Genomic DNA, 115,343 nt, shown 5'->3' on the forward strand with positions numbered 1-115,343 from the left:
CTAATAGGGATTGTACTTCGGTACGTGTTAGTAGTAATGTATCCATTAAAACAATTCTCCTTATAAAGAGGTCAATAATATTTTTATTAATTAGTATTTATATTCGAAAATAATCTCTTATAATAAAGATGCTGCCTATTTGTGAGTAATCCTTCTTTTAATAAAACTGCCTCTTTCAATAAGGAATTCAACAAAAAGTTGGTTAATCCTGCTGGTCAACGCACCCGTTACTAAGTACATCTTTTCACAAATTACTTCCAAATCTCTTCCAGTCTATTCGAATAGAAATCAATTGCTTTTTTATATTTCAATATTTCATCATCGGTTGTTGTATCTATTAAGCATTTTAGTAACAATTCCATCGCTTTGCTATGTTCATTCAAATTATATAAGGTCATCGAATAGAATGTTTGAATAGCCCTGTTATCTGGAAATGCTTCAATCCCCTTTAGAAATATACTTTTTGACTTTTTATATTCTCCTAGCGTCCTATATGTACTTCCTAATCCTAATAAGGCTCCTTCCAATTCCTTTGAAGACAACCCTAATTTTATTGCTTTTTCGTAGAAGGGTACTGCCTTCGATTCTTCTCCTAATAAATCGAAACTCCAAGCACATTGATAGTTAATTGATGCATTATTAGGGAACCCCTGCACCAGTTTTATAAGTATTTCATTAGATTCTTTATAATTTCCACTCTTCCGTAAATCAACAGCCTTTTCTAATTTTATTTCCACCATTTCATCTCCAATGCTTTGTCTGTTTCTTTCACTAACCTGCCCCGTTTGTTCAATAAGGATTTCAAAAAAAGGCGGCTAATCCTTTCTGAGACCAACGGACCCCTAAGGAAGTAGTGAATTATTTTATATCGATAAAACATAATAAAAACATAACCTAATTTGAGGGAGAAGATTCAATGACTTACTACAAAAAAATCGAATACATCCTTGGAGTTGATGTTCGTGCACGTGCACGAATTGTTAATGAAGACAATATAATTTCTGACCCTTTTAAAAACCCCTTAATTCATAAACAAATTAATGGAAGGGAAATTGTTCCTCTTAATGTGAAAAGATTATGGGGGAGTTAACTACACCCTCATCATTATTTGAAATAATGACTGGTTATTAGTTTTGGCTTACTAAGAGGTCTTATTATTGGTATAAACACTTAATGAAGGTAACTATAAAGGTTGAAGGGCGAGGTTTGGTGTTTTGTGGGTATCCTCCTTTGATGCAACACTGGTTTTAAAACCTTGCTCTCACTATTCCCTCCTCAACTAACCTGCCCCCTTAGCTCAAGAACAATCAATGTTAAAAAGGGCAATGGGCAATTTGTTCCCACCACCCAATTTGTTTAACTTTTCTGTCCGACAACTAATCCAGAAGACAGCCATCTTCCGCCGTCTTGTAAGATAATATCTTTTTCACCATTATAGTATTTAAAATTATCAACCCACATTTGAAATCCATTCTTAAAATAGAAGGCTTCAATAATTTCCAAACCGTTTTTATTAAACAGACTGCAATTCCATTGAACCGTACGTAACCATTCTTTATAACTTTTGTAAATGTCAAAGCTGGTAAGATCATTAGGTGCAGCATCCATTGTACACATTGGCTCTGCAATTCCAAAGTGTCCTCTATATTTTGTTACACGACTTATTTCCCTCAATACCAAAGGGCGATCTTCACCAATCATAAAGAAGGAACCAATACTAAAAACTGCATCGAAAGTGCCGTCCGCAAAGGGTAATCTTTGAGCATATGCTTTCAAGGCGAGAACTTGATTTCCTACCCCTTCGTTATTTGCGTTACTATGAATGACATTTAAATCTTCCCAAGGTTCTAAGGTTACGACTGATACTTTCCAATGCTTTGCGAGGGTAACAGCAACTTGCCCACTACCAGCTCCAATTTCTAATACCCGCATCCCTGGTTGTAGGTTCAATGCTTCAACTAACGGTAAAGCCATTTCAAAGGAACCAGGTCCTAATGGTTGTGGGTTTTTAATACTAAGAAAAGGATTATAGTCAATATTATTCATTAAAGAAACCCCTCTTTCAAATCAGGGGAATCACTTTTTTATAGGGCGGTCGTTATCCCCTTTTTCTTTCTGCCCCAGTAAAATGTCCATTTTTCCATTGACTGAACCTCCTTAAGTTGTTAATAGGATATATTCGGTTAATCAAATCAAAAATCCTTCTTCAACTAAACTGCCCGTTTGTTCAATAAGGAATTCAACAAAAAGGTGGATAATCCTTGCTGATCAACGCCGCTATTAGTTCAATTCGCATTTACTATACTTATTCATAACACCAACTTATTTAACGTTACCATCTTTTATCTATTAATATTATTCAATAATTTGTGGTTTTATAGCAGGATCGTGATTTGCAATAGCTTGTATACAATCTTTTCTACTGGAAAAATCCCTAACCCATTTTAATGATTGTCTTGCATTTGATTTATTAGTAGTAACACCAGGCAATATCATTTGTGTCCAGGATTTGTTTGAATATCCAACATCGCTTGCTAACAACAACCAGCCTTCGTCCATTTTAACCAGTATAGAAAACATTCCGTCGGTATGACCTGGAGTATGAATTAGAAATAGAGTGCCGTCTCCAAATAAATCAAGACCTTTATTAAATGGACCATAAGGCACATCTTCTAATTCAAACGTTTTAATCGGGGCACCTTCCCACATTGATTTTATATAGCCAATTTTTTTGTTTGCTGCTTTCCATTCCAATTCACTTGTAAGTATTTTTTTTGCATCTAGTAGGTGGTTCAAACCACTAACGTGGTCAGAGTGTAGATGCGATAATAAAACGAAGTCAATTTCATTACTCTTTACTCCAAAAGTATTCAACTTATCAATTATTGAATCACCCTCTGGAAGCTCTCCTCTATACATGGAATACGCCAAACGACCCAAATGCTTTTTCTGATTGGTCCTCATCTCTTCGTGCCATCCCGTATCCACTAAAATAAGACCTTTAGGATGTTCTATAAGGTAAGATGAGACTGGAACCCACATCTTTTTTTCTTCACCCCTTAACCAACCTGTATATGGCATAGGATGTAAATTCTTTTCTTTATAAGCCAATGCTTGGTCAATATACACTTTACCAGTATGCAGTATATGGACTTTCATAATTACCCCCAAATAAATAAAAATTTAAAACTCCGTGACCGAATATCTGCCACTGTTACGGTTGTGGCTTTTACTTTAACTAAGATTTCATTTTCTTTCGGAATAGGTTTTTCTACCTGTTTCAGTTCAAGAACATCGGGGGGACCGTACCTTTTGTACACAATGGCTTTCATTTATCCACCTCAAATTCGTTTTATTCCTTAATATAATACGAACATTGCGAATAAATAGACCGATAGTCCAATCTGTTCTTAAACTATCCTGCCCCGTTTGTTCAATAAGTCTATATTTCGATAATCAAGGCAATAATTCCTCTTAAAAAGAAGATAAACGGGAGGAATTGGGTTGTTAATATCAAAGGCGTGGGAAACATATGCAGCGGACAAACGAATTGAGGGCTTTTCACCGAATACAATAAAAGCATATGGTATTCAGGCTAAGTTGCTTATTCTGTATTTCAAGGATGCGGAAATAGCCACCCTTAACACAGAAATTTTGAAGGAATACCTTAAAAATTCAGCGTCGGCCCTAAAGCCATCCAGTATGGCACACAGGATACGGTTTATGAAATCCCTGTTTCGTTGGTGCCACGTTGAAGGTCATATACCACATAACCCTGCATCCAAGATAAAGGAACCTAAGTTCGGAAAACGCATACCGAAGTTCTTGACCGAAAGGGAAATCGAACTTCTGCGTGAAGCGTGTATTAGCCCGATAGAAAAAGCCTTGTTTGAATTTTTGTTTTCGACAGGATGTAGGATTGGGGAAATCGCTTCACTGGAACGCAACTGCATTAATTGGTCAAACCGCTCAGCAATTGTAAGAGGAAAAGGGGATAAGGAGCGTGAGGTCTATTTCAATATAAGAGCCGAGATCTGGCTAAGGCGATACATCGATAACCGCCAGGATGCCGATCCTGCCGTATTTGTGACAGAGCGGCTGCCTCACAGGATGAGTATTGCCCAAATGAGATATGTCATAAAACGAATTTCAGCTCGTGCTGCCATCAATAAGGAAATTTATCCTCATCAACTTAGGCACAGCTATGCAACCCATTTGTTGAATAACGGAGCCCCTGTTGAAGTCATACAAAGTCTTCTGGGCCATGAAAAGAGTGAGACTACTCGAATATATGCCCAGCTTAGCGGAAGGCTAAGGCAGGAATTTTATCAAAAATATTTCTAACAAAAGAAGCGACGCTGTGGCGTCGCTATTGTATTCTCGCACCCGTTAGTTCAGTAAGAACAACGAATATATTATTACTTTTCTTTTGGCTGTGTTAAATAATATTGTTAATAATCCCCGATAAATAAAGGACCTCCAGGGAGGTTCTTCTATTTATCACTTACATGTGTTTCTATGAACTTATTAACATGTTCGCTTATCTCTTTATAACGAGTCCAATGAAGATAATGATTTCCTTCTAACGTAACAAGTTTATTTGAAGACCCGTTACTTAACTGTGTTTGATAAAAAGTTATTTTTGATTGGTCATCTTCATTTATGTTTTCTTCTTTCGGAGTAAAGATCATGACAGGTATAACAGACGGGAACGTCATATCGATGGTTTTATCGATATTATGATGTATATTATTTGTTTCATTAGCTACATTTTTGTTAAAGGAATTCCAAACAGAAATGGCTTTGGTCATCTTTAAATTTTCTTCGGAATACGTTTCTTCCTCGGCTATGGGAAAGAATAGATCTGGAATTAAAAATGATGCCAATCTTACAATTCCAGTTGGTGCTACATAAAATTTAGGCATTTCATGGGAATCAGAGACCTTTGGCATTGTATGGGAAGAGTGGTGATTAAACCCTGGTAATGTAGGATCAATCCCTATAACCGCTCTAACTTCATCTGGATATTTATTAGCATAGTACATACTATAAATCCCAGAAATGGAGTGTGGCATTAATATATATGGTCCCTCTATGTTTGATTCTTTTAGAGCAGTTCTGATTTCCTCTACTATGTTTTCCACTGTTCGTTCCTTATTAGTTAAATCACTCCAACCATATCCAAAAAGCTCTACAACAACAATTTTATTGTTCTTTAACATCTCGTTAATCAAAGGTTCAAAATCTAGCACAGGTGCATCCGTACCCAATCCACTTAATAAGACAATTGTATTTTCACCATCACCCTTTGTATAGACATGCATATTGTTTCCATCCACTTCAACTAATTGCCCTATTGCTGGGTATTTTTTTTGTTCATATGCAGTCATAGCGTTATTCAAAACGATTAGAATAAGGAGTGCTGCCACTATAGTCAATGAAATATTTCTCATAATAATCCAAATTTTAAATTTTTTTTTGGTTTTCACTTTTTTCACTACTTCCTATAAAAATATAAATTTGGATTTTTATTAATTGTATATTTTTCCATTCTATCTATGAAAAATATTTGATGGCATACAATCTCCCTAAATAAGATTTATCTCTAATTACCCTTACAATAAACAAACAATTTCTTTTGTAATCCTTATGCGAATTCTTATTGAACTATTCTGCCCCGTTTGTTCAATAAGGAGTTCAACAAAAAAGGCCGTTAATCCTGCTGGACCAACGCACCCTATAGTTTAAGTACAATCCTTCACAAACTTATTAATTGTGAAAAAACACATTACCTAGAGCTTCCAGGCTTCTTTTAATAACTTAATTCCAGTATTGATTTCGGTTTCGGTTAAACCACCAAATCCAAGTAAGATTCTAGAGCCTACGCTTTCTGTTGCTCCATTGTAATATATGGATAGTGGGTAAACCTTTACACCAACATTCATTGCAGTATTAATTAACTCATCTTCCCTCATATTGTTTTTTACTTCCAAAACAATATGAAGCCCTGATTTTTCGCCGATTACTTTAACATTTTGTCCAAAAAAATTGTTAATAGCTAACATTAAGGTACTATGCTTTTTACGGTAAAGAGTTCTCATTTTGTTTAAATGACTTTGCCAATGACCATCCTTCATAAAACGATAAAGGGTATCCTGGTGAACACGAGAAACAGTCTGTTTATAAATAGTAAAGTGCTCCAGATATTTTTCCAAAAGTGGAGACGGTAAAACCATATAACTAATACGAATAGATGGAATTAAAGACTTCGAAAATGTACCTAAATACACGACACTTTCCTTTGTACTCAGCCCTTGCAAGGATGGAATTGGTTTCCCTTTATATCGATATTCACCGTCATAGTCATCTTCAATAATATATGCATTTTTTTCTTCTGCCCATTTTATCAGATCCATCCTTCTAGAAATGGGCATTATCATACCATAAGGAAATTGATGGGAAGGTGTTACATAAACAACATTTGCATCCGTATTTTTTAACTGGTTTATATTTATCCCATCTTCGTCGAGAGGGATAGGAACCGTATATACTCCTAGGTCTTGCAAAGTTATTCTCGTTCTATGGAATCCAGGATTCTCAAGAGCATAGACACGTTCTTTTCCGATTAACATACACAATAATCCAATAAGGACCTGAGTACCTGCACCAATTATGATTTGCTCGGCTGAGCATCTAACCCCTCTGGAAGCATAAAGATGGACTGCAATTTGTTCACGAAGGAGCTCCTCCCCTTGAGAATCTCCATTATAAAATAATTCTCCCTGTTCCTCATATAATGATTGAACGGTTAATTTTCTCCAAATGGCATATGGAAAATGTTCTAAATCAACCTTACCCGAATTAAAATCGATCTTGGGATTTACTTGTATTTTCTTGGTTTTTGTCTCTAATTTTTCTAAACCTCTTTGGTTAGTGATTAAATCATTATCAAAGGTTGTAACAAATAATCCTTTTCGAGGTTTACTTTCCACATACCCCTCCGCACATAATTGTTCGTAAGCCGATTGAATTGTATTTAAGCTTATTCCAAGGTACTTTGATAAATTTCGTTTAGACGGTAATTTTTCCTTTGGTTTTATTCTTCCAGATAAAATTTCTTGTTTAATGTAATTGGCTAGTTGTATGTACATAGGTTCGCCATTTTCACTATCCAATACAGGCGTTATTTCAATCATATTTCCTCTCCTACAATGTTACTGGTACCATTAAAATTATTATATCTGGTTCTTTTGATTATACCAGATTGTGTTTAAATAATGGTAAAGGAGATGAAAAAAATGGTTAATGAAAAATCAATTTTAATTAAGGAACTGGAAAACGAGACGGAATGGAGTGAAGCCTTTCCAGTAATGAAACAATTGAGGACCCATTTGGATGAAGAACAATTCCTTGGATTAGTTCAAGAGGCTTCACAAATGGAAAATTATAAAATTGCAGCCTTATATGATAATGGAAAAATCGCAGCAGTAACAGGCTTTATGCCTATGGTTACTTTATACAATGGAAGGTCCATTTGGGTTTGTGATTTAGTCACAGATTCAGATCGTCGTTCAAAAGGATATGGCGAAGCACTTCTAAATTATGTACATAAATGGTCAAAGGAAAATGGCTATGATATTGTCTCACTTTCATCAGGATTACAACGAATGGATGCTCACCGCTTTTATGAAAATAAGATGGAATATGACAAGGTTAGCTATGTTTTTTTAAAAAGACTTTAAATCAAAAATAAGCAAAACAGACCTGGGAGGGTTTGTTTTGCTTACATTTTTTATAGAAGGTTTTGCTAAAATAAACGCTCTTATTCAACTCCCGTTTGTTCAGTATAGAATTCAACCAAAAAAGCGGTTAATCCTGCCTGGACCACCGCACCTAAAGTCAATAATCTATTAAAGTGAAACATTTCCGAAGTGTTCCACTGTTGGAAATGGGTCATAGAAATGATGTAGTTGTTTTTTCCATTCTTGATACTCTTTCGATTGCCTAAATCCCAATTGTATGGTCTTCTAATGTTTCCCACTTCACCAATAATAAATATTTCCCCTTAACTTCCATACATCGTTGTAATTCGTGAGTTATATAACCTGTCATTGATGATATGATTTTTGATGCTTCTCGAAATGCTTCCTCATATTCCTCTTCCATACCTTGTTTAACTTGTAGTATAACTGCTTCTAAAATCAACTAATCTCCCCCTTTTAAAAGTATATCATTCTTCTTATTAAACTCTACTGCCCCGTTTGTTAAATTAGACGTTCAAGGAAATAGTACCTTTTTCCTTCTTGGATCAACGCACCCACAATCTTAAAGAAGTGTTCATATAGAATTAGTTAGCTTTGCTCCTATACGATATGTATTCTCGGAAATAATGTTGAAATCGTTTGTATCAACCTCAACCCATCCTAAACCCAATTTGTCCATTCTTTAGCTTGCTTGCCACGTTTGAACTTGTGAACAAACCATAAATAAATTAGACTAGAATGGTAAGATTAAAATTAAATATATGAATCGAGGTGCCGAATATGGTTAAGGGTTTTTTAAACTTCGAAATTAGAGCTATGGATGTTCTAATTATAGTCTTACTTCTTTTGAAGTAAAGCCGAAGCAACAACGATTTCGTTGTTGCAGGAGTTTAAAAACAATTAATTAAATATCGGCACTTTTGTTATTAGGTCACCTTCACCTAAACTTTGTTATACTCTTTTTTAAACTAACCTGCCCCGTTTGTTCAATAAGGAATTCAACAAAAAAGGGCGGTAATCCTTCTTGGATCTACGCACCCGTTAGTTTAAGTACATTCCTTCACAATCTCTACAACTAAAAGATGCCTTAATCCTGCTTGGATTAAACCATCCGTGGTTGATTAACGATAAATAAAAAAGCTGAACTCTATTCAGCTTATTACATTCAAAAGGACCGTAATCGAACCAATTTTATTCTCACTTGCAAAATGGAAACACACCAATCTGCACAATAAAAGGGAGCATAGCTCCCGTAATAATTTCATTCACAATAATTAACTATCGTTGTAATGGTTTAATTATAAATTCTTCACCCAAATCAATTATATTAACAGGTAGTTCCCTAGTAAGGTTTTGAATTTCAGATGGCTTTAAGGAAGAAGCAACCAAAACCTGACATTTCAAACCCGCCAGGAGTTTATACAATGCACCTTGGCTATCCATATCCATCTGTTGTTGCCCAGGTTCATCTAAAACAATTAAGCCAGGATGATTTCCATCCTTAGTAATCCCAGTTTTGGCCAATGAACATATGTAAGCCCATATCAATCGTATGTGGTCACTTGCTGACGAATCAAACTTTACGTCAAATCCTCTTACCGTTGGGGTATATTTATCTAAAGATATTGATAAATCGTTAACAGAAACACTAGAAAAATCAAACTCAGATGCATATTTCTTAAAATTACCTTCGAATTCCTGTAACTTTTTTAAGTCTATAGAAGAAAAATATTCTTTCGGTAAGTTTTCATTTCTCGCAAGGTAAGACCTCCATTGATTTTGTAACGAATCGAGTTCTTCTTTAAATTTTTGAATTTTATTCTTTGCATCTTCCAGAACTTTTATCTTCATACGTGTTTCTACAATTTCCAATACATCCTGATGAGTTGGCATTCTTGGGTCTTCCCTAAGTTCACTTTTTAATAATCTCAACTTCTTTCGACTTTCAGATAAATGCTCTTCCAGGGAAAGTAGTTTAACTTGTTTGTTTTTAATAATATATTCTGATTGTAATACACCAAATTTAACTGCATTAATTTGTTCTTTAATATATTTTATGTTTTCGTTTAAATCCAACGGTTCTAAATTTGCTTCTTGAGGTAGTAAGGTGTCTTCAATATGCTGATGGCAAGTTGGACAACGCCCCTTAGATATATCCGCATGTATGTCAGAACCAAGACTATATAATTTTTGTGCTTCTTGATTCTTCTGTAAATCTTCTTCAAGAACAGCCAAATTTTCTATCATTGTTTTTCGGTTGGTTAGCTCTAATTGAATATCTCTCCTAACGGCATTTACCGTATCTTGCTGGCTCATAACCAACCATTCTACTTTATTAATTTCCTGCTCATTTTTAGTTTCAAGTTCGGAAATCCTTCTAACATGATTATTGATTTTAGATAATTTTTCCTCTAAATGGATTATTTCATCATCAATATCAATAAGTTCTTCGTTTTTATCATAAAGAAATACATTAAAGTCCATCAACAATGCAGGCTTGTTTGGCAGCCCAGAAATCACTCCCTTAATTTCAACCGCAGTTTCCCTAATAGACTTTACAACAGCATCCCAAGAAGCTGTTATTACCGTTTTTAGTATTCTAACCTCCATCTTTTTCTTTTGAATTTTTTAATACATCTAAATCAAGTATAAACTCTACAGCACGCTTAGCAATATCCCTAATCCCATAACTGTATGGCAGTGGAGTATAAAAACTATTCCACCCTCTGATTTGCTCAATGTAGAATAATGGAAATAATGATTGAATGTATAATAATTGCTCGTTCCCCTCATAAGTTGGTACTTCTGGAAGTTCCCATCCAATGAATTCAGCTAAAAAGCTATGAAATCCAGAAGCAGCCGTAGCGGAACCCTTCATATGAACATAAAAGTCTTTTGAGGAATAAGGCTTACTACTTGACAATACAAGGCCCTCATGAACCCTGATTAACCTAGGGTCTATTGAGGAAGATTTTATCCACCGAGTAATGGTGATTGATTTACCTTGATTGTTTGTAATTTCTAATTGGACTTTAGATTCCAACACGTAGATAGTTTTATGGTTAAAACTGAATTCTTCCTTTAAAACGGGTTTCATTGATTTGGTATTTATTCCACCTAAGAGTTCCTCTATTCCCAAGGCGTATAAAATTGAATTTAAACAAGAACTTTTTCCTTTTGAATTCTTTGCCCTTAAAATATTTAGCCCATTTTTAAAGTCAATTTTGGTTCCGAATACTCCGCATTCAGTATCTAACGATATTAATAATGTATTAAGTGTTAACCGTTGCATTAGGAATTGAACCTCTCTTTGAAGACTTTATTGATATAGGCATCTGATATTCCCTTTTTTATTTTAAGAAGAACAGCTTTTTCCTCAGCCAATATATCCATTTGTCCGACAATTGATAAAGCATATTGTTCTCCTTTTTCAGATAGAAAAAACTTTCCATTATTAACATTAAAAAAGATTAAATGCTCAGCTATGGCAAAATTTAACGCTCTATTTAAAGAAGGGTCAAAACGAATAATAGGAAAGTTCGCTCCACTTTTTATATCCAATAACCTATGATGTCTTTTTGAGGTTTTTAATGCCCAGTTAAACAGCTGAAGCTTAAGGAGTGTGGCAGATTGTTTGTTAGAAGAGAGGTAAAGTGTCAAAATAATTAAGGCAATTTTATATAAAGGGCGTAACTCTGCCATCAAAGGAGTTTTTTTTCTATTAAAATTTATTGTTTCTATTTCATCCAAAAGCGAACTCATTATATTTCCCCCCCAAAATCTAATGGACAATCTATTAACCAACTAGACACTGCCTCATTACATAAATCTTCATACACGGAATACTCGAATATTTGATCAAAATTTTCAGTACCTAGAGCATGTTTATACTTACTTAACGTGTGCCTTAAAAATTCTTTTGGAGTTAATTCTGTTAATAGAACCTCTTTCTGTAAATACTCTTCAATCGAACTTTTAATTTTTACTTGCTTTTCATACATCCCCCCATATACATCTTGCATTCGGGAAATAATTTGTTGGCCTTTTAAATGTTCTTTTATAACTTGATCAACGAATTTATTTGTTTTATATACCCTTGCATCTTCGTCATCAATATTCTTAAATAGAAAACCTATTTTTCTATTTAAAACTTCAATTGATTTGGATTCACATTTTCTCCAATCAATAATCTCATCTTCTTTAGGAGTTTGAACCTGGAATTCTATTTTACTAGTCAACATTCTCTTAACAACCATAATTTCGTTCGCATAAAAACCTTCATCGTGTATCAATACATCGAACTCAGGATCAAGAAGTTCTCGCATATCTGTCAATGCCCTTAATTCCAGTGCCTTGCTATGACAATGTGCTATAATATCCTTATTTAAAATTATGGGTGTTAAGAATACCCACTTTTTTATTTTTATCGGCCCTAAAAATTTTTGAAGCCGCGTTTTATTTGAAATTAATTTTTTTAAGTCTGCAGAGATTTTTGCTCTTTGGGCTTCATATAACTTTTTAGCCTCGTACTGTTCATCAGGACAATAACATTGAAAGACAATTCCAGTTCGGGTAAAGCCCTCAATACCAAGGTCACCATTAGTATGAGCAGTCATTTCTTGATAACCTTCTTCTCCATACTTGGTTTTTAATAATAATTGACAATGTTCTTCCCAACTATCCCCATCATAAGTTCCTGACTTTGTTTTTATCATTTGTACCCTCCAGTGTTTTATACCAAAGTTACAAAACTCTTACCTAAATTGTAACTTAAATTTTCCAATTTCACCATATAACTACAAATAAAAGGATATTTTTGGGGTGATTGCCTCTTTTGAGCAGGCAACGAAGGAATGGGACATACTTTTCTCGACCGCAAAAGTGCGACTTTTATAGGCATTGAATTTAAACAAGTAAATTAATAAAGTAGTTAGGCATTTTATGCATCAATATTATATTGGCGGACAATGTATAAATTGGCGGTCCTTTTTTACTTTTGGAAAAGCTATGAAAATAATATTGTTGATAAATGACAAAAAACAAGGATCCGATTGAGGTCCTTGTTTTAGATCCTTATTGAAGATTAGCACCCGTTAGTTAAAGAAGGTCTATTAATTTTCATCTTTTTTATATGCTAATTTCAATCTATTATAAAACTAAAATAATGCCCTAATAGATAGGAAAATAGATATTACAGAACAAGCATAGAAGAGTAAAGCCGTTTTAAAATTCCTCCTAAATTTAATAGCGTAAGCACAAAAGAAGATAGCCACAGCTAATTTGGAACAACTTCGTAAATAAGGTTGATTTGAAAAAAATGAACTACTTAAAATAATTGAAGTAAGGAAAGTTATAGAAATTATTATTTTGAACCACAAAGGTTCATTCAGGAACACTTTAATCATAAATTTTATCCGTTGCATGATGGTACAACTCCCTTCAATCTTACTAAGTACGACACAAGTAAAAGAGCTATACCAATAACCAGTAATCCGTAATCCATCTTTACGCCTCCCAAAACATAATTATTTTTTGTTACCCTTTATACGACATAAAAAGGAAAAAGTTTCCTTTCTTCCGCTAACCTGCCCCGTTTGTTTAATAAAGAATTCAATAAAAAGTGCGGATACTTCCAGGAACTACGCACCCGTTTGTAAATTAAGCATATTAGATTTCTACACTACTTTTTTTCCAATCCAATGAGCAAGCAATGCAACTGGAATAATTAAGAGACAAAAAGGTAAGCATAGAAAAATAATTTCCCATGTAATTACTTCATTCATTAATAATGAACGATATAAAACTAAACTGTATGGAATGATAACAATCAACGAAGTAATTGCACCAGGCGTAACGGAACGAAGAATGATGGATTGACCAATATGAGTAAAAGCGTGTAGAAAAAAAGCCAATGTAATAATGGTAAAAATATAAATATTACCAAGTAATCCTTGAATCACATATTGATTAGCCATAACGGTTGAACTACTTACGAATAGAAATATAACTAATACGGCAACTGCAAACTGGGCTGTTGACATAGAAAATTGTTTAATGACTCTATTCGCAATTCTTTCTGGCAATATATCGGATATAATAGTTGAATTTCTCTTCATCCACCTCTCAACCATAATAATTTCTTCAAAATCATGAAGGATAAACATAATTGGAAATAACCAGATAAGTGTTTGAACATAAAACCACTGTTCCATAATCCCCATCCTTTCCATAAAACTTCTCTTATTTTATTTTAAATTTACCAGCCGTTCTTTCTTCAACTAACCTGCCCCGTTTGTTTAATAAGGAATTCAACAAAAAAGGCGGTTAATCCTTCTTGGATCAACGCACCCGTATGTTTAAGTAGAGTTTTTCACAAACTTTATTATGTACCTTGTATTTGAGTTTTTATAACTAAACAATCTTTGCATAAATGATAGTAAATATTCATCTCGCCTAATTGGAAATCAACAACTGAAATAAGTTTTTGTTCCCCAAGGTCTTGTGTTATCGCGGCAATGTACATCATCTCTTTAGAACAGGTTGGACATTCCAAATGTTCTGGAATTTCATCGTATAAAGGGGCACCTAATAATCTACATAAATATTCCGAACCGAATAAATCAAAAGCTGTCCAATAGCTTTCTTCATTTGTTGGTATATCTTCATCTTTCATATTAAGTATCATTACATTGGTTCTAGGAAGTGGCACAGGTAGCTTATCTTCAACTTCCTGTATCCAATCTTCCGTATTATCCTGACTAATTATTTCAACATTTTTACCTTCATTGCTTAACTTAAAATATTGAGGTTCCCACACCATCGAACAGTTCAAGCAGGACACTAACGGCAGAACGTTTAGTCCTTCAGCTTTAACTTCCGAAAGTCTTTCATCTTTTAAATCCAAACAAAATATTTGATGCATTTTCTCTCCGCATAATGGACAAACAGGCAAATCACAATCTCGACCACCAAAATAGTGATTATAAATATCGTTTCCTTCTACTACCCTGTATCCTTTTACACCTTTCCAGTGTTCCCCATAAGGATTTTTTGTCATATTAAATCCTCTCCAAAGTAAATATAGCTTTAATAGGATTATCAACTTCTATAATCCATTTGTTATTTTCTTCTTGTGCTAACCTGCCCCGTTTGCTTAATAAGGAATTCAACAAAAAGGGCGGTTAATCCTTCTTGGATCAACGCACCCGTATGTTTAAGTACATTTATTCACATTGTTTATTACAGGAATGCTAAACCGTCAAAGTAACTCAATAAAAAATAAACAAAACTGCTTACGCCGCTCAAAGAAATAATTTGATAAATTGAAATTATTCAATAGGAGGATGCTTCAATTCTTCATCTTCGAGACTACTGTCGTTCTTATATCCTATTAATAGAATTTCTCCATCGATGTACCAAATATATTCATAAATTACTCCAGGGTCATCCTTCAATTCAACATTAACGTAATAACCACCTTGCTTATAATCTTTTTTTACTTCCTTGCTTTTTATATTTTCCTTTGAAATCCCCTGTTTTTTCATATACTCTGCAACATCCTTTTCAGATAAATACTTTTGAATAGGAAACGTATAAAGCAAAAAACCTAATATGAACAAAAGAACGAAATTTAGCGTAACAACAGTCTTATCTGACATTACAAATCCCCCTCTTAACAATAAATGTATAGTGTAATTTTACACTAAAATACACACTTTGTCACTATTGTTAAGAATTTTTAAAAATTCGAAAAGACAGCCCAGTTATCGTTCTGGACTGCCTTAGATTTAACCTTAAAATTTATGAAATAATCTTGCCTAAATAGTCTTAAATTGAATATTCCTTATTGAACAATCCTGCCCCGTTTGCTTAATAAGGAATTCAACAAAAAGGGCGGTTAATCCTTCCTGGATCAACACACCCGATAGTTGGAAAAGAATAGAGAAATGTATCCCTTTAGAAGCCTTATTTAATAGGTTCTTCTTTATCATAATCCCTTTCACCAGTATCCTCATTTATTGCGTAAAAAAACTCAATTCCATCTGATGTTCTTCCATAAGAATAAATGCAATTTGATTCTTCGTTGAAAATGATTTCTATCATTGCTACTTTAAGTCCTTTCATAACTTCTTCTTTAACATATTTAGGTGTAGAGTATTCTTCAGTCGTAAATCCTTTATTATTTAAATAATCTACAACTTCCTTTTTAAAATCATCTACTTTTTTATATTCTGAATACCAAAAAAACCCCATAAATAAAAATAAAAAAACGAAAATAATCGAAATATATTTATTCATAAGTACACCTCCTTATTTAAATTTTTCTAAATTGATTACCAAAAATAAACTGCAAAGCAAGTAAATTTTAACGAACAGTTCAACAGTTGTTTCTCTTGAAGTAACCTGCCCCGTTGGTTTAATAAGGAATTCAACAAAAAGGGCGGCTAATCCTTCTTGGATCAACGCACCCTTACTTTAAGTATATTTCTTCACAAACTCATTAAGATAATTTGCTTATATAATGGTCGACATTTTTACTTCTTCTTTAAATACAAATTCATAGTAATTAGACATACGTCTTCCTTATCCACTCCGTTTAGCTGGATAATGTTTAAACCAGTGGGGATGATTAATCACTCTTCCGTTCCTTTTTTATCTCCCTAAGAGCTATCCATACACCCATAAATCCCGCAGCAGATGAAGCTGGAAAACCAATTAAAAAAGTATCCCATTGTCCTGTAAGCAATGATATAGCTACAAAAACAACTGGAAAACCAATTAATACAAACAATGAAAGAAATAACCCTAATTTAGTGTCCTTTTTCACTTTGCACCTTCCTTTCACTTTATATATATGCTTTCTTGCATTATTCGAACTTCTTATATCTACGAATAATTATAGAAATTGTTAATACTTATTGTTGAACTAACCTGCCCCGTTAGCTTAACAAGAAGTCTTTAATCCAATGGTTTCCAATTCGGGTCTATTTGATCTGTAACTGAAGGTTTTCTAGTATATTTAGTTTTTCTAAACTCCTTTGCACCGAATTCAATAAAGTGTTTTTGTGCTTGTCTTAGCGATGGAACATTTGCTCCTCCTTCATAATCAGGGTCATCGAATTGAACCCCGTCGTCTTCCCAAAAGCAAATTTCACATATATCGTAAGTACCTGGTGGTTCCTCATCTAATGTTTTATATCCACAACAAGGACAAGTATATTTCATCAAATCACCTCAATATAGGCATTTTTACTAAACAATCCTTCTTGGATTAACACACCCGTTAATTGTAAATAGCTCTTAAGCCGAAATATTTTTATTGGATTTTACTTTAGACTCAAGAACAGTTAGGGCAACATATAGAAAAACTAATATTAGCGTAAAGTATACAGACACTGCGAATGCATTTTTAAAACCTTCTAAAGTTCCTCCATCATCGCCGAGAATCCAGGAGGCAATACCTGAACTTATTGAGTACCCATCGTTCTTTTCAGGAAGTAAATTACTTGCAACGTTCTCCGCTAAACTAATATTTGCAAGTAGCCCCAAAACAATGGCTAACCCTGCACCTTTTGAAATTGGATTTTTAACATCGAATCTAAACATAATAAAAAGCGAGAACAAGATAAAACTTATACACCCCAATAGATATACCATCAATTCCCCTTCTTTCATTTGCATTCTCATTTATTTATTCAATAAGATTTCGGATTAATCCTTCTTGAACTAACCTGCCCCGTTAGTTGAGGAAGAAATGCTTTTCTTTAACCTGGTTAATGCTCGAATAAATTCTTCACATACGAAAAAGCTTATAGCAGCGATTAGCCCATATATACCAATAAATTCGAATAAATAATATCCTCCTCCAAATATTAAATAAATTAATAACCTCAGTAGAGAGGCAACTATTCTTTTTTCAAACCTATTTGTTATGAAATTAGCAAGTAGAGATAAACCAATCCCATATGTGAAAACAACAAGACAATACACTAAAAACACAATCCAAATTATTTGGTGATTGGTATACTGATTAAACATAATGTAAGTGGCTAGTGTCGAAACGATTGTCGCCATTATAGCCGAATATAATTTCTCTTTAAGTTTCTGCAATACCTTATTCCCCTTTCCAGTTATTCGTATATATAAGAACGTGTATTCCTTCTTCAACTAACCTGCCCCGTTTGTACAATAAGGAATTCAACAAAAAAGGTGCCTAATCCTTCCTGGATCAATGCACCCGTTAGCTGTAAGAAGGAAAAAGTCTAATGGCTCCAGGTCAATATCTTGGGCATAATACCCTTTATATACATTAGAGAGGGGGGATAGTATGAGGCTAAGAAATGGAGATTTTTATACAAATGTTTTTACCAATAAGTTATATAGGTTAAATGAAGATAACGATAGCAGCTGGTACTTGAGTTTGCGTGATGAAGAAGGTTATCATGAAACAGAAAAAATATCAGGGCGTGATATGATTAGATTGGTGGAAGGTAGTTATAAAAAAAGCTAATAAAAAAGCTACCCATTCCTGTCATAGTACCTGTAATCAGATTTTTTTAGCGGAAAGTAGATAATACTAGAAACAATCATAAGATTTTCCAAGGAAAAAGTCGCCTTTACATCGAATATAGGAGATAAAGGGGATGATCCAATGAATAAAGTTGAGTTATTAAAAAAATTACTAAATAGCAGTCGAGGTAATATGTTTTCATTAGAGATTCCTACTACAAAAGAAAATCAAAAAAAGATTCGAGAATTGATTAGTGTATTAGAAACAGAAAAAAGAATTAAATTAAGAGAATATGTACAGAGAGAATACTCCGTTTATTTACATGGAATAATTAAGTATGCATCTGAATAATCGGATGCTTTTTTATTGGGGTGAATCGCCATCGGGATCTTCAAATTATACAGTAAGCCAAGATGTGCATAATATTTTTATGAGATTTAGAAATTATGAACCGTCATAACCCACAGAGCTAATACCTTCTGTACCTCCTCACTTTTTGAAATTCACCACAAATTGCAAAATCCTTCTTAAACTAACCTGCCCCGTTTGTTCAATAAGCAATTCAACAAAAAGGGCGGTTAATCCTTCTCGGATCAACGCACCTGTTAGTTGAAGAAAAACTAAAGGTCTCTACTCTTGATTAAAATGCAATAACTTATCTAATGGTATATTTGATTCTTTGAAACCATATTTCGTTAACATCATTAGTTCTATCGCTTTTTCAGGGGTCTCTTGATAAAACTTTATAATTACTTCACAATGTGCCAATGCCAAGTGTGCCGTAAGCATTCGTGCAAATTCACCGAGTATTTCTCTATGTTCATCTTTAACAGGTTCATCAGAGAAATATTGAGCAGAGACATAGTTTGCACGCTGGTCATCTTCTTCATAAATTAAATCTGGAACTTCAAAATCATCAAGTGTGGAAGGTCGAAATTCATCTAAAATGGCTAAAGCATAATGTTGACCGCCAATTTGAACATCCCACACTTCAAAATCCTTTAATCTAATTTTACGTTCAAAATAATCAATCAAACTTTTAAGCCCCTTTTCAATTTATTTGACTGCTGATAATCATTTAAAAATTATATATTCTTCTTCAACTCTTCTGCCGCGTTTGTTTAATAAGGAATTCAACAAAAAAGGCGGTTAATCCTTCTTGGATCAACGCACCCGTTGTTTGTTAGATGATGTGCAGTAAATTGATCAATTACTTACTATACTTTAATTCAAATTCCTCTACATTATCATTCCACTCAATTTTAAACGGGATAACTGTTTGTTCATTAACATAACCATTATCTATTCTTGAGTTATCTTGATATACGATAGCTCCTTTTTTTGGAGATAACCCTTCAGGTGCATTTTCAGAACGTTTTCGTTCTCCTATGCCGTATTTATAAATGTAACTAATTTGATGTATATCTTTTAAATCTCTCAAATCACCTTTGTATTCAATGCTCAAGGTGAAATCTGATTCATATGAGCCTTTTGAAACTTCATTAACTATCGTGGCTTTCCAGTATTCTGCCTCTCCATAATAAGTTATTTTTTCTACTGTGTTAGATGATGTAGTATCAACCTTCTTTTCATTGTTCTGCCGACAACCAAATATACCGATTGATAAAAAAATAAAGGACAAAATTAAAATGATTTTTTTCAATTATTATCACTCCCCCTATATAATTATATTTCATTATCAATGCAATTATTTCCTTCAGTCATTCTTGAACTAACCTGCCCCGTATGTTCAATAAGAAATTCAACAAAAAAGGCGGCTAATCCTGCCTGGATCACCGCACCCGTTAGTTCAACATATTATAAAGGTCCTCTAATGATGTCCTTCCAGTGCTCTGGTAATTCATGTGTCTCTAAGTGTTTATAATTAATCATTCTGACGGTAGGTCCCGCAGATACTTCAAAAGTAATACGGTCTTTTCCAACAGAAATATGCGGGCCAATTGTTGGGGTTACATCCAGTGTAATTTGCAAAATAAAACCTCGAAATCCGTTCATACGTTGTGACTTTACCACATCAACAAAATAAGGATAAACCATCGGACATTCTGTTAATATTTGTTTGTAATAATTACATACAGCATCATCAATATGAGGATTTAAAAAATTCATTAGCATATCCTGAACCCTAAGCTCGTGCGAGTCTACTTGTTCACTTAACACAGGCTTGTTTTTAGGTTGTGCGTGAACTTCAAATGACCCCAAGGCAAAAAAGGATATGATAAAGAGTTGTAGTCCCAATGTTTTCAAAATAAATTCACCTCTTTTCTAATTTCCCCAATTAGAAAAGAGTTATCAATTTCTCTTTAACTAACCTGCCACGTTTGCTAACCTACCACCTTTAGTGGAGTAAGCAATGCTGCCGAAAACAGTCTTGCTTCTTACTTGTGTAACCATTACTCATATTTCTTCTGTTGTTCCCTAACATAGGAAATGGCCTTCTCAATGGTTATTATTTTTTCACTGACCCAGTAAGCACCTATCTCTTTCACCAAAGAATGAACCATACCAATGTTACTGAAAATATCAACGTAATGTAGCAGCACATTTATGACGTCATCATTTAAACCAAGTGCCTGAAGCTCTTTAATGAGCTTTACATCCTCATTTGTAACCACACCTTGAATTTCTTTAAGGAAATCAAAAGATGTTGTAGATGTAACTCGATTGATATACCATTCTTCGGGATTGATTCCTGTTTCTTCTTTGATTTTTTCTAATTGTTTTGCAGTCCATTCCTCTATTGTTATCCCGTGTAATTCCTTAAATCTGTCTTCTGGAGTCAAACCGTATATAACATTCCCTTTTAATTCTCGTTTCTTATCATCCATCGGACCATTGCTCCTTTGTATGATCAGCGTTTAGGTTGTTCAACTATCCTGCCCCGATAGTTGAATAAGCCTCCCTATCATTTTAACATAAATATCCAAAAACCGACCTGCCATTTTTAACGTACCAATTCGCATAGGAATTAGCATACGAATTAGCATACGAATTAGCACGCTGACAATAACTTTGGTCATCGTGCTAAAAGGGGTGCGAATTCGAGTGTTAAAACACCCTCAAATTTATGTAAAGCCTTTATATATCAACAAAATGATACAGTCCAATTCAGTTGCGAATTGGACTGCTAATTTGTATTCGAATTATGTTTTTGTACTCGAAAACCGAACCCGTTAGAAGTAAGCCATCCCCTTTTTAAACTAAATGATAGTAAATACTGAACCAACTAGGTAGAAAACAAAGAATAACCCACCTAAAGCAGAGTACAGATCCTTGGAAGGTTTCTGAAAATAAATCCAAAGCAAGGCCAATTAGCAAAATTCTGACCATCATAAATCTAATTAGGAAAATCTCGTAAAGAGAGCGGAATGACCGTTTGGGGTATTGCCTTGGTCGTCGGCATTGTTGGAAATTCAATAAAATATAGTTATGTTTTGTATAACAAACTCTATGGGCTGAATCCGCTTTTTTATAACTTGTTTAGCACGTAAATTAACTAGGAAATCAAGTAACTCTGATTTTGGTGGAAGACCTGATATAACAAAATGATCATTATTATTTGCGCTCTTCTCTCGAACACATCTCTCCAATGCGTGAATTGCCGTTGCTTCATGCTTCTCTTCTAAAGCGGTCCACGTTTCTATGTCTTCCCATGAAAAATTCGACCTAGTGAATAGTTTGTCCCAGCCTTCTGTTACAGGGAAGTTAACGTGTTTCTCCATCCACGAAATAACAGCCCTCGAATGAAAATTTTCAAGATGGGAAAGTGCTTCATACCCGGTTATTCTTTTATTAGCTTCTCGTTCAAGAAAATTAAATACTAAAGACAGTCCCTTATCCTTGCTTATGCACATTGAAGTCAAATAGGAACGTAGTCTAGCGTCCACCTTATCTTGTTTAGCTTCCCACAAACCTCTAACCCATGGCTCTACGTCCGTTCCTAAAACTCGTCCGATCATCTCACATAAAATTATCTGGTCATTAAATGCCTCTTTAGTGTGCAATTCTGCCAAAAGATACTGAAACAATTCATTTTCATTAAATTTCTTTAATAAGCCAATTGTTTCTTCATCTACCTTCTTTCGATACACAACAAAAGCAACTAGCTGCTCCATGTTGTTTTTCACATCTTCTAAGGTTATTTCTGAAAAAGACTCGAACCATTGCTTCCACTTAACTGCTGCCGGGCTTTCAATGTCCAGTCCCGTATCACTTAGAAAATACTCAAACTGCCATTTTTCACTGCCAATACACCCTAGTTCTGTAATCCTATATAAATAATCAATAAATGAATCTGCAATATACGTGACAGTATCTTCTTCATGATCCCAATAGATAACTGGTTTTTCATCACTGTCGGCACACATATCAAATGCATAAACATCTCCATTTCCAGCGTGGGAAAACTCTAATTTCCCCCTAAGTGTCCTTCCATAATCCTCTCCATCCTCCATGAGTTCATCAGCCAACATATTTAAATTTTGCAGGTAGTTTATATCCCAATTGATTTCTCCAGAAAAAATCTCCTTAAATTCACCGGGAATCATGGTATCTTCAGAAAATGAGTAATAAAAGGAAAGTGATTTCCCCAGGTTATGCACTATGTATTTAAATGAAGGAGGTAACTGATATCCTAACTCCTCCTCTTTAGCCTCGATTTCCTGTATCGTTGCTTTCTCCCCTATTTCAATTGGGTATACTTTACCGTTATTGTTTTCTATCTTTTGTACTATTTTCTCCCATCTTGATAAAAGGAGTTTTATATCCTCCACTCTTTACCCTCCTCTTCAATGCCGTTCACCTGACTTGCCCGATTAACGAATTCAACAACAAGAAGCCTTAATCCTTCTTTAATCAACGTACCCGAGAGTTTAAGTGTGGTTCACAAACTAAAAGTTTTAATAGAAGGGGGAAAATTTATGTTGGAAAATTACACCATAGCCTCTTACATTAGATTATACTAGTAGAAATATTTAAAAAGGGGTGGATTACTTTGAACGATTGCTTTATTAATAAGCACCCTGGGAATATCCAAACTTCAGGAGTAAAAATTTATGAAGATTTTAGTTGGGTTGGCAGCCAGGAAAATTTCGTTGATAAGCCAAATGTTCTTCAGCTCAATCATATTGTAGTGGGGCGTTATGGTGGTAATTCTAATGCAGGACAGGATAAGAATGAAGATGGGTGTTTAGTTTACTTAAATGAAAAGGAAGATTGGGAATTCGCCATTCTTCTTGACGCTCATACTACTTCAGAGAGTGCCGAGAAAATTTTAGAACAATTTGCAAATATTAAGTCCCAAATTAAGGATTTATTATCCTTAAAGACAAATCATCAATTTTTTAAAAGGTTGGAAGATACGATATTAAATTTGTTTCAATCTGAAGAGTTTTTATCTGTTTGCCGAAACGTGACAGGAGAAACTGCTTGTTTAATTGTAGTAAGGAAAGATAAGTATGTATGGTGGTTTTCGGTCGGGGACTGTATTCTTTATTTATTTCATCCAGAATTAGCTGCACTAGGCCAGTATCAGTTAAATCAAAGACAATTCTATGAATGGATAGGCCGAGTCAATACTTTTGAACAAGAAGTTCCTTGTTACACTGTTGGAATAAGGGAATTAAGACAAGGAGAAAATCGGCTTTTCCTTACCACTGATGGTTTAATTGAATGCCCAAATGAACCATACTCAAACCCGATAAACATTTACAATGCATTCAATAACCTTAATGATGATAAAAGTAATATATGGTCGATGCTAAAGAACATAAAGAATAATGATGTCAGAGACAGCACTACAGTGATCTCCTGGACAGTAACTATTTCAAAAGAAGCCTCTAGGCCAAGCAATCAGTAGATAAGTGTAATTGAGGAATGGAAGTCACCTCAATTACACTTTTTTTATTTTCCTCTGTCAATCAAAGCCGTTTCCCGATAACCTCCGTTTTACATCCCAACATAAATTAGGTAACGGAACCTGTTACTAATAAACCCTCCCGTTTTCGAGCTAAATGATTGTAAATACAGTTAAACCAACGAGGTAGAAAACATAGAATAATACACCTAAAGTAATATGCGAATCCTTGGCAGGTTTCTGCATAAAAGGAAATTTATTTATTCCAACTCGGAGGCCAAGGAAAAGGAAGAAAGCAATAAGCCCAGTTAAACCGTATTTGAGAAAACCCCGATCCATATATTTATCGATGAGATTCATTGACCATCCAAGGCTTATCATAAATACATTTAAAAAGAATAAATGCCCAACTTTCAATTGCATGCCTCATTCCTCCCGGTTAAAAAGTACCCGATGATAGACCGATTTGGTTTCGGACAATTCGTTGTCTCTACTTATAAAATAGCAGGTATTTGGTATTCCGGAAATTGGGAAATTAATAGGATGAAATAGACCTATGAAAACACCTCTATAAGAATAATCAACGATATTAAGAAAACCCAATTTCTTTTTAGAAATTTGGGCTTTTCATAAGCGTTTAATTATGCCCTTCTATTGAATGTGGTATGTACGGTTCTTCGAGAAACGCCATTTCTTCAGCGAATAGCTTCACCCATAAAGCACCTACAGCCTCTTCGAGATGAGATGTTTTCGTGGCACCAATAATAGGAGCTGTTACTGGTTCTTTCTGAGGCAAATCATTAATTAGGATGAAAAGCCTTTTCGAATTTAGGAAACAGTACTATTCTCAAAAATAAAGTGTAATTTTACACCTTTTTATTGTATGATATGTTAAGCAGAAGAAATGAACAAGGGATGGAATTTAGTTTGAAGGTATTTCTTTTTTCGGAATGCTGTTGTTGTCACTTCAATAATTGATTTTTTGTTTAATAGCACTTTGGTTACAGAGAATAAGGGAATTTGAATGACAGAAATGGGGGAATCACAGTGTCAAAGAATATAAAAACCGCACGAATCCTGATAATTTTAGGAGTACTATTTGCTGCTAATTTGATTTACATGTTTCCGGTTCAAAAGATTTGGGCGGAAAAAGAGGTGGAATCATACATGAAAGAGCAAGGAATTTCCCAATTCAATATTAAAAGCAAGGAATTTAAAAAGGATTATAAGCAAAGCGGTTATATTGCGGAAGTTGAACTTAAGGATGAATCCGGCATTATCTACGAATATTACTGGCGGCCTGGTAAAGATATTCTTTTAATAGGTTTCAAGAGCGGTAGAAGTGTAGAATATAGCGAGATGAAATATCCTCCTATCCCTGAATAGGAAATAAAAATGCCAAAATTCACTTTGTTATTTAGCCCTAAATATTTGAAACAACCCCTATAACGGAACCCTTTAGTCTTAAGCCCTGAGCTTCCTTTTGTGTTTTTGTGCATCATCACCCGTTAAAGTGTTATTGTTTTTTCTCCTCCTCTCCATTGATTTAGAGTAACCAAAACAATCTCTAAATAACTTCCTGCCAATATATTGATGAAAATCCTTGTATTTATATCTATAATATTCGTTCCAATAGCTGGTCATTCTGCTATAGCTTTTGCAAAACGCCCCACTATTTTCAATACAAAATTTCTTAATTCGATCTGTATCCTGTTCTTTTAAACTATCATAAGTCATTTCTAGTATTTCTACGACATATTCATCACAAATTTTTACAATATAGGGAATAGCCCAATCTTCATAATCCATCTGAAGCAACGAGTACAAATGCTTTTGGCGAACAAGCCCGTCACAACTCCTTGAATATATACAATGCAATATCATTTTTTGTCGTTCACTTACATTGTCTATCACTTCATCTGAATTATCCATGTAGTAGATACGATAAGGAAACGTAATTACATTCTTATCTTGAATATATTGAATACTATCCTGAGACACACCAATAGTGACATTATTATAAGTTTTAGTAGGTATCAATCCAGCCACTTTAGTAACATCATCTCTCAAATAATTGGGAAACCCCTCTTGAAACATACCATCACAGCCTTGATTGATATAATTTTAAAATGTGTAGTTCAGCTAAACTCCCCGTTCATTTAATAAGGAATTCAACAAAAAAGAAAGCTTTTCATCAAGTTATTCTTTTATTTCGATTTTTGCAGCTCCGGCTTGAGCAGGATAGGATGTAGCCATATTCCCATCAAACCATACTGCCACTTTGTTACCTACCTGTATTTTTTCTGTATCATCAAAACCGAAATAAATAAGTGAAATGCCTTCATCATCCATTTCTGAAATTGATTTATCTTTAATTGCTTCATATTGTTCTTCAGTAATTTTCTCAGCTATCAATATTCTATTTTGCTCAACTTCAAGAACATAACCTTCTGTTTGTATTTCTGAACAACCAATTAGTGCGAAACTTAATAAGATGATCAATAAGAATACCTTTTTCAACTCTATGTACCCACTTCCTGGCTACTATATATAGATGCTTTTATGATACAATCCTCCCGTTTGTTCAATAAGAAATGAGCGAATCCTATCTGATAGCTCAACAAGATTGGATGCCCTTTGATATTTAAACAGCCCATTTTTCCTCATTAAAAATCCATTTATTTTTATGCAAGTCAAAGGATTCATCATCATCGTGGAAGCAAATATAGATAGGCATTTTGATATTTTTCCCATCTTCCTTATTCCAACAAGCAACAAACCATTCCACAAGGCTGCTTTTTTAGCTTTAGATATCTTCTCATCATTCTGTTCGTAAAACTCCAAGAACTCGTCCGACTTGTCATCAGAAATATTGAATTATTCTATACCTCCAAGTAATTCATGACTACCCGCACTTCTCTTTTCCATTTACCATAAGAATGGCCCAAACAAATTCTGTGTTTTCCATTTGGTTCCCCCAGATGTATTTTTGCTGCTAAACAAACCTGCTGTTATTGTTCAACAAGAATTTATACAAAAAGGGGCAAACCCCTTCCTGGATTCCTTCGTTAACCTAGTGCCCTACTATTACCCCCGCAAAGTTTCCGTTCAAAACTTGTTTCCCCACTTGGTTTGTACATAAGAATGTTGCCAAAATTGCGGTTCGATTAGTATCTTTCTTTTCCAGTTTTTCAATTGTTACTTCACAGGTTATTGAATCACCTGTAAAGACAGGCCTTAAAAATTCAAAATTCATTATCCGGGCTAGCACATTGTAATCTCCGCCAACTTTTGTTGGTAATGTAGCAGTTAACAACCCTTGAACCACAAGCCGCCCCAATTCATCCGGATTTGTATGATGGTCACCTTCATCCATGGATACGTTTGTAAACAGTTCAACATCTTCTTTTGTGAATGTCCGTTCAAACCGAATGATATCCCCAACCTCCAAATCCATTATAGCTCCCCCCTAAAGTTGATTATTTTGCCTGCATTTTTTCTATCAATATGTAGATAATTTAATTTGCCAATTCTTCGGCTTGATATCCTTATCCACCCATTCCTTTTGCGGTGCGGTATAGAGAGCTGTAGCGATTAAATAATCATTTTGCCAGCTTGCTGCACCAGAACGAATCATTTCATCTACCAGAACTCCAATAAATTCTTCCGGATGGATCTGGAAAGCGTACCGGGAAAAATCCTGAAACCAGCCACAGTTTAATAGATAATGGTCCATCTCTTCTTTTGGCAAACCGTTTTTGATAATTAGTGCATATGCAAAAATTCTTTTGCAAGCATGCCATGAAATTTTTTCTGGACTTTTGCTCCACTTTTCTAACCGTTTTCTTGCCATATCAATGGAACTAAGCGGATCCTCAATTTGGGGTCCATGTCCAGAATAGGCCTTCCTGATTCGGAGTGTGGACACCCGGTCTAGACTTTCTAGAGATCGTTGGATTGATGAAACGCCCTCTCGGAAAATATTTAACCAACCGACATCATTTTTGTGAAACAGATCCCCGCAAATGAATACCTCTTCTTCAGGTTCATAAAGAGATATATGTCCTAACGTGTGTCCCGGTGTATGCAGGACTTTAAATGTTCTGCTTCCTGTATGAATTTCATCGTTATCAGAGAGTTTTAAATCGACCTTGTACGGTTCCACAGGCTGATCCAACCATTCAGCACTGCAGGCTTCAAGGTCACAGGCATTAATTAAATTTGCCTCCCATTGGTGAGCAGCAATCTTTACTCCATACATTTTTTGAAGATGATAATTTCCCCCTACATGGTCACTATGATAGTGGGTGTTTACAATTAGATGCAATTCATCTGGTAATACGCCTGCTTCTTTAATTAATTTCTCTGTTACTTCTGCATCACTCCCAAAGCCACTGTCAATTAGGATTGGCAGCTGATCTTTGACAAGAATCATGTTTGCACTTGGAAATTTTCTCTCATAGAAAAGAATTTCGTAGTTTTTCATAAACTACTCCTCCTTAATTTCAATAGTGATGTATGTATGATTGAGCGTTCTTTCATGTATATTGTATATAATAACTTGCCGCTTAACAAAATATTCTGTAATTTCTTTTGCACTTTTGGTATTCTCTTCTCAAAATGTAACTCGTGGACTTTTCTCGTCTCTCGGAGCCCCAATTTATCCACCAAATACAGATTGCGGAAACTAAGGCAGGAGCTTTAAAAAAAGTAATTCTTAACAAAGCCCATGCCAATGCCATCAAGCATGCTTTTCTTGGAACAACACTCCCTAAGTTCGAGAAAACACTTATTGAAGAAATTCATGTGTCATTTTATTAACAACTGCGGCTTGGCAAAGATTGCTCGGATCAGCAGAATAAATAATATAATAGATTTCCTGGGTAAATAATTACTTTTAAGGTCAGGTCTTGCATATAGGCTTCCACATAAAAAAGCGCTAATCCTTCTAGATCAGCGCCCAAGTAATTCAATATAAATGAAAAGGTATGAAACTTTAGCCGAGGCAGAGCATTATCTCTTGTTTTTAAGTAATGAATAAACATATGTATCATATGTCTCTCCGTTTTGATACATATAATCCCTTAGAATTCCTTCTTTTTGAAAACCCAATTTGTTAAGCAAATTGTTTGAGGCTTCATTATTTATAAAAACGACAGCCCCTATCCGAGCGAGTCCTAATTCATCAAACCCATATTGAATTGCTTTTAATACTGCCTCTGAAGTATAACCCTTCCGCCAATGTTCGGGGTGAATTTCATACCCAATTTCCGCTCGTTTATGTTTAGGGGACCAAGCATTGAATCCAATCGTTCCAATTATTCCTTGATGGCCTTTAATTTCAATTCCCCAACGTATTCCTCTTTTCTCCTTGTAGTTTTTTGCAAAGAAATCAACAAATGCTTCTGCTTGCACTATTCTTTCTAAAGGTTCCTGGCCATAAAATCTCGTTACATTTTCGTTAGAAAAACAAGCGAATATGCCCCCTGTATCATCCTTGGATATTTCTCTTAATACCAATCTATCTGTTTCTAATGTTGGAAACATATTTTCTCTCCTCCATCTGCAAGCCTTAAAACCCAAAATTAATCACCTTACTTTTCCAAAAAACTTTTGAATATGTTCTGCGACTAACTTTGGATTTTCCGTTGCTACAAAATGACCTCCCATATTTAATTCTTCCCAACTTATGATATTAGGGAATAGTCTTTCAACATATTCCTTTGGCGGTCTTTCATGCGGTTGAGTAGCTGTCAACGAAACTCCTAATGGGACATTGGATACGTCATTTTCGTCTGGCCATTGTGTATGTTTACCTTCAAAATAAAATCGGTTTGATGAATTTATCGTCTGTGTGAACCAATAAATTGATACATTTGCCATAAGTGTCTGTAAACTAAAATGCCTTACTATATCTCCATTTGGAGGACTTGTCCATAAATACCATTTTTCCAAAATAAATGCAGCAAGGCCAAGAGGGGAATCATTTAAGGAATACGCTAACGTTTGGGGTTTCGTACCCAAAATATGTGCATATCCTCCTTCTTCGTTATACCACTGTTTACAATAATCCAGATACGTTTTCTCATCTTTTGTTAACACTGTGTCATTCGATATATAAGGACTGGGATTTCCCGGAGAGGTCGTGTGGTAGCCAATAATATTTTCAGGGTGATCTAAACAAAGCAAGCCAACTATACTTGCACCTAAGTCGTAACCATGAGCTCCAAATCTTTCATAACCCAATAATTTCATAAGCTTTACAAATATGTCTGCGGCCTGCCGATCTTCAAACCCCTTTTTTAAAGGAATCCCTGAGAATCCGTGCCCTGGGATCGAGGGGATTACAACATCAAATGAAATAGCGGGATCTCGGCCAAATTTTTCTGGCGTTGTTAGATAAGGAATTATATCCAACATCTCATAGAACGAACCTGGCCAACCATGCGGAATTATAATTGGGATTGCATTCGGACCACTTCCACGTTCGTGAATAAAGTGAATGTCTATTCCATCAATGTTTACCTTATAATTTGAGAAGGAATTTATTCTGCTTTCAACTTCATTCCATTTAAATTCGTCCTGCCAATATCGCATTATCTCTTTTATGAAATCTAAAGGAATTCCATACTCCCATTCAGCATCGGGTAATTCATCAGGAAAACTTGTTAATTTCAATCGGTATTTTAGATTATCGATTTCTTCTTTGGAAATATTAATTGTATAAGGCTTAATCTCCATCGTACTTCTCCCAGGCAATTTTTAAATATAAAAAGTATTCCAACTATTCTTTCTAAACTCTTTATAAGAATACCAGAACAAACGTTTCCCTTTCAAGGTTTTTTGGAAAATTAACCCTAAGTTTACAATACTACCCCTTGCTGAAAGAGGGCTTCTTTGCATGACAGCACGGGAAGAAGCAACTTTCCCCACAAAAAGGGGACACTGTCCTGGAGCCTCCTGTCAAAAAAAGGACCCTTTTACATTGCCAATTTAATAAAACGACCTCGGTAATTAACAACCGAGGTCTCATCATCATATCCCTTTAAACAAGTAAATCTTTGTACTCTTTCTCCAGCTTTCTATAATTCTCGTCAAATGATTTTCTTTTAAGAAAGAATTTTAATACTTCTTTGGCTTGTTCTTTTTCATTACATTCTATATAACAATCAATTACTCTGTGAAATTCTTTTTTATAATGAAAGTTTTCATTATAATTCTGAAAAGCATTATTATAATAATGAATTGCTTCAGACCAGTTATTATTTTTGGCGTACCAGTTTCCTATTATAAACATCAAGTCTCTTCGTTCATTCTCAGATAAGCTCATATTTTGCAGAGCATTCAAATAGAGCTGTTTTTCTTTTTTCTTCAATCCAATTACTCTGTTGAAAAACCCCCTTGATATTACATGTTCATAGGTTTTAACGGGTTTTATATACAATGAATAAATTAAGAAAAGAATCCATCCTAGACCGAAAATAAATATAAGTTCCAAGTATACTTCCCCTCCCGTCTTACTAGATCATTCTTTGCTCTTCGCATTCATTATCTTTTTAAACGGTTTTTATCAAACAAATTTTCTTATTTCCATAGCTTAGAAATCCACTATTGAGCTAGAAAAAGTGGCATGATCTTAATCACGCGAGTTGATGCTAGGTAATCGGGTTGAAGCCAATACTTGATTCAATTTTTAGGGACAGAGCTAATTTACTAAGAAAATTATAATCCCCATTATTGTAAATTATATAGATATTGCCACCTGTTATTAGTAGGACCAAAATTAAAAACTATATAATTGGATATTTATGTTAAAATAAAAGGAAGCTAATTGGAATGGACCGCAAAAAAAGAGTATTCCTAATCACAGAATATATATAGCTCGGTGGAGGTATGAATGAAAAAGAAACATGTATATGCTTTGATCATTTACTTTGGAGTCGGAGTTCTAGGTGATGTCATCACTTTTATATTTAATAATCCGAGAACATTGGTGATTATATTTAACTTTGCTCTTTCCCCTTTGTTATTGTTAGTAACTCTATATTTATTGAAAGACGATGTTAAACACACAGTATTTGAAAAGAGAAAATCAACGGTTAAACAATCAATACTGGCCATTATCAAATGGTTTTTTATTTCGATTGTTGGTTTTATCGTTATTGCTACAATAAAACCTTTGTTTTACCCTTCCGAAGTATCAAATTCGACAAGAATGACACAAGCTATCCCTTTAATAGTTATTCCATTTGTATTTATAGGACCGATATTAGAGGAGTTAATATTTAGAAGAATTATATTACCCTCTTTCTCAAAGAAATTCCCTATATTATTAAGTATTCTCTTTACCTCGGTAATCTTCGCTGCTTGGCATATGAATCTACCGAGCTTTCCTATATTATTCTGGGGATCAATCGTTTTTTCTTGCAGTTATTATCAAACTAACAGATTATCAGTTCCCATTGCCGTTCATATCCTATGGAATTTACTTTCATCTGCCATAGCTTTAATTGGTGCTTATTTTTTTGAATAATGGATTCTTTATTCAAACATTCATAAAGGTAAAGACTTGGAACCATAGGATTCCAAGCGTTATTGTACTAATTTACTTTCGAAGTTGTTACATAGGAGCCATTATAATTTAAATTCTTCAAAACTGAACCCGTTACTCCCTATCAAGTATTATTAACTCCATGACAGCTGCCGTGCACCTTAACAATGAAAGCAGCGCATTCTCTTCAACTTGAACATATGCCAACTTTAATATTTGTTCCCGGAATTGTTCATATCAGCCTCAATCCTGCTTATGAATTCTTCTGCTGCACTGTATCCTTGCTGCTTTAAATACCAGTTATTTGCTGCTGCCTCAATCAACCCTGCAACATCACGGCCAGGCTGGAGTTGAATTTCAATCGATGGTATTTTAACTCCCATATAATCGATATAGTGAAATTCCTGTTCCAAATCATTATTCAGGGCGTCCTTTTCCCATTTCGTTAAATGAATATCAAGGGCGATTCTCGTTTCTTCCTGAAAAGCCCTGCGCCCATACATGCGAACCACATTCAGCAAGCCAATGCTGCGCAAAGCCAGAAATTCTTTGTTATTCCCTTCATGAGTGCCAAGAATCGTTTGCGGGCTAAGTTTCTTTAAGACAACGATATCGTCAGAAACAAGCCGGTGTCCCCGTCGGATCAATGTGTGCGCTGTTTCGCTTTTTCCTACTCCCGAGGCTCCGCGAAGCAAAATTCCCATTCCTGATACATTCATACAAATACCGTGCACTGTCATTTCGGGTGCTAATTCCTTCACTAAATATGTATCCAATTTGGAGATAAAATCTGAAGTATCCTCAGGCACATTTGTGACTAACAGAGGAATGCCCTGCTCGGTACAATGGTGAATTAAGTATGTAAGTCCGTCCTCGCCAGCTGTTACGATAAAGCATGGGGGATGATAACGGACAACATTTCCGATCCGGATTTTCCGTTCCTCTTTACTTAACTTATGTAAATATGTAACCTCTTTTTTTCCTAATATTTGCACCCGTTCGGTTGGAAAAAAGTCGAAGTAGCCAACAAACTCAAGGCCCGGACGATGCACCCGGGATTGCGTAATCGGTTTTTGCAGTTGGCTTTCACCTGCCAACACTTTCAAGGAGAACTTTTGAGCTAAGTCTTCAACTGTTACTTTTTTCAACTACTATTCACGCCCTATTGGTATTTTTAAACTAAATTATACTTAAAACTATCAATAACTCCCAGCGAAATCCCCGAAAATTCAGTGCTACAGGAAGCCTATATGCTTCTTATGCATATCAATATAAAAATGAGACTTTTTGAAAAAAATGCACAGAGAACTGTTCTTCGTGCATTTACTAATTACTCAATTCCTCATTCAATCTTACTGCTTCATGAATGAGTGAAGCAATGGCTTCGGGTTGAATTTCCTCCATCTTCTTCACTCTTATATACCTCAATGCCTTTCCTGTTCCCTGCAATAACTTGTTAGTGTCTTTTTCCTGGAGTACATTTCCTCTATGAAACCCAAGATTAACATGGTTTTTTGCAGTTTGGATATAACATACTAACCCTTTGTATGAATAATTAGGCATAGACCATTTAAACTCTTCTTTAAGTTCCGGCGAAGAATGAAGAATGATTTTCCTTAATGCAACTGTGATGTTTTGAATGTTTTCCGGTAATTTCAAAATAAACTCATTAACCTCTTCAATTTCCCTTAGTTTATCCATCCTATCTTATCTCCGTTTCAATCAAGGTTTGCCATTATACTACACGAAGTATATATAAACATCCAACATATTTCCTTTCCTTGGAAGAGTTTAACGAAAAAGAAAACTAAAAAGGTTCGTCACTACTTTAGTTGACATGAAACCAAATGGTTTTATATACTAAAAAAGCAAAACCAAAAGGTGTTACTTTTAAACGAAAGCAGGGATTCTTTATGGAAAACAAATTGCAGGATATTAAACAAACCGTTATCTTTAATGCGCCGATACAAAAGGTATGGGAGCATGTGTCCACAGCCGAGGGTATTTCAGAATGGTTTATGCCGAATGACTTTAAGCCGGAAATAGGACATAAATTTACCATCCAGTCCCCTTTTGGCCCGTCACCATGTCAGGTAACTGAATTGGAACCACCCCATCGCCTTTCTTTTAATTTGGATACAGATGGTTGGTTTTTAACGTTTCAATTAAAGGAGATGGGTGACCAGACAGAGTTCACCTTAATCCATGGCGGTTGGAAACAGGCAGACGAAATCGTTGGCAAGGCTGGAGAAAAAGCCTCTGTTATCCGCGATAGGATGTCTCATGGCTGGACAGGCATTCTTAAAAATCTGCGCGGTATTGTGGAGGGCTAAAGTGTCATCCTCTGCACAAAAGCATGATGTGTTTCAGGCGATTGCCGATCCAACCCGGAGAGAGATTCTTCAATTATTGGCTGAAAAGGAGCGTCCCATTTCCGAAATCACCTCCCACTTCCCAATGAGCAGAACCGCGATTGCCAAGCACCTGCACGTTCTCTCAGAGGCAAAATTAGTCAGCGGACGGAAGGTAGGCAGGGAGAAGATTTTTCAGCTTCGCCCTGAGCCATTAACAGAGCTGAAGCAGTGGCTGGCCTTCTATGAGAAGTTTTGGGAAAATAAGCTCTCTGTTCTCAAGCACATCGTCGAAAATGGTGAAAAAGGGATAAGAGTAGTTGAGCAAAAAGATTCGACCGACAATGGCTAGTTGTCGGTCTTGTTTTATTAAGAGGTATATCGGTGTTGGCCTTAACTAGCCGTTCTTCTTATTTCATCCAAACCACGTCTCTTGAATATTCACCGAAAATGTTTCATCGATAGCCTGCATATTTACCTAGTTTATTATTGCTTGCACTCCATATGCTCCTGATTCTTGAGGTGTCCTCACGTTTCATCCTTTAGTTGTTTCCCTCTTAATCGGTCCAATTTAAATCTTAAGCTCTTTTGAGCGTCGATTTTCACTTTAATATCTAATTAGATTTCATTGTTCATAAACATATTTATAAACGTTTCTAATTAGGAGGAAGTTATGGACAGAGCAAACCACCCTAAAGTAAAACCATATTTACTGACTAGGAGTTTGTTTCCGGAAAATCAGGAGACACCCATTCAATTGATCGAGACTGATATCATTCCGAACAGGTTGTTTTATAGGCGGAATCACTTTTCCTATCCCACATTATCCTACTCAAATTACTGGCTGCCGATAAAAGGGGAAGTATTAAAACCGGTGCTGCTCTCGATGCAGGAGATTCTTACATTGCCTTCAAAAACGATACAAGTTGTCCTTGAATGTTCGGGAGATAAACGCAGCTTTTTCGAGCCTAAGGTATTTGGAGAACAAATGGAAAAGGGAGCGATAAGCCAAGGTTTGTGGAAAGGCGTACCTTTAAGGACCCTGCTTGAACGTTCAGGAATTAGCGAAGGAGCAAAAGAAGTTGTTGTGGAAGGATATGATTATGGAGAAAGGACCGATTTAGATCATGTTTTCCCCTACGCCAGAAGTTTACCTATTGAGAAGGCACTCCACCCTGAGACCATCATTGCCTATGAATACAATAACAAGCCGATTCCATTTAAACATGGTTATCCACTGAGATTGATTGTTCCTCAGTGGTACGCAATGGCATCCGTTAAATGGATGAAACAGATTCATGTGATCGATTCAAATTTCACAGGACCCTTTCAAGCAATTGATTATGTGTATTACCCGAATAAGGAAAATAATAAAGATTCCTTTCCTGTTACAACAATCAATGTAAACTCGACTATTCAAAAACCTTTGGACATGGAGATTTTAAATACTGGTAATCATGTAATTAAAGGAATTGCCTGGACCGGCAATGGAATGATTTCACAGGTAGACGTGAGTGTAGACGGCGGAAGTACTTGGCGACCTGCAACATTAGGCCAGAATAAAAGTGAAGGCTATAGCTGGCAAGCCTGGTCGTATGAATGGACTGTATCAAGGAAAGGGGAATATGCAATCATGTCCAAAGCCACCGATTCATATGGACGCACCCAGCCAGCTCACGCTTTTTGGAACAGGAAGGGGTATGGGTATAATGCAATTGATACTATCAAGGTTAAAGTAGAATAGCCTTGATTTACATTAAAGCAGATTTGTCCTGCTCTTATCTTTTGTATTGATAGCACAGTATAAAAGGCTAGGTACGCATCCTAGCCTTTTATTGCGTTTTATAGGAGAGGTTTGAAGCAAGGGGATTTTCTTTTCCCCCCTTCTTCTTACTCAAAAATTCATCCTCGACTGCCCGCCATCCACATTTATGCTGGCTCCGACAATCCACGAAGCTTTTTCGGAGGCGAGGAATACGGCAACATTCGCGATTTCCTCAGGGGTGCCGAAGCGACCGGCCGGGATTTCCTTGTTTACGAATTCTTTCATGCCTTCGGGGTCAGCCTCTATGCGTTTTTTCCAGTTGCCTGTTTCGTGCAGGATACTTCCTGGTGCGATGCTATTTACCCGGATTCCACTGGAAATCACTTCGTCTGCCAGAGACTTGGTGAAACTGATCAAGGCAGATTTGGCATTGTTATACGTTACCTTTCCCCCGCTTTCCCTGCCAAAAATCGATGTAATGTTAATGATGGAACCTGACTGTTGCGTTTTCATATGCTCGACAGCTAATTTACTTAAATGGACAGCAGAAAAATAATTCAACTCCATGGCTTCATGGAATAACTCCATTTCAGTCTCTGTTGCTTTTCCGCCATTGCTGCCGCCTGCATTATTGATAAGCACATCAATGGTTCCGTATGTTTCAACAAAAGCAGTAATAAGCTTCTCCCGTTCCTCTGGTTTCGTGATATCTGCCTGAAAAATGGAGACATTCATTTCTTCCTTTGCTTTTTCAAGTGCCTCCATTCCCCTAGCTGAAATTCCTACATCTGCCCCTTCCTCTTTAAACGCTTTGGCAATCGCTTTCCCTATTCCTTTCGAGCCGCCTGTGATGAGGACATTTTTTCCTTGCAACTGCAAATCCATTAAACCAGCTCCTTACACTACCATATTCTTGTTAACGGCACTTTCTTTTGATGTAACTCGATTTCCAATGAGTCATCCCCAACGGAAAGAACCTTTATTTCAATTTTGTCCGGATGTTCGACCGGCTTCCAGGACCGGTCCTCCGCTTGCTCTACTTCAAAAATTACCTTATTTTCTTTCTCATCATACTTCCATCTGCCACTATAAAAAATTCCTTCTTCTCCCTTTATTTCAGCCAGAGTGGCCAAGCCGGTGTCAGAAAAAAGCAGAGAAATGTACTCATCTTCATTTTCATTAGAATAATCCCATGAACCGACCGCAGGATTGTCCTTAATTGATGGGTCTGGTGGAGTAAACTCTGTCTCAGGTTGGATTTTCCGCTCATCCACAATTTCAAATTTCCTAATGATTTTCGTATGCGGCAAATAGTGAATTTTCACCTGATCTCCAAGACCAAACTCTTCATGTTGCGTTAAAAGATAGTCTTTATTATCTATTTCTACTGAAATGTAGGAAAGTGACTTCCGGCCTGAAACCTTTACGTAATCAGATATGTAGCCAGTGGCGGTTTCTGACTTCCCTAACAGATACGATGGAAAATCGAGCAAAAAGTCTCCTCCAATCGCAAAAGCCCCTGCCGGAACCCCCAGAAAAATAACAGGGACGAGGATCCATGAGAAAACAGTATTGAGCTTTTCCTTCGTGGTTGTCTTCCATCTTTGAAATGGGGACAGTTTCCTGAGACGTTTTGTCTCCTCTTTTCGTTTCTTTTCTTTATAAATTGCCCGTTTCTTTTTTAAGGAAGGATTTTTCCACAAATGATATTGCTGATGCAAACCGTCCCAGACAATTTTCCAGAAAAAGATAGCAAGAATCCCAATCGTACAGACAGAAATTGTTATAGTATAGAAAAGATAATAAGAAAAAAATGCGGTCAAAAACCAAATCACCAGAAGTGCTATTAAAATGTACATTATATCCCCCTCCCTTCACTGAACGGTAATTTGGTTCAGGATTTTGAGAAGAAGCCGAGGCTGAATTTCATTTTTGGCTTGCTCCCTTATCTGGAGTAACCTCCGCCGAATGATTACAAATAATACTATTGGCACACAATTTGCAAGTTAGTGCAATTGCAGACATAGTACTGGATTGTGGCTCAAGTCGACTATATCGGACTTGTTCTAAATTAGACTTTTTAAACCTTGCTCAAGGACATTTTCACAATTGCTGCCACCACGTTTTGTCCTTGAAATCTTTGCTCAAGGACATTTTGACATTTCCGCAACGACGTTTTATCCTTGAATTTAAAGGAAATACCCAAGTGGTGAAATCCCATTTGGGTACCTAATCATGGATATAGAGAATCAATAAATTCTTCATACGAGTTGCTGATATATTCCAGTCCAATTCTTCTCATTTCCTCCTGGCTGCCGACATCCTCTTCATCCGGTGCCAGTTCATGCTTCCATAGCACAATACTTGGAGTTTCATAGCTATTTTTAAAATCAAAGCAAATTAGATCTCCCGTTACTTCATATCCGAACGGAATAATTCCGTGCGGCAGACCTTCCACTATCTTTGAATAAATTCTGAGTAAGCCAACTGGGTCATCTCTTAACGTAAGTAAGCGGTCCATCACATAGCCTTTTCTTCTTACCGTATCAAATCGATTCGGCTCAGGATGTCCTCCATCATGCGCTATGACACTCGCAACATACTCTTTCGGGAATTTAATTGTCAATAAACGCTCAACCTGCCGGACATAGTCCAGTATTAATGGGCCGTTCGAACGATGCCAAAAAACCACTATCTTCACCTTCCATTTATATTATCCTTTATGTACATCCGTTTCCGAAAACTTATTGGCCTTTCTGGCTTTAAGTGCTTTTCGCTCGGCTCTTGATAATTTCTTGCGCCCTTTTGGATGATCGTCCGCAGCCCCCACTTCAAATTGTGCAGGGTAAAAGAAAACAGGCACTAGGAACGTGAGGAGGAGTCCCAGTAAATACATAGCGGTTGGCAGATAGATTGCCTTCACTTTATTATCCATTAGCTGCATAATGATTCCTTCAGATGGACGATATTGACCAGGGATTGCAATGAAAGCTATTACAACGGTTGCAATAAGAAACCCTTTTCCAATCCACGAATCAGCTGGATCATGGATTGCTTCCGCAATGACTTTTGTTTTTGTAAAAAGAAAAAACAAAAGCAGCAAATAAATGCCTAACGAGATATAAAAATAGATTGTACCAAAAGTAAAGAAAAATAATGGCATGACCGCATGAAGCCCAAAGTTAAAAAACATAAAAAATGCCATTACTCGTTGGTGAGATTCCCTTTCCAGGCCGCTTCGCCAAACTCGCCAGCCAATGAACAACTGTAGAAACAATACAATGGTAAAAATAAAAAACAACACCCATGAGGCAACGATTAAACTAACCACCGGTGCAATCATTACATACATCATGACAGGGCCAGCAACTTGGCCATAATTTAGGTAGTTTTTAAATGTCCTCTCGACCTCTTCCCAATCAAACATACTCCAAGCCTCCTCCCTATTTAAAAATAACTACTTCATTTATACGTAGGTTAAATCGGATAAGATTCAGTTTTGCACTACCCAGTTGATGTTAACATAATGAGGAATTCTTCCCAACATACAAACTCCAAATATATGCAGCTCACAGCCAATACCCTACCTAGGATTCACTCACTTTATGCTCCTTTAGATTGGGTTCAAGAATCATCAGGAACCATCTTTTTTCTCTATTCATATTATGGCGAATAAAAAAATAAAGTAGGTGGTTCTAATTGGGGCTTCAAAGTATTTAGAGTTTCTGTCCAAATTCGGTGTTAGCGGTGCACATCCTGGTGGATTCGAACTAACAAAGAAGATATTCGAACATGAACAGATTAACAAATTCTCCCGCGTTTTAGATGTAGGCTGTGGAACTGGCCAAACAGCTGCCTACCTGGCATCGCGTTATGGTGCGAAAGTAACAGGGTTGGATTTTAATCCCCTAATGGTGGAAAAAGCCAAAAAGAGAATGATAAAATCCCGCTTGCCAGTGGAAATCCATCAAGGCTCAATTGAAAAATGCCCGTTACAAAGCAGTAAATATGACTTCATTGTTTCCGAATCTGTTTTGTCTTTTGTCAACAAGCCCCGGGCACTTAAGGAAATAACCAGATTATTAAAGCCTGGCGGGCGGTTTATTGCAAATGAGCTTACCGTTGTGGGGAGACTAGGGAAGAATTCCGAGGAGGAAATTAAACGATTTTATGGGTTTGATTCGATTCTTATGGAAAAGGATTGGATTTCTTTATTTAAACAGGCTGGTTTAAAAAATATTAGTACGTTTTTAAACGCACCTTCCCTCCTTGAAAACCAATCAATGCCCGAATTTCAGTACTCGAAACATATTGAACCTGATTTATACGAGATCTTGCACAAGCATATGTATTTAACAGTAAAATATCAGGAGGTATTAGACTACAAAGTGTATTTATGTGCTAAATAACCTTTTACATTTTTTGAAGGAAATTTTAATCCTATTTCAAGGTAAATTTTCTAATTTGAAAGGAGCCCGAAATTCTAAAGCTCCATTTATATAATGTGATTTCTCTTTATATAGAAAAGGCCTGCAGGGACATTATCCACTACAGGCCTTTTTTGCAGGAAAATTAAATAAAGAATGGGAAAAACGGTCCGAACCGGCGAATTCCAAAGAACGGGAATCCAAATAATCCAAATGGCCCGAAGAAGGGGAAGAACTGCCTGCTTTCACTGCTGCTGCTTTCTTCCATTGAATGGGTGGGTATATGAGAATGGCCCGACTTGTGCATAAGGAGATACATTTTGTCCTTGTCATAACTATGAAGGATTCCTTGGTATACGGAGCCATCATTCATCTCAACTTGAATCACTTGGTATAAGTGTTGTTTGCACTTTTTGTGAAAATCCGTCATATCTCTTTCACCATTTAGGGCATTGTGATGACTATATGGTTGCATAGAAATAACCTCCTCTAATTTACTGCCCTTACAAATTATTCCTAGACGAGGTTTTGTGTTACAAGTTTTTAGGCAAATGATTCGCGCCACACATTAGAACGCACTTTCGTACTTGCAAAAAGCCATATATACTTAATACAAACAAAACGTAAGGGGATAAAAACGTGACAGAGAAGGAATCGATTGATAAGCGTCATTTACGTTCTATGATGACGAGAGAAAAACTGCTGGAGGCGGCTAAAGAGGTATTTGTAAAAGAAGGGTATCAAAAAACGACCATTTCTCAAATTATTAAAAAGGCTGAGGTAGGATATGGCACTGCGTATGTGTACTTTGAAGGGAAAGAGGATCTATTAATTGTTTTGATGGAAGATGTGATGCAAAAATTCTATCAGATTGCTGAGACGCCTTTTTTTCCTGAGTCTACAAAAGCAGCAGAGGAAATCATACAAGCCCAAGCCTATTCCTTTCTAAAATTAGCCGAGAAAGAGCGGGCAATGTTGCAGGTTTTTCATCAAGCAATCGGGTTCTCCACTGCCGTTGCTGATAATTGGAGAAAAATCCAAACTAAGTTCATCCAGCGAATCTCAAAGGATATCGCCTTTTCTCAGCAAAAAGGTCTTGCCTATCAAGGTTTGAATCATGGTATTGTAGCTCGGGCATGGTTTTTTATGAATGAAATGTATTTATGGGAAATCGTCCGGGACGAAAATCAGGCTACAGTTGAAGAAATCTCTAAAACAATCAGTTCTATTTATACATCTGGTTTATATAAATTATAGGTCGATACGAACAAAAAAACGGGCGAACCTTTTCCAATGGGTTGGATTTAGAAGTACAAAATTCAAATTAATAGTGCTTTACACAAGGTAATAGCAGAGAAATCAACATACATTTTGCAGCCACTTTAGCAGTAGTATTAGCATACGAAAAAGCTCAGTAGCCATATAAAGGCCTGAGCTTACTTTATAGTAATGTGCTGTTGAACATTAGCACCCGTTAGCTTAATAAGTTATAAATTTTTATAATATACCAAATAATAATTAAACCCCAAATTGATACTATTATTGAACCGAATATCCAATTTTTCGGTTTACCATTTTTCATCATTTCTTCTGCAAACTTCACAGTCAGATAATACATTATTCGGTATCATTTTCAACGCAAACAATATCCCTATAGGAAGGAGAATTACGTCATCTAAATAGCCAAGAATAGGAATAAAATCTGGTATTAGGTCAATTGGACTGAACGCATAAGCAACCACACAAGCAGTAAATAGCTTTGCAAACCAGGGTGTTCTTGTATCTTTATAAGCATAGTAAAGAATAAATATCTGTCGCTTTATACTTTTCGCCCAAGCCTTCATTTTCATAAACATTTTATCTCCTAAATAATCAATAGATTTCATTTTCATTATAACAAAATAAGATGGATGGTTATTGTATTAACCTGCCCGTTAGCCATCCATGAAGCGGAAATCACTGCTTCACCACAGAGAATGAAAATATGTTGGTATGACCATACTGTTTATTAATCCAGTCAACCAATCCATAGATCAATGATCCGTGGCTCCCTCATTTTTTTAACACATGAGGCGAGTGTTCTTTGGTACTGTCTTTTTTTATGTTTAGAGAAGTTTATTTTAATGGTAGAGTTGAAGTAGAAAAAGAGGCGTTTATTCAATAATCGCGCCTGATTGTTGAATTAAGACAGAATAAATGCTTGTGGAATCACGTTTATCTAGGGAATTAGTTTAGAACTCAGAATTAATGGTTGTAGCTTAGATGCTTCAGCCAAATTTAACTTCTTCCGGCACATTTGGCTAACGCTAGTGCGCGAAAGGGGCTTTCAAGAAAAGTAACCGCACACCTAGAATAGCTGCAATGGGGTAGACAATAACAGGCGGTAGCGGGACGCCGGCAAGGAGCACGACGAGTACTAGGACACTTAACACTGCAACAAGCCCCCCCATCACCTTAGCCACGCCACTCCAATAAAAGGCCAAACCGAAGAATGCTACAGTGAGCAACGTTAGGCCGATCGCTACGACCCCAAGCCACCCGAAATGTGCGGACATAAGGAGCGACGGCACATCGTTTGTGTCGCGTACGCCATCTGTGGGAGCGGTCAAACGCAGTAGTAGAATGAAAGCATATACAGCCGTGACTGTTATGATGCCCCACACACCCGCACGGGACATCACAGCTCCGCGTGTATGCTTCAGGAGTCCTGCCAGTAGTCCCAACCCAATCACTGCAGCTAAAGTACCCGCGAAGAATAACAGGCTTTGCACCGTCCACGCTACCTGTTGGCCTGTGAGAGCGCCTAGCTTAGTGAGTGAGTCACCCGGATTGTAGAAATCGCCTAGCTGGGGCATAAAAGCCACTGCCCCAACGAACCACAAAACTGGACTGGTGATAAGCAATAGCCCTGCAATTTTCAAACGTAGGGGCACGTCATTTCTAGCGGGGACGGTATTATTTTCATTTTTCTCAGTGGTTATCGTGTTTATAATAATTGCCTCCAATCATTTATGTTCTATTTGAATTATATGAGGTTAGCGATTTATTTAGCATACTTCCTTTAAATATTGGCAAGTTATTGATGGTTGTTGCAATTAAACCGGGAAGAAATAACACAACATTGAATGGTGTCACTTCACATACTAATAAAAGATTCTTCTTCATCATTTTTTTAAGTTCCAAAAAATTAGAGGTGTATGTTATATATTCAACAATCTGGCCCGATTGTTGAACACAAGTTAAACATCGTTCTTCAACTAAACTGCCCCGTTAGTTCAATAAGCAAGAGCCAGCTATTTAGAATTATTCCTCCACCGTTTTAAAATTCTATTAAATACATACTCCCTAATGTTAATGAAATCAATGTTAGTTAGGTTATGATTCTGCAATAAAGCTTTAACCCTTTCGGAAACGATTACAGTGCCCTTCCAATTATTAAAGAAAAATATGTCGGTTCCATCCCAACTATCAAGGTTAATGCTTAAACCATCTTCTTTATCTAATATTCGGGAAGAAACTCTATGACATAAGGGACAATTGGGAATTTCATTACCCTTTAGGTTTGTGAGAAGACCGCCTCTTCCGGATACTTCCATTTGTTTTAAATCTGTATTAAGCAAGTTTCCTTTTTCATCGTCAATCAAGATTTCTTTTAAATGGAATCCCGTTATATTACTCGAAAGTATAGCACTTTGAAAATCGGGACTTATGATACTCCATTTATACACGCGGTAATAATCTGTTCCCTCCTCAGGATTACCTTCAAATGAAATCACAAGAGGTCCTACTGGCTGAGTATTAATTCCGCCACATTTTGCGCAAACTTTTTTTGTGTATTCTTTTCTACCAGTATGCGATTGGTTCCGACTTGCTTTGTAAAACATAAAATTCCATCAGACCCACCCCTTTGTCTTTAAGAACATATATCCTATTCCAAAACCTCTGATTACGGTCATTAGTTTTAGCCATAATTTTAAACTAACCTTCCCAGATAGCTTAATAAGGGTTTTATCAATTGCATAATGAAGGAATTTTCCAAAAGAAAGAAGAATACTATTAATGGTATTGCTTCGTAAAACGATAGCTAGATAGGGGGATCAATATGACGAATGAAACTGCAGTAAAAAAGTTACCTGCAAGAAGCGAGGTTCCGGTTGAGGAAACGTGGCGCCTTGAAGATCTCTTTGCGTCCGATGATGACTGGGAGAAGGAATTCCAGGAAGTGAAAGAGCTTATTCCAGGAGTAAGCGCCCATCGTGGAAAACTCGGTGAAAGTGCAGATAGCCTATACACCGCTTTGCAGGAACACGACCAGCTCCTTGGTCGGATTGGCAGTTTGTATACATATTCCCACCTGAGGTACGACGAGGATACCGGAAATTCCTTTTATCAAGGAATGGATGGCAGAATGAAGGCATTCTATTCCCAGGCGGCAAGCCAGCTTGCTTTTATCGTGCCGGAAATTCTTTCAATTGATGAGCCAAAAATCAAAGGATTTTTGGAGGAAAAACCTGAGCTTAAGCTGTACGAGCATGCCCTAGAAGAAATCAACCTCCAACGCCCGCATATTTTATCCGCTGAAAAGGAGGCGCTCCTGGCTGAAGCCGATGAAGTGATGGCTGCGTCATCAAACACGTTCGGTATGCTGAATAACGCGGACCTGGAGTTCCCACCAATTAAGGATGAAAACGGGGAAGAGGTCGAAGTGACCCATGGCCGCTACTCTAGATTCCTTGAGAGCGCGGATGCAAGGGTGCGCCATGACGCGTTCAAGGCAGTTTTTGATACCTACGGAAAGTTCAGGAACACATTTGCGAGCACACTTAGCGGCCAGGTGAAGAAGGACAACTTCAATGCCCGTATCCGCAACTATGATTCTGCCCGTCAAGCCGCGCTGGCCGCGAACAATATCCCGGAAACCGTCTATGACAATCTTGTTCATTCAATCAGTAACAATTTGCATTTGCTGCACCGTTATGTAAAGCTTCGCAAAAAAGTGCTTGGCGTCAACGAGCTTCATATGTATGATTTGTATACTCCGCTTGTAAAGGATGTCAAGATGGAGATTTCGTACGATGAAGCCCGGGACCTCGTGTTGAAGGGCCTTGCACCGCTTGGCGAGGAGTATCAGAACATCCTGAAAGAGGGCTTTGATAACCGATGGGTCGACGTCCACGAAAACAGAGGAAAGCGGAGCGGGGCGTATTCTTCGGGTGCTTACCGTACGAATCCGTATATCCTGATGAACTGGCACAACAATGTGGACAACCTGTTTACGCTTGCCCATGAATTCGGACACTCGGTCCATAGATATTATACAAATAAAGCCCAGCCATATCCGTATGCCAATTTCAGCGTTTTCGTTGCCGAAGTCGCATCGACCTGCAATGAAGCGCTTTTGAATGATTATCTGCTAAAAACAATTGGTGACGAGCAAAAGCGGCTGTACTTGCTCAATCACTTCCTTGAAGGATTCAGGGCGACTGTATTCCGCCAGACGATGTTCGCGGAGTTCGAGCACCAAATCCACAAGAAGTCCCAGAACAACAAAACACTTACGGCAGATTCTTTGACCAAGGATTATTATGAGCTGAACAAAAAATACTTCGGCGGCCAGGATATTACCATTGATGAAGAAATCGGCCTCGAGTGGTCAAGAATCCCGCATTTCTATCACAACTACTATGTTTACCAATATGCGACAGGCTACAGCGCAGCAACCGCATTAAGCAGGCAAATCCTTGAAGAAGGACAGCCGGCAGTCAACCGCTACATCGACTTTCTGAAAGCCGGTAGCTCTGACTATCCAATTGAGGTACTCAAAAAAGCCGGCGTCGACATGACCAGTCCGGTACCAGTCGACAATGCCTGCAAAGCCTTCGAACAAGCACTAAACGAAATCGAACAAATCCTAAGCTAATGATTAGGGGCCAGGCGCCATCTCCAATAGGAGGGTGCCTGGCCTCGCTTATTAATCGTTAACGTAAATTCCTTGACCCGTATAGTATTGATATTAGGGAGTTGTTACACTATTTTCATTAATTTGTAGAACCTCTCCCTCAAATCTTTATATTTTCTCCTTTATGATTATTTGACTTATTAATTTAATTCGATAAATGTAAGTTTATTCCTTCTTCAACTAACCTGCCCCGTTTGTTGCAATAAAAAATTCAACAAAAAAGGGGTTAATCCTGCTGGACCAACGCACCCGTTTGTTTAAAAAGGATGAATCATTCATTTTTTTCTTGTAACCATTCTTTGTATTCAGATGTAGTATATTCATCAGTTTTTACCACGTTCCAATGATTATTTTTCTGTTTTAAGAAGACTTTCATTAGATATTCCCCACCAGATTCGTCGAAATCATTTCTCAAATAAACAATGCTTCCGTGAACAAGAACTATTACTTCATTATCATTTATGGCATTCACCTTAATTCGTTCATAACTTTCAATATCGTAATTGGCATCCAACAAGTCAAATCCTTCTTTTAAGGTTTTAACCTCATTTTTCTCTGCATTAATTCCTTTTTCAAGGTCAATATTCTCTTTTAATTTGGGGTATCTTTCCCACAGAATATTTATATCATTATTTATTACTGCTTGAGTTCTATGATACATATACTCTCTTACAGGCTTTGAATATTTCACCCAATCTGATGGTTCAGGTTCAATAAATACTTCTTTATCCTTTTTTGAATTAAGGTAATCCGATAAAGCTACATTTTGTTGACACCCTAATAATGACAATATTAATACAACGGTTAAACTCCCAAAATGAATTTTCTTGATATTATCCACCTCCTACAATTTAATTCATGAGACGAATATTACTTGGGATATGTTTCGAAATGAATATTAAGACCTACTTCTTATTGCACTAAACTGCCCCGGCAGCTCAAGAAAGACTTCACCAAAAAAGGCGGTTAATCCTTCTTGGATCAACGCACCCCATAGTTCAAGGACATTACTTCACAATCTTGGTATTTTGTTTCCATTCCTCTAAAGTCATCATTTTAAATTCTTCTTCAAAATCTATCCTTAAAGGAGCAATCAATTCAATACTATTTCCATCAGGATCTTTAAAATAAATAGCTGCATGAGCTTGTGGATTATTAGGTAAGACTAATGGTTGTTTTTCAGGAGGGAATCCAAAATTAGTTGAGACAGCTATTCCCCTCTCTTCTAACCATCCCTTAACATTTTTCAAATCTCCTCGATCGATTTGGAAGGCTACATGTCTCAAAGAAGGATGGTAGGGGGTATTCACTTTATCTGTCTCCCACAATCCTAACCAGCTTCTTCCTTTATCAATCCAGAAAAACACTAAGTTTTCTTGTTTAACGCAATTTCCAAATCTAATTTTTTATAAAACTCCATAGAGTTTTCAAGATTACTGACAGGTAAATGTGCTTCATATAACCCTTTAATCAAAAACCCAACCCCCTATATTAGAAATAACTTCTATAAAAACATTTAAAATCCTTCTTCAACAAATCTGCCCCGTTTGTTCAACAATAGATTTTTTAATATGGGTTTTCCATACTCCAGATTAAATTTAATATTTTTCTTATCAAATAACAATTCAATAATAAGACCAAAAATCGCTATTCCAATACTTTCAAATCGAGAGAGGAGAAAAGAAGGGAATATCAAAATTAAAGAAAAAATTGAAACGATAGTTGCTAATAACCCAATAGTATAAATGACTCTCTCTTATCCGAAAATGGTAATTCAAATGGAATAGTTCCCATACTATATGGCCATTAATTTTTTTGGTTTAGAGCATAATTATCTCTTTAAAGCAAAATATATAACTGCTGTCTAAAATCAAATGCGAGGGGAATTTACATGGAAACTTTTTTTGGTGATGACAAATCACAAACTTCAGGTAGTCAGGGAAGTAAGACCAGTTCAAATCAACAGGATAGCCAAAGCAGCGGAAGCATCCAGCTTCATAAAGAAGAACTTGACATAACAAAAAATAATATCGACGCTGGTGAAGTAGTATTAAGTAAAGAAGTTGTTGAGGAGCAAAAGACTGTCAATGTACCAGTTATGCATGAAGAAGTTGTCATAAAGAGAACACCGATGAATAACGAACGGAGTAATGAATCCATTACCTCAGGCGAGACTATCCGTATTCCAGTCAGCCAGGAAGAAGTGGAGGTTAATAAATATACAGTCACTACCGAGGAGGTATCTGCTTCAAAACGTGAGGTAGAGGAAACTAAGCAAATCCAGGAAACACTCCAGCATGAAGAAGCCCATGTAAATACAACTGGTAGCGTCGAAATCGTTTCTGGTGCATCTGAATTTGAAGATATAAATAAAGGCTAAACCACTGAACACCTTTTCATTTCATTTAAATGGAAAGGTGTTTTAACTATCCCTGGAAGGTGATTCTTTTGCCAGAAAAACATGAAAAACGTGAACTCCAACTACATAAGGAACAATTGCAGGTAAGCAAGAAGTGGAGTGAAACAGCTAATGTTAGGGTCTATAAAAGAACTTATACCGAGGCGAAGCAAATTAATGTGCCCATAACTCGCGAAGAATTGATTATAGAAACAAAGTCAGTGCCTTCAGTTGACACCCAAAATTCAGGCATCGAAACAATAACCATTCCACTAATGGAAGAACGAATCGAGGTCATCCTTCATCCAACAGTATTGGAGGATGTGGAAATTTATAACCAGCAATATAAAGAGATTATCCCTATTCAGGAAATGTTAAAAGAGGAAATAGTGCGAATAGAAACAATGGGAGATGCAAAGGTTGTTTTAGATTTCCCTGATGGAGAAGGTTGAGGTTTTTATCCTCCATAAGAATCCTTATTAACTAACGAATGAAGAGCTAGAGTAACGCTTTTATGGCGTTGCTCTTTACTTAGAAATACTTATGATAAACTCCTGTAAACATTTTCTTATTGAACTAACCTGCCCCGATACTAATAACTGTAACAAAAAAAAGGCGTTAATCCTTAGATTAACGCACCAGTTACTAGAGAAGTATTTTTACGATCTTCATGGTATGTTAATAAGACACAGGATAAGCATCCACAAGGCAGCTTAATTCTAATTTTTCACTTTTTCTTTCTATCGTTAAGGTTACAGTCTGATTAACAGCTTTTTTGTTTAATGCTCTCCCAAATGATTCATACCCTACAATTTCTTCTCTATCGATTTCCTTTATTATGTCTCCAGGTTCAATCCCGGCAGCTGCAGCTACTGAACCTTTCTTTACCGTTAATACTCTTGTACCTATGGCCCCCTCGTTAGTTGTGTGTGTAATACCAATCCAACCTTTCCATAACTTTGCACGAATATCCTCACCTGTTTCATAGACACTCTTCAGATTTTCTAAGAATTGACCTGTACCAAACAACATATTTTCTTTTATAGCTTGAGACATTTCACTCAAAAAGGAAGCTTGATATTCAATACTCACCTTAATACCATTTTCAACTTCCATTAATGAAGTAATAGTAGTAAAATCACCATCCATACTTTGGATTGCAAAGCGTTTCATCGCATCAATTTCAGTGAATATACCTTCCGTTGTTGCTCCCCAACCATGATTCATGTAACCTTTGCCACCTACACAAAAATCTATTTCCGCATTTTTTGTATACCAACGGTTTAAATGCTCAGGTTTAGTCAAAGCATCCCATACTTCAATTAGAGTGGCATTAATAACAATTTCTCTTTTGACGGAGTCCTTAATCTTGTTCATCTCGAATCTCTCCTTTTTCAACATAATGTTTTAGACTTACGAGCTGATCACCGAGTAGTTCTCCGATGTATTGAAGCACATCCTGGAAAGCTATTTGGAGGGAGTTAGGGTTTAGCGAATAAATACGATACTTCCCTTTTAATCTCTCTGAAATAATTTTTTCCTCCAACAGAATAGTTAAATGCTTCTTAATGGCTGGTTGAGAGATATCGAATGCTTCAACTATCTCCTTTTGGGTTTTGCTTCCTTGTTTAAGTATGCTCAATATGCGACGGCGGGTAGGATCACCTAAAGCTCGATAGACATCTGGCATTTTCATTCCCTCCTCCCTTACATATAACCTAAAGGTTATATTCAATATAAACGCATTTGATAACGTTTTCAATATTTTTTTAAAAAATTATAGAAAATTATTCCTTTCGTTTGGACAATAAAGAATTCACCAGGGTGAGTAAATACTTCCTGGATTAAACGCACCGATAATTAAGAAGAAATCTTTAAAGTCCTTTATACTATTTATCTGACTTTCTCCGCCAACTCTAAAATAATACCCTCCGGACCACGAACATAGCATAACTTATAACTTTCTTCATATTGCTGTATCTCACTAAAGATTTCCGTGCCCCTCTTTTTCAATTTTTCAACTATAGCCTCAATATCTTCAACAGCAAAGCAAATATGCCGGATACCCAGTGTATTTGCAAAAGGTTGCTGAATATCCTTTTCATCTGATGGCGTATAAAATTTAACTAGTTCTATCCATGCCTGACCATCTGGCATCCCTAATCCTACACATGCCGTTTTAACATCATTAAGCCCAACTATTCTGTCTAACAGTTCTCCATCCAATTCCCATTCCGCTTTCACTTCAAGTCCTAAATCAAGAAAAAACGCTTTAGCCTCAGAAAGATTATTTACGTTTATACTCACATGATCTATTCTATTGATCTTCAGATTGCATACCTCCAATGTTCCGTTTATTTCTAATACCTGTATTCGTGTAAGGATTGTTTGAAATTCTTACAGGAAATATCTTCAACAAACCTAATGAAGGAGGGGTAGACCGCTTTTTTGGGGCTGTTCCCGTCTTCATACCCAATGAAGGATGGGTAAACATCTATTTTCAGGCTGTTCCCGTCTTCATAACCAATGAAGGATGGGTAAACATCTATTTTCAGGCTGTTCCCGTCTTCATACCTGCCTCGTAGTGGAAGATGAACCTCAACAGCAAGTGCATTAAACATTAGTTGATTCTCCCATCCAAAGAGCAACCATAAGAAAAATAAAATATAGGAACCCCCCCAATACTTTCCCCTTTGAATCTTTATTTTCAATTATTAAAGCAGCAGAAAGTATTATACAAACAATATATCCAACGAATCTTAATTCAGTAGCAAACGGAGATACAACAATTGAAATTACCGCTAATGAAATATATAGCCATTTAAAATTGAAATTCATTAATTGCCCCCCTTAACAAATCCGTCATGTTTTTTCTATCTGACTAAATCCTTCTTAAAGTAACCTTTCAAGATGGAATTCAACAAACGAGCGCCCAAATCCTTCTTAAATCATAGCACCCGTTTGCTGAGTGACATTTTACCTCAAATGCTTCTTTTAATTCTGAGAGAAATCTATTCCGCTTACTAACTGATATTTTTAACATTTGAAATGAAATACTAATTCAGATGCTAGTTAAATTGTTCCTCTCCCTTATCGTTACCTGTTAATCGGCTTCCAAATTGGCCGTTTCCGACCATTATGTTTTAAATTTTTAAAATATTCAGCTAAATGATATTGACATGATGTCAACTTCTGCTATATTCTTCAATTAACAAAGCTGAAAGGATGGTCGGAAAAATGAAAGCGGATACATTTTTGCCAACAATAGAATACGCCCAACAATTAGATCGGAATAGTATGACCTTTAGAGAAGAGTTTTACATTAAAGAAGGTACATATTATATGGACGGAAACTCGTTAGGGCTGCTTTCCAAGCGGGCGGAAAAAACATTGCTTCTCAGTTTGGATGATTGGAAGAATCTTGGCATCGATGGATGGATGTCAGGGCATCAGCCTTGGTTTGATTTTTCGGAGAAATTAGGCGCAATGACTGCCCCCTTGATAGGAGCAAAGCCAGAGGAAACAATTGTTACAGGTTCGATTACGAGGAACATTCATCAAATTTTAGCTACCTTTTACAAACCAGAAGGAAAACGGACAAAAATAGTAGCAGGCGAATTGGACTTCTCATCGGATATTTATGCGATAAAGTCCCAATTGCAGCTTCATGGACTTGATCCAAATGAACATTTAGTGTTGGTAAAAAGCCACGATTCCCGCACGATTGACGAAGCAGACATCATTTCTGCGATGACGGACGAGGTCGCCATCGTCTGGATGCCATCTGTTCTATATCGAAGCGGCCAGCTGCTGGATATGGAGCTTTTGGCGAAAGAAGCACATAGTAGAAATATATTAATAGGATTTGATTTGGCCCATTCGATTGGTGCTCTCCCGCATTCCATGCATGATTGGTGTGTCGATTTTGCTGTCTGGTGCAATTATAAGTATTTGAATAGTGGCCCGGGCGGTGTTGGAGGTTTATTTGTACATGAAAGGCATCATGGAAGAGCCCCTGGTTTGGCAGGCTGGTTTAGTTCAAGCAAAGATAAACAGTTTGATCTTGAATTAGAATTGACACATGCCCAATCAGCTGGTGCCTTCCAAATTGGTACTCCACATATTTTAAGTGCTGCCCCGCTCTTAGGGTCTCTTGAAATCTTTGCTGAGGCTGGAATTGAAAATCTCCGTGCAAAGTCCCTCGAAATGACTGACTATATGATGCAATTAATCGAGGTTGATCTTTCCAATTTTGGATTTACGATTGGAAACCCAAGGGAAGATGAACGCCGCGGCGGACATGTTTGTCTCGAGCATGATGAAGCGGCAAGAATTTGCAAAGCTTTGAAAGACCATCATGTAATCCCGGATTTCAGATTCCCAAATGTCATCAGGCTTGCCCCTGCCGCTTTATATACAACATTTGAAGATATATGGGAAACGATTCAAATTTTAAAAAGCGTTATGGTAAACGAAGAATATAAAAATTACGAGAATGCAAGAGAAGTAGTGGCTTAGTTTCCTATTCCGACCTAAAAAAAGGAGAATGCGCATGAAGCAAAACGGGAGTTTCCAGCAAATTGTCGATCGTGAAAAGGGTCTTAGTAAAAAGTTAACGACCGGGCAAATTTCAATGATTGCCATTGGAGGAGCAATTGGAACAGGGCTTTTTCTTGGGAGCGGCTTTGCAATTGGCCAAGCCGGGCCGAGCGTAATCATCAGCTATGCGATTGGGGCTTTTATTGCTCTATTGCTAATGGGATGTCTTGCTGAAATGACTGTTGCCCATCCTACCTCGGGATCATTCGGCGCCTATGCCGAACATTATATCAATCCATGGGCAGGTTATCTTGTCCGCTATTCTTATTGGGCCTGTATCGTTGCCGCTGTCGGAGTTGAAGTAACCGCGGTGGCTGTCTACATGTCCTACTGGTTTCCAAGTATCCCTGGCACTGTTTGGATTCTTATCTTTTCCGCGATTTTAATTTATGTAAATGCAACGAGCGTTAATTTATTTGGTTCTGTTGAATATTGGTTCTCGATGATTAAAATTGTGGCGATTGTCGCGTTTATTTTAATCGGCGCTTATGTTGTTTTTGGCGGGAGCAATCCGGAAATCGGCTTCCAAAACTATACAAATGATGGCGGCTTCCTTCCAAATGGCTGGTCAGGCATGTGGATTGCGGTGGTCATTGCCTTATTTAGTTATTTAAGTATCGAGATGATCGCTGTAACAGCCGGTGAAGCCGAAAACCCGCAAGTAGCAGTACCTAAAGCACTGAAGGCAACTGTTTTCCGTTTGATATTCTTCTATCTTCTCACCTTGACACTTATGCTTGCGATTGTACCGTGGGCCGGAGCAGGCATTGAAAAAAGCCCATTTGTCAAAGTCATTGAATTCATGAATATCCCTGGCGCTGCCGGAATCATGAATTTTGTTGTCCTGGTCGCTGCCCTTTCGGCTATGAATAGCCAGCTGTATATTACCACACGGATGATGTTTTCACTTTCGCGAGCAGGCTATGCACCGTCACGGTTTGGCAAATTAAATAAAAAGAATGTCCCTGTTTATTCCTTGGTCCTTTCGACGATTGGGATTGCCATTGCAGCCGTAATCCATGCCATCGTACCAGATCAAGCCTACTTGCTTATGATGGGAATCTCCATGTTCGGCGCCATGTTCACATGGCTGATGATATTTGTCACCCATTATTTCTTCCGTAAAAAATACAGAGGCGAAAAGCTTTCAGTAAGAATGTGGGGTTTTCCTTACTTGACCTTATTAGGAGCACTCCTCATGCTAAGCTTGCTCTTCACTACATGGTTTGTCTCCTTCTTCAAAGCAACCTTAATGGTCGGAATACCTTGGTTACTTCTATTATCTTTTGCATATTACTTGCATCAGAAGAAAACAAGACATGTCAAAATGGATGTTCAATCTAAAACAGTATAGAAGAATAGTGGCCCGCCTCTTTTAGCGCATCGAAAGAGGTGGGGCTTTTTTTTTCAAAAAACACCTCACCTTAAGCAACACCTATTTAACCTTTCCATGCCATATTTCAACCCCCACTATACGGGGTTAAAATGAACATAACAAAGGAATTTACGCTGGCAGACTCAGAAACAGTCCTCAAACAAAGTTCATATCGTCTGTACGCAGTTTCACCCATTTTGGATAGAGCCTATTGAGTTCTTCCTCAATGGGCAGTGCAGCACTAATTTTTCCCAGCAGCGTAAAAGACTTAGCTATTTGTTAGTGCCCTGATACATGCCTCCACCTCGGGGGTTTTTTATTTTTTTTCAAGTAACGTCATTATCTGAACTTTATTCAATACTAAGGCTGGTCCTTAATGGTTTGTGGGATTCCAGTTTTCAAAGTTTTTCATACTCTGTTATTAAGTGCACGGAAGGAGGCTTTAAATATGTCTGATGGAGTAGGTTTTGGTGGTGGCTTTGCTTTAGTCGTTGTCTTGTTTATCTTACTAATCATTATAGGATCTTCATTTGTAGGCCGTTGCTATTAAGAGTTGATCATTCTAATTGAAAGGGGGTTATACTATGGGGTTTTTCGGTGGATATGGCGGTTGCGGCTATGGGGGATACGGGGGATACGGCGGCCGCGGCGGCTTCGCTTTAATTGTTGTCTTGTTCATTCTTTTAATCATTATCGGAGCAGTTTGCTTTGGTGGTTATTAATCGGTAGCACTACGAAGGACAGTTTGAGGAACAGGTTCTATTTTGGACAGTTCACTACTGAAAGTGAAAATTCAATAAAGCTTCACAGAAAAAGCTCGGAGGTTTTATTCTCCGAGCTTTTAGTATAACGAGATTAACATAAGGATTCGTTAGTTGATTAACAAAGGGCTTCCCGATGACCGCCATAACCCATGCCGTAACCAGGATAACCTCCATAGCCGCCATGTCCCATACCGTAACCAGGATAACCTCCATAGCCGCCATGTCCCATACCGTATCCAGGATAACCTCCATAGCCGCCATGACCCATACCGTATCCAGGATAGCCTCCATAGCCTCCATAGCCACCATGACCCATACCATAGCCAGGATAACCTCCATAGCCGCCATAACCCATACCATAGCCAGGATAACCTCCATAGCCGCCATAACCCATACCATAGCCAGGATAACCTCCATAGCCGCCATAACCCATACCGAAACTAGGATAACCTCCAAAACCCATACCGCTTCCAAAAAATTGTCTCTCCATTTTTTGTCCCCTCCTCAAATTATTACAAGACAGTGTATGTGTCCATGTTGGAGAAGGAATAGGCATCTGCCATGGTTCTTTGCCGTTATTTGCGGAGGGGTTTGTTTTTTTATTGTAAAAAGAATAAACATAAGTGGTTCCTTTTTATATCTGTAATTTCCGATCACTAAGGGAAGCTTCTAAAAATATTTTTTGAACCCCACACCGTCTCTGTGTCGTCAGTTATAGTATAGGGGAGAAAAAGGAGGGGGAACTTTTGGGGCATTCGAAACTAGAGGTTGAAGCTGGTTTTTATGACATTGTTGAAACCTATTTAAATGATATTCGAAAAGTAATTTTTACATATGTGAAGGATTATCACATGGTGGAGGATATCACACAGGAGGTATTCCTGACTGTTTTTCATAAGTTAAAGGACTTCCGTGGAGAGAGTTCAATGAAGACGTGGATTCTTAAAATTGCGATTAACAAGTCAAAGGATTATTTAAAGAGCTGGAATTACCGGAAAGTGCAGCTAACCAGCTGGTTGAAGGAAGAACCCGGGGCAAATGAAGTGGAACGAACCGTTATGAACAAACTGCAGAACCATGAACTTGCCGAAACCATTATGAAGCTGCCACTAAAATACCGGGAAGTGGTCATCCTCTATTACTATCATGATTTTGATACAAATGAAATCAGTTTCCTGCTTAATTTGAATGTTAATACAGTTAAGACCAGGCTGCTCCGCAGTAAGGACTTGCTAAAAAGGAGGTTTGATTTCAATGAATAACTTTAAACAGACTCTTAAAACATCGCTGGATGAACGCTATTTCAGCCAGCTCACATTAAATAATTCAGAAGCAAGAATGTTTGCGAAAAAGGTAGTGAGTACTCCCGAACTGAAACCTATATCTAAATTCCCTTCCTTTGTTTTACCTGCTTTGACTACAGTCATTGTCATACTGATAGGAAGCATTTTATTGAACACCTTTTTAAGTAAAAATGAACAGGTTTCGGCTGCAATCGAAACGGAAGCTACAAAAGAATTTGGCCAGGAAGTAGTAATCTTTGAGTTTGATGACTATCCTATCACGTTTGCATCTATCTCCAAACCTTCTTTTCTGCCAAAGCCAACTGACCTGACACTTTCGTATGGAATGACAAAAGGTGAAATGGACCCGCTTTTCGCCAAGGAGGAAAATCGCGAGCGCTGGAATAAGGAACAGGAAAGTGAGCTTCTTTATGGCCCTTATACTGGCAGGAAGGCTTTTAGCATCGTTTATCGCCCAGGCACCGTTGAAGTAGGTGATTCTGACACTCAACAAAGAACAATCAATGACCTCCCGGTACAATACCAACACTTAGAACGTCCTGCAGGCGAGTTCGTCCTGGCAACTATAAATGCCGCCGGTGGAAGCTATGGAGTTGAAATGAACATAACAAAGGAATTTACGCTGGCAGAATCAGAAAAAGTCCTTGAAGAAATAACGATGCAATTAAATAAATGAATAATCCGAGGAGAGGGATTCTTGTAAGAAATTCTTTATTCAATTTGATATTTTTGGGCATTGGACAATCTTGCATCTTAACGGGATATTCCGGAATTGGTTTCATTGGATCTTTTATCGGTATAGTTTTATGTTTAACTATTTGATGATTTCAAGAAGCTTGAAAAAAAGGGATGAACATAACTCAAAAAATCCAATGGATGACTCTTTTTTTCACGCCAATAAAGATTTTACCCCCGATAAGCTGTGGTGGTGATTATGAAAGTCACTTTCCACTAGTTCTGCTACGGCAAATAAACAATTGGTAAACTAAAACGAATGGCAGGAGAGTATGGTTAAAAAGTAATTTGCCATACCCTCCTAATCGTTCCTCAAAGACGGTCCTTTTTTAAAATAAGAAAAGAACTCTAAATGATTATAGTGTCTCGCTAACCTAAAAGAAGGAAACCTTACCAATACCGTTAAAGGCTCAACTATTCACCCGTATGTTTTAAGTGCATTTTTAAGGGGCGATTATGTCAATTTACTGCTGACTAACTTCTCAAATTCCTCAAGAGACAACTTTTCCGTACTTTGTTTTAGTTCATCTGGAACGTTAACATAACACATTAATTCTAAGCTATTTCCATCTGGATCATTAAAGTAAACCGAAGCATTTCCTTGATTTGGTCTTACAAAAGGCTCAATTGATGTTCTGCTTCCAAAAGGTACAGGCTCAACTTTGATGGATTCAAGCCATTTTACAGACTCTTTTAAATCCTCAAATTCGACTCGAAAAGCAATATGCCTTAAAGAAGGATGGTATGGAGTTTGGTACTCCTTTCCTTCCCACAACCCTAACCAGCTTTTTTCTTTTTCAATCCAAAAGAATGCAGTTTCCTCATCACGAAAAGCTAACTCCAAACCTAACCTTTCGTAAAATTCGATTGAATTCTCTAAACTTTTTACTGGTAAATGTGCTTCATATAGCCCCTTTATCATTTCCCCATCCCCCTTGTTTCAGACTTTATGAACATATAATTTTATTAATAAAGAACCATTTATTCAACAATTCAGTCTTTTTTAATAAAAAAAAGCCATTAATCCTTCTCGGACCAATCCCCCATATAGTGAAGGATTTCTAATTCTTTTCCATGCTTTTTTGATATTTACTATGTCCATCGGTTACACCAATAAGTTCAAAGTCATTGTTCTTATAGAAGTTATTTAGTTTACTATTATCTGTAACACAATCTAATCTAAGATATTCCTTATGACTTACATTGTCTTGTATCCAAGTCAGTATACTTTTGCCCAAACCTTTTTTCATATAAGCAGGAATAATTGCAAGTCTATGTAAATAAAGCGATTGTGAAGAAATATCACTTCCCCAAATATGCCTATCCCATTCGCTTTGTTCAGATAATAGTGTGAACGTAGCTACAATATCGTTATCTTTTAGAACAATGTATGTTTCTTGACTGGTTATCGCTTGTTCAATTTCTTGATCGTCACCACCATCTAATAGAAATCTCCATTGATCTATATCATTATCTTTCATCCATTGAGCTATCAGCTTTAACATATTAATAATTACACTACTGTCGTCAATTGTAGCAATTTTTATTTGAAAACCTTCACCGTAATCCAAGTTTATTTTGCTCCTTTTTAATTAATATTTTTATTAAATACCTTCAAAACAGATGACTCTTATTTAGAAGAAGTAAATGTACCCCAAAGCTAAAAAGATTACAATTGAACCTATTGACCTTGCCCAAATGACTGAATTTTTAAGTCCGGCTTTTTTCTCTAAGTAATTTATGTAAGTAATCACCAGAATAAATCCACCAAAAAGCATGAGATAAACCGAATGATCTCGGTTAGATAACGTACTCATAGCAGCCAATCCAATTAGGATGGTTCCTATTGCCCCTATTAATACATTGATATATAACGTGAAACTTTTATTTTCGTCCACTTTTTTATCCCCCATATCTTTTTCAACTCATTTGTTCAATTAGAAGTTAAAACAAAAGCGGGTTAATCCTTTCTGTTCAACGAACCTGTTGTTCTTAGAAGGGAAAACAATCAAAGGGTTATTATTTAATTTGTTAGTGATTGTTTCTCCCATTCTGTTGGCCCTTCACCACTTTGAATGAATTTTCTCCAAGTATCTCCATTTTGCTTATCATAAATAATAATATTGTTTTCATTAACCACAATAAGTTCAAATCGGTTTAGTTCTTGATTGGGCTGCTCAGCGGCTGCTATCCTCTGTTCGTTTGAAATATATTTAAGTGTATTTGAATATATCCATGAACTCAAAACAATACACAGCCCAAAAAATAATATAGAAAATGAGATCAAGTTCTTATTCATTCCCTAACCCCCGTTTGTTAAAAGTAAAAGCCACCTTGTCCTTCAGCAAATTAAGGATATACCTATCCCCGGTAGTTCATTTCATTTATAAAGGGCAGGACTGATTTATTATGTCTAGAAGACGTTTTGAGTCCTGAGCCGACACTTTTTCCGAAAGTCTTGCAGCTGCTATAATTGGAGCCCATTGCAACACTTCCTCTTTTACCAGACCACCTTTCTCACAATAAAGCCGCAAATACATCTCGGCTAATTCATTTGAAACCTGTGAGTATAAAAGATATGTACGGTAAATGTCAGCTCGTATATCGCCTGCACTGGAATCCACCCAATCAATGATTGTTACGTTGTTACCTGACATAATTAAATTAAATGGATGGTAATCACCGTGACATAGCATACTCTTAAATGTCATTCTATTTAATTTTCGTAGTAAAACTGACTTATGTCTGTTATCCAAATTATGAGCTGATTCGATTTGCCGGTTTAATCTTTCAGTCATATTCTCAATTGAATCCGCCTCAACCTTATGAATTTCTTGTTGTATTTCAACGGAAAGATTCAGGTAGTATTTTGCCTGTTCGATGTTTTCGGAAAGAATATCACCTATTGATCTGCCCTTAACAAACTCCATAATAATCGCTTGTTTGCCATCTATTTTCATAACATCTATTATTTTTGGCACAGGAAGTCCACACGAATAAGCATATTTTTGCTTCTCAGATTCAATAAATGATTCTGTTTCAGGCAAGTAGTCATTAAAAACTTTGTAAATCCTGTCATTATGGAGATAGATTTTCGCAGTATTTCCAATTGCAATTGGATTACCTAAATTCATTCGTTTCTCTCCTCGTTTTACTAAACTACAACTACTGTACTATTACTATTCGTCTTCCTATCTATCGATTCCTTGTTCAAAACTTCTCCTCTAAAGCTTTTGAGAAAATTTTATAAAAAAGTGCTTCATCCTCTCTACTCCACTTATGATTCCAACAAAAATGGAGCATCATCCTTTTGGGATTTATGCTCTGATATGAATATAGGTCAAAGGAAATGTACTACTTGAAGGTTTCACTTTTCAACCTTAGTCCTGAAAAATATAGCGCGTTCAATTTTGAAATACAAAATTCGAATTAACATGGCTATTTCGCACTTGAATTAGCAGGTTTATTTAACAATTAAATTAGCCTGCAAAAAGCTCAGGGCCGTTAAAAAGCCCTGACTTTTCTTTATATTAGTGTGTATAAGCAGGCCGTTAGCATAACAACAACTATTCTACTTTTTGTATTTTTAAACCGTGAATTTCACCAATTATATTCCTGTAATAAGCAGAACGAATGGAAAAACCTCCAAATCCTTCGTGGGTTGTACAGGAAAACCAAGCAAAATCATTCTTAATAAATGTTAAGTCTTCAGGTAACTTAGGAGCTACCCAATCATATAAAGTATTCGCAAATTGTTGTAACAGTTTACACGTTTCTTTATTTGACTCAATTACATAAACCGTTGCTGTTGGACCTTTTGTTATGGTATTTGCCCATTCTTTTGTTTTATAACTTTCTATGATATAGGGTTCAAACTGTACAAGTATTTCCTGATCGTATTTAAGTTCTTTCCTAGTAACAAAATAGAATTTATCTGAATTATCACACAGGACTTTTATTAGTTTCCTGTAAATCTCATCCGCAGGGTTTTCAGTTAATTCCCAGTATTCCATTGCACTACCTACCTTCTTACAGTAACCAGCCGACCAGACTATTATTTTTGAACAATTAATTTACCTTTATGCTGATCGACATTCAATGTGTATTCTTCACCATTTTTCAAGTGAATCGTAACTGTTTCGCCTTGATACTTTTTATCAATATAGATAAATGCATAGCCAGCTTCTTCAATAGAAACAAATCCTTCACGTTCTCCTTGTTGCAAATCCAATAAACTATAACCTGCACTTGAGTAATTAAATATCGCAATCGCAGGCTTGTCATTGATGGTCAATGCAAATGCTGTCAGCTGACCCTCAATCCATTCATCTTGTTTGGTTATTTCCGGGATTTCTTTATCTAACGAATAGGTACTGCCATGAATAAATTCAATTTCTCGCCATAGTTCTTGCTGTTTTGGATGATCCTGTTTTGTCCAAGTACCTATTTGTTTCACTTGCCCTTCCTTATCTACACGTAATGTTACACCTATCGTTGGTGTTTCAATCGTATTAATATCGAACTGGCCGACCGTATATCCTTCTTCATAATGTTTTGGGATAATAGTAAACTTCTCATTTGGATAGTTTTTTCCCAAATAATCTTTGACTTGTTCATATCTTTCCGCATGCGTATTCACTTTCAAAGCAGGATAGTAAAAATAGGATCCCACATACCCAATGACAAGGAGGCCCGATAACGAAATCGCCCATTTTTTCCGTCTTCTAAATATAAGCCAAATAAACATGATGCCAACCAATACCGCAACTCCAAATAGAAAAAAATAAATAGTTTCACTGGGACTCATATTGGTTATCCCCTTTAGGTGCAAGTTTTACAAACCTTGGCTAAAACCTTAATCATTTGTTTTATTTATCCATTAAAGATAAAACAAGATAACCTGCCGCTGCCCACATTACTATTGCTGATATTTTATTCAGGATTAATAAAAAATTTCCGGATTTATCGATTTTTCCAGCGATTCTTCCAATCAGGGACAGACCAAAAAACCAGATCCATGAAACCAAAATGGCTGTCACAGCAAATATAATTTTTTCTTCTCCCTCGTATTGTATTGAGCTTGTTCCAATTACTCCGACAGTGTCCATGATAGCATGTGGGTTTAACAACGAAACCGATGCTGTAAATAATACTTGTTTCTTTAAAGAAACTTTATTGATAGTTGAACCACTCTTAGTATTTGGTTTACTGTTCCAGGTGGTCCATCCCATATAGACCAAAAAAATAAACCCGCCGCCAATTAAAATTGCTTTAATCCAAAATGAACCTAGAACCAGTAACGATACTCCTAAAACAGCTACCGAGATTAACAGTGTGTCGCATAAAGATGCTGTTAAAACCACTGGTAATACATTGATATACCGTGGTTGCAGTGCCCCTTGATTAAAAATAAAGACATTTTGCACACCAAGTGGCAGAATTAATCCAAGTGCAAGAACAAATCCATGAAAGAATGGTTCTACCATCAAAAGCTCTCCCTTACGTTGTATATTTAAAACCTTTTTTACTCGCTCCTGAGTTTTCATTTAATCCATGTAAAAAGGAGAACCGTTTTGATGCCTACAACCATTGGATAACCAAATACCCATGGTATTTATAAATATCTGATTGTATTAGAGAAAACATCAAATGGAGAATGGATCGTCGGAACCACGTTAGTTAATCAAAACAATGATGCCAACTACCACAGCACTAAAAAGCTATAATTAATCCTGATCCAACAAGCCCTCATCAAACCAAACATCTACATAGTCACCTGCTATCAAAAATCTCCATCCAGGAGCTAATCCAAGATACTTTTTTATATCCGGCACCCATTCATCTAAATGTGCAATATGCAACGGTTCAAAAAAATCTGGTGCCTGTGAAAATTCTTCCCCTGCCCAAATGAACCATCCTGATGTTCCTTCTTCGGGTAGTAATCGTAGTCCATTAATCTGTATCAGTCCTTCCCTAACGTTCCTGGAAATACCGAGTTTCAGATGATCTTCTGAAGAGTAAAATTCCGCCCCATATTGAAGGCGAATTTTCTTTTGTTGTATCTCTATTGTCATAGGCATCTCAACCCCTTTTAATAAAGGTATCGCTAATATAATTCAACACAATTTGTACCTTTACCTTCTTAAGCTAACATCCAATAAAAAAGTGCCTTAACCCTTCCTGGATCAACGCACCCGTTTGTTTAAGTCCATTTCACTATCCCACCACCATTTGCCTAAACTAGTGGCATACTCATCGTAACCGTCTTTGTATTAAACCCCAATTTCTCATACAATTTAATTGCGTGATTCCCCGTAAATGCACTTAGTCGAACTTCAGAGTATCCGTCTTGTTTTAGATTCTCAATACCTGACTTCATCAATTTTTTTGAAATTCCCTGTCCTCTAAAATCTTCTAAAACAAATAGCTCATAAATAAAACCATTTATCTTATCCGTTAATGGGTCTATACTTTTTCCCAAGAGAATCCAACCCATTAACCTATCATTTTCTGTAGCTATTAGATAATAGCATCCCTTTTTTAAGAGTGGCTTAATGAGTTGCTCAATTTTTTCTTTTAATGGTTTAATCATACCTAATGTTCCATCATAAATAGCTTGTGGGGAGAGGGCCAAAATCTCTTTGAGTTCCAAATCAGTTGGTTTTCTTATATCCATTGCGTAATATCCGCCCTTCAAAAATTCGTTGTTCACCTCTATTTTTAATCTCATTAATTCCGTTACCAAATCCTATTTCTTTTTTCACTAACCTGCCCTTTGAGCGTTGGATTTTTATGGTAAAATTGTTTTAAGGAGGTTAATGATATGGAACTACATTTGCCTAAAAGTATCAAGAAGTTTTTTTGGTCTCTGTTTCCTGTAATCCTTCTTTTAATTGGCTATAATAATATTTTTAACTATTGGGAACTACCACTTTTCGGCTTTAATGAACTTGAGGATTTCGGAACACTTTTATTTATACTTGGCACAAGTGCTTGTGAAAGTGCATTAGTAACAGTATTTCTATGGTGGATATTAGAATCTATGAAGAAAATTTTACGTAAGCCAAATAGTTAATTCATACAAGGACCTGATAATTTAATCCTTTATATTTTCAAAGGAATGCCTTACTCTTACTTAGAGCAAAGCACCATCTATTTAAGAACAACTCATAAGTAGCCTGATAATAAATTAATCTGGGTCATCTTGATCACATAATCCTTCGGCAAGCTGTTTTATTCGTTCTATTGTTATGCCATTTCTTTGTTCTAAAGCTAAGGGATGCTCAATTGGCTCCAACTCTATATACGGGGTTACACCAACCGGTCTGGTATGAACCATTGTTTTTAAGTTAATTGTTTCTGGATAACAAGGAATGGAAGTCGATAACCACCCAAACATTGGCTGAAGCTCTTCTTCTCTTCCCTGAATGTCCCAATTTTCAATAGTTTTATTGAAATTAGCTTTGCTTAATGAAACCCACACATCCCAAGTAAAAGGTCCTTCACCGTCAATGACAGGAAGTTCTATACATCCACGTATAAAGTAATATTCTTCGTCAATAATACACAAATCATCATTCATTTCTATTCGGCTTTCTTGTTCTTCCATTGGTATATCGTACACATAATCAGGAATGGGACTTCCATAACTCATTGGAAGTTCATCGTGAAACTTCCCGCACCTTTTACAATAGAACCCTTCTTTATCATGACTCATTATCATTCCTCCTTCAAAAAAGCGAAGTTAATTCGTTAACCGATCCGACGCTATTCTTCTATGGGTTCCCTTGTTGGTAGGCCAAAATGAAAGGCAAAAGAACAACAACAAATCCTGCAAGTATGTTCACGGTACCCAAGATTTTTGAAAGTACCTCTCTGGTTGCCAGAAAGCCCTTTTCATAATACAAGTTTGACTAAGAGAAGCCTTTTTTGATAGCACCAAATAACCGACAAACATGACCAAGACTCTAATCAGGAACGTTAGGGTCGTTTCCACTAACGTCATGAACCTCCATAGTATAAGTATTAAGGGAAACTATTTAATTTTAGTATAGCAGCCCTAAACAGATAATCGAATTATTCATGGTAATATAATAAAAGAGAAATAGGTTAGGGGTGGATACGATGGAATGGTTAGGGTTTTTCTTTGGTACATCTGCGTTTTCTTTAGTTGTATATCAGATGGACAAAATTAAAAAGCTGGAGGAAAGATTGGAAAAAATAGAGGATAGAAATCAGTAAAATATAGCTTTTGAGAAGCAAAAAAGGTGGGAATTCAGCTTCCCACCTTTTCTATATACCACGCCCTTGTCGAGGTTCATTTAGCTGACTTTTTTCATTATATTAGTCAACAACTACCGTGCCTTCGAAAGGAGTATCATCACTGGATGTCCCAAGGTATACCTTATACTCGCCAGGCTTCACCACGAAGTCATGTTCGTAATAGTCCCATACACTCATTGGATGGTTTGTTGCAGCCGGGTCGATTGTGATTGTAACCTCTTTCGACTGTTCCGGTTCGAGATGCACTTTCTGGAATCCAACCAGGCGCTTAGGCGGCTGGCCTTTTACAGGAATGCCCAGGTAGACTTGGACAACTTCAGCGCCAGCAACCTTTCCGGTATTCGACACGGTTACGTTTACTGTGATTGGAGCTTTGCCATCAGATTGCGCTGGAGTTACCGAGAAGTTGGAAAGTCCAAACGTAGTGTAAGACAATCCGAATCCGAACGGAAATAGCGGCTTTTTACCCTGCGACTGGAACCAGCGGTAACCCATGTTGAGGCCCTCGGAATAGCGGATAACCGGGAAGCCCTCTCCTTCATCAGTACCAGGATAGCGCTCTGGCTGGCCTGCATACAAGAGATCATCCTCAGATGCAGCGTACGTAGTAGGCACCTTACCGGATGGATTCACAACACCGAAGAGCAGATCGGCAACAACATGACCATCTTCTGTACCTTGGTTCCACGCTTCCAGAACTGCCTGTGCTTTGTTAATCCACGGCATTAATACCGGGCTGCTATTTTTCAAAACGACAACGGTTTGCGGATTGACTTCAAGTAGTTCGTCAACCATGCGATCCTGGTCGTTGAGCATGTTTGGACTTGGCAAATCTGCACCCTCAGATGCCACCAAACCAGCCATCAGAATGACGAGGTCTGCTTCAGCAGCAGCCGACTTGGCCTCTTCCAGGTTGGACAAGTCTTTTTCAACGGTAACCTTGCTAACCTTCGCGTCCGAACCAAGACCTTGCAGAACGTCCTGCATCCCCTCTACTGGCGGAACCGTGTAGAGCGGGTCGACTTTGGATGAGCCGCCGCCGCCATTGCAGGCGTCGTCAACGTACTCGGTCTGGCCAATAATTACGATCGATTTATAAGCATTCGGGTCAAGCGGCAGCATTTCGCCCTCGTTTTTCAGAAGAACCGCTGTCTGGGCGCCGATTTTCCGTGAGATAGCACCATGTGCTTTCGCGTCTATTTCTCCAGGGTTGTATGGACGCTCGAAGTGTCCGAATCGGAACATCTGTGTGAATCGGCGAATCAGTGCACGATCGACGGTTTGAATTTCAAGGCTCGTGTCCTCGAGTGCATTCTTGATGTTTGTTTCATTTAACCACTTGGCATCAGGCATTTCATGATCCAGGCCTGCGTTCAGTGACGGAGCAGCAGAGCGGGTCGACCAGAAATCAGACTGCACATAGCCCTGGAAACCCCACTCGTTTCGGAGAATGTCATTTAAAATATAGCGATTCTCGGTTGCGTAAACACCACGAACGCGGTTGTATGCGCTCATAATTGCAGCAATGTCAGCGTCTTTTACCAGCATTTCAAACGGAAGCAGGTACAGTTCACGGAGCACATGCTCATCCACCTCGACACTGGTGCGGAAGCGCTCATACTCTTGATCGTTGACCACAAAATGCTTGCCCATTGCAATCACATTATGCGCCTGAATCGCCTTCGTTACTTCGACACCCATCACTCCGGAAAGGTATGGATCTTCGGAAAAATACTCGAAGTTACGGCCCGCGATTGGTGTTCGGTGCAAGCAGACGCCCGGTCCTTCAAGTACGTGCTGGCCGAGTGTCGCAGTTTCCGACCCAATAATGTCGCCATAGTCATGTGCAAGCTCAGCATCAAAGCCTGCAGCAAGAGCTATGGTCATAGGCAATGCGGTTGCTGGCGGGCTTGGATGTCCGTCACCCATACCGACACCAACAGGGCCGTTGGTAATCCTGAAGCGCGGGATACCAAGTTCTTCGATACCTTTAACATGGCGTTGCACTTGGAGCTGAGCCATTAGTTTCTCCTGCTCCTCCGCGTCCATCGCATTCATTTCATCGGCAGTCGGCAAGGAATAGATATTAATTGTTTCCATCGCGCCGTGAAGCTGGGCAATCTTCTGCTCTAAAGTCATCGCGGCTACAAGTTTCTCGGCACGTTCAAGCGGTGACAGTGACTGATCCATCCACGGCAATGATTCATTCGAGCTTTGTGCCGACGCATTCTGTTCAGGGACAATTTGTTCTTTAGTCATGGTCGAAGTCTCCTCTTATGTTAATTTCGGTATACTAGTATACTAACATACCATGTAAACGTTTTTCTATTAAAATGAAATCGATAACATTTCAGTACGATTTTAAAAACTTAAATGAAGATTTCGGTTATCCATAAAAGGAAAATTAGTTTGACCTCTGGTTTTCCCTAATATAGTGGCCTTTTGCAGAAAAATTAATCCATTGAGTGGGTGACATCAACACCCGAAACCGCAGGCCGCAAAATCAATTAAGACAAACTTTTCAAAATACAGGACACATTTTCACATATACAGGACATTTCCCAAACTTTGCAGGACCGTTTTTCAGATATTCAGGACAAACCAGTCTGTCGGCAGGGCGCCGACTTCTTCTATAAGTTTACCTTTAAGATGTATTACAATATTCCCCACTCTCCCTTCCCGTAAATCGAACCGGTTACCACGGAAATTTTGTCTGTTATCCGTAAATTTTGACTCTCTTCACGGAAATTCCAATCACGTTAGTTTGTACTATTCCCCTCCTACGATACATCTATTAAAATTGAAAAGAGGCTGTCCCAAAAGCTTTAAACTTCTGGGCCAGCCTCCTAAAATCGGGGATTCATATTACCTTAGTATTTTCCACTTGCTAAATTGGCTCCGTATTTAGGGAGTATCGTATCCCTTGTATACTCATCCACTTGGCGAAGGGTTTCAACGATAGCCGGCATATCTAATGCCTTTACAAAGTCGTCTATCGCTCTAACACCCCTATTGGCATACTCGTCTCTTTCTTCAGGTGTTTTCAAAAGCGGTGTTGCCATATGATCGGACGGCGCATAAAAGTAGGAACCTATAGCCCCCGATTGATATGCATACTTTCCCAGTACATTCCCCGGATTTTTATCCATTCCTTTTAGCATATGGCCAATATCATACGTAACCGAATGCGATTCGGGTACATTCAACGGTACATCTTCCAATCTGCCTAACACTCTATAAGCGCCAATGGACATATCATGGAAGTTATCCATTAAATTGAAGTCGGCAGCCTCAGCTGCTTTTAAAACATCCATATACAGGATAGGAACTTTTGTTTCGTCAAAGAAATCGCGGACCATGCCGCTGACTGTCATATGGGCCGGGCCATGGCTGGTCACATAAACCTGCCGCCTAAACCCCTGGTTCAGCAAAGACTTTGCGATTTTATCCAAATAGGCCATTCCGTCTTTTATGCTCATTTGAATCGTTCCCCTGGCTACAATCGTTCCGCCTGGAAAGAAATAAGGCAGGTTGTGCAGGACTAGGCCGCCCGATTCTTCAGCCATTTTTAACGCAATAGCCTCTGCAAGCACAGTCTCGGCATCGAGAGGCAAGGCGCCATGGGTTTCTGTTACTCCGACCGGTATATAGATCAAATCGTTTCTTTGTAAATAGTCTTCCACTTCACCATTCGTTAATTTTGATAAAAAGCGAGTACGCATTTCTGACATAGTGAACATCTCCTATACTAGGTTGAAGGAATCCCAAATAAGAAAGAAATCTTTCATACTCGAACTTTCTTAGGAAGCCCTTCTTTCTTTTAATATTGCATACATTTCATTGGTCCTCTCGGTGTTCAAATGAAAGATCAAACCTACACCGATTAAAATTAGAACGAATGCAGCTATTGGCATAGCCGTATACATTTTCAATACACCTGTTGCGACTTCTTGTGTTTGTGTTTTTGCACCGGATACAAAACCGACCCAGCCTAAGGCATAGCTCCCCAATGCGGCCCCTACACCCATTCCTACCTTCCGAATAAACGAATAGAGTGAATAGAGTGTTCCTTCGTAATGCTTTCCAGTCTTGTATTCTGTAAAATCAATGCAGTCGGTGACAAGCGCCCAGACAAGCATGACAAATACCATAGAACCAATCGTTGCAATATTATATAAAACTGCAAACAAATACACATTATTGATTGTCACAAACGTCATGAAAGCCGAAGCGAGCAAACTGAAGGCAGAGGTGGCAATAATTAAATTTCGTTTATTGAACTTTGCTACCAATTTAGGGATAAACACGAACAATACGAGTGTCAAACCCATCGAAATGAATTGATTAATTGCAAATGCACTCGGCATGTCATAGAATTCAGCAAACACGATTGGAGCCAAGGTAGTAACTCCGGAAACAATCAGCATCGATCCTAAAGTAGCAACCATCATCCCAATTAACGGCCGATTCGTAAAGGCTGATTTAAAAGCATCTTTAAAATCATACTCAGGCTTTTGTCCCGGAGGGCGGTTGTCCCGAATCCGTTCTGTTGTTAATTTTAAAAGCAGAGTATAAGAAATTAGAGATAAAATACTAAATACAATCGCAATATAGAAGAAGGCTTCTGGAACAATAGCCCCCGATTTGTCATAAATGAACATAGGAACGAAAGATAAGAATCCGACTCCGACAATCATCCCGCCAATTGACCGTGCACGAGAAAGTTTAGTCCGCTCAACCGGTTCGTTTGTAATAACGGATGCCAATGAACCATACGGTATCGCATCTGCCGTATAGGCAACACAAAAGAATAAATAAGTGGCAACCACCCAAACGTGAATCGCTGTCGATTCCCAACTGGACACATCAACAAATGCCAGTATACAAGCCGCAGCTAAAAGCCATTTTGAAAAATTAATCCATGGCTTGAACTTATCACCTGAGTTTCCGATTCTAAAGCGATCAGGAAGCGTACCCATAATTGCTGTAATAATTGCATCAAATACTTTTCCAACTAAAAACATCGTTCCCATAAAATACGGGCTGACCCCTAGTACATACGTACAAAAGATAATGAAGAAGCTGCTAATGTAAAGGTTTACAAAACTTCCGCCAACATCCCCTAACATATATCCAACCTGGTCTCTAACTCCAAACTTTCTCATGAATTGACCCTCCTTCAGTTCCTTTTTTAGTTTTATTTGCTTTTTTAACCGCTTACATTTCGTTTAAAAAAGCATATTTAAGCGGTTAGTTAAGGAATGAGCTTGCTACCTAAAATTGAAAACGCTTTAACAACCACTTGAATACAAGTATACAACATAAATTCAAAAGAGCTTTACACTACAATTGCACGTTTTTATACTAAACTTGCATTTATTAAGGCAACCCAAAAAGGCATATGATTTCTCATACGCCTAAAAATTGTCCTCGTATTCCCTTATTTTGTGACTTTCTTTTTGTACTCTAAAGGAGTGACTCCCTCTACCTGTTTAAAAAGCTTCGAGAAATACTGGGGGCTGCAAAACCCAACCATGATGGCAATATCGGCCATGGAAAGCCGGGAGAATAAAATTAGTTCTTTCGCTTCTTTTATTCTTCTTAAATTTCGAAAATGGCTAATCGTTATTCCTTTTTCCTTCTTAAACACACGCATTAAATGAGAAGGATTTACATGCAAGTTCCTCGCTATTTCCTCTATTGAGATATCCTCCGAAAAGTTCGTCTCTATATAATTTTCTGCTTTCTCAACAATAGATAATTTGCTTTTATGATTTAATCGGATTGATGTGTCGGAATACTCTGTTATCATATTGGCATTAATTTTTTCAAGTTCTGAAATGGTTTCGGCATGCTCAATCATTATTGCGTATTTCTCAGATATAAAGTGGCATTGCCATGGACTTAACCCACCCTTTTCAGCCGCATAACTGTATAGAGTGTTGTGGGATAAAGAAATGTTTTTAAAGGAACGAAGTTTATTATTCGGCACCCTGTTAAGAATTTTTAATTGGTCATCTTTAAAAAATATAGTTGAGTCATTCATAAATATTCTTATCAATTCTCTATCGCCATGTTGAATACCCTGAAGTAATTTTTCCCTTCCCATATGGAGACTTTCAATGTATTCAGGAGTAAGGCCATTTTTTTTATGTTGCAAAAAATCCAAAGAGTCGGATTGATATTCTTCCATCTTAAGTCCCTGCCCATCATCTGCTGCCTGTTACTTTTTGATTATTTCTATTAAATCATAGAACGGTACCTGGACCAAATGAAAAAAGCCTGATCATTCCCCTTGTAAACAAAATACAGGTCATGACAGGCACTTTTTTTAGGATTCACTCCAGCCCATAATAGCTGCAAACAACTTGTCCAACCGATTTTGCTGCAACAATCAGGCAGTCTTCATCAATATCAAATTTCGGATGGTGGTTGAAATATGCTTCCTCCACCCCTTTTGGTTTGCAGCCAACGAAAAAGAAACACCCTGGAATTTTTTCAAGATAATAAGCAAAATCTTCGGATCCAGAGAGCATTGGATAGTCGCCCACCTCTTTAATGTCGGGGTCATTCATACTATTTAGGCTTGCTGCCACGTTCGCTGTTACCTCCGGGTCATTATAGAGTGGCGGATAATCGGCCGTATACTCGAGCTTGCATTCCACACCTAATTCGGCCTCAATTCCTTTTACTATTCGGTCAACTTCTTTTGCGATGATCTCCTGGGTTTCAACTGTCATATAGCGGACGTCGCCTTCAAGCTCCACGCTATCTTTAATGACATTGAATGTTCCTTTCCCATCGAATGAGCCGATTGTAATGACTCCCATTTCAAACGGATTGATCCGGCGGCTAATTACGGTTTGTACTGCTGTTATAAAATGAGCACCAGCAACAATGGAATCATTGGCCAAATGCGGAGATGAACCATGGCCGCCTTTACCCTGGATGATTAATTTAAAAAATGACCTGCCTGCCAGTGAATATCCGCTGTGGTAGCCGACAAAACCTGCTGGATGGGAAGGGAAAATATGAACCCCATAAATATTGTCTACATCATCTAATACACCAGTTTCAAGGATGCTTTTCGCTCCACCTGGAGGTGTTTCCTCCGCATGCTGGTGAATGATTTTAATTGTTCCGGGAATTGAATCCTTCAATTGGATCAGGCAATCTGCCAGAACAAGCATGTAGGCAGTATGGGCATCGTGGCCGCAGGCATGCATCACACCTTCATTTTTTGATTTGAACGGTACATCTGTTTCTTCCTTAATCGGCAGAGCGTCGAAATCAGCACGAAGGGCAACCGTCTTTCCGGGCTTTCCACCTTTTATGGTTACGATGATACCGTATCCATTTCCTACATTCCGTTGAATTTCCACATCTTTTCCTTTGTAAAAATCGGCTATATAGTCAGCAGTCTTTTCTTCTTTGAATGAAAGTTCCGGGTTCTCATGTAAATAACGGCGAATTTGAATCATTTCATCTTTACGAGCTTCTAACATGTCCATTAATTGTTTTCTCATTAAAATCCCCCACATCCTATTTATTTCTATCTTGTACAATTGGTAACAATTTAACTAATCCTTTTAAATTTTGTTACGTGAGAGTTCGTTACGCCCTTTCCTTCTCCCTAATTGCATGAACTTTATCAGGTGTCAGGATAATGTCACCGACGGACGTTACCCTGCCCCATTCATCTTTATAAACGATATGCTTCCGCTCAAACTTCACCGGGGAATCAATCCCCGCCGCAGCTGCGAGATTGAACAAACCTTCGCGCATTGAGATAACATAGTTGGCGACCCGGTACATTTTCTCCTCAATGACGAGGCCGTCCTGAAGCTTTGGATCGGTTGTTGCGACTCCCGTCGGGCAAGCGTTTGTGTGGCACTGGCCAGCCATAATGCAGCCGACGCTGATCATGAAGCCGCGTGCAATGTTGACAAGGTCCGCACCCATTGCGAGTGAAATCGCAATCTTATCTGGTGTAATCAGCTTCCCGGATGCGATTAGCTTTACTCGATCCCGGACGCTGTATTTTTTCAGCATTTCATCAACGATTGGCAGCGCTGATTGAATTGGGAGTCCGACTGCGTCAGCAAGCTCCTGGTAGGTTGCGCCTGTTCCTCCTTCACCGCCATCTACGGAGATAAAATCAGGCCCCATACCGGTATTTTTTATTACAGAAGCCATTTCTTCAAGTGAATCAAGGTCCCCGACAACAATTTTAATCCCGACAGGCTTTCCGCCAATTTCCCTCATTTTCTCCACAAATTCAAACATTTCGTGGTAGTTGCTGAATTCATAGAAACGATTTGGGCTGTTAATTGTTTTTCCTGGTTCGACGAGGCGGATTCGCGCGATTTCCTCGGTCACCTTTTCGCCTTCAAGGTGGCCGCCGCGGATTTTCGCTCCCTGGGCAAGTTTTAATTCAAACGCCTTTACTTGTTCGATTTCACTTTTTCGCTTGAACTCTTCCCAGGAAAATTCCCCGCCCGGCGTCCGAACCCCAAACAATCCCGGGCCAATCTGCATGATAATATCGGGATTCCCGGCCAGATGGTAATCTGAAAGCCCGCCTTCCCCGGTATTCATCCACGTCCCGCCTGCCAGGGCAAGCCCTTTCGAGAGCGCGGTAATCGCATTTTTTCCGAGCGCACCGTAACTCATCGCCGACTGCCCGACAAGCCCTTTTACCTTGAACGGTTTCCGGCATGTATCAGCGCCAATCACAACCGCATCCTCATCTGTCAGGAAATAAGGATCCACCTGCTTTTCTTCACGATGCTCTTTCCGGGTTATCAGGCCTTCTTCATCCACTTTATACACCATCGTATTGATTTTTTGGCTGTTATCGACTTTCAGTTCTTCCCGCTGCTTAGGGAACATGCTATTGCGGATATAGTAGCCGCTTTTTGAAAAATCACGTTCTGACCCGAAACCAATCAGCCGCTCCTTGTATTTGCCGGCCTTAACAATGTCCTCGAATTCCTTCCTTGGAAAGGGTGTACCTTCGAGATTACTCTGGAACAAATATTGCCTGAGCTCGGGGCCGATTTGCTCGGTCACATAGCGGATTCTGCTAAGGAGCGGGAAATTCCTAAGAATTGAATGCTGCTTTTGAGTATCATCTTTCCGATACAGGTAGGTGGCCGCCGCTGCTGCTCCCAGTACGGCAGTCCCTTTCACTAACGCCGGAAGGATTTTCTTCATTTCTGCCATCAAATCACCCTTTTCTATCAGTCTATAATTCTGCTAGCGCCTGGCCGATTGGCGTTTCACCGGACGTTACGGTGATTGTTTTACCAATTGCTTTTTCCGTTTCCAATGCTTCTACCAGCACGGAGGCGAGGTCTTCTTTCGGAATCTCATCTTCTTCGTCCATAAGGGTTTTGGCCACGGTCACTTTCCCGTTTCCAGGCTTGTCTACAGGTATGCCCGGCCTGATGATCGTATAATCAAGATCCTCCTGCCTTAAAAGCTCTTCCGGCATCTGCTTCGCTTCAGTTGTACCGGATCCGCTCGCGTCACTTTCCTCACCCCTCAAAGCACTCAGCAGCACAAACCGCTTGACTCCGCACCTCACAGCTGACTGAATGCAATCCACAACGAGTTGGTGGTCAATTAAAATCGGTTTGCTCTCCCCGGTCCTCGGGCTTGCCCCACCTAAATAGATGACAGCATCACAACCTGACATAACGTTGAAAACATCATTCCCATTTGTTAGAACAACCTCAGCCGCGCCAAGCCTCTTCAATTCCTCGACCCGGTTTTCAGAGCCTGCCATAGCAACTGTTTCATGCTGTTTTTCAGCAAGCAGCTTCACTACATGTTCTCCAGTCAAATCATATGTTCCGATCACAAGCACTCGCATCCAATTCCTCCTATCGATGAATGTTTGATTACATCTGATTTTCCTTAAACAGAAATCTCAAGCGGCTGAATCAAGCATCTAATCTCTGAAAAATTATTAAAAATTCAAACTTCATCTCTCATTGATATTCCACCTTTATCGGCATATAAACGAAAAAGAAAGGTTCCTCTTCGGTAACAGTTTCGGTTTTGGAGCATAAATTCTATTGCAGTGTTTTTCGCATAGCAATTAACAGGCGATTTTGTAAGCAATTAACCAAAGAAAAAGGCTTGGAGCATTAACTCCAAGCCTTTGTTGAGGACAAACACCTTTTAATTTAAGCGCATTGTTTACTTTCTTAAACGATACTGCCCCTTTACTTAGAAAAGCTATCCTTCGTTATTGAAGGATTATACCCATTAACTTAACAGTGAATTAGTTGTATAACATTCCAACAATACAGAAGGTTCGACTGAAAATAGTTCCCTAATATCTTTTATTTGATTAGTTGACACATAATTTGTAATTACTTTTAAAGCGAACGAATATCCCGCGAAAACAGGAATTCCTTTTTTACGGCTCCCAAAGCATAATGCTCCTTTTACGTTATCGTCCGTCGATTTAAGATAATCCCTACATTGATTCCAATACGCCGTTTCCGCCTTAGCTGGGAGGTTATCCTTCCACCATCTCTTATCAGGATACAAAGAAAGGGCAAAATAATCTGCTGTTCCCTCCATCTTATACCACTCTTCTAATGTAAATGTACTTAACGATAAATCATAGATAGGATTCTCGGGACTTGCGTGATGGCATTCGTGGGCTAATAAATAGTGAAGAAAATCAATATCTGGTTGCGGAGGGATCGCAATAATGATGTTGCCTGGTCCATTAGTAAATGCATTGGTCCAAAGTGATTGCGGCTTTTCTTTAAAATATGGTAACAGTAGGGCAGGCACTACTGTAATACGCATCTCCTTGAAGGGAAGATATTGACTTACATTTTGAAAAGTTTTGTTGACTATCCCCCCTATTTCGGAAGTATCCCATTCAAGGCTTTTAATTTCGTTTTCAGATAAATCCCTAAATTTAAGCAGCTGAAATCGTTGAATTAACTGTTCCCATTCGGTCATCCAAGAGTTTTCGGAAACTAAGCCGCTAAACATTTCTTCTAAATACTCTTCCAGCGAGTTACGGTTTAATAAGAGTGCAGATGGAGTTATTTGTTGTACTTGAATCATTTTATCCCCCTGTTTTAGCTAACTTGTGAAATTCTTGCTTAAGGACATTTTCACATTTTCGACATGGCGTTTTGTCCTTGAACCTTTAAGTTATATTCTCCAAATTATTGGAAATCCCTTCTTCATCTCCCCCCCTAAGCTAAAGAAGGTCTACTGTTCGACTCTTCTTTGGAGGACGGCCAGGCTTAAACCTTCCAGGATGAAAGCAGCCAGTACCTTAGAAGCCGATTTTTCAAACCTTTAAACCTTAAGCTTAAAACGACACTTAAAGTTCCCTTCTTACTTTTTATCTCGTTTATTCTTCATTAATGAACCTGCAATAGCAGCAAAGATATCGCCAATTAAAGTTAATAGTGCACTCAATTAAATGCCCCTTAAAAAACCAATTTAATATACTAACGGATAAACATCCTTATTTGTTTCAACTTTTCTTAATTACTATAGGGTTAAAATTTTTGTGACAAAGTCATTTATAGCGTTTCTTAATGACCCTAGTGTTAAAAATTTTACGACAAAGTCACTTATAACATTTCTTAATGCTTATTTACTTAAACAAACTGCAATTTGATAATGATTTCAACAAAAAAGCTCCCTAATCCTTCCTGGCTCAAAGCATCCTATAGTGTATTACCATACACTTATTAAAAAGGCAGCATTCCTTTTAGAAATGCTGCCAAATTTATTGATTAACTTGCTAATAATTCAGTTTCAGATTTTATATTCCGTTTAAAAAAGAACTTCATCATTGGAGGAGTAACAATCGTTGTTACGATCACAACAACAATGATTGTTGCATACAAATCTGGAGTTACTAGATTTGATGCTAAGCCCATTGATGCGACAATTAAGGCAACTTCACCGCGGGAAACCATTGCTGATCCGATTCCCATTGAGCTATTCCAGCCAAATCCAGAGAGTTTGGCACCAGCTCCTGCCCCAATAAACTTAGTTAGAATAGCTAAAATACTAAGTAAGATAATTAGCCCTAAATTATCAAGAATGCCAGTAAATACAGCTGAAATACCAATGTAGGCAAAGAATACAGGAACAAAAATTGAGTAGCTGATCGTTTCAACCTTTTCAAAAACTTCGTGTTTGAACTTGGTTAAGCCTAAGGCAATACCTGCTATATAGGCTCCAATAATGTTTGCAACACCCGTAATTTCTGCTGTAAATGCATAAATAAAACATATAATTAATGCAAATGAAATAACCGCCTCACTTACCGGTAATTTCGTGAGTCGATTCATTACCCAAGGAACCACTTTCCAAGCAATTAAAATAGCAAAGACAAAGAATAATACTTTCTTTATTACCAATGCTGTTAATGATACATCCCCACCGCCAGCAAAGCTTATTAAGAATGCTAAAATGACCATTACCACGACATCATCAATAACAGCAGCACCAAGGATAGTCGTTCCTTCAGGGGTCTTTAAATGGTTCATCTCTTTAAGAGCTTGAACAGAGATACTTACACTTGTTGCAGAAAGCATGACGCCCAAGAACCAGGATTGCAAGTTCGTTAAACCCATCATTTCCCCTGCCAAGTATCCTAAAAACAATGGAACAATAATTCCTCCGAAACCAACAAACGCTGATGATTTACCAGAGCGTTTAAATTCACCGAGATCCGTTTCTAAACCAGCGATAAACATCAACAAAATTACACCAATTGTGCTAAATGTAGCTAAGGTTTCTGTTGCTTCGATTAATCCAAACACAGATGGCCCCAGTAAAACACCTACAATTATTTCCCCTAGTACGGAAGGTTGTCCGAACCTTACGCTCAGAGCACCTGCTAGCTTAGCAGCAATAATAATGAGTGCTAATTGAAGAATGAACATATACTTCTCCTTTCAAAATTTATTATTTTTTCAATAGAATAGAAGTGGAAAAGAGCCTGTCACCAAAGGGCATAGATATCCCTTGGTGACAGGCTCCTCCAAAATTGTTTTCCTCTATTTTTAATATACTAGTATACTAACACAAACAATTTAGAGAAATAAAGTGATAGGATTTTCCATTCATCAAGTAGTTTGTTGAATAACGAACTCAACAAAAAAGCACCTTAACAGGCCACCAGCTATTGTTGAAGGAATATAAGCTTGAGATGGTACCTATATCTTTATTATATAAAGCTTCTGTTTGACATAGTGCGAAGGGGGAGGAATCAACATCGAAAAAAGAATGTATAAACGAATTTTTACGAGAGTTGCTTTACATCAGACAAAGGCACATAGGATTGCACTTGGGGCAATATTGGGAGGCATGGCTGCAATTCTCCAGTTTACCGGGGCACTTGGCGGAGCAGGTTATGCTTTTAGTATGGCTGCCACCCTTCCTATCGTCCTTGCATCAGTGGCAGCCCTCCAGACTGGTGTGTTGGCCTACTTGCTGGCAGTCTGTTTGCTGCTACTCATTCAGCCGAGTGAATTAATCGTGTTCCCGTTTACAACCGGCCTGCTCGGACTCAGTTTAGGTGCTGCACTGCACTTTTTCCGAAATAAAAGCATCATTGTCTTGTTTAGCGGGGCTAGCCTAACAATCGGCATTGGCCTCATTGTAGAGCTGTTCGGATTCCCGATTCTTGGACCCGGTCTTTCTTCGGTCCTATCACCAAAAGTTTTGCCATTTGTATTTTTAGGTTCTGCTTTATACAGCTGGGGATGGATGGTGTTAAGCATGAAATTGATTTCACTGTTGAGCAGGCAGCTGAAAAGAGGCTCTTGAACCAAAAAGGATGTAAAGGGATATGCCCTCTACATCCTTTTATTGTAGTTTTAAAAGGGATTCAAGCACTTCATCGGTCGTAACGATTGTAGCAAATTCCTTATGGAGAGTAGCCAATTCCAGCTCATGGACCACTTCTGGCGCGTGTCTTTTATTAGTATGATCAGTGATTTCGAAGGCCGCCGTCGCATCAGACACCAGGAAATTTGTATAGCCAAGATTGCCTGCCATCCTCGTCGTTGTGGAGACACAGTGCTGTGTTGATAGGCCAGTGATAATCAGTGATTTAATCTGTTTTTCTTTTAAAAAGCTTTCTAGAGGAGTACCAATGAATGCACTGTTCACATTCTTGGGAAACACTTCTTCGCCTTCTATCGGACTGATTGCATCCTTGATTCTGACGTTTTCTGCATCCTTATAATTTAAAGGCGAGTGCGGCAGCAACGATAAATGCTGTGAATAGATTACAATTCCTTTGCGCTTCCTCCATTCTGTCAGCAGACGGTAAATGTTGTCCTCTGCCTCACGGTTGTTTCGCTGCCCCCAATAAGGGTCATCAAACCCGTTTTGGACGTCTAAAATAAGCAATGCTGGTATGTCAATTAGTTGTATCAATTGTATCCCTCCATCCACATCATTCCCTTATCTTTTCCCTCTCCTTCCCTTTTATCCGCATTAGAAAAACTGGGATTCGCCAGTATTATCAGCGAATAGCACAGTTTTTCTTTTTGCGTCAAGAAGACTTTCCTATTAATAAAAAAACATGCCGGTTTGGCATGCGACAGAACTACTCATCCTTCTTTTTTAAAAAGTGATGGAAAGGACATTTGGAAAGGGTTTTATCGTCGTCCCGGAGGAAATATTGCTTCCATTCATAGTTGTCTTCATTTCCATACATATTTAAATCGGGATGAATTGGGGCGGTATCATAATTGGAAAGCCGTTTTCGGATATTCAACTTGATTTTTGATGCCCTGTCCGGAGTTTTATTGAATTCGACCAGCACCGACCTCGGTGTGATGGCGAGCATCATATAAGGAAAATGCCTGCTTTGCCGGTTTTTATGGGCGGGTGTACCGCAATATACAAAGTACTGTTCATCATGGAAACAAAATTCCCATAACGTATTTTCCGGATCTTGGGGAATGTGCTCTGGCCATTCCTTCTTATCCAAAAGGCTGCTTCGGCTCAGCTGGTCCCAAAAAATTCGTTCATATTCCTCGACTGTTAGCAGTTCCTTATGGTTTTTTTTATAAAAAAGAACAAGGGATGTGTAACTGCCCAGTTCTTTATAGTAAGTTGAATACTCTTCCAATGCACGGGCAAGTTCAGAGACTGCCGTTGCGTCCAGGGGGGCAGGAAGGAATCCGTATCGGAAGTGGTCAAGCTGATGGCCCATTGTTGCCGGGATGCAGGGAAACGGTTTCGTTCGATCCTGCATTTTAGCTGAAAACGTGGCAACCGCATCTTTTTTCCACGCATCAACTTCTGATTGAAGTACAGCTTCCTTAGTAAAAAGAGTCATAAATGGGGCCTCCTCTCTCTTCTTTACACTATTCATTGGAGGCTCCCCGTGACACTGGATCGGGTGAGTGTGAATTGCTAATGGATACTTTCTACCTGACATTAGGGTCGGTACCTCAAGTCATCGAAATGTTCTTGTGGTGTAAGACTGCAGCACAAAGTTATTAATTAAAATTTTAAATGACTTAAGAAACATTCGGGATATCACTGCGTATTTTTTCGTAGTTTTCAATATTTACAAAAACTGACAATATCCTTGGTTTTCAAACCTATCTGCTTAGAGTTATAATAGTTTTGTAAAAATAAGGAGGAAATTACCTTGAAAACCTCACTAGAGATAACTCTGCAGGAAATGGCCGATAAAGTTAAAAGCCTTAAAGAAGAGTTGGCTGAACGGAGATTTGATGCTGTTCCCAATATGTATTCCGTCTCCGTTAATGGCTCATTAAAGCATTGGCGGGAGAACCTGATCGTGATTTTCGCGCAGTCCATTTTTGATAGTTTGGAAAATACATATGCAAATTTAAAAGATTGGGGTGCGGAGGGGGTCAATCTGCTCGTCAATCTGGATTTGCCGCTTGATTTGGCGATTGAGGAAGTTCGATTTTACCGGAATACGATTGGGGAAATTATTAGAGATGAGTCTTTAAAGTATCACCTTACAATCCCGGAGTTTTATGATATTATTTCAAGGTTCGATTCAGTTGTTGACCGGGCTGTCCATTGGTTAAGCTTATCTTACTCGGAAACTTATGCTGCCCGGATTACTGCTGCCGAGCTAACTGCCCTGGAGCTGTCAATCCCGATTGTACGGATTTCAGAGGAAATTGGAATCCTGCCTTTAATCGGGGATATTGATACAAAACGGTCTCAGGAACTGATGGAATAAGCCCTGAAATATGGTTCTTCATTAAATCTCAGTCATATCATTATTGATTTATCAGGCGTACCAATCATTGATACAATGGTTGCCAATCATATCTTCAAGGTTGTGAATGCGCTTAAGTTGATCGGTATTGAATCGATCTTGACTGGCATCCGCCCAGAAATCGCGCAGACGATGGTCAACATCGGCATAGAAATAACTGGCATTTCCACGTTTGGAAGTCTTCACCATGCAGTGAGGTACCTTCAAGCAAAGAAATAATTTGGCAAAGTACATTCGGGCAGAATGTGCTTTGCCAAATTAATGTCAGTTTTCGTAACTATTTTATGCTATACTTATAGTATTAACAGGGACAATTGACTTATCTTAGTTCTCCCTTTAAGGAGGCAAGCATGGAAAAAATAAGCGTATTCCTTGATGATTACCGAAATCCGCCCCCTGGTTATGCATTGGTAAAAACGATTGATGAGTGTATTTATTTATTACTAAATCAAGAAATCAATCATCTTTCTCTCGATCACGATTTGGTGGACAAAACACGAAATGGACTTCTTTTAGTAAAAATCATGGTAGAAAAAGGCTTATTTGCCGGCCGAATTACAGTCCACTCTGCCAACTCGGTTGGCGGAAAAGCAATGTATACCTATCTTAAAGACGCGCAACTCCACTTCAAAATGCCGAACAAAATCATTGTTTCCCTAAAACCCCTTCCCCTGGACTTCATTCCTTCCAGAGTACTCCAACATTATTCAGATACCCTGTAACCTTCCCGATTGTAGCTGTCCCCAGCGTTAACCTGCTTTTTAAAATGCAAAGCACCTGTCCAGCTGTGGGGACAGGTTTGGTTTTGAATCGCCTACTAATTAGCAAGTAACTTGGAAGCAAAAATAGGTACAAAAAGGCTTGGAGACGTATATATGGCTCCAAGCCTTTGCTATTATGACTTTGTTAAACTAATGAATAAGATTTCAAGCTATTTTATGTACTCAACGTCCAAGCTGTTTGGTGATTTATTTGTATATGAAATCCAATAATTAATCTCATTAGAGTATTTTACTTGTTTTGCATATTCCCCAAAGACTTTTACGTAATTTATGCCAGTTTCCTTCGGGATCATCACATTTACATGAATCGGGTCAGAAATAAACGTATCATCACCACTCAATTCTAGGCCTCCAAAGCCTATCTCCCAATCTAATTTACCATTGTGTATCTTGATAAATCCGATATTTAATTGCTCATTTTCTTTGCTCTTATAAATGACAACAATATAATCTCCTTTAATGTCGTAGTCGATCATTCTTTCATAATCTCTGCCTTCACTGCTTTCAAGAATTTTTACGATTTCATTCTCAAGGGAAGTTTCTTTAGAACATCCTAACAACAAAAAAATCAAAATAAATGAGAACACACTATATGCTCGTTTTTTACTACCCAAGTTCTCCCCCTCCTTTATATTTCTTACCATTATATTCTCCAATTTAACATTAACTTCCTTTACTTTAATTGGGATTACAACAAAAAAGAGCATAATCCTTTTGGGATTAATGCCCTTATTTGAATACAGTATAAAGCAAATCGAACCTACTTGACGGTTTCACTTCTAAACTTCAGCTCCGAAAAATGGACCAGTTCAACTTTGTTGTCTGACTCATCTTTTTTTATCACTTCACAAAATCCGGATGCATACTGAACAATCAATAAATATTCTTTTCCCTTATATAATACAGGAAGGTTTTTCATGGTATTATCACATCCGCTGCTTTTAAACCTATTTTAATTCCATTATATAAATATGTCTGTGGATATTGTGTGATAATTATTATTCATTAAATATTTCCAATTCAGTTAAACAACACCTATAAATCTTACAAAATTGTATCCTATTCCTTTTTAGGTCAAGGTCCGCTGCATTAAATAGCAGCTATTCGTAAATAGCTGCTTTCATACGTCAACCTCCTCCTTTGTTTATCGTCGGTTAGATAACTTCTAGATTGAGCTTTTTCTCCATTCAAATAAATCCTTTTTACCACTTTAGTCTAGAGGGGTCGGACAATAAACAATTCCTTGTATCTATATGTTAGTAATCTTTTATTAGAACTATTTAATGAATTGGGGTATGTCTTATTTAATCTTTTTCTGTTTAATTATTCCTATTACAATCGGGATTAGAACACTTACTATTGCTATTGGCAGGAACCATGCTCCAAATCCGTTTCCGGTACCTAATGCAATTGAAACGGATTCAATTAAGATTAACGCAAAGATGATTAAACATATATTTTTTAATTGATTTGCCAGTTTTCTGCTTATCAAGTAAAACTCTTTAGCATTCTCTATCCTGAATCGTTCTGGATAATTGTGTGATTCCGGGAACTTTTCAAGTAGTTGCATTAATAATGCAATAAATGCACCGATTATAGGTAATATAAAAAGTTCCATCTTTGAACCCCAACGATCGACTTCACCTAACGCATTGTAATGTGCTGGAACTTTGTCAGGAAGCCAACTCCAAGTGTAGATTAAAAAGATTAACGAGCCTATATAAAATGAATACCCTATGAAATCCCAAATCCACTCACTCTTAGTTTTAGATATTTTAATTTTAGGTCTTTTCCAGGAATTTGACATTTCCATCAACTCCTTCATTTTTCTAACACAATTTTTCTAAAACATCATATATTCTATACGAATAGAATATAAATCTGTTTCGCGTTTTTTCACTAACCTGCCCCGTTCGTCCGATAATAAAAAAAGAATAGACTAGTAACCCGCCCGACCCATTCGGCGGGGGAAACTTTCATAAAAAAAGGGCGACTGCCCCCACCAAATCTGAGTTTTGGAAGAGGAATGCGTCACCCGTTTGTTCAATAAGCATTGGATTGAAATATCTTCGTTATGTATGCAATAAGAAAACCTCTATCTTCAGGAAAGGTTAATTCTAAAGTCTTTATTTCATCTACTGTTTTCCAAGCAATATCATAAATGAGATGATCAGGGTCTTGAAAGTTTCTTTTTCCTCCCACAACCTTTACTAAGAAATAATGGACTTCTACTGATAAAGTATGTTGTTCATAAGTCCTTCTTTTAACCTTAATTTCTTCCACAATTTCGGTTGAATACCCCGTTTCTTCTTTAATCTCCCTTATACAGCACTCTTCGAAAGTCTCACCGTGTTCTCTTCCTCCCGATGGAATCGACCAGGTTTTTTTCTCTTCAGGCTTTCCTTGTAATACCATTAACAATTGACCATTTTCATTCATACATACACCCGAAGAACCTAACCATTTCTGCACTTAATGTTCCTCCATTATATAACCGTCTAACTAATAGAGTTCTGCAAATTCCATAAAACCCCTTCTCACTACGAAACGGCTAATAACAAAAAAGCTGTCGTCAATCGTTGACAACCCTCGGCCACTCAATTCAACATCATCCAAAAACATACTTTCCCAAACTTTCAAAGAAACACAATCCAACACTCTGGAATATGGTCTAACAGATTAGAAAACTTTTAAATTGTAAAGATGCTAGCCATTTTATCTCCCTCAATTGTAATTATATCGCCCTCATTCACAACTATATCACCCTCAACATTCACCGTATCGGACGTATTCATGACTTCGACACAACTTCCCCTACTGTTTTCACATCACAGCCACCCTCGCAGTTGTTAGTCAAGAGCGCACTTGTTGACTTCCTGCAGTCAAATTCGCTGCATGTAAAATCGTACAGTAGAGAATACAAAGAAGCAGCCTAGGATAAAGGCTGCTTGGCACGGTACAAATGTTAGAGTTTGAGTCACGTCAATTCAACAGATGCACGTTTCATTTTTGCAAAAGAAAAAGGTCGGATTATTAAACGTGATGAAATAAAAATTAATATTTAATTACTATTTGGATTGAAGCTCGTCTATGATTGAATATATCGGATAGAATGAACTTGTACAGATTACTAATTTATAAGGAGGATGTTGAATGGCTGTTGATGTTTATCTTGTTTTTAATGGCAATTGCCGGGAAGCAGTCGAATTTTACGCAGGGGTATTTAAAACAGAGACACCAAAAATTATGACTTTTGGTGAATCACCGCAAAGTCCGGAATACCCGCTTCCTGAGGAAGCAAAAAATTTAGTGATGCACGCTCGTCTTAACATCGATGGAAGCAATGTCATGTTTTCTGATACCTTCCCTGGCCAGCCCTTTGTAAAAGGCAACAACGTTACACTTGCACTAATCAGTAAAAATACCGAAGATTTAAAATCCTGGTATGAACAACTAAAAGATGGCGGTAAAGTTGAAATGGAACTGCAGGAAACCTTCTGGAGCAAGCTTTATGGCCAAGTGACAGATAAATTGGGAATCCATTGGCAGCTTAACTATGACAATGGTGAAATGTCGATGTAAAGTAAAACTTCAATCAGTGGGGGCTTCTTCATCCCCCACTGTTCTCCCATGAAAAAAAGTACGTTTCGTTTTCCTTTCCTAACTAAGCAAACTCCCTCTTAACCAGGCGCGCGGCCGGTATGGTCCGACAGGAATTTGAATCAGACTGGTTTTCTCTTTAGAATCAATCCTGTATAGTTCATCTGAGTGGTTCACATCAAATCCCAGCAATGGATGGCCACCCATTCCCAAAGCACCAGACACCAGGAGCAGCCTTTGCACAAGAATGCCCGCTTCCATCTGTTGAATGCGGTACCCTCTGTACCCCAATATCTCCTTGAGGTGATTCTTGTCTCCAACCACATGCATACAGAGTGGAACTTGATACAAATTTACATTGGGCATCGTTAACCCATATTGTAAAAACTCCCGGTAATCCCCACTTGCTATTCTCTGTAGTGCATGAGTGCGATTGTCATACGAATAGGCACCGTCAGGAATTCCCTCTACATGATTAAAACAGCCATATAAGGAAACTCGGTTGTCAATATGGTCCAGTCCATCGTCAAGATCATGTTGATACAAGAATGAAAGTGTCTCTTTTAATAAAGTGGATACTTGTGTTCGACTTACTTTTCCTAACGTAAAATCCCGCTCAGGAGAGTACCGCTCCCTGCAGACAGATGCCAAATCGTACGAGAAATCCTCGGTGAATGGCAGAAAGACCATCTCTGTACTTAAGGAATTCCGGGCATTATTTTTTTTGCATTTTACAAAGGATTGTGTTGTTTCAACCATCGATGCTTCATTCATTTTTCTCATCATCGCATAATCAAAAACTCTTTTTGAACGATTATAGGTAGCATGATTTAGCTCCGGTACTTCCTTGCACAATTCAGATGCAGACACCCTATCTCTTTTCTCGTTGCCAACTTTTATTGGTTTCGTGCTTAAGGGAATAACCGCATATACACTTTCCTCTTGGTCAGATAATCCTAGTAAATGATTAAGTGACCGATCAAGAAATTGATAACAAACCCGCGTTGAGAATCCCATCACATTGGCCACTTCCAGGGATTGGCCAATGACCACTCCAGCATCCAGCCCTTGAAGCCTGTAAGAAAAATTATTGTACTTATAGAAGTTTTTCCAAAAAACCGTTGAGACAAAAACAGTGCAAAAGCAGTCTGGAATAGCAAGGCTATCCGCAAGGCTTCTGGATAAGTAGCCGTCGTAATTTCCTTCCCTTACCAAAATTAGACGATGATGCGCCACGTCGTAATGGTAAATTCCTTTAGGGGCGTCTTCCAGCTTGATATACACATATAATTCATTCGGATACAGCGCCCCCCCTGCGGGAACAGACCTTCGTAACGATTGTGTGAAACTCACATTCTTCCCATCAATCCCATCAGGTAAAGCTGGAGTTTGAGAGAATTGAGTCAAACCGTACACATACCATAAGAAATGGCCAAGCTCCTCAAGGCTGGGACTCAGCTTAGCTTCTCTTTTTCCGAGAGTTAAGGGCACGTCTGCGGTTAGAGGAATCTCTGGCAAGCCTCGGTATAATTTATAAGGAAGCGGCGCGTCTTCCCAATCTACCTTCCAATCTGGCGGAAAGCATTTTTCAGTTTCAAAATGCAGTTGGTGCAGAAATGTTTCTAGCTCCAAAACGTTTGTCCTCCTAATCTTCCACTATGGGAATGGATGGGGAAATGAATTAAGCTGTTCATACGTTAAGGGTTTCGCCGCAAATCCTAGCTGCATCGGTACCGTAAGCACCCTTTCCAGCCCTTTCACCCGGGTAAGGTGATGCCCAAAGGTCATTGGCAGCATACCGGGAATGATTACTTTGACACAAAATAATCCATTTCGTTTGGTGATGGGCGTGGTTTGGTCAACTACAATCACATCAAGGTTCAAACGCTGGAACGTCTGAAGAATATCCAGTAGATCATCTTTTAAATCAGCATGGGCCGGTGGCTCCTTGAATTCCTGAGAAAACGTACGGAGGGGACGATGGTCATTTAATAAAAAATTCAGCCGTTCCTCCGCTTCTCGCAGACCGTAAAGCATCCCATGGTCCTCCATGGTACGGACTGCGAAAGGATCTTGGAGCATCCTTTCATATTTCTTCCTGTTTGTCTCCAATTTTTCATCATCTCTAAACATCATTCCGGCAAGCTCGAAAATCGTGCTCTTTACAGCCCTTATGGGATCCGGGTTTGCACCTGCTGCACAAATAATGTTTACACCGTTCGACCTTTTATTTTTCGCTATGGCCCAAACACTTGGAATTCCATGTTCCATCGTCGAATTGTAACAATAAAGGTCATATCCGGCCACATCTTGAATACGGTCCACCATCAGCTGTAATTCTTTATCGTTAGCAGAACGAAGATCAAGCCGTGGGAGGGATAGCTTGGCATACCACGTTAACAAAAATGAATCCCTCTCGACGACCTCCATAATGGCATGGAAAATCGCTTCCTCCAAACTCCCGCCTAATGCACATCCGTTGGAGGTTTCATATATAAAGCCCTCCCCGCAGCTTAAACTATAATAGGCAAGTAATTTTGGAACCAGAATTGGCCGTTCTTGTAAAAATGAGTAGCCCCATACCCAATCCATTGGAGCATCAGGATCGAACCTTTTAAAAGGAAAATGAGGCTTTTCATATTGCTCAGATTCATGGACACCTACACTCGCAGGATTTAATGCGTTATTTTCTAAATGGTGATAACTATCCCGAACGACTGTCCTTTTTCCACGGGGCTCGATTCCGCAATATCGCTCCAAGCCTTCCAAGATAGCAGTCAGTTCACTCATATCATAAAAATTCGTCCTTCCTGCTACTCCCTCATTCCCTTCAAACAAAGGCATGTTCACTAAAACATCAGCAAACGGCAGTCTAACATCCTGCATTTTTCCATTCATAAGCCCGGTACGTGGATCGAGGTAATCTTTAACCAGCCCAGTTTTTAATTCGTCCATTGAACGGCTGCGATAACCGCTACCATTAATTTTAGGACTGGATTCCAGTCGAATTTGAGCTAATTCGGGTATATCATGGGGTAATGAACTGCATATTGGGCACGATGGGTCAGGCAAGAAAAAGTGAAGAGAGGCCGATAACGTTTTCAGGTTCATCATGAACACTTTTTCCTTTACGTTACTGGGTTCTCCCTGAAGAATCCTCCGCACTTCATTGCTTATTAACTCTGCCATTTGAGATAATCCCATTCGCGATACCCAAGCATCTTTCTGTACACTTTCTTCTGCTGCGATTTTCCCTTGAAGATTCCACATTTCTTGACGATCTGGCCCTGCAATAATACGACGGATATCGGCGCAGCAAGAACACCCCTGTGTATCCGGCCGTACGAACGGACCGATGATTCCTTCCCCGAACGAGACGAAACCTCGAAGCCATGGGATACCTTCAGCCCTAAAACGTTCTTCTGCTTTATGATGTGCCTTTGGATGCCAGGAATCGTGGAGGACCAGTGCTAATTCTATTTCAGACGGAATGTCTTCTTCGATACTTTGACGCTTAATGGAAAAGCTTCCGGATAATTGATTATAGACAAAATCCGCTAACAAACCCTTTCCATCCATTAGTACTTGGGCAGCCATTATGTTCCCTCCTCCCGAACCTGTACACCATACACCCCTGCTAATTCTTCTTTTAAAAAAGGTTCGAACGAGAGATCATAAACAACTAAGCGTTTCCGGTTTTCTTTTAAGACTCCAATGGAAGACTGCAGCAATTCTAATTGATTCAGTCCATTACAAGAAGGAATGTTGAGTTTGATTGCCTTTTTTCCCCGAAAATCGGCTGGTTCTTTTTTCTGCCCCACCACTGAATGTGCCTGGTTTTGTGCAACTAAAAGCGCTTGTTGTAATGCATTTTGCAAGGCATACGTTAAAGTTAACCCTGCCTTCGTGAAACTTTCGCCATTCGACCTTACCCGTATGACAGGAAAACCGAGAATATCGTCTCTTAACTCGATGATCACCGGACCATTTAAGGTGTTCAGTGCCTTTAAATAATATCTGCAATTCTTATCTTCTATTGATTCTTGCTGCAAATCTAAAATCGTGCCCGTGCCTGGTTGAGCTTCGTTTCTTTCTTTTAATTCTTCATCTAAATAGTTTTGCAGCCCTCGGCAAACGGCCTCTTCGATTGTTTCCCCTGCACCGATACCGATAAAGCCCTCTGAAACGCTCGAGTCAACATGATGATCCTGATTATTAATTCCCCTGACATTGGGATCGATCAAGTGTGAAACATACATTTCAATACCCGTCAACCCGGCATTCCTTTTGGCCTCCTCATGTGTTAAACCGGCACATATCACTTCCGGAAGAAGGTCTGCTGGACCTTCGGAAACTGGATTAACTGCTTGAACAAAGCACTGTGCCAGGGGAAGCTGTATTAAATCCCGTTCCTCCCATGAATGGAAAATTCCAATCTCTTCAGAAGTTAACCCACTGAAATAGTCCAATAGTTCATTAGGTGGAGAATCTCTGTTAGATTCATGCCCCATCCTTAAACCAATGTCTTCAACCAGCCTCGGAGTTGTATCTGCAGATGTAACCAACGGGTGTGCAATGAATGATAACCAGTTGCCTTCTAATGTTTCAGGATTAAGCAGATAAATTTGATTACTTTGATTGGGACCTGCAATTCCAACAGCTTTCTTGAAAAATTCAAATACAAGGACATTTGCCAGTATTGATCCTGTTGTTGAAGAGAAGTTGTTAGGCTGCGGTTCAACTCCAACGGCAGATTGATGAAGGCGGCGCCATGCTGACCCCCAGCATCCATCTGATTCTGGATGAACGACTGGACCTGATAGCCCTGCTTGCTCAAAACAAATGGCTGGCACGAATACCTTTCTTTCCTGCTTGCAAACACTATTAAGAGTCCTTAGTTCATTTACATTTCCATCCTGTGAGACATATAGAACCCCATCATAGTCTCTTACAGCTTGTTTCCAAAAAATTTGGTTTGCCTCTTTTTCGAATGGAACCTCTTTAACCTCCACCTCAGCATCAGCTTCACGGGCATTCTCCACTAACTCATGAATTCGCTGCCTTTTTGTAGGCATCGATTCCGTTACCATAAAATCGAATTTAGGTAGACCCGATTCAATTAATGCACTCACTAATGAAACAAGCATGGGACCAGCTCCGACAGCCAGAACTTTAGCCTGACGGAATTCCTGAAAGCGGTACGCGCCAGAATCAACAAAGTTCTCAATAAATTCAATTTGCGAAGAATATTTTTCAAGAACTGTACGTTTTAATTGATGAGGTTGATCTTGACTGATATCTCGCACAAAGCCATTCTGGCATAACGTTTCACCAATCTCATATACTCTGGTCTGATACGGAACCGTTAGTCCCGCTGTTAGTTCTCCCAATGTCTGCTCCCCATTGAACATCGGCATCAGTGTTTCAATCCAGTGATAAATGGTACTGCCTTTCATGCGGAATGAGCTTTCGTTATTTCTAAAATACACACCACCTTCTGGGTCGGGTAGATAAACTGTATCTCTTTTTACTTTCAGGCGCGTGGACGAGTTCAGTTTTGTCATTCTGCTCCTCCTTATTTCTAATCGATTCCAACTATGCACTACCATTTTATGTAGTTTAATTTGTCCGTTATGATTAACTAAAAAGCAGTACCCCTGCAATCATGCAAGGGTACTGCTTTTTATCTTTAAATCACCGAAATTTTGAAATGAACGATTAACCCCAACAGCGATGACATCTAAAACAATTAAAACAACTGAAGAAACAACTGAAGAAACAACTAAAACAGCTAAAGCAACTAAAGCAGCGAAAACCGCCACAACGATGAAAGCCTCCGCAACGGCCAAACCCTCCAAACATACCAAATTGACGTGCATCCTCACTATAAGGATCCAGATGATTTAACTCGCCAACTTGGTATGGGGCCATTTCCAAGCTTTGTAATTGATTTTGAAAATTATGCATTTTTCTTCTCCTTTGTATTTATTATCAGGTTAGCTGACACCTGACGCTGAGAGTGGATTGAAGTTTGGGCAATTAACATCCATCAGATAATTCGTGTACTCTCCTCAACAAAATATGTTTGCTTTTAGGCCGTTGTTACTGATGTAAGAGCCTAAATATAAAACATCAAGCATTCCGTTTCTAGAAATTGCTTGCGGACGAATATTCTTTCTAGGGTTTACACATAATTCCAATAGGGCAAGGTACTTAGCCACCTTCTCACACTACCGAGTTCTGTTCCACATAAGGCGCAAAAAGGAGGATATCCTGATAGCTAGAGCTATCAGGATATCCTCCTTTTTCCTTTATGTTGTCTGCTTCAGTTGTGGATTGGTTACAACTTAAACTATATAACCGCCTGCATTTGATGTTTACGCCCACTTCAACACTTATCTGATTTCTTCTCCAAGTCCCGCGAACAACAGAGATGGCGGGACTTTTTTATAAATGAAAGATGGTATATACCAATGGCAGAATAATCGATGTGATAATAGCTGCGAATCCCATTGCTACGCTTGCTGCAGCTCCTTGAATGGGGCCCTCGGATAAAGCTTGGCTCGTACCTATCGCATGGGAGACAGTCCCCAGTCCAAATCCCCGTGAAAAATGATCGGAAATTTTCAGTGCATTTAGGATGATTGGACCAAATACCGCTCCGAAAACACCAGCGATTATGACAAATGCGACCGCAAGTGAAGGGTTTCCATCAAGAAGCATGACGGTTTCAATCGCAACAGGAGTTGTGACTGCTTTGACTGCTGATGCTTTTTGGATGGATTCAGAAAATCCCAGTAGTTTAGAAATGAAAATTGCACTCGCTATTGTTGACATCGTACCAATAACCAATCCAATAATAGCAGGAATAAATTTTTCCTTTATGATCAGCCGGTTCTTATACAAAGGAACTGCAAGCGCAACCGTCGCAGGTCCTAACATGTATGTGATCCAGTCTTTGGCTGGTTGATATTGTTCATAGCTGACATCCAGTAAATGCAGGAATACAATAATCAGTGCGGTTGCTGTCAGTATGGGGGTTGTGAATGGGGATTTGACACGTTTGGATAGAGTAACCGCAACCACATAGAAGACGATAGTGACTGAAATACTAACTAGAGTGAGAGTGTTTATCTTTGCCCGGCTCCCTTCTAGATAAGTACTCTGTCAACTTTGCTGCAACCATTAGTCCAATAATCGTGCTTCCTGCAATCATGATGAGTAATTGCAAACCAACGGAATTGATCAGGCTTCCATAGTTCATCAAACCAACAGCAATCGGTATGAAAAAAAAGCCGAGGTGTTTATTTAAAAATGCTGCACCCTTGTCGATATACCGTAATTGAATGATTTTGCTTGATAACAATAGATATAAAAGGATCATACCTAACACGCTCGTCGGTATAGGCAAATGGAAATACCTGACGATGAAAATAGAACATTGATACACAGCCCAAATCAAACATAGTTGAGCCAAAAACAGCACTGCTTTTTTCACCCGATACAATCCTTTCAGCTAAAATGAAAAAAATTAAAAACCTAAAGATCGGATTAGAATGCCTTTGAATACTGCTTCTAATCGACCTTTAAGTTTTCTCGGTAGTTTACTAAATTGGATACGGCATTTATGCCTCGGTCCGTAATCCATCATTTATCCATATTCTTATGTTATTTAATTTGGTGATGTGCTAATCATATCAGGACATCCCAAACTTGTATAGCACCAATGCATGAATAATTTTTTCCATAAGACAATCGATTAGCAGCGAGAGTCGGGAGATTGAGTCTATTTAGCTATTCTATGTACAGTCCTGTCGTGTATCATGAAAATTACGGAGTCGCGCACCAGTCCCTCCGTCCTTTTCATCGGAGTGCGCTCTTTTTCAATAGTTCCAGAACATAATTTTCCCGCCTAATCCAACCATTATGTTCGAGCTCTGCACACAATTTATCGTTTTCCTCAATGGCTTCCCCAATTGTGACCCAAACAGGGGTAAATCCCAAATCAAGCTCATATCCATCCAATAGTTGATCTGCCTTTTTCGGTGTTCTAATCGTACATTCATAATAATATGACTTCATTTGAAAAATAGCGTTTGAATCAAATTCATCAATATGGCTTTCGACTACCACTCCGATTTGCTGTCCTACTTCACAATCAACATAGCCAGTTTCCTCAGCAATTTCTCTGATCAAAGCATCGACATGGCTTTCATTCTTTTCCACACCACCGCCAGGAAACTTATAATCTCCTTTATTGTTTTGGACGAGCAATATTTTATCCTGTGAAAGAATGACAGCTCGTACCGCTTCTCTATAATTGACCTTCATTTCTGCTTGTGTGTCGTACTCATCCTTAAATAACTTGTAGAACATACATATGTCTCCTCCTAATATAAATACTGCCCAAACATTCTATTTTAGGGGATCTCTCCCCCTTTATCAAAAATTTTAAAATAAATTGGCAGTTGAGTAAATTATTGTATATCGTTCAATTTAAAATTGATAAGATTATAGAATAAGATGATGGTTCCAAAGGGTGATGACATTGAAAATTTCAATAGAAGAAATAAGCATGGACCTTGGGGAAGAAATCCTCATTCGATGCCATGAGGTCGATGACGAAATTAACGAAATTGTGAACAAGCTGACCACGGATGACCTCTTTATACTGGGATATCAACATGACCAGGTGTACCGAATCAATCTTAAGGACATCTACTATTTCGAGGCGGTTGACGGAAAGGTTTTTGGGTACTGCAAGGACAGCGTCTATGAAGTTAAACAAAAGCTCTATGAGCTGGAGGAACTGTGCAAAGGCAAGAACTGTTTTCGCGCTTCCAAGTCAACTGTTTTGAACATCGCTAAACTCTCTTCTATTCGACCGTCCTTAAGCGGCCGGTTTGAAGCAGTGCTAGATAACGGGGAACGTGCTGTTGTCTCCAGGCAATATGTACCTGTCCTAAAAAACATCCTTGGACTGTAAAGGGAGGATAAAGAATATGAAACTTACAGAACTTGTCCAAAAAATTACGAGGGATTTTTTGATGATCTTCGCCTCCATCATCATTCTTATCACCTTTTTACGGCAATTATATATTCCGGAAATGGCGTTTGATTTGAAATCGATTTACACCATTATGGCTTTTGCATTTATAAGTTCTTTATTGTCGTTTATTTTGTATGCTCCGCATGAGCTTAGCGAGAAGGAAAGACGAATCAGAATAGCCGTCCACTTTATCAGTTTGGAAATTTTGCTGCTTACGCTTGCCAGCATTTTTGACATAGTGACTAGTGGGACGGAGAGCATTATCTTGGCACTGCAGATTGCCGTGATTTATCTCATCGTCCGCCTGCTTTCCTGGAAAAAAGATAAAAAAGAAGCCCAGCAAATTAACGAAAAACTGAAGGCGTTAAGCAATAAATTATAGGCTAAAGCTTTTTTTGGTATGACAGTCCAAACCGGTTTCGCTTGAATATACCCGCTCCCATGTGCTCTCCGTTAAGGGTGGGTTTTAGATTGTTTTTCTACTTATCGCGATCGAACTGAATTAGCTATAAAAACCTGTATTAAGTGAGGGTTTCTTCACTCACTCGTATGAAATGATTCATAAGGCTTGGTCATACTTAAATAGACGCAGCTCACGAAATACCATGCTTTGTTGTAAGTTATTTAACATGTTTTTCAACTTTTTTTGCATTTTTATTAAAATCTTAGACCTTTTTATTACTTCCCTCATTTTTTCTGCGATTTGGGACATCCTCTTAACTATATGGGATTTCTTAGGAGGAAAACAATGATGAAAGAAAATGCAGAACATCCAGAGGTCAGGGATTTTGAAGTTGAACAAATACTTAATGGCCACCCAGTGCACCAAAGGCACGAATTTTCTTTTACAGTCGATGACAATGAGTTTAAAGGTCATTTTCACGATGGTGAAATTACGTGGATGCATCCATATCCAAAACAAGTACTTGGTGAGGAAAAAGAAGCAAAGATCGAAAATAAAATTCGTAAATTGCTGGGGGAACATGGGGTTTTCAATTGGATTGATGACCTTGAAATGACACAAGCGTTTGAAGACCGACCACACGAGCGTCGCCAAGTTACTTTTAAAGTGCATGGACACGAGTTCAAAGGGCTTGTTCACGAAGGAGAAATCCATTGGTTTCATCCTCAGCCAAGCCAAAAGCTAAGAGAAGAGCATGTTGAAGCGATTGAAAAAGAGATTCACGAAAAAGGATAGGTTCTTTCATCATGGTGGGCGGTAGGAATTGACAGTCTAGCAAGGATTGTATCCTAATCACAATCAAAAGCCGGGTTTTTTGCATGCCACTGGACTTTAGGAAAACGAATAATCTATTGTTGTGTTTTAGAAAAGATTCTTCAATAAATATTGTTGCTTGGAGTCTGATGAACTCCAGGCATTTTTTTCTGATTTACTTACCAGGTTGCTTGTTCTAATACAAATTTATATACGATAGTTACTTGTTAATTAAGGTTTTGAAATTTAAAACTGAACCCTTTAACTTTTTAACTCCCAGCCTTTTTTGCAACTTATAGCCCCGTAGCTGCAACTTATCGTTTTTCTATATACTTTTTTCAGGCGTTTTTTTATGATGAGTTCATAAAAAATCACTGGAAAAGAAGGGGTAAAATCGGATGGGAAATTTATTATTAGTAGTTGTTCTGGTTTTCGAGATTGGCTTTGCAATCTACTGTATGGCAACGAAGCAAACTCACAAAAAATTAAAGAATCTGGTCAGGATTTCAGCTTTTATACTCTTTGTTATCCTTACACTGACACCAGCCATTGAATGGAGCTTGCGCTGGGTATTGTTTGCAGCCCTGCTTTTCGCATTCGCGTTAAAAGCAACTATATCTCTGATCCGCAACAAACCTACTCGTAATTACAAGCCTTCTGCGATTGTGGTGAAATCGATTGGAGTGGTCATGACATTCGTGTTTGCCCTGGCACCTGCGGTTATTTTTCCAGAACATCGGGCTCCAAAGATAACAGGTGATTATGAAATCGCAACTGCTTCTTACACATATACAGACAAAAACCGCATCGAGGAATTTTCCAGTAAAGGTGAAAACAGATTCGTGAATGTTGAATTCTGGTATCCGAAACAATCGGAAGAAACCTACCCGCTCTTGGTATTCTCACATGGAGCAACCGGGGTAAAATCAAGCAATACTTCTACTTATAAGGAGCTTGCCAGCCATGGTTATGTTGTCGTTTCAATCGACCATCCGTATCACTCCTTTTTCACCCGGTCAGAGGACGGGGCGGTCGCTACAATCGATTCGGATTATCAAAGGGAAATCAGCAATCTGAATGCCGAGAAGGAAGTGTACTCGAGGGAAAAACTTAATGAGCTAATTCAAAAATGGATGAAACTGCGGACAGACGATATGAACTTTGTCATTGATACGGTCCTTGAAAAAGCCAAAAATGATAGCGATTCGGTCTATCAATATATAAATACAGATAAAATCGGTGTGTTTGGCCACTCAATGGGCGGTGCGGCAAGTGTTAAATTAGGCAGAGAGCGCAATGATATCGGTGCCGTTGTCAATATCGACGCCCCGTTTTTCAGTGAGCTTGTGTATAAAAAGGATATTAATGATTTTGCGGCGAGCGACAAAGCCTACACAACACCGCTTTTAAACATTTATTCCGATGACGTCTGGGGACAACTTGATAGCAACACTCTTTATGCAGCGAACAAACTCGACAATCAACAATTCAAAAAAGCCTATACAACCCATTTTAAAGGTGCAAAACATTTAAGCCTGACTGACCTGCCGCTTTTCTCACCTCTGCTTGCCAATGTACTTCAAGGTGGAAAAGCTGCCATCGACCAATACTACTGCATTGAAACTGAAAATGAGTTGATTCTTCATTTTTTCGATAAGGAATTAAAGGGCGGCGGACAGTTTACGTATAAAGAGGCGTATTGATTTTAATTCAGCAGCTTAAAAGGCTGGCCTGGATATAGTAAATGGTTACGGGTGGAGGCCCCATGCTATGTACAATGTTACCATCCTAATAATGAGATTGCCCCCAGGCTATATAGTCGTGGGGGCTTTCTAATTAAGTTCGTTCCATCTTTAGTCTGTTCCATAGATGCACCCATTAATGTGACCATAATTGCTTGCGTAAAGGAGTCTGTATACTGTGCTATTACTAGTAAACTATCATTCAGACACTAGTACTAGCTGCCATCCTCTCTCTTTCCACTTGTAACTATTTCTCCATCCTTTATTTCAATGATTCGATCACATTGTTTTGCTACTTCTTTATTATGTGTAACAATAATAAGTGTGTTTCCTTGTTGATGCAGCCTTTTAAATACCTGCATAATTTCTTCGGTTGTACTTGAGTCGAGTGCTCCTGTTGGTTCATCTGCCAAAATAAATGCCGGATTATTCACTATTGCACGAGCAATTGCTACTCTTTGTTGCTGTCCTCCAGACAACTGTAACGGTCGTTTATTGATGTGTTCTTCTAAACCTACAGCTATTAATGCCTCTTTGCTTCTACGTAATGCCTCTTTATGATCGACTTTTCTCTTGCTATACAAATTATAAAATTGCAGATTTAACTTAACATTCTCCAATGCGGATAGTTCATTGATTAAGTTAAAGTTTTGGAATACAAACCCAATGTTCTTATTTCTGGTGAAAGCTCTCTCTTTCTCTTTTAAAATATTTGTATCTTTCTCTTCCAAGTAATATGTACCGGAAGTTGGTCGATCCAGTAGTCCCAAAATATTAAGTAATGTTGATTTTCCCGACCCGGACGGCCCCATGATAGCAATCATTTCTCCACTATTAATGTGCAGGGATATGCCTTTTAAGACATTTTTTCTTTCCCCCACTTCAAAATGTTTATTAATTCCATTTAGCTCAATACAATTCATCTCTATCTATTCACTCCTTTAATCATCTCTATTGGTTCTATCTTCTTTAGTTTTATAAAAGGCATGATTGTAGATAGCATAATGCAGATAATCATAATGACGAATGCAATAGCAATAACAGATACATTCATAGTAAGTGCTTCATTCACAAGAAGGGTTGCAATAAGAATTTTACAAAAAACTGTAGCTATAATGAAAGAAACCCCAAAAACAGCGATTATCTCTCCGTATACCAATCGAATCATATTGTTCTTTGTAAATCCTAATGAATAATAAATGCCAAACTCATTGTATCTTGTAGTTATACTCGCTAAAATAGCACCGATACATCCTAACAAAGAGAGTAACAAAAGAATGGCTGCGAATGTTGTTGTCCCTATGATCACTACTTTTCGAGATTCATTATAGGAGTCTATTTCATCTTGTAACGTCGTATAGTGTATATCCAAACCATTCTGCTCAAACAGCAATTTAATTTGCTCCAAGCTGTCTTTTCTTGTATCGTGTTCTGGCAATTGAATCAATGAGTTGAATGCATATGACATAGCTAATTCAAACTCCTTAAATTGAGGAGCTAAGATAAACTCTTTATTGTTCATGATATTTTCGCTAATATATGTTGAACCGCCAGGCCAAAAATGTACAGATGATGCCAAAATCCCAACAACCTTAATCGCTATCTTTTCATACTTGTCCGTTTGCCCATTGATATAATACAGCTGATAAGTCTTTCCCAGTCTAAATTGATCTTTCATTGCAGCACTAACAACGACAGGTATATTTTCAAGAGAATGTACATCGGTTTCTAATGGTTTCATCGATCCTTCCTGTAAAGTAAGGTTTGACATTTCAATACTGTCGTTGTTTAGAATATATAAACGTGATTCATTCTTTGTTTCTTGTGGATTGGGACTGTCGTAAACATACATAGCCTCAAACAAACCTAGTTTTTCAACTAGGTTCTTTTCCCTTAGTTGTTTAAAAACATTGCTGTATTCATTAATCCTATTTATATTATTTTCTACTAAACCATCATTTTCATTGATATAAGCATGAACCGTATCTAAGGGGACTAATTCTTCTATACTATTTTTGTATTGCAACAGATTAAATATAGAACTTAATCCAAATAATAGCGCAGTAAAACCAATTGTAAACTGTACCATCAGCAATAAAAACTTACTTTTCTTATTGATCATTGATTGGTAAATAAGTCTTATCAAATAGAACACCTCACGTACGATTAATAGCACTGATAGGCTCAAAACGCATAGCATTCAACGCAGGAGCAATTGCTGCCATCATTCCAAAAAACAAAGACACACCCATTGCAAAGAATAAATTTAACCATGTTACTTGAAAGGTAATCTCTTTTCCAAGAGAAGAATCAGATAATAGCAGCATTGCAAGATATTGTACTGAAATCGCTAGCAGGCAGCCAATGATCGACATGATTAAGACTTCAACCAGTACTGTTTTAGCAATATAGCCATTGCTCGCTCCTAAAGCTTTCATAATACCAATTTCTCTTTTCCGCTCCACTAACCAATACAGCATTAAATGAATAATATTGATAATTGCTATGGTAAAGATTAGTACTGTGGCCACTATTGTGATAACCAGCGAATTTCGGAACGAACTAGAATCTACATTCCTCACATTTTCGTAAACTAATTTGATTCCTTTTTCATTTGCCGTCTCTATAAGCATGTTGCTGTTTTGCATAAATTCTTCTTTTCCACTTTCTAAATGAATGCTGACACCATGAAGATTATTTTCTTCGAGAAAACAATCTTCATATAGTCCCACATAACCTTTCCAAGGCATATAGATGGCATGCTCCCATGAAGTTTCTCTTGTAGAACGCCCTCCAATACCAATCACAAGAAATTTTTCATCCTCAATAACTACTCTATCTCCTAAATTAATATTATGCTTTTCAGCAATACTTTTCCCGATGATAATTGATTTATTTTCTTTCATGTCTTCTGTTGAAAAGTACCTACCCTCTATTAATGGTATATGCCAGTTTGGTTCCTGATGAAATAACACTGGAACGATTGGAAAGCTCTCATTATATTGATCAAGGTTTCGATTCTCCATACTAAGAAGTTGCACTTCTCCATATTCACTTAATTTTTCTACCATATCTTCAACATCTTTCTGCTTCCAATCTCCATCACGAGATAAAAAAACATCTAATTGTTGTTCAGGATTGCCGCCTTTTTGATCATTTATATATTCTAATGATTCCATAGATGCACTTGTCCCAAGTGACATTACTAAACTGCCAATAAAAAAGCCAATAATAATTAATACAATTGTTACCTTTCTAGTTTTCCATTGTCGAAAAATAAACTGATACATGATCACTCCACCTTTACAGTGTACCTCTTTCCTGAAATAACCTCTTTTAGCTCTTCACTTATTTCCTCATATGGTGATGGTACACAATATATTTCTAGTTCATATATACCAGGTTGAACTGTATTCTCAATATTTAAATTTGTAATTCCTATCGTATTTTTATTAATTTCGATAGTGCCATATGGATTCCCATTTATCTTGGCTTGTTTTGAATCTAAATAAGCCCAAATAATATATTGTCTTGTTTCATTTCCTCCGACATTTAGATTTATTGAAATATCTTCATTTTTTTTAGTTTTAATCAGTGGATCATCACCATTAGCAGTTTCAATGTCAAACACAACATTCTGACTTGTATCTTCCAAAGGAGTTTCAATTATATTGGTAATTGTGTTGTCCTGCTTATTACTTTGATTTTTACCATCTTCATTTGAAACATAATATGTAAAATTAATTGTATTCGAGTCTCTAACTAATTTATTTTTATAACTCAATTGTTTTATATCTTGTCTAATGTTTATAACTAACTGGTTTTGAAATAGTTCAAAAGCATCTTTATCCAATATGATTATTATTTCTCTTTTGTTTTGATTGACAGATAAAACCGAACTTAACACTTTATTTTCGGATTCCGCTCTCCTGAAATATTGCTGTTCATAATTGACCAATGTTGATAATTCAAAATCTATTTCTCTAGCTTCTTTGCTTCCTACTTCTATTTTTAATTGAAAGTTTCCATCTTCATTTTTGCAGTCCTCATAATCAATCTTATATCCATCTATTATCCCGTTAGTATTTGAAATAGCTATCCCAGATGATAATTGGTAACTGTCTTTTACGCCGAAGAAATAAATAAACCCTATTGTAACTATACTCAAGAAAACCATTGTAATAGCTGCTGATATAATCTGAACTTTATATTTTTTCATTTTGCCCCCATTAAAATAGAAAATTATCTTGACACATAAAAATGCGCCAAGATAATTATAGTTAGTTTATTATTCTAGCTATGAATTAGAATGACTTACTTGCAGTTAAAGTTTCATAAACTCCATAGTATGAATAACCTGTGTGTGTTGACTTAAATGTAGTTCCAGCAGATGAATATGTCGGACCTGTTAGCCAATCTGTTTCTACAGAACTCCCAGAAGTACCGGCATTCTTAGAAGCAGATAGTGATTTTGTCGTTTCGCCAGATTTACTAACAGTAACTTTAGCAGTTATTGTCTTATATCCCATAGTCCATGCATATCCTTGCGGGCCAGAAGTTAAAGGATTTCGTGTATACAATGTGCCATCAACATATAGTGTCATAGCACCAGCCGAGATTGCGGGAAACAAGATACAACCTGAAAGTACCCCTGCTACAATTTGCTTTTTCAAACTTTTCATTCATTTACCTCCTGTTTTTTTTTTATGTAGATCAGCTTCTCAAGATGAGTACTAGCTGTTCATACCCCTTTTGGGCTTACTCTCCAATGTGGCGAAAAATAAATAAAACATACTATCTTTTATGTGGAATCATTCTATTAAACTAGTCCTAAAATAAATAGAATTATTCAAGAGTTTTAACAATAGCGAGGTCCAAGAGAACCTTTGAAACAACAGAACCAAGTAAAAGGGAAGCGTACGAGTTTAAAGTCAAACCATAACTAGACAATAATAATAAGGGTGCCTACTACTATGCTTGTCCATCCAAAAATTTTTATGATTCCTGGCACCTAAAAAATAATATCCCTTATTGGAATAATGTAAATTCTAAGCGATAATAACCCCTAACAGGACTAAGTTGGTAATTATTTTACATCGCTACTAAAATATAACATATAGGCATTTTGTCTAAAATTGGGAAATTTTCGATGATAAATTTGTAATTTCTTGTTATTAATAAATTATTTTTCTTAATTTTTTTCTGTATCCACTAATAATATTGAAATTTAGTTGGGAAATAGTTATATCGAATATAAAGAATCAAGACTGGCTCCTTTTTCCAACTAAAAAAAGCACTGAATTATCAGTACTTTTTTTATTCTAGTGGTATTCCCAGAAAATATTGAAGCAAAGACTTAACTGCCCGTTTGCATTAAAAAGGGGGTAACCCATTATGGACCAACCCACCGAATCATAGGAACGAACCGGCCACTGGGTTTGCTAATGTAAGAATAAAAGTGAGAGGTATTAATCCTTATTCTTTACCTGTACACCTATTTACCGGTTCTTATCATTTAACCTAATTCTAATTCTTGCGTTGTAGACGAATGATTAAATAAATACAATAGATTGATACATTTACAACAAACAAAGAGGCTATCAACGATAACAAGTTAATGGATGTGGGATGTTCCCAAGGTGAGGACATGGACATATCATAATGGAGTGGGGGGTCAAAGCTCGATAGGTCCTGAACGAGAAAAGGAAAAGGAAAACCAAATGGCATGTGGTTAAGATCAGTATCACTCCCAACAGTCACTTTAGTAAAAAAGGGTGACACGAACACTATAAAATTTAATAAAAATAGCAGAATGAAAAAACCCTTTTTCATGATCAATCCCCCTTTCCATTAACCGGCCAACTCTGTTAGCTTAAAAACACATGGGGCCTAATCAAAACCATTTAATAAAACGATAGATTGTTAAATTTTATTTGGTATCAAAGGAGCTTTCTAACTCCCATACCTTATTACCTAAAGTTTCTATAAGGGCTTTTGCCCTCTTTTCAATGTTACCTGGAAGGTTATCTTTACTGAAATACTCTAGTCCAATACTTTCCCCATCATTCATTTCTAATCTCCCTCGTACGTCCATTGCACGAAACAGGTTAATGACACTATATGTTTCATCACCATTGGGATACTTGAAATAATAAAGCGGGCCTGAGAAAACACCAATCAATTCGAATTGTGATGCAATCAGTCCTGTTTCCTCTCTTAATTCTCGCGAAGCAACTTCCTCCAGAGTCTCAGCAAGCTCCATTGAGCCGCCAGGCAACCCCCAATCCAATGTATCAGAGCGGTGTTGAAACAGGATTTCTTTTTTCTCATTAACGACCAGGATTGTAGCACCAACACTTATAATCGGTCTGCTACCAATTAACTTTCTGATTTCGGATATATATCCCAATTTTCCCCCTCCATATCTATCTGTAAAAATCGTTCTATTTGATTCGACTAGTAGAACGTATCTCATTTATGATCACTGTTCTTACTGTATTTTTCTTCCCATTCCTTCCACCATTTTTGTGTATCATTTTGGCCTATTACCTCTTCAAGGGTTTTTCCATCAAGTGAGTGTGGGGCACCAACCATTCCACCTTCTGCCGGAAAAGATGTTCCCCCAATCACCTCGCCGTTATAGATGAATACCGATACAGCTATCGGCCCATATAGTTTACTAAGCGGGTGGTTCTTTACCGTAAATCGCTCTTGAATTACATCCTTCCCTATATAAGGGTCTGGACTAACAGACTGGACACCCCACATGTAATAATGCGGTTGACGGACCAAATCTTGTTTTGAAACATTATAAACATAATTTCCATCGTAAGATTTTATTGTATATCCTTCATCCAAAAGATATTGCATTGCCAATTTGCCATTCGCATCGAGATCGAACTTCTGTTCACAGCCCACTAATAAAAATAGAACAAGAAATGCTAGTACCTTTTTAATCAGAGAGTCCTCCCCTCTGGACATTCATTTTGTCGAAAATGATAGAGCCCCCATTAGATTCATTTTATAATAGAATAAGATTTTATATTTCCTTTTTATTACTTTTGTAAGAAAAAATACAATTTATTTTTCTTTCCAGGGAACGAAGTCAACTGGAGGAATGTCTAATAGTGTGATTATCGTTTAGGTCCGGACTAAACCTAATATCCTTATTTATCTTTATTTTTCTGAAGGGAGGGATTTCAGTGCTCTTTTTAAAATCATTTTTTACAGCTAAAGACGGTCAGACCTTTGAAGAACTAATTAAGAAAGAGCAAACCAAACTTTATAAAATTGCTTTTTCCTATGTTAGAAACGAACAAGATGCCCTCGACATTGTTCAAGATTCCATCATCAAAGGCTTTAAAGGGTTCGAAAAGTTAAACGATAAACAGTATTTCTCAACCTGGATGACGAGGATCTTACTAAACACAGCAATGGATTATTTAAAACGAAAAAGAGATGTAGTCCTATTGGATCCCACTTGGTTCAATCCAGGGATTTCACAAGAAAACAGCACAATTACAGCATTGGATTTAGCTGACGTTTTTGAAAAGCTAAAACCAGAGCAAAAGACGTTAATCCTTTTGAGGTATTATTATGGGTATTCTATCCCCGAAATCGCCAAGATTGTCGATAAACCCGTGGGAACCATTAAATCCCAATTACATCGAACGTTACAATCCATAAAAGAAAAACTGGAGAATGGAGGCGACACCTATGGAAAAGTTTCAACGAGATATTGAAAATATGGTAGATAGTGTTACGGTCTCTTCTAAACTCGATGAAACAGTTCAAGCAGCGATTGAAAATGCAAAACGGCAAAAAAAGCGTTCACTAATCCACAAACAAAAGTTAATTACCAACTTGGCTGCACTACTTTTACTGGGAATCGGGACCATGTTATTCTCCGCTTACTATCCTGAACAGGCAACGAGTGAACCAGGAGCAAAGTCTGTTTATTACACCGACAGTGTTTTTTATAAAACGAGAGATGGAGGATTAAAAAGGCTTGCTAAAGAAGGAAAAGCGAAAACTTTAGGACTGGTAGCTGAGGATAAAGGAATTAAGGTCTTTCTTGAAGAAGGATATTTGGATGATCAGCAATTGGCTGTATCTTACCGAATGGAATTTGACAAATCGCATTTTGGAAAGGTGGCGGATCTGTCTGATTTAAGCTTGGAATGGTATGTGGACGGAATTAGCCATGGATTATCAGGATCTGGCGGAATGAAGACAAAAGAACTTATAACCAAGGGAGATTTTCTTGTTTTTAAAACATATCATAATTTTCCTGAGGAGCCTCACATAGAAGTTAAGATTCATACTATTAATGGAATTCAGGGGGATTGGTCGTTCTCTTTCTATTTGAAAAAAGAGAAAGAACTTCTATCCTTCTCGAATGTAGCTGCCAAAACAGACAGATTGGAAAATTCATTTGAAGTTAATGAAGTGGCATTGACTCCATCTAAACTTACCTTATTTGCTTCAACAACACTAAAACAAAAGGAACTGTTGAAAGATAACGGAACTCCCTTCTATGACCTATTCGTTTTAGCTCTCGGGCCAGATGGTTTTTACTATTATGAAATACCACACAGGAGCAGTAACAGCCCAAATGCCTTTACTTCATTTAATGGAACCATGTCAGAGAAAATTGAAGTTCCGAGAAGCATCAATACGTATACGTATAAACTACTTCCCTTTATATCATCGCACAAAGGGAAAGAAGTAGAAGAAAATGGCTACATTTGGGATGAGATTACCGTACCCTATAAAGAAGGAGCCTCCTTTGACGGTCATTCCAAGTTTAAAGTAGTAAGCATTGAGGAAAAGAGCCAGAAAACTGTCATACGATATCAAGTGAATCAAGAGCCAGTTTTTCCGATTTTCCCAAAGCTTGCTGATCGTGAGAATAATATCCTACATGAGGCCATTTCCTTCAAGCAAGAAGGTGACATTGTCGAAGTGAACTATCCGAAAATTGACCAGAGTACAATTACTGAATTTGTATTGTTCGATGCGAGCTATATTGTTTTTAAAGACTTAGAAACCTTGATTGAATTAAAGTGAGTAGTAGAATTTAAAAGTTTTTCAGCCATGAAACTTACGGATTCCGTTTTGGAGGAGAGTTCAAAATAACACAAAGAAAAAGGTAGCCATTTCGCTGCCTTTTTCTTATGACCCTTATCCTTTTTCTTGTTTGTCCATATTCAACATAAGCACCAGATAGTTCAATAAGGAAGGGCGACAACTATTATTTAGCTGTCGCCCTTTTTATCAACATGTACATGTTTGACTTTAACTTTTAATTTCATCTGCAATATTGGGTTCTACAAGATCTTTTCTTCGATAAACATTTAAAATGAGTCCTAAAACAGCAGCGTAAAAGAGTATCGCACTGCCTCCATAACTAATAAAAGGCAGAGAAACTCCCATTATCGGCACGATTCCAAAGCTCATCAAGATGTTCCAGGCAGTAGGAACCGCAAATAATGTAGCACCACCAATTACAATCAATCTCCCATAGAGGTCCTTTGTTTTAAACGCATTTTTTGAGATCCTAGAAATAAATATCAGTAGGATTAAACAAAGAACGATACCGAATGCCCAACCAAGAGAATAGACGAGGAAGGGGAAAGCAAAATCTGTATGTGCTTCTGGTAACAATTGGAAATTCAAATCGTTGGTAAGTCCGTTACCGAACCATCCCGCTTGTGAAAGGACATTCCTAACTGCCACATACATATATCCTGCTCCATTTGAATCTGCAGTAGGGTCTATAAAAGCAGATAATCTAGTAAACAAATAATTTTGGCGGGAGGTCATGTAGAACATAGCAATGAAAATGATACCTGCCAATAGGTTTGTTAGGGACAGATTTACAGCTAATTTTTTATGGATTTGAGCAAAAGCAAACATCCCAAGTATACACAGAAAGTAAATAATACTAATCATAAAGTCTGGCACCATCATGTAAAGCATGATGGGAGTCCAAAACAAGACGAAAAGGAGACCTTGTTTTTTCCAATTCTGAAACTCATTAATCTTGTTAAAAATACCAGCCCATGCAAGAAAAAAGAAAAACATGCTCAACATGGTGCCATCGACCGTCAGGCCTGGGAGGGAAACCCACTTCTTTGCCCCGTTGACCATAATTCCAAATAAATGGAGATATAAATGAATCAGCAAGCCGCCAGTATAAAAATACATCCAAAAGTTCTTTAATTTTTGGTAATCAAAGAAAAGGAATCCAATGATTACAAGAACAGCAAGTGTGTACCAAATCGCCTGCCGCCACATAAAATGGGTACTTGATAAGGAGAAATCAGGAATTCCATCAACTAATGGAAGAAAACTAAGGCCAGCAAAAATAACAAATAAAACAATCAAAAGCCAATCCACTTTTGGCTTATGGAGTGGATTTAAATTCTCTCCAATAGTAAATGGATTTCCCATTTCTTGAATGGCCTTTTCATCTGCATCCTCTTGAGAAAATCCTCTCTTTTTGTAAGATTGACTCAACTCTTGCAGATGATTAGTAAGCTCTTTTTTTATCTTGTTGTGTGCTTCCTTAGATTTCACTTTGGACATTACTTTAAATAAAAATTCTTCAAATTTGGGAGAACTCATAAGGACGCCTCCTCTAGTAAGTGTTTAAGGGATAACTCTTGTATTGAGTTATCTTGTTTATAGGTAGCTAAGTATTTTTTTCCTTTGGAATTTAAGGAGTAATATTTCTTTTTGTTTATCCATTTTGAAGTAAGAATTTCTTTATTTTCTAGTAGATGTAGAAGTGTATAAAGCTGCCCTTCGTTTTTTTGGAAAGTACGTTCATTTTTTCGAAAAAGTTGGGTAGAAATATTGTAGCCATCCTTTGATTCATGCTGAACCGATTCTAATATAGCTATGATGGTTTCTATCTTCCAAGAATGAAATTGTGATTGAGATTGTCTCATATGAATAGATTCTTTCACCGCATTTTTTCTTTCATTGGAAAAAGAAAAATCCTTGAAAATTGATTTTTTCATCGAACTCTTCAGGTTAGTAAATGGATCATTCATCTCCTAAACCTCCTCGATCATCTTGTCTTTTAATAATTCTTTCGCACGCTTTAATCTAGTTTTTATTGTATTTATATTTACTGTCGTTATCTTACTTATTTCGGCTAAAGATAGTTCTTCATAATAATGCAGAAATACTACCTCTCTGTACTTTAGAGGTAAATTCATGACAGCATTTGTTAAGATGTTTTCTTCACAATTCGCGATAATCTCTTCTTCAACCTGTTTTGATTTTGAAGGTATATAATCCAAAATTTTATCGTTAAGCGTTATTTTGCGATAATGCCAGCTTCTTAAGTAGTCCTTACAATGATTACTCGCAATACGATATAGCCACGTTTTTATTGTTGAATGCTGATTGAACTGATTTAGCTTTTCATAACACTTTAAAAAAATCTCCTGCGTTAAATCTTCTGCTGTCGTTCGATTTTTAACATATGTATATACGAGATGCAGGATATCATCGCTATATTCATGCATTAATTGATCAATGATCTGCTCCCTCTCATCCAGCATACTTTCATCTGTCACCGCCAGTTGTTTTGATCCATTCATCTAGTTTTCACCCTTTCACACATTATAGACGTAGCTAACCTTCATATGGTTTGAAAAAATAAAAGTTTTTTACGATCATCAGTAAAATAGGGTATAAATGGAAAAATGAACAACCTCTTTTCGGATTGTTCCAGAATATTGTATGTAGGTTAGATGGCTTATAAGACTACTTACTCGATTTATAATACCTTACTTCTCAGAAGGAACTGCAAGTACAACAGTTCCTAAATTCAGAATTACTTATCGGCGTAAATCTGCGTTTTCCTGACGCTACTCCTTTTTTAACTATCCTGCCCCGTTTGTTTAATAAGGAATTCAACAAAAAAGGCGGCTAATCCTTCCTGGATCAACGCGCCGTTACTTGAATAAGAAATATTACGCAGTAAACCTAAAGCATGCAGCATTGGGGGGAAGATTAACAGAGTTATTTATGAATAGAAACCCTTGTACCAATTGGAATTCGAGATGATAATTCCAGAACATCATGATTAAACATTCTAATACATCCATGAGAGACATTCTTGCCAATTGAAGCTGGGTTGTTTGTTCCGTGTATACCATAATGAGGTTTTGATAATCCCATCCAAAGCACTCCAAATCGTGCGGGTGGATGGAGTTGTTTATTGATAATCGTGTATGTCCCAGAAGGTGTTGGTGACAATATTTTCCCAACTGCAATTGGGTAAGCTTTTATAATCCTGTTTCCATCAAGCAGTTTTAATTGATGTTTTGATGTAGATACATCAATCCATCTCGCCATGAAGATCAACTCCATTTTTTTGAATATTGTATGAAGTAACTCAGGCGGTTGTTAATTAAAAGAAATTGATTGAACAGTTATTGAGAAAGGAAAGTAAAACTGCTTAATGAACAGTTTAAAAATGTAATGTTAAAAATGAAATTACCTATCATAAAAATAATGAGTAAAGCTATGACAATAGTTGTCCAAAAAGCACCTTTAATAATTTACCTGAAAATTTTTGACTCAACAATCATATCTCCCATTGTACATTTAAACCTCCTTTCCAGTTATTTTTCTATATCATTTTTTTCTAAACTTAACTGAACCCTTACTTCAATAAGCATATGGTTTGTCGTATCGACAACTCCATAAAGTGCTTTTGCAACCGATTTGTTTAAGATTGGCCCTTTATCAATTCGTCATAATACTCTTTCGGATTAGAGATATTGTTGTCAATAAAAAATTGGGCCTGATGTTTGAACATATCTACATAAGCATCTCTATCCATACTCAAGTCTCCCAAATCATCAATATCTCCTTGGACTTGTACAGAACCGGTTTTTAGATTAACAAAAACGGTCATATATGTTTTTTCTTTGTATGTAACAATACCGATTACTTGTTGTTTCTCTAAATTTATATGAGGAAATTCGTGTTGTACCCCTGTTGATTTAAAAAGAGTATATCCAACATCAGATTTATCCGCTTTATTATCCATTATTCACCTCGTATATTTATAAATGATCAATCTTATGAAAGATACTTTGTAAAGAATCCTGCAATCAAGGTTATAGAACCACCAATCAATAAGGTTAAATTAAAAGCCATTAAACTCGCCACACCTTCAATAGCCTTCCATTCTGCAAAAATAGCAGCAAGCATTGGAAAACTTAAAATTGAGAGTACAATTAACGACAGGCCAACTTTTATTCTCGCTTTCTTTTTTTCTTTAGACAGCCATAAACTGATTCCAGTAATAAATATTGCTATTAATATGAGTATAATCGCCAACATTATTATTTTCCTCCTAGCTTCCCAGTAATCAGAGGTATGTAATCATATTCACGCAATATCCACTGTATTAATTTTTAAAAAAGTAATTGTTTCGCTGCTATGAGATATTTTTAAACCAAGTAATAATCCGAACCAACTGAAAAGGTTCAAGCCAAGTAATTAAAAATAACACAACGAAGAAAAAAATAAGTGATATGAATTTCAAGGTTCCTCTTTCCTGTTTGGAAATTGCTATAAAACTAAATACAAATCCAACCGAAAAAGAAATAAAACCTAAGAGGACAATCGGCTTAGTTTCGTATCCCTCCATTATCCAAGCCAGCTGAAACAATAAAAGTCCCACAATCATCAAGCCTATTGACCAATTACTATACCTTTTCACAATTTCACCCCAAAAAATATGACTTTATCACTTTAAAATTCTTAATAATTTCTCTTAATTCATCTATATCTGTACAATATTCATTCTTGTCGTTCACTGAAAAATGATAATGAGTTAATTGGACTACTCCACCTTCCTCAAAGCTGCCAAGACCGGCATTGAAGATCTGTTCATGTTTGATATCGTTCGTCTTTTTTCCTTCCTCATTTACATAATAGAATATTTCTTGATAAGCACCAGATCCTTCCTTATCTGCCCAGCCGAAGTCCTCTGGCGAAGAAGTAACAGAAATACCGTTTTTAGCGATTTTATGAACAATGTTTCCGTCAACTACTTCTAATGGTGGGCCACCTTTAACATTAAATACAACGTGAACACATCCTTTAAATCCTTCAGGGATAGCATACTCTTCATTGTATAAAGCGGTTTTGGGTATACCCTGGTAGAATATAAGAATCCCTCCTATAATTAGGACTCCTATGACTCCCATCATCATTTTCCACATAGAATCTCCCCTCATGCATTTCCAATATTATACATCATAATCAGTAGTTCAAAGAATCTTTTTATATATTTATCGTAAACAAAAAAGATTCCCTGCTTAGCAAGAGAATCTTGAGAGATGTATCAATTCTAACAAAGATATTTGTTTTGTTAGTATCAGTAGAACCCACACATTGGTGTTAATTATCCTTCTTCCGCTTTGGGTAAAGAGGACCTATTTCTTATCCATTTCAAGGAGCTACCAGTTCAACTTTAATCCTGTCAGGATCCTCAAAGTAGACTGCGTAATGATTATCCCCTCCAGCAAATGGATGTTTGTTTTTATAAAGGATTTTTACCCCTTTAGATTCCAGAACCTTTGTCATTTCATCAACGTGGAGGCGTGAATCAGCGTAAAATGCTAGATGATTCAGCCCTACCCGGCACCTATGATACTGAATGTCAAGGAAGCGTTCCTCTGCCTGCACAAATACAATATAAGTGCCATCTAATTTCCAACTTTGCCCGCCTTCCCATTTTTGAAAAGAGCTATATCCTAATTCTTGAAGGAACCATTCCCAAAATTCTACCGATTTTTCCAAATCGGATACATATATTTCAATATGATGCAGTACCCCTTTTGCCAAAGCCATTCCCCCTGTTGGTTGTACTGCATTTAGAGTTACGCTAATACTCTATTTTTCTTTTTTATTTCCCTATTTACGTACTTTCTGTTTTTGTAAATGAAGTTTATTAAGTCTTCTTTTATCAATTCTTTCTCGCCTTCATCACTATAATTTTCGCCTTTGCCATGGATTGTCCACTTTCCATCAGCTTCATAGTACATTAGAGTCCAGGAACCATTGCGGATTGAGTCTTCAAAAACAAGATAATGTTTCTTCCCCACAAAATCATAATCTGCCAAATCCGAGAAACCATTTAAAAAGTTCTCGATATCCCTTTTGTAAACAATTGATTTCATCCTGATCATCCTTTCTGGTTCATTCATTTATACACTATTATTACAAATTTTGTAGGAATTTTTAAATAAAGTGACGTGAAGGCACAAATATAGTGCGTAGAAGGTATCCCTTAGTAGTATGTGAGCCCAACCATCTTGTAAAAACAAGGGATAGGTGGGAATTTTTTAGCTTGTTAAAAAGGAATTAAAAGTATTACAATAAGCACCATGTCCACAGTGGAAATTCAACCTAAGTAAAGGGGAAAACAATGAAAACAAAACTTTCATTCCTTCTGATTATCCTTGTTCTCATTCTTTCAGCATGTGGCAAGGAAAAAATTGAAGGCTCAATGACTCTGCTTAATCAAAATAAAGAAGAAATATCCTTCCCCCAGGATAAACCGACTTTATTCTTTTTCCTTACCACCTACACCTGAACTCATTGCCAAAAGCAACTGGTTCAGTTGCATGAAAATATTCAAGAACTAGAAGATTTGGATGTCAACATGTATATAGTAAGTGGCGATACTCCGGAAGAGCAGGCTGTATTATACAATGCACTAAAAGCAACGTTTGGTAAAAGTATAGCTTTCGTTTCCGATCCTGACCTTGAATTAATTAATATCATGGGAATGAAAAATGGTGATGCTGCGTACAGAGGTTACGGGCTTTTAAATACCGATGGAACGGTTGTATTTAAGACCGTTAATGACTTGTGGGGAGACGAATTTGACAAAACTGTAAATGAAATTAAAAAGGAATACAAAGCATTAAATCATTAATCTCTAATTATTACTGCCTGTATTGAGAGGCTAC

General features: G+C 37.7%; 130 protein-coding genes and 6 pseudogenes. 36 read left to right on the forward strand and 100 right to left on the reverse strand.

The window, feature by feature from the left end:
* Positions 1-251: 251 nt before the first annotated feature.
* Entirely contained in the window at positions 252-737 is a 486-nt protein-coding gene (locus A8F94_RS15990; RefSeq protein WP_077247763.1) for a tetratricopeptide repeat protein, read from the reverse strand.
* A 179-nt stretch (positions 738-916) separates the two neighbouring features.
* Here A8F94_RS15990 and A8F94_RS25830 point away from each other — a divergent pair, with 179 nt between their 5' ends.
* Complete coding sequence (locus A8F94_RS25830; RefSeq protein ID WP_175384447.1) at positions 917-1,090, forward strand: hypothetical protein; 174 nt, start codon at positions 917-919, stop codon at positions 1,088-1,090.
* Positions 1,091-1,356: 266 nt separating this feature from the next.
* Here A8F94_RS25830 and A8F94_RS15995 read toward each other — a convergent pair whose 3' ends face one another.
* The 3 genes and pseudogenes from A8F94_RS15995 to A8F94_RS25085 all read right to left on the reverse strand — a co-directional run.
* Entirely contained in the window at positions 1,357-2,046 is a 690-nt protein-coding gene (locus tag A8F94_RS15995) for a class I SAM-dependent methyltransferase (RefSeq protein ID WP_066202502.1), read from the reverse strand.
* A gap of 309 nt (positions 2,047-2,355) precedes the next feature.
* Entirely contained in the window at positions 2,356-3,159 is an 804-nt protein-coding gene (locus tag A8F94_RS16000) for an N-acyl homoserine lactonase family protein (protein WP_066202503.1), read from the reverse strand.
* A gap of 26 nt (positions 3,160-3,185) precedes the next feature.
* Positions 3,186-3,332, reverse strand: a pseudogene (locus A8F94_RS25085) (NAD(P)-dependent alcohol dehydrogenase); the annotation flags it as partial.
* Between the two features lie 172 nt (positions 3,333-3,504).
* Here A8F94_RS25085 and A8F94_RS16005 point away from each other — a divergent pair.
* Positions 3,505-4,344 (forward strand): tyrosine-type recombinase/integrase, encoded by an 840-nt coding sequence (locus A8F94_RS16005; protein ID WP_066202506.1) that lies wholly within the window; start codon positions 3,505-3,507, stop codon positions 4,342-4,344.
* Positions 4,345-4,493: 149 nt separating this feature from the next.
* Here the strand turns inward: A8F94_RS16005 and A8F94_RS16010 are convergent, their stop codons facing one another.
* Positions 4,494-5,390: an alpha/beta fold hydrolase gene (locus A8F94_RS16010; RefSeq protein ID WP_077247815.1), complete on the reverse strand. Its 897-nt coding sequence runs from the start codon at positions 5,388-5,390 to the stop codon at positions 4,494-4,496.
* Positions 5,391-5,792: 402 nt separating this feature from the next.
* Complete coding sequence (gene pdxR / locus A8F94_RS16015; RefSeq protein ID WP_066202511.1) at positions 5,793-7,196, reverse strand: MocR-like pyridoxine biosynthesis transcription factor PdxR; 1,404 nt, start codon at positions 7,194-7,196, stop codon at positions 5,793-5,795.
* Between the two features lie 102 nt (positions 7,197-7,298).
* On the opposite strand from pdxR, the gene A8F94_RS16020 reads away from it, so the two are divergent.
* Positions 7,299-7,742 carry a GNAT family N-acetyltransferase gene (locus A8F94_RS16020; protein WP_066202513.1) on the forward strand — a complete coding sequence of 148 codons (444 nt, stop codon included), beginning with the start codon at positions 7,299-7,301 and terminating at the stop codon, positions 7,740-7,742.
* 168 nt (positions 7,743-7,910) lie between these two features.
* Here A8F94_RS16020 and A8F94_RS16025 read toward each other — a convergent pair.
* From A8F94_RS16025 to A8F94_RS16085, 13 genes and pseudogenes are all read right to left on the reverse strand, one after another.
* Positions 7,911-8,205 (reverse strand): annotated as a pseudogene (locus A8F94_RS16025) (antibiotic biosynthesis monooxygenase family protein).
* An 836-nt stretch (positions 8,206-9,041) separates the two neighbouring features.
* On the reverse strand, positions 9,042-10,373 hold the full coding sequence (locus A8F94_RS16030) for a hypothetical protein (protein WP_066202514.1): 1,332 nt from the start codon (positions 10,371-10,373) through the stop codon (positions 9,042-9,044).
* On the reverse strand, positions 10,363-11,055 hold the full coding sequence (locus A8F94_RS16035) for an ATP-binding protein (protein WP_066202516.1): 693 nt from the start codon (positions 11,053-11,055) through the stop codon (positions 10,363-10,365). The genes A8F94_RS16030 and A8F94_RS16035 overlap by 11 nt, the downstream gene beginning before the upstream one ends.
* Entirely contained in the window at positions 11,055-11,525 is a 471-nt protein-coding gene (locus A8F94_RS16040) for a hypothetical protein (protein WP_066202518.1), read from the reverse strand. Before A8F94_RS16040 ends, A8F94_RS16035 begins: the two co-directional genes overlap by 1 nt.
* Positions 11,525-12,478: a hypothetical protein gene (locus A8F94_RS16045; RefSeq protein WP_066202521.1), complete on the reverse strand. Its 954-nt coding sequence runs from the start codon at positions 12,476-12,478 to the stop codon at positions 11,525-11,527. Before A8F94_RS16045 ends, A8F94_RS16040 begins: the two co-directional genes overlap by 1 nt.
* Positions 12,479-13,438: 960 nt before the next feature.
* Positions 13,439-13,975, reverse strand: coding sequence for an HXXEE domain-containing protein (locus tag A8F94_RS16050; protein WP_066203998.1), 537 nt, complete (start codon positions 13,973-13,975; stop codon positions 13,439-13,441).
* A 170-nt stretch (positions 13,976-14,145) separates the two neighbouring features.
* Positions 14,146-14,820 carry a hypothetical protein gene (locus tag A8F94_RS16055; protein ID WP_066202522.1) on the reverse strand — a complete coding sequence of 225 codons (675 nt, stop codon included), beginning with the start codon at positions 14,818-14,820 and terminating at the stop codon, positions 14,146-14,148.
* 271 nt (positions 14,821-15,091) lie between these two features.
* Positions 15,092-15,421 carry a DUF3139 domain-containing protein gene (locus A8F94_RS16060; protein WP_066202524.1) on the reverse strand — a complete coding sequence of 110 codons (330 nt, stop codon included), beginning with the start codon at positions 15,419-15,421 and terminating at the stop codon, positions 15,092-15,094.
* 307 nt (positions 15,422-15,728) lie between these two features.
* The gene (locus A8F94_RS16065) at positions 15,729-16,061 is read right to left on the reverse strand and encodes a hypothetical protein (protein ID WP_066202526.1); all 333 of its coding nucleotides are present in this window, start codon (positions 16,059-16,061) and stop codon (positions 15,729-15,731) included.
* Positions 16,062-16,392: 331 nt separating this feature from the next.
* A complete protein-coding gene (locus A8F94_RS16070; protein ID WP_066202527.1) occupies positions 16,393-16,590 on the reverse strand; it encodes a hypothetical protein in 198 nt (65 codons plus the stop codon).
* Between the two features lie 131 nt (positions 16,591-16,721).
* Complete coding sequence (locus tag A8F94_RS16075) at positions 16,722-16,988, reverse strand: CPCC family cysteine-rich protein (RefSeq protein WP_066202530.1); 267 nt, start codon at positions 16,986-16,988, stop codon at positions 16,722-16,724.
* A gap of 75 nt (positions 16,989-17,063) precedes the next feature.
* Entirely contained in the window at positions 17,064-17,438 is a 375-nt protein-coding gene (locus tag A8F94_RS16080) for a hypothetical protein (protein ID WP_139070117.1), read from the reverse strand.
* A 51-nt stretch (positions 17,439-17,489) separates the two neighbouring features.
* Positions 17,490-17,873, reverse strand: a complete 384-nt coding sequence (locus tag A8F94_RS16085; protein ID WP_066202533.1) for a hypothetical protein — start codon at positions 17,871-17,873, stop codon at positions 17,490-17,492.
* A 217-nt stretch (positions 17,874-18,090) separates the two neighbouring features.
* On the opposite strand from A8F94_RS16085, the gene A8F94_RS16090 reads away from it, so the two are divergent.
* Both A8F94_RS16090 and A8F94_RS16095 read left to right on the forward strand, forming a co-directional pair.
* Complete coding sequence (locus A8F94_RS16090) at positions 18,091-18,273, forward strand: hypothetical protein (RefSeq protein WP_043932599.1); 183 nt, start codon at positions 18,091-18,093, stop codon at positions 18,271-18,273.
* Positions 18,274-18,414: 141 nt separating this feature from the next.
* The gene (locus tag A8F94_RS16095) at positions 18,415-18,624 is read left to right on the forward strand and encodes a hypothetical protein (protein ID WP_066202535.1); all 210 of its coding nucleotides are present in this window, start codon (positions 18,415-18,417) and stop codon (positions 18,622-18,624) included.
* A gap of 279 nt (positions 18,625-18,903) precedes the next feature.
* Here the strand turns inward: A8F94_RS16095 and A8F94_RS16100 are convergent, their stop codons facing one another.
* The 5 genes from A8F94_RS16100 to A8F94_RS16120 all read right to left on the reverse strand — a co-directional run bounded on the left by A8F94_RS16100 (position 18,904) and on the right by A8F94_RS16120 (position 23,066).
* The gene (locus A8F94_RS16100; protein WP_066202537.1) at positions 18,904-19,308 is read right to left on the reverse strand and encodes a hypothetical protein; all 405 of its coding nucleotides are present in this window, start codon (positions 19,306-19,308) and stop codon (positions 18,904-18,906) included.
* Between the two features lie 175 nt (positions 19,309-19,483).
* Positions 19,484-19,936, reverse strand: coding sequence for a hypothetical protein (locus tag A8F94_RS16105; RefSeq protein WP_066202539.1), 453 nt, complete (start codon positions 19,934-19,936; stop codon positions 19,484-19,486).
* 155 nt (positions 19,937-20,091) lie between these two features.
* On the reverse strand, positions 20,092-20,541 hold the full coding sequence (locus tag A8F94_RS16110) for a DUF3888 domain-containing protein (protein WP_077247764.1): 450 nt from the start codon (positions 20,539-20,541) through the stop codon (positions 20,092-20,094).
* 146 nt (positions 20,542-20,687) lie between these two features.
* Positions 20,688-21,122, reverse strand: a complete 435-nt coding sequence (locus A8F94_RS16115) for a DnaD domain protein (RefSeq protein WP_066202541.1) — start codon at positions 21,120-21,122, stop codon at positions 20,688-20,690.
* A 585-nt stretch (positions 21,123-21,707) separates the two neighbouring features.
* Complete coding sequence (locus tag A8F94_RS16120) at positions 21,708-23,066, reverse strand: SMI1/KNR4 family protein (protein ID WP_066202542.1); 1,359 nt, start codon at positions 23,064-23,066, stop codon at positions 21,708-21,710.
* Positions 23,067-23,344: 278 nt separating this feature from the next.
* Here A8F94_RS16120 and A8F94_RS16125 point away from each other — a divergent pair, with 278 nt between their 5' ends.
* Positions 23,345-24,151, forward strand: a complete 807-nt coding sequence (locus A8F94_RS16125; protein WP_066204000.1) for a protein phosphatase 2C domain-containing protein — start codon at positions 23,345-23,347, stop codon at positions 24,149-24,151.
* Positions 24,152-24,301: 150 nt separating this feature from the next.
* Here A8F94_RS16125 and A8F94_RS16130 read toward each other — a convergent pair whose 3' ends face one another.
* Together A8F94_RS16130 and A8F94_RS26225 are read right to left on the reverse strand one after the other, a co-directional pair.
* The gene (locus A8F94_RS16130; RefSeq protein WP_066202544.1) at positions 24,302-24,571 is read right to left on the reverse strand and encodes a hypothetical protein; all 270 of its coding nucleotides are present in this window, start codon (positions 24,569-24,571) and stop codon (positions 24,302-24,304) included.
* 214 nt (positions 24,572-24,785) lie between these two features.
* Positions 24,786-24,944, reverse strand: a pseudogene (locus A8F94_RS26225) (aldo/keto reductase); the annotation flags it as partial.
* 251 nt (positions 24,945-25,195) lie between these two features.
* On the opposite strand from A8F94_RS26225, the gene A8F94_RS16135 reads away from it, so the two are divergent.
* On the forward strand, positions 25,196-25,534 hold the full coding sequence (locus A8F94_RS16135) for a DUF3139 domain-containing protein (RefSeq protein ID WP_066202545.1): 339 nt from the start codon (positions 25,196-25,198) through the stop codon (positions 25,532-25,534).
* A gap of 78 nt (positions 25,535-25,612) precedes the next feature.
* On the opposite strand, the gene A8F94_RS16140 is transcribed toward A8F94_RS16135, so the two are convergent.
* The 8 genes from A8F94_RS16140 to A8F94_RS16175 form a co-directional block, all read right to left on the reverse strand.
* Positions 25,613-26,218 carry a hypothetical protein gene (locus A8F94_RS16140; protein WP_254660877.1) on the reverse strand — a complete coding sequence of 202 codons (606 nt, stop codon included), beginning with the start codon at positions 26,216-26,218 and terminating at the stop codon, positions 25,613-25,615.
* Between the two features lie 129 nt (positions 26,219-26,347).
* Positions 26,348-26,668 (reverse strand): YobA family protein, encoded by a 321-nt coding sequence (locus tag A8F94_RS16145; RefSeq protein WP_066202548.1) that lies wholly within the window; start codon positions 26,666-26,668, stop codon positions 26,348-26,350.
* Between the two features lie 24 nt (positions 26,669-26,692).
* Entirely contained in the window at positions 26,693-26,992 is a 300-nt protein-coding gene (locus tag A8F94_RS25835) for a hypothetical protein (RefSeq protein WP_066202550.1), read from the reverse strand.
* Between the two features lie 229 nt (positions 26,993-27,221).
* Positions 27,222-27,605, reverse strand: coding sequence for a hotdog domain-containing protein (locus A8F94_RS16155; RefSeq protein WP_066202554.1), 384 nt, complete (start codon positions 27,603-27,605; stop codon positions 27,222-27,224).
* A 45-nt stretch (positions 27,606-27,650) separates the two neighbouring features.
* Entirely contained in the window at positions 27,651-28,634 is a 984-nt protein-coding gene (locus tag A8F94_RS16160; RefSeq protein ID WP_066202555.1) for an MBL fold metallo-hydrolase, read from the reverse strand.
* 527 nt (positions 28,635-29,161) lie between these two features.
* Complete coding sequence (locus A8F94_RS16165) at positions 29,162-29,695, reverse strand: GNAT family N-acetyltransferase (protein ID WP_066202556.1); 534 nt, start codon at positions 29,693-29,695, stop codon at positions 29,162-29,164.
* 42 nt (positions 29,696-29,737) lie between these two features.
* Entirely contained in the window at positions 29,738-30,889 is a 1,152-nt protein-coding gene (locus tag A8F94_RS16170; protein WP_066202558.1) for an epoxide hydrolase family protein, read from the reverse strand.
* A gap of 304 nt (positions 30,890-31,193) precedes the next feature.
* A complete protein-coding gene (locus tag A8F94_RS16175) occupies positions 31,194-31,646 on the reverse strand; it encodes a tetratricopeptide repeat protein (RefSeq protein WP_066202560.1) in 453 nt (150 codons plus the stop codon).
* Positions 31,647-32,045: 399 nt separating this feature from the next.
* On the opposite strand from A8F94_RS16175, the gene A8F94_RS16180 reads away from it, so the two are divergent.
* Entirely contained in the window at positions 32,046-32,681 is a 636-nt protein-coding gene (locus tag A8F94_RS16180; protein ID WP_066202561.1) for a CPBP family intramembrane glutamic endopeptidase, read from the forward strand.
* Between the two features lie 227 nt (positions 32,682-32,908).
* On the opposite strand, the gene hprK is transcribed toward A8F94_RS16180, so the two are convergent.
* Both hprK and A8F94_RS16190 read right to left on the reverse strand, forming a co-directional pair.
* Complete coding sequence (gene hprK, locus A8F94_RS16185) at positions 32,909-33,847, reverse strand: HPr(Ser) kinase/phosphatase (RefSeq protein WP_066202564.1); 939 nt, start codon at positions 33,845-33,847, stop codon at positions 32,909-32,911.
* Between the two features lie 178 nt (positions 33,848-34,025).
* Positions 34,026-34,400: a DUF1801 domain-containing protein gene (locus A8F94_RS16190; RefSeq protein ID WP_066202566.1), complete on the reverse strand. Its 375-nt coding sequence runs from the start codon at positions 34,398-34,400 to the stop codon at positions 34,026-34,028.
* 212 nt (positions 34,401-34,612) lie between these two features.
* Between A8F94_RS16190 and A8F94_RS16195 the strand changes: the two genes are divergently transcribed.
* The 3 genes from A8F94_RS16195 (at position 34,613) to A8F94_RS16205 (ending at position 36,794) form a co-directional block, all read left to right on the forward strand.
* A complete protein-coding gene (locus tag A8F94_RS16195; RefSeq protein WP_066202569.1) occupies positions 34,613-35,032 on the forward strand; it encodes an SRPBCC family protein in 420 nt (139 codons plus the stop codon).
* A 1-nt stretch (position 35,033) separates the two neighbouring features.
* Entirely contained in the window at positions 35,034-35,402 is a 369-nt protein-coding gene (locus A8F94_RS16200) for an ArsR/SmtB family transcription factor (protein ID WP_066202571.1), read from the forward strand.
* 321 nt (positions 35,403-35,723) lie between these two features.
* Complete coding sequence (locus tag A8F94_RS16205; protein ID WP_066202573.1) at positions 35,724-36,794, forward strand: sulfite oxidase; 1,071 nt, start codon at positions 35,724-35,726, stop codon at positions 36,792-36,794.
* Positions 36,795-36,944: 150 nt separating this feature from the next.
* Here the strand turns inward: A8F94_RS16205 and A8F94_RS16210 are convergent, their stop codons facing one another.
* From A8F94_RS16210 to A8F94_RS16225, 4 genes are all read right to left on the reverse strand, one after another.
* On the reverse strand, positions 36,945-37,700 hold the full coding sequence (locus tag A8F94_RS16210; RefSeq protein WP_066202575.1) for an SDR family NAD(P)-dependent oxidoreductase: 756 nt from the start codon (positions 37,698-37,700) through the stop codon (positions 36,945-36,947).
* Between the two features lie 17 nt (positions 37,701-37,717).
* Positions 37,718-38,674: a hypothetical protein gene (locus A8F94_RS16215; protein WP_066202577.1), complete on the reverse strand. Its 957-nt coding sequence runs from the start codon at positions 38,672-38,674 to the stop codon at positions 37,718-37,720.
* A 374-nt stretch (positions 38,675-39,048) separates the two neighbouring features.
* A complete protein-coding gene (locus A8F94_RS16220; RefSeq protein WP_066202579.1) occupies positions 39,049-39,507 on the reverse strand; it encodes an SMI1/KNR4 family protein in 459 nt (152 codons plus the stop codon).
* A gap of 21 nt (positions 39,508-39,528) precedes the next feature.
* Positions 39,529-40,242, reverse strand: coding sequence for a hypothetical protein (locus A8F94_RS16225; RefSeq protein WP_066202581.1), 714 nt, complete (start codon positions 40,240-40,242; stop codon positions 39,529-39,531).
* A gap of 262 nt (positions 40,243-40,504) precedes the next feature.
* Here A8F94_RS16225 and A8F94_RS16230 point away from each other — a divergent pair, with 262 nt between their 5' ends.
* Positions 40,505-41,224: a class I SAM-dependent methyltransferase gene (locus A8F94_RS16230; RefSeq protein ID WP_077247767.1), complete on the forward strand. Its 720-nt coding sequence runs from the start codon at positions 40,505-40,507 to the stop codon at positions 41,222-41,224.
* 163 nt (positions 41,225-41,387) lie between these two features.
* Here A8F94_RS16230 and A8F94_RS16235 read toward each other — a convergent pair whose 3' ends face one another.
* Positions 41,388-41,717, reverse strand: a complete 330-nt coding sequence (locus A8F94_RS16235) for a hypothetical protein (RefSeq protein ID WP_066202583.1) — start codon at positions 41,715-41,717, stop codon at positions 41,388-41,390.
* Positions 41,718-41,881: 164 nt separating this feature from the next.
* On the opposite strand from A8F94_RS16235, the gene A8F94_RS16240 reads away from it, so the two are divergent.
* Positions 41,882-42,499, forward strand: a complete 618-nt coding sequence (locus A8F94_RS16240; RefSeq protein WP_441294200.1) for a TetR/AcrR family transcriptional regulator — start codon at positions 41,882-41,884, stop codon at positions 42,497-42,499.
* A 382-nt stretch (positions 42,500-42,881) separates the two neighbouring features.
* Here A8F94_RS16240 and A8F94_RS26675 read toward each other — a convergent pair.
* A pseudogene (locus A8F94_RS26675) lies at positions 42,882-43,029 on the reverse strand (YkvA family protein); the annotation flags it as partial.
* A gap of 1,506 nt (positions 43,030-44,535) precedes the next feature.
* Positions 44,536-45,018 (reverse strand): hypothetical protein, encoded by a 483-nt coding sequence (locus A8F94_RS16255; protein ID WP_139070118.1) that lies wholly within the window; start codon positions 45,016-45,018, stop codon positions 44,536-44,538.
* Between the two features lie 326 nt (positions 45,019-45,344).
* On the opposite strand from A8F94_RS16255, the gene pepF reads away from it, so the two are divergent.
* Positions 45,345-47,162 carry an oligoendopeptidase F gene (pepF, locus tag A8F94_RS16260; protein WP_066202589.1) on the forward strand — a complete coding sequence of 606 codons (1,818 nt, stop codon included), beginning with the start codon at positions 45,345-45,347 and terminating at the stop codon, positions 47,160-47,162.
* A gap of 310 nt (positions 47,163-47,472) precedes the next feature.
* Here pepF and A8F94_RS16265 read toward each other — a convergent pair whose 3' ends face one another.
* Both A8F94_RS16265 and A8F94_RS26680 read right to left on the reverse strand, forming a co-directional pair.
* The gene (locus A8F94_RS16265; RefSeq protein WP_139070119.1) at positions 47,473-48,042 is read right to left on the reverse strand and encodes a hypothetical protein; all 570 of its coding nucleotides are present in this window, start codon (positions 48,040-48,042) and stop codon (positions 47,473-47,475) included.
* Positions 48,043-48,208: 166 nt separating this feature from the next.
* Positions 48,209-48,675, reverse strand: a pseudogene (locus A8F94_RS26680) (VOC family protein).
* Between the two features lie 417 nt (positions 48,676-49,092).
* Between A8F94_RS26680 and A8F94_RS16275 the strand changes: the two are divergent.
* Positions 49,093-49,581, forward strand: coding sequence for a YsnF/AvaK domain-containing protein (locus A8F94_RS16275; protein ID WP_066202592.1), 489 nt, complete (start codon positions 49,093-49,095; stop codon positions 49,579-49,581).
* Positions 49,582-49,649: 68 nt separating this feature from the next.
* Complete coding sequence (locus A8F94_RS16280) at positions 49,650-50,051, forward strand: YsnF/AvaK domain-containing protein (RefSeq protein ID WP_066202596.1); 402 nt, start codon at positions 49,650-49,652, stop codon at positions 50,049-50,051.
* A 226-nt stretch (positions 50,052-50,277) separates the two neighbouring features.
* On the opposite strand, the gene A8F94_RS16285 is transcribed toward A8F94_RS16280, so the two are convergent.
* The 5 genes from A8F94_RS16285 to A8F94_RS16305 form a co-directional block, all read right to left on the reverse strand.
* Complete coding sequence (locus A8F94_RS16285) at positions 50,278-50,976, reverse strand: SRPBCC domain-containing protein (RefSeq protein WP_066202599.1); 699 nt, start codon at positions 50,974-50,976, stop codon at positions 50,278-50,280.
* Complete coding sequence (locus A8F94_RS16290; protein WP_077247770.1) at positions 50,963-51,295, reverse strand: metalloregulator ArsR/SmtB family transcription factor; 333 nt, start codon at positions 51,293-51,295, stop codon at positions 50,963-50,965. The genes A8F94_RS16285 and A8F94_RS16290 overlap by 14 nt, the downstream gene beginning before the upstream one ends.
* 197 nt (positions 51,296-51,492) lie before the next feature.
* The gene (locus A8F94_RS16295) at positions 51,493-51,930 is read right to left on the reverse strand and encodes a VOC family protein (RefSeq protein ID WP_066204004.1); all 438 of its coding nucleotides are present in this window, start codon (positions 51,928-51,930) and stop codon (positions 51,493-51,495) included.
* Positions 51,931-51,959: 29 nt separating this feature from the next.
* Complete coding sequence (locus tag A8F94_RS16300; protein ID WP_066202601.1) at positions 51,960-52,220, reverse strand: hypothetical protein; 261 nt, start codon at positions 52,218-52,220, stop codon at positions 51,960-51,962.
* Positions 52,213-52,437: a hypothetical protein gene (locus tag A8F94_RS16305; RefSeq protein WP_066202603.1), complete on the reverse strand. Its 225-nt coding sequence runs from the start codon at positions 52,435-52,437 to the stop codon at positions 52,213-52,215. The genes A8F94_RS16300 and A8F94_RS16305 overlap by 8 nt, the downstream gene beginning before the upstream one ends.
* A gap of 399 nt (positions 52,438-52,836) precedes the next feature.
* Here A8F94_RS16305 and kynU point away from each other — a divergent pair, with 399 nt between their 5' ends.
* From kynU to A8F94_RS25100, 4 genes are all read left to right on the forward strand, one after another.
* Positions 52,837-54,117 (forward strand): kynureninase, encoded by a 1,281-nt coding sequence (gene kynU, locus A8F94_RS16310; RefSeq protein WP_066202605.1) that lies wholly within the window; start codon positions 52,837-52,839, stop codon positions 54,115-54,117.
* Positions 54,118-54,151: 34 nt separating this feature from the next.
* The gene (locus A8F94_RS16315; protein WP_066202607.1) at positions 54,152-55,552 is read left to right on the forward strand and encodes an amino acid permease; all 1,401 of its coding nucleotides are present in this window, start codon (positions 54,152-54,154) and stop codon (positions 55,550-55,552) included.
* A gap of 469 nt (positions 55,553-56,021) precedes the next feature.
* A complete protein-coding gene (locus tag A8F94_RS25095) occupies positions 56,022-56,123 on the forward strand; it encodes a YjcZ family sporulation protein (protein WP_077247771.1) in 102 nt (33 codons plus the stop codon).
* A 34-nt stretch (positions 56,124-56,157) separates the two neighbouring features.
* Positions 56,158-56,295 (forward strand): YjcZ family sporulation protein, encoded by a 138-nt coding sequence (locus tag A8F94_RS25100; protein WP_077247772.1) that lies wholly within the window; start codon positions 56,158-56,160, stop codon positions 56,293-56,295.
* A 157-nt stretch (positions 56,296-56,452) separates the two neighbouring features.
* On the opposite strand, the gene A8F94_RS16320 is transcribed toward A8F94_RS25100, so the two are convergent.
* Positions 56,453-56,827 carry a hypothetical protein gene (locus A8F94_RS16320; RefSeq protein ID WP_139070120.1) on the reverse strand — a complete coding sequence of 125 codons (375 nt, stop codon included), beginning with the start codon at positions 56,825-56,827 and terminating at the stop codon, positions 56,453-56,455.
* Between the two features lie 256 nt (positions 56,828-57,083).
* Here A8F94_RS16320 and A8F94_RS16325 point away from each other — a divergent pair, with 256 nt between their 5' ends.
* Both A8F94_RS16325 and A8F94_RS16330 read left to right on the forward strand, forming a co-directional pair.
* Complete coding sequence (locus A8F94_RS16325; RefSeq protein ID WP_175384448.1) at positions 57,084-57,599, forward strand: sigma-70 family RNA polymerase sigma factor; 516 nt, start codon at positions 57,084-57,086, stop codon at positions 57,597-57,599.
* Positions 57,592-58,317, forward strand: coding sequence for a hypothetical protein (locus tag A8F94_RS16330; protein WP_066202612.1), 726 nt, complete (start codon positions 57,592-57,594; stop codon positions 58,315-58,317). Before A8F94_RS16325 ends, A8F94_RS16330 begins: the two co-directional genes overlap by 8 nt.
* A gap of 513 nt (positions 58,318-58,830) precedes the next feature.
* Here the strand turns inward: A8F94_RS16330 and A8F94_RS16335 are convergent.
* From A8F94_RS16335 to A8F94_RS16380, 10 genes are all read right to left on the reverse strand, one after another.
* Positions 58,831-59,298: a VOC family protein gene (locus A8F94_RS16335; RefSeq protein WP_066202614.1), complete on the reverse strand. Its 468-nt coding sequence runs from the start codon at positions 59,296-59,298 to the stop codon at positions 58,831-58,833.
* Between the two features lie 139 nt (positions 59,299-59,437).
* Complete coding sequence (locus A8F94_RS16340) at positions 59,438-59,947, reverse strand: GNAT family N-acetyltransferase (protein ID WP_077247774.1); 510 nt, start codon at positions 59,945-59,947, stop codon at positions 59,438-59,440.
* A 63-nt stretch (positions 59,948-60,010) separates the two neighbouring features.
* Positions 60,011-60,274 (reverse strand): hypothetical protein, encoded by a 264-nt coding sequence (locus tag A8F94_RS16345; protein ID WP_066202618.1) that lies wholly within the window; start codon positions 60,272-60,274, stop codon positions 60,011-60,013.
* Between the two features lie 125 nt (positions 60,275-60,399).
* Positions 60,400-60,675, reverse strand: coding sequence for a hypothetical protein (locus A8F94_RS16350; RefSeq protein WP_066202620.1), 276 nt, complete (start codon positions 60,673-60,675; stop codon positions 60,400-60,402).
* 85 nt (positions 60,676-60,760) lie between these two features.
* Positions 60,761-61,510: a phosphotransferase family protein gene (locus A8F94_RS16355; protein ID WP_066202622.1), complete on the reverse strand. Its 750-nt coding sequence runs from the start codon at positions 61,508-61,510 to the stop codon at positions 60,761-60,763.
* A gap of 432 nt (positions 61,511-61,942) precedes the next feature.
* Positions 61,943-62,389, reverse strand: coding sequence for a hypothetical protein (locus tag A8F94_RS16360; RefSeq protein ID WP_066202624.1), 447 nt, complete (start codon positions 62,387-62,389; stop codon positions 61,943-61,945).
* Between the two features lie 41 nt (positions 62,390-62,430).
* A complete protein-coding gene (locus tag A8F94_RS16365; RefSeq protein ID WP_066202627.1) occupies positions 62,431-63,183 on the reverse strand; it encodes a hypothetical protein in 753 nt (250 codons plus the stop codon).
* Positions 63,184-63,244: 61 nt separating this feature from the next.
* Positions 63,245-63,862, reverse strand: a complete 618-nt coding sequence (locus A8F94_RS16370; protein ID WP_066202630.1) for a LysE/ArgO family amino acid transporter — start codon at positions 63,860-63,862, stop codon at positions 63,245-63,247.
* 240 nt (positions 63,863-64,102) lie between these two features.
* Entirely contained in the window at positions 64,103-64,450 is a 348-nt protein-coding gene (locus tag A8F94_RS16375) for an immunity protein Imm33 domain-containing protein (RefSeq protein WP_254660878.1), read from the reverse strand.
* Between the two features lie 161 nt (positions 64,451-64,611).
* A complete protein-coding gene (locus A8F94_RS16380) occupies positions 64,612-65,052 on the reverse strand; it encodes a GNAT family N-acetyltransferase (RefSeq protein ID WP_066204009.1) in 441 nt (146 codons plus the stop codon).
* A 147-nt stretch (positions 65,053-65,199) separates the two neighbouring features.
* On the opposite strand from A8F94_RS16380, the gene A8F94_RS16385 reads away from it, so the two are divergent.
* On the forward strand, positions 65,200-65,451 hold the full coding sequence (locus A8F94_RS16385) for a hypothetical protein (protein ID WP_066202635.1): 252 nt from the start codon (positions 65,200-65,202) through the stop codon (positions 65,449-65,451).
* Positions 65,452-65,565: 114 nt separating this feature from the next.
* Here the strand turns inward: A8F94_RS16385 and A8F94_RS16390 are convergent, their stop codons facing one another.
* From A8F94_RS16390 to A8F94_RS16435, 10 genes are all read right to left on the reverse strand, one after another.
* Complete coding sequence (locus tag A8F94_RS16390) at positions 65,566-66,093, reverse strand: DUF2199 domain-containing protein (RefSeq protein WP_066202638.1); 528 nt, start codon at positions 66,091-66,093, stop codon at positions 65,566-65,568.
* Between the two features lie 626 nt (positions 66,094-66,719).
* The gene (locus tag A8F94_RS16395; RefSeq protein ID WP_066202640.1) at positions 66,720-68,918 is read right to left on the reverse strand and encodes a beta-glucosidase family protein; all 2,199 of its coding nucleotides are present in this window, start codon (positions 68,916-68,918) and stop codon (positions 66,720-66,722) included.
* 611 nt (positions 68,919-69,529) lie between these two features.
* A complete protein-coding gene (locus A8F94_RS16400) occupies positions 69,530-70,390 on the reverse strand; it encodes a creatininase family protein (protein WP_217490921.1) in 861 nt (286 codons plus the stop codon).
* A 69-nt stretch (positions 70,391-70,459) separates the two neighbouring features.
* Positions 70,460-71,824, reverse strand: coding sequence for an MFS transporter (locus tag A8F94_RS16405; RefSeq protein WP_066202643.1), 1,365 nt, complete (start codon positions 71,822-71,824; stop codon positions 70,460-70,462).
* 275 nt (positions 71,825-72,099) lie between these two features.
* On the reverse strand, positions 72,100-72,852 hold the full coding sequence (locus A8F94_RS16410) for a helix-turn-helix domain-containing protein (protein WP_066202646.1): 753 nt from the start codon (positions 72,850-72,852) through the stop codon (positions 72,100-72,102).
* 145 nt (positions 72,853-72,997) lie between these two features.
* On the reverse strand, positions 72,998-74,185 hold the full coding sequence (locus A8F94_RS16415; protein WP_066202649.1) for a M20 family metallopeptidase: 1,188 nt from the start codon (positions 74,183-74,185) through the stop codon (positions 72,998-73,000).
* A gap of 88 nt (positions 74,186-74,273) precedes the next feature.
* Complete coding sequence (locus tag A8F94_RS16420) at positions 74,274-75,875, reverse strand: FMN-binding glutamate synthase family protein (RefSeq protein WP_077247819.1); 1,602 nt, start codon at positions 75,873-75,875, stop codon at positions 74,274-74,276.
* A 31-nt stretch (positions 75,876-75,906) separates the two neighbouring features.
* The gene (locus tag A8F94_RS16425; protein WP_066202652.1) at positions 75,907-76,536 is read right to left on the reverse strand and encodes an NAD(P)H-binding protein; all 630 of its coding nucleotides are present in this window, start codon (positions 76,534-76,536) and stop codon (positions 75,907-75,909) included.
* 398 nt (positions 76,537-76,934) lie between these two features.
* Positions 76,935-77,756, reverse strand: coding sequence for a DUF2268 domain-containing putative Zn-dependent protease (locus tag A8F94_RS16430; protein WP_066202654.1), 822 nt, complete (start codon positions 77,754-77,756; stop codon positions 76,935-76,937).
* Between the two features lie 686 nt (positions 77,757-78,442).
* Positions 78,443-79,603: a cation:proton antiporter gene (locus A8F94_RS16435; protein ID WP_066202657.1), complete on the reverse strand. Its 1,161-nt coding sequence runs from the start codon at positions 79,601-79,603 to the stop codon at positions 78,443-78,445.
* Positions 79,604-80,027: 424 nt separating this feature from the next.
* Here A8F94_RS16435 and A8F94_RS16440 point away from each other — a divergent pair, with 424 nt between their 5' ends.
* Entirely contained in the window at positions 80,028-80,489 is a 462-nt protein-coding gene (locus tag A8F94_RS16440) for a hypothetical protein (RefSeq protein WP_139070121.1), read from the forward strand.
* A 39-nt stretch (positions 80,490-80,528) separates the two neighbouring features.
* Here the strand turns inward: A8F94_RS16440 and A8F94_RS16445 are convergent, their stop codons facing one another.
* Complete coding sequence (locus A8F94_RS16445) at positions 80,529-81,104, reverse strand: cysteine hydrolase family protein (protein ID WP_254660879.1); 576 nt, start codon at positions 81,102-81,104, stop codon at positions 80,529-80,531.
* A 172-nt stretch (positions 81,105-81,276) separates the two neighbouring features.
* On the reverse strand, positions 81,277-82,014 hold the full coding sequence (locus tag A8F94_RS16450) for a YqcI/YcgG family protein (protein WP_066202662.1): 738 nt from the start codon (positions 82,012-82,014) through the stop codon (positions 81,277-81,279).
* A 318-nt stretch (positions 82,015-82,332) separates the two neighbouring features.
* Between A8F94_RS16450 and A8F94_RS25105 the strand changes: the two genes are divergently transcribed.
* The 3 genes from A8F94_RS25105 (at position 82,333) to A8F94_RS16460 (ending at position 83,663) form a co-directional block, all read left to right on the forward strand.
* On the forward strand, positions 82,333-82,902 hold the full coding sequence (locus A8F94_RS25105; RefSeq protein ID WP_077247775.1) for a hypothetical protein: 570 nt from the start codon (positions 82,333-82,335) through the stop codon (positions 82,900-82,902).
* Between the two features lie 39 nt (positions 82,903-82,941).
* Positions 82,942-83,160 (forward strand): STAS domain-containing protein, encoded by a 219-nt coding sequence (locus A8F94_RS25110; RefSeq protein ID WP_368072797.1) that lies wholly within the window; start codon positions 82,942-82,944, stop codon positions 83,158-83,160.
* A 131-nt stretch (positions 83,161-83,291) separates the two neighbouring features.
* Positions 83,292-83,663 (forward strand): cyclic-phosphate processing receiver domain-containing protein, encoded by a 372-nt coding sequence (locus tag A8F94_RS16460; RefSeq protein ID WP_066202665.1) that lies wholly within the window; start codon positions 83,292-83,294, stop codon positions 83,661-83,663.
* 209 nt (positions 83,664-83,872) lie between these two features.
* On the opposite strand, the gene A8F94_RS16465 is transcribed toward A8F94_RS16460, so the two are convergent.
* From A8F94_RS16465 to A8F94_RS16475, 3 genes are all read right to left on the reverse strand, one after another.
* A complete protein-coding gene (locus tag A8F94_RS16465) occupies positions 83,873-84,367 on the reverse strand; it encodes a hypothetical protein (protein WP_139070122.1) in 495 nt (164 codons plus the stop codon).
* A gap of 656 nt (positions 84,368-85,023) precedes the next feature.
* On the reverse strand, positions 85,024-85,530 hold the full coding sequence (locus tag A8F94_RS16470) for a DUF1648 domain-containing protein (protein WP_066202671.1): 507 nt from the start codon (positions 85,528-85,530) through the stop codon (positions 85,024-85,026).
* A 236-nt stretch (positions 85,531-85,766) separates the two neighbouring features.
* The gene (locus tag A8F94_RS16475) at positions 85,767-86,195 is read right to left on the reverse strand and encodes an NUDIX hydrolase (RefSeq protein WP_066202674.1); all 429 of its coding nucleotides are present in this window, start codon (positions 86,193-86,195) and stop codon (positions 85,767-85,769) included.
* Between the two features lie 681 nt (positions 86,196-86,876).
* Here A8F94_RS16475 and A8F94_RS16480 point away from each other — a divergent pair.
* Positions 86,877-87,305, forward strand: coding sequence for a VOC family protein (locus tag A8F94_RS16480; RefSeq protein WP_066202677.1), 429 nt, complete (start codon positions 86,877-86,879; stop codon positions 87,303-87,305).
* Between the two features lie 78 nt (positions 87,306-87,383).
* Here the strand turns inward: A8F94_RS16480 and A8F94_RS16485 are convergent, their stop codons facing one another.
* From A8F94_RS16485 to A8F94_RS16515, 7 genes are all read right to left on the reverse strand, one after another.
* The gene (locus A8F94_RS16485) at positions 87,384-88,955 is read right to left on the reverse strand and encodes a SagB family peptide dehydrogenase (protein ID WP_066202680.1); all 1,572 of its coding nucleotides are present in this window, start codon (positions 88,953-88,955) and stop codon (positions 87,384-87,386) included.
* A gap of 24 nt (positions 88,956-88,979) precedes the next feature.
* Complete coding sequence (locus A8F94_RS16490; protein ID WP_066202683.1) at positions 88,980-90,920, reverse strand: TOMM precursor leader peptide-binding protein; 1,941 nt, start codon at positions 90,918-90,920, stop codon at positions 88,980-88,982.
* A complete protein-coding gene (locus tag A8F94_RS16495) occupies positions 90,920-92,887 on the reverse strand; it encodes a putative thiazole-containing bacteriocin maturation protein (RefSeq protein WP_066202685.1) in 1,968 nt (655 codons plus the stop codon). The genes A8F94_RS16490 and A8F94_RS16495 overlap by 1 nt, the downstream gene beginning before the upstream one ends.
* Positions 92,888-93,041: 154 nt before the next feature.
* Complete coding sequence (locus A8F94_RS25115) at positions 93,042-93,290, reverse strand: heterocycloanthracin/sonorensin family bacteriocin (RefSeq protein ID WP_077247777.1); 249 nt, start codon at positions 93,288-93,290, stop codon at positions 93,042-93,044.
* Positions 93,291-93,770: 480 nt separating this feature from the next.
* On the reverse strand, positions 93,771-94,457 hold the full coding sequence (locus A8F94_RS16505) for an LrgB family protein (RefSeq protein ID WP_066202693.1): 687 nt from the start codon (positions 94,455-94,457) through the stop codon (positions 93,771-93,773).
* Positions 94,435-94,821, reverse strand: a complete 387-nt coding sequence (locus tag A8F94_RS16510) for a CidA/LrgA family protein (protein ID WP_066202696.1) — start codon at positions 94,819-94,821, stop codon at positions 94,435-94,437. Before A8F94_RS16510 ends, A8F94_RS16505 begins: the two co-directional genes overlap by 23 nt.
* A gap of 365 nt (positions 94,822-95,186) precedes the next feature.
* The gene (locus tag A8F94_RS16515) at positions 95,187-95,699 is read right to left on the reverse strand and encodes an NUDIX hydrolase (protein WP_066202699.1); all 513 of its coding nucleotides are present in this window, start codon (positions 95,697-95,699) and stop codon (positions 95,187-95,189) included.
* A gap of 166 nt (positions 95,700-95,865) precedes the next feature.
* Between A8F94_RS16515 and A8F94_RS16520 the strand changes: the two genes are divergently transcribed.
* The 4 genes from A8F94_RS16520 (at position 95,866) to A8F94_RS16535 (ending at position 99,291) form a co-directional block, all read left to right on the forward strand.
* Positions 95,866-96,309, forward strand: coding sequence for a LytTR family DNA-binding domain-containing protein (locus tag A8F94_RS16520; RefSeq protein WP_254660882.1), 444 nt, complete (start codon positions 95,866-95,868; stop codon positions 96,307-96,309).
* Positions 96,310-96,325: 16 nt separating this feature from the next.
* Positions 96,326-96,754, forward strand: coding sequence for a DUF3021 family protein (locus A8F94_RS16525; protein ID WP_066202708.1), 429 nt, complete (start codon positions 96,326-96,328; stop codon positions 96,752-96,754).
* A gap of 366 nt (positions 96,755-97,120) precedes the next feature.
* Positions 97,121-97,570 carry a hypothetical protein gene (locus A8F94_RS16530; protein WP_066202711.1) on the forward strand — a complete coding sequence of 150 codons (450 nt, stop codon included), beginning with the start codon at positions 97,121-97,123 and terminating at the stop codon, positions 97,568-97,570.
* 416 nt (positions 97,571-97,986) lie between these two features.
* Positions 97,987-99,291: an alpha/beta hydrolase family protein gene (locus A8F94_RS16535; protein WP_066202714.1), complete on the forward strand. Its 1,305-nt coding sequence runs from the start codon at positions 97,987-97,989 to the stop codon at positions 99,289-99,291.
* Positions 99,292-99,545: 254 nt separating this feature from the next.
* On the opposite strand, the gene A8F94_RS16540 is transcribed toward A8F94_RS16535, so the two are convergent.
* The 7 genes from A8F94_RS16540 to A8F94_RS16575 all read right to left on the reverse strand — a co-directional run bounded on the left by A8F94_RS16540 (position 99,546) and on the right by A8F94_RS16575 (position 106,311).
* Positions 99,546-100,253 carry an ABC transporter ATP-binding protein gene (locus A8F94_RS16540; RefSeq protein WP_066202718.1) on the reverse strand — a complete coding sequence of 236 codons (708 nt, stop codon included), beginning with the start codon at positions 100,251-100,253 and terminating at the stop codon, positions 99,546-99,548.
* Between the two features lie 2 nt (positions 100,254-100,255).
* Entirely contained in the window at positions 100,256-101,476 is a 1,221-nt protein-coding gene (locus tag A8F94_RS16545; RefSeq protein WP_066202721.1) for an ABC transporter permease, read from the reverse strand.
* Positions 101,477-101,486: 10 nt separating this feature from the next.
* A complete protein-coding gene (locus A8F94_RS16550) occupies positions 101,487-102,620 on the reverse strand; it encodes an ABC transporter permease (RefSeq protein ID WP_066202723.1) in 1,134 nt (377 codons plus the stop codon).
* A 2-nt stretch (positions 102,621-102,622) separates the two neighbouring features.
* Complete coding sequence (locus A8F94_RS16555; RefSeq protein WP_066202725.1) at positions 102,623-103,549, reverse strand: hypothetical protein; 927 nt, start codon at positions 103,547-103,549, stop codon at positions 102,623-102,625.
* 85 nt (positions 103,550-103,634) lie between these two features.
* Positions 103,635-104,012, reverse strand: a complete 378-nt coding sequence (locus A8F94_RS16560; protein ID WP_066202728.1) for a hypothetical protein — start codon at positions 104,010-104,012, stop codon at positions 103,635-103,637.
* Between the two features lie 1,247 nt (positions 104,013-105,259).
* Entirely contained in the window at positions 105,260-105,739 is a 480-nt protein-coding gene (locus tag A8F94_RS16570; protein WP_066202732.1) for an NUDIX hydrolase, read from the reverse strand.
* A gap of 62 nt (positions 105,740-105,801) precedes the next feature.
* Positions 105,802-106,311 carry a hypothetical protein gene (locus A8F94_RS16575; RefSeq protein ID WP_077247780.1) on the reverse strand — a complete coding sequence of 170 codons (510 nt, stop codon included), beginning with the start codon at positions 106,309-106,311 and terminating at the stop codon, positions 105,802-105,804.
* Between the two features lie 221 nt (positions 106,312-106,532).
* On the opposite strand from A8F94_RS16575, the gene A8F94_RS16580 reads away from it, so the two are divergent.
* The gene (locus tag A8F94_RS16580) at positions 106,533-107,072 is read left to right on the forward strand and encodes a sigma-70 family RNA polymerase sigma factor (RefSeq protein WP_077247781.1); all 540 of its coding nucleotides are present in this window, start codon (positions 106,533-106,535) and stop codon (positions 107,070-107,072) included.
* Positions 107,047-108,399: a DUF4179 domain-containing protein gene (locus A8F94_RS16585; protein ID WP_066202738.1), complete on the forward strand. Its 1,353-nt coding sequence runs from the start codon at positions 107,047-107,049 to the stop codon at positions 108,397-108,399. The genes A8F94_RS16580 and A8F94_RS16585 overlap by 26 nt, the downstream gene beginning before the upstream one ends.
* A 228-nt stretch (positions 108,400-108,627) precedes the next feature.
* On the opposite strand, the gene A8F94_RS16590 is transcribed toward A8F94_RS16585, so the two are convergent.
* The 10 genes from A8F94_RS16590 to A8F94_RS16635 form a co-directional block, all read right to left on the reverse strand.
* Positions 108,628-109,959 (reverse strand): FtsW/RodA/SpoVE family cell cycle protein, encoded by a 1,332-nt coding sequence (locus A8F94_RS16590; protein WP_066202740.1) that lies wholly within the window; start codon positions 109,957-109,959, stop codon positions 108,628-108,630.
* Positions 109,956-110,390 carry a PadR family transcriptional regulator gene (locus tag A8F94_RS16595; protein WP_066202743.1) on the reverse strand — a complete coding sequence of 145 codons (435 nt, stop codon included), beginning with the start codon at positions 110,388-110,390 and terminating at the stop codon, positions 109,956-109,958. Before A8F94_RS16595 ends, A8F94_RS16590 begins: the two co-directional genes overlap by 4 nt.
* 3 nt (positions 110,391-110,393) lie before the next feature.
* Positions 110,394-110,945 carry a sigma-70 family RNA polymerase sigma factor gene (locus A8F94_RS16600; RefSeq protein WP_066202746.1) on the reverse strand — a complete coding sequence of 184 codons (552 nt, stop codon included), beginning with the start codon at positions 110,943-110,945 and terminating at the stop codon, positions 110,394-110,396.
* Between the two features lie 424 nt (positions 110,946-111,369).
* Positions 111,370-111,705: a L,D-transpeptidase gene (locus A8F94_RS16605; protein ID WP_066202749.1), complete on the reverse strand. Its 336-nt coding sequence runs from the start codon at positions 111,703-111,705 to the stop codon at positions 111,370-111,372.
* 376 nt (positions 111,706-112,081) lie between these two features.
* Positions 112,082-112,405, reverse strand: a complete 324-nt coding sequence (locus A8F94_RS16610; RefSeq protein ID WP_066202752.1) for a hypothetical protein — start codon at positions 112,403-112,405, stop codon at positions 112,082-112,084.
* 32 nt (positions 112,406-112,437) lie between these two features.
* Positions 112,438-112,701, reverse strand: coding sequence for a hypothetical protein (locus A8F94_RS16615; protein WP_066202756.1), 264 nt, complete (start codon positions 112,699-112,701; stop codon positions 112,438-112,440).
* 97 nt (positions 112,702-112,798) lie between these two features.
* The gene (locus A8F94_RS16620; protein ID WP_441294204.1) at positions 112,799-113,050 is read right to left on the reverse strand and encodes a hypothetical protein; all 252 of its coding nucleotides are present in this window, start codon (positions 113,048-113,050) and stop codon (positions 112,799-112,801) included.
* Between the two features lie 37 nt (positions 113,051-113,087).
* Entirely contained in the window at positions 113,088-113,588 is a 501-nt protein-coding gene (locus A8F94_RS16625; protein ID WP_066202762.1) for a DUF6843 domain-containing protein, read from the reverse strand.
* 229 nt (positions 113,589-113,817) lie between these two features.
* Positions 113,818-114,213: a VOC family protein gene (locus tag A8F94_RS16630; protein ID WP_066202764.1), complete on the reverse strand. Its 396-nt coding sequence runs from the start codon at positions 114,211-114,213 to the stop codon at positions 113,818-113,820.
* Between the two features lie 35 nt (positions 114,214-114,248).
* Positions 114,249-114,548, reverse strand: a complete 300-nt coding sequence (locus tag A8F94_RS16635) for a hypothetical protein (protein WP_066202766.1) — start codon at positions 114,546-114,548, stop codon at positions 114,249-114,251.
* 248 nt (positions 114,549-114,796) lie between these two features.
* Here A8F94_RS16635 and A8F94_RS25840 point away from each other — a divergent pair, with 248 nt between their 5' ends.
* Positions 114,797-114,964: a hypothetical protein gene (locus A8F94_RS25840; RefSeq protein ID WP_175384450.1), complete on the forward strand. Its 168-nt coding sequence runs from the start codon at positions 114,797-114,799 to the stop codon at positions 114,962-114,964.
* A gap of 15 nt (positions 114,965-114,979) precedes the next feature.
* A pseudogene (locus A8F94_RS16640) lies at positions 114,980-115,309 on the forward strand (hypothetical protein); the annotation flags it as partial.
* Positions 115,310-115,343 lie beyond the last annotated feature (34 nt).

This window comes from Bacillus sp. FJAT-27225 (assembly GCF_001685025.1).
In the GTDB taxonomy this organism is placed as follows: domain Bacteria; phylum Bacillota; class Bacilli; order Bacillales; family Cytobacillaceae; genus Bacillus_D.

What these genes read in the sequence shown, in the direction of transcription:
- A8F94_RS25830 (WP_175384447.1), top strand. Translation starts at nt 917, where the DNA reads ATGACTTACTACAAAAAAATCGAATACATCCTTGGAGTTGATGTTCGT.
- A8F94_RS15995 (WP_066202502.1), bottom strand. Translation starts at nt 2,046, where the DNA reads ATGAATAATATTGACTATAATCCTTTTCTTAGTATTAAAAACCCACAA.
- A8F94_RS16000 (WP_066202503.1), bottom strand. Translation starts at nt 3,159, where the DNA reads ATGAAAGTCCATATACTGCATACTGGTAAAGTGTATATTGACCAAGCA.
- A8F94_RS16010 (WP_077247815.1), bottom strand. Translation starts at nt 5,390, where the DNA reads ATGACTGCATATGAACAAAAAAAATACCCAGCAATAGGGCAATTAGTT.
- pdxR (WP_066202511.1), bottom strand. Translation starts at nt 7,196, where the DNA reads ATGATTGAAATAACGCCTGTATTGGATAGTGAAAATGGCGAACCTATG.
- A8F94_RS16020 (WP_066202513.1), top strand. Translation starts at nt 7,299, where the DNA reads ATGGTTAATGAAAAATCAATTTTAATTAAGGAACTGGAAAACGAGACG.
- A8F94_RS16030 (WP_066202514.1), bottom strand. Translation starts at nt 10,373, where the DNA reads ATGGAGGTTAGAATACTAAAAACGGTAATAACAGCTTCTTGGGATGCT.
- A8F94_RS16035 (WP_066202516.1), bottom strand. Translation starts at nt 11,055, where the DNA reads ATGCAACGGTTAACACTTAATACATTATTAATATCGTTAGATACTGAA.
- A8F94_RS16040 (WP_066202518.1), bottom strand. Translation starts at nt 11,525, where the DNA reads ATGAGTTCGCTTTTGGATGAAATAGAAACAATAAATTTTAATAGAAAA.
- A8F94_RS16045 (WP_066202521.1), bottom strand. Translation starts at nt 12,478, where the DNA reads ATGATAAAAACAAAGTCAGGAACTTATGATGGGGATAGTTGGGAAGAA.
- A8F94_RS16050 (WP_066203998.1), bottom strand. Translation starts at nt 13,975, where the DNA reads ATGGAACAGTGGTTTTATGTTCAAACACTTATCTGGTTATTTCCAATT.
- A8F94_RS16055 (WP_066202522.1), bottom strand. Translation starts at nt 14,820, where the DNA reads ATGACAAAAAATCCTTATGGGGAACACTGGAAAGGTGTAAAAGGATAC.
- A8F94_RS16060 (WP_066202524.1), bottom strand. Translation starts at nt 15,421, where the DNA reads ATGTCAGATAAGACTGTTGTTACGCTAAATTTCGTTCTTTTGTTCATA.
- A8F94_RS16065 (WP_066202526.1), bottom strand. Translation starts at nt 16,061, where the DNA reads ATGAATAAATATATTTCGATTATTTTCGTTTTTTTATTTTTATTTATG.
- A8F94_RS16075 (WP_066202530.1), bottom strand. Translation starts at nt 16,988, where the DNA reads ATGAAATATACTTGTCCTTGTTGTGGATATAAAACATTAGATGAGGAA.
- A8F94_RS16080 (WP_139070117.1), bottom strand. Translation starts at nt 17,438, where the DNA reads ATGAAAGAAGGGGAATTGATGGTATATCTATTGGGGTGTATAAGTTTT.
- A8F94_RS16090 (WP_043932599.1), top strand. Translation starts at nt 18,091, where the DNA reads ATGAGGCTAAGAAATGGAGATTTTTATACAAATGTTTTTACCAATAAG.
- A8F94_RS16095 (WP_066202535.1), top strand. Translation starts at nt 18,415, where the DNA reads ATGAATAAAGTTGAGTTATTAAAAAAATTACTAAATAGCAGTCGAGGT.
- A8F94_RS16115 (WP_066202541.1), bottom strand. Translation starts at nt 21,122, where the DNA reads ATGGATGATAAGAAACGAGAATTAAAAGGGAATGTTATATACGGTTTG.
- A8F94_RS16130 (WP_066202544.1), bottom strand. Translation starts at nt 24,571, where the DNA reads ATGCAATTGAAAGTTGGGCATTTATTCTTTTTAAATGTATTTATGATA.
- A8F94_RS16155 (WP_066202554.1), bottom strand. Translation starts at nt 27,605, where the DNA reads ATGGATTTGGAGGTTGGGGATATCATTCGGTTTGAACGGACATTCACA.
- A8F94_RS16160 (WP_066202555.1), bottom strand. Translation starts at nt 28,634, where the DNA reads ATGAAAAACTACGAAATTCTTTTCTATGAGAGAAAATTTCCAAGTGCA.
- A8F94_RS16165 (WP_066202556.1), bottom strand. Translation starts at nt 29,695, where the DNA reads ATGTTTCCAACATTAGAAACAGATAGATTGGTATTAAGAGAAATATCC.
- A8F94_RS16170 (WP_066202558.1), bottom strand. Translation starts at nt 30,889, where the DNA reads ATGGAGATTAAGCCTTATACAATTAATATTTCCAAAGAAGAAATCGAT.
- A8F94_RS16180 (WP_066202561.1), top strand. Translation starts at nt 32,046, where the DNA reads ATGAAAAAGAAACATGTATATGCTTTGATCATTTACTTTGGAGTCGGA.
- A8F94_RS16190 (WP_066202566.1), bottom strand. Translation starts at nt 34,400, where the DNA reads ATGGATAAACTAAGGGAAATTGAAGAGGTTAATGAGTTTATTTTGAAA.
- A8F94_RS16195 (WP_066202569.1), top strand. Translation starts at nt 34,613, where the DNA reads ATGGAAAACAAATTGCAGGATATTAAACAAACCGTTATCTTTAATGCG.
- A8F94_RS16205 (WP_066202573.1), top strand. Translation starts at nt 35,724, where the DNA reads ATGGACAGAGCAAACCACCCTAAAGTAAAACCATATTTACTGACTAGG.
- A8F94_RS16210 (WP_066202575.1), bottom strand. Translation starts at nt 37,700, where the DNA reads ATGGATTTGCAGTTGCAAGGAAAAAATGTCCTCATCACAGGCGGCTCG.
- A8F94_RS16215 (WP_066202577.1), bottom strand. Translation starts at nt 38,674, where the DNA reads ATGTACATTTTAATAGCACTTCTGGTGATTTGGTTTTTGACCGCATTT.
- A8F94_RS16225 (WP_066202581.1), bottom strand. Translation starts at nt 40,242, where the DNA reads ATGTTTGATTGGGAAGAGGTCGAGAGGACATTTAAAAACTACCTAAAT.
- A8F94_RS16235 (WP_066202583.1), bottom strand. Translation starts at nt 41,717, where the DNA reads ATGCAACCATATAGTCATCACAATGCCCTAAATGGTGAAAGAGATATG.
- pepF (WP_066202589.1), top strand. Translation starts at nt 45,345, where the DNA reads ATGACGAATGAAACTGCAGTAAAAAAGTTACCTGCAAGAAGCGAGGTT.
- A8F94_RS16275 (WP_066202592.1), top strand. Translation starts at nt 49,093, where the DNA reads ATGGAAACTTTTTTTGGTGATGACAAATCACAAACTTCAGGTAGTCAG.
- A8F94_RS16285 (WP_066202599.1), bottom strand. Translation starts at nt 50,976, where the DNA reads ATGAACAAGATTAAGGACTCCGTCAAAAGAGAAATTGTTATTAATGCC.
- A8F94_RS16290 (WP_077247770.1), bottom strand. Translation starts at nt 51,295, where the DNA reads ATGAAAATGCCAGATGTCTATCGAGCTTTAGGTGATCCTACCCGCCGT.
- A8F94_RS16300 (WP_066202601.1), bottom strand. Translation starts at nt 52,220, where the DNA reads ATGTTTAATGCACTTGCTGTTGAGGTTCATCTTCCACTACGAGGCAGG.
- A8F94_RS16305 (WP_066202603.1), bottom strand. Translation starts at nt 52,437, where the DNA reads ATGAATTTCAATTTTAAATGGCTATATATTTCATTAGCGGTAATTTCA.
- kynU (WP_066202605.1), top strand. Translation starts at nt 52,837, where the DNA reads ATGAAAGCGGATACATTTTTGCCAACAATAGAATACGCCCAACAATTA.
- A8F94_RS16315 (WP_066202607.1), top strand. Translation starts at nt 54,152, where the DNA reads ATGAAGCAAAACGGGAGTTTCCAGCAAATTGTCGATCGTGAAAAGGGT.
- A8F94_RS25095 (WP_077247771.1), top strand. Translation starts at nt 56,022, where the DNA reads ATGTCTGATGGAGTAGGTTTTGGTGGTGGCTTTGCTTTAGTCGTTGTC.
- A8F94_RS25100 (WP_077247772.1), top strand. Translation starts at nt 56,158, where the DNA reads ATGGGGTTTTTCGGTGGATATGGCGGTTGCGGCTATGGGGGATACGGG.
- A8F94_RS16320 (WP_139070120.1), bottom strand. Translation starts at nt 56,827, where the DNA reads ATGGAGAGACAATTTTTTGGAAGCGGTATGGGTTTTGGAGGTTATCCT.
- A8F94_RS16330 (WP_066202612.1), top strand. Translation starts at nt 57,592, where the DNA reads ATGAATAACTTTAAACAGACTCTTAAAACATCGCTGGATGAACGCTAT.
- A8F94_RS16335 (WP_066202614.1), bottom strand. Translation starts at nt 59,298, where the DNA reads ATGATAAAGGGGCTATATGAAGCACATTTACCAGTAAAAAGTTTAGAG.
- A8F94_RS16350 (WP_066202620.1), bottom strand. Translation starts at nt 60,675, where the DNA reads ATGAATAAGAACTTGATCTCATTTTCTATATTATTTTTTGGGCTGTGT.
- A8F94_RS16355 (WP_066202622.1), bottom strand. Translation starts at nt 61,510, where the DNA reads ATGAATTTAGGTAATCCAATTGCAATTGGAAATACTGCGAAAATCTAT.
- A8F94_RS16360 (WP_066202624.1), bottom strand. Translation starts at nt 62,389, where the DNA reads ATGGAATACTGGGAATTAACTGAAAACCCTGCGGATGAGATTTACAGG.
- A8F94_RS16365 (WP_066202627.1), bottom strand. Translation starts at nt 63,183, where the DNA reads ATGAGTCCCAGTGAAACTATTTATTTTTTTCTATTTGGAGTTGCGGTA.
- A8F94_RS16370 (WP_066202630.1), bottom strand. Translation starts at nt 63,862, where the DNA reads ATGGTAGAACCATTCTTTCATGGATTTGTTCTTGCACTTGGATTAATT.
- A8F94_RS16375 (WP_254660878.1), bottom strand. Translation starts at nt 64,450, where the DNA reads ATGACAATAGAGATACAACAAAAGAAAATTCGCCTTCAATATGGGGCG.
- A8F94_RS16380 (WP_066204009.1), bottom strand. Translation starts at nt 65,052, where the DNA reads ATGGATATAAGAAAACCAACTGATTTGGAACTCAAAGAGATTTTGGCC.
- A8F94_RS16385 (WP_066202635.1), top strand. Translation starts at nt 65,200, where the DNA reads ATGGAACTACATTTGCCTAAAAGTATCAAGAAGTTTTTTTGGTCTCTG.
- A8F94_RS16390 (WP_066202638.1), bottom strand. Translation starts at nt 66,093, where the DNA reads ATGAGTCATGATAAAGAAGGGTTCTATTGTAAAAGGTGCGGGAAGTTT.
- A8F94_RS16395 (WP_066202640.1), bottom strand. Translation starts at nt 68,918, where the DNA reads ATGACTAAAGAACAAATTGTCCCTGAACAGAATGCGTCGGCACAAAGC.
- A8F94_RS16400 (WP_217490921.1), bottom strand. Translation starts at nt 70,390, where the DNA reads ATGTCAGAAATGCGTACTCGCTTTTTATCAAAATTAACGAATGGTGAA.
- A8F94_RS16405 (WP_066202643.1), bottom strand. Translation starts at nt 71,824, where the DNA reads ATGAGAAAGTTTGGAGTTAGAGACCAGGTTGGATATATGTTAGGGGAT.
- A8F94_RS16410 (WP_066202646.1), bottom strand. Translation starts at nt 72,852, where the DNA reads ATGGAAGAATATCAATCCGACTCTTTGGATTTTTTGCAACATAAAAAA.
- A8F94_RS16415 (WP_066202649.1), bottom strand. Translation starts at nt 74,185, where the DNA reads ATGAGAAAACAATTAATGGACATGTTAGAAGCTCGTAAAGATGAAATG.
- A8F94_RS16420 (WP_077247819.1), bottom strand. Translation starts at nt 75,875, where the DNA reads ATGAAGAAAATCCTTCCGGCGTTAGTGAAAGGGACTGCCGTACTGGGA.
- A8F94_RS16425 (WP_066202652.1), bottom strand. Translation starts at nt 76,536, where the DNA reads ATGCGAGTGCTTGTGATCGGAACATATGATTTGACTGGAGAACATGTA.
- A8F94_RS16430 (WP_066202654.1), bottom strand. Translation starts at nt 77,756, where the DNA reads ATGATTCAAGTACAACAAATAACTCCATCTGCACTCTTATTAAACCGT.
- A8F94_RS16435 (WP_066202657.1), bottom strand. Translation starts at nt 79,603, where the DNA reads ATGTTCATTCTTCAATTAGCACTCATTATTATTGCTGCTAAGCTAGCA.
- A8F94_RS16440 (WP_139070121.1), top strand. Translation starts at nt 80,028, where the DNA reads ATGGCTGCAATTCTCCAGTTTACCGGGGCACTTGGCGGAGCAGGTTAT.
- A8F94_RS16450 (WP_066202662.1), bottom strand. Translation starts at nt 82,014, where the DNA reads ATGACTCTTTTTACTAAGGAAGCTGTACTTCAATCAGAAGTTGATGCG.
- A8F94_RS16460 (WP_066202665.1), top strand. Translation starts at nt 83,292, where the DNA reads ATGGAAAAAATAAGCGTATTCCTTGATGATTACCGAAATCCGCCCCCT.
- A8F94_RS16465 (WP_139070122.1), bottom strand. Translation starts at nt 84,367, where the DNA reads ATGGTAAGAAATATAAAGGAGGGGGAGAACTTGGGTAGTAAAAAACGA.
- A8F94_RS16470 (WP_066202671.1), bottom strand. Translation starts at nt 85,530, where the DNA reads ATGTCAAATTCCTGGAAAAGACCTAAAATTAAAATATCTAAAACTAAG.
- A8F94_RS16480 (WP_066202677.1), top strand. Translation starts at nt 86,877, where the DNA reads ATGGCTGTTGATGTTTATCTTGTTTTTAATGGCAATTGCCGGGAAGCA.
- A8F94_RS16490 (WP_066202683.1), bottom strand. Translation starts at nt 90,920, where the DNA reads ATGGCTGCCCAAGTACTAATGGATGGAAAGGGTTTGTTAGCGGATTTT.
- A8F94_RS16495 (WP_066202685.1), bottom strand. Translation starts at nt 92,887, where the DNA reads ATGACAAAACTGAACTCGTCCACGCGCCTGAAAGTAAAAAGAGATACA.
- A8F94_RS25115 (WP_077247777.1), bottom strand. Translation starts at nt 93,290, where the DNA reads ATGCATAATTTTCAAAATCAATTACAAAGCTTGGAAATGGCCCCATAC.
- A8F94_RS16515 (WP_066202699.1), bottom strand. Translation starts at nt 95,699, where the DNA reads ATGTTCTACAAGTTATTTAAGGATGAGTACGACACACAAGCAGAAATG.
- A8F94_RS16520 (WP_254660882.1), top strand. Translation starts at nt 95,866, where the DNA reads ATGACATTGAAAATTTCAATAGAAGAAATAAGCATGGACCTTGGGGAA.
- A8F94_RS16525 (WP_066202708.1), top strand. Translation starts at nt 96,326, where the DNA reads ATGAAACTTACAGAACTTGTCCAAAAAATTACGAGGGATTTTTTGATG.
- A8F94_RS16530 (WP_066202711.1), top strand. Translation starts at nt 97,121, where the DNA reads ATGATGAAAGAAAATGCAGAACATCCAGAGGTCAGGGATTTTGAAGTT.
- A8F94_RS16535 (WP_066202714.1), top strand. Translation starts at nt 97,987, where the DNA reads ATGGGAAATTTATTATTAGTAGTTGTTCTGGTTTTCGAGATTGGCTTT.
- A8F94_RS16540 (WP_066202718.1), bottom strand. Translation starts at nt 100,253, where the DNA reads ATGAATTGTATTGAGCTAAATGGAATTAATAAACATTTTGAAGTGGGG.
- A8F94_RS16550 (WP_066202723.1), bottom strand. Translation starts at nt 102,620, where the DNA reads ATGTATCAGTTTATTTTTCGACAATGGAAAACTAGAAAGGTAACAATT.
- A8F94_RS16555 (WP_066202725.1), bottom strand. Translation starts at nt 103,549, where the DNA reads ATGAAAAAATATAAAGTTCAGATTATATCAGCAGCTATTACAATGGTT.
- A8F94_RS16560 (WP_066202728.1), bottom strand. Translation starts at nt 104,012, where the DNA reads ATGAAAAGTTTGAAAAAGCAAATTGTAGCAGGGGTACTTTCAGGTTGT.
- A8F94_RS16575 (WP_077247780.1), bottom strand. Translation starts at nt 106,311, where the DNA reads ATGTCCAGAGGGGAGGACTCTCTGATTAAAAAGGTACTAGCATTTCTT.
- A8F94_RS16585 (WP_066202738.1), top strand. Translation starts at nt 107,047, where the DNA reads ATGGAAAAGTTTCAACGAGATATTGAAAATATGGTAGATAGTGTTACG.
- A8F94_RS16590 (WP_066202740.1), bottom strand. Translation starts at nt 109,959, where the DNA reads ATGAGTTCTCCCAAATTTGAAGAATTTTTATTTAAAGTAATGTCCAAA.
- A8F94_RS16595 (WP_066202743.1), bottom strand. Translation starts at nt 110,390, where the DNA reads ATGAATGATCCATTTACTAACCTGAAGAGTTCGATGAAAAAATCAATT.
- A8F94_RS16600 (WP_066202746.1), bottom strand. Translation starts at nt 110,945, where the DNA reads ATGAATGGATCAAAACAACTGGCGGTGACAGATGAAAGTATGCTGGAT.
- A8F94_RS16605 (WP_066202749.1), bottom strand. Translation starts at nt 111,705, where the DNA reads ATGGCGAGATGGATTGATGTATCTACATCAAAACATCAATTAAAACTG.
- A8F94_RS16610 (WP_066202752.1), bottom strand. Translation starts at nt 112,405, where the DNA reads ATGGATAATAAAGCGGATAAATCTGATGTTGGATATACTCTTTTTAAA.
- A8F94_RS16615 (WP_066202756.1), bottom strand. Translation starts at nt 112,701, where the DNA reads ATGTTGGCGATTATACTCATATTAATAGCAATATTTATTACTGGAATC.
- A8F94_RS16620 (WP_441294204.1), bottom strand. Translation starts at nt 113,050, where the DNA reads ATGATTGTGGGACTTTTATTGTTTCAGCTGGCTTGGATAATGGAGGGA.
- A8F94_RS16625 (WP_066202762.1), bottom strand. Translation starts at nt 113,588, where the DNA reads ATGTGGAAAATGATGATGGGAGTCATAGGAGTCCTAATTATAGGAGGG.
- A8F94_RS16635 (WP_066202766.1), bottom strand. Translation starts at nt 114,548, where the DNA reads ATGAAATCAATTGTTTACAAAAGGGATATCGAGAACTTTTTAAATGGT.
- A8F94_RS25840 (WP_175384450.1), top strand. Translation starts at nt 114,797, where the DNA reads ATGAAAACAAAACTTTCATTCCTTCTGATTATCCTTGTTCTCATTCTT.